Here is a 113,110-nt window from a genome sequence, read left to right on the forward strand (position 1 = left end):
AAAAAGGGGGAGGTGAATCGTTGGTCGACGTTTGATGGGCGTTGCGTGCGCAGTGAGCGGAACGGCGTTGCTTCATGCGGAAGCTATTGACACTCCTCAGCCCGCTGCCGACGGTCAGACCTGACAACAGTCGCGGCATGCATTGCCATATATGGCAATGCGCACACTATATGAGATTTCTATTCTTTGCCGTAAGCAAATCCTGATTTATATATAGGGATTTCCTTATTTTTTATTGAATATTTTTTGAGGGCGTATCTCTCACAATAAATTACCTTAATCTATAGAAGCAATCTACATTTCCCCCTTCAGACTGAATTTAATCGGCCGTATACCTTGATGATGCAGGGACCATCAGTAGACCTGGCGCCGTGGTCGATACCAATTTCTTTCCGCATTTTTAGTCATCATTTATCGAAATTAATCAGACTGCGACTGCGTGTGTTTCACGAGGCGAGTGGAATCTTCAATAACACTCATTGAACTGCATCAGGAAAAAGGCCGCAATGGTGTTATCCGCATCTGAACGCGGACGGCACAAATCGCGGCCGCAAAAGCAAACGTTTGCCAACAACTGACGGCACCCAGAATGGCTCCATAAAAAACCATCGGGACCGTCTCATTCGGAGAGAAGAAGAGCATGACGAGGTCGAAATCGAGCAAGGTCGATACACAACGAGCACACGTAAACTCAGACGCGCCTGCAACACGGTCTGGGCACTCCAACACCATGGCGATGCAGGAGCAAATCGCTGAGGGCATTTCGCGTCGCACATTTCTGTACAGCCTGGGCGCGTTGGCTCTGTCCGCCTGCGGCGGCGACGGTGGAGGAACATCGTCGGCTCAGGGGTCCCAGTCATCGCTGTCGGCGGCCGCATCACGAGCTGCGGTGCTGAGCAGTTCGTCGTCCGGCGCGTTTGTGCATCCAGGTCTGCTGCATACCCAGGCCGACTTCGATCGGATGAGCCAGAAGGTCGCGGCGCAAGCGTCTCCGTGGATCGATAGCTGGAACATCCTGATCTCGAACAGTCATGCAAGCCTGTCGTGGACAGCGCGCCCACAGGCAGTCGTCTATCGGGGTAGCGACGGAGTGCATTCGCAGAACTACTCCTTGCTGTTCAATGACGTCGCGGCGGCGTACGCATGCGCATTGCGCTGGAAAGTCTCTGGCAACACCGCTTATGCCGACAAGGCAGTGCAGATCATGAACGCCTGGTCGTCGGCGTTGACCGGGATCGGTGGCAATACCGACGCCGATCTCGCGGCCGGTATCTACGGCTATGAATTCGCCAATGCCGGTGAAATCATGCGCACCTATTCAGGTTGGGCAGCCGCGGACTTCGCGAGCTTCCAGAGCATGATGCGCAACGTCTTCTATCCGATCAACCACGATTTCATCAATCGGCACAACAACACCGAGGTGACTCACTACTGGGCCAACTGGGATCTGTGCAACGTGGCATCGATCATGGCTATTGGTGTGCTATGCGACGACCAGTCGCTATTCGATGAAGCTGTCACGTACTTCAAAAGCGGCGCGGGCAACGGCGCGATTTTGCAGGCCGTCTACTACGTCCACCCGGGCTACCTGGGTCAATGGCAAGAGTCGGGACGTGACCAAGGGCACGCCACGCTCGGCATCGCGCTGGCGGGAGCGATCTGCGAAATGGCCTGGAATCAGGGTGTCGATCTCTACGGTTACGACAACAACCGCTTCCTCATGGGGGCGGAGTACGTTGCGAAAAGCAACCTGATCGAGTCGGGCACGACTTTCTACACTGTGCCTTTTGCCCGCTACACCAATGTAGACAAAGTGAACCAGACGGCGTTTTCGACTTCGGCTCAAGGGACGGTGCGGCCTTGCTGGGCACTGGTCTACAACCACTACGTCAATCGCAAGGGATTGGCCGCGCCTTACACGCAGAAGTTCGCGACACTGGTCCAGCCCGAAGGTGGCGGAGGCAACTATGGACCGAACAGCGGTGGCTACGACCAATTGGGCTACGGGACGCTGACCTGCACGCTGGATGCGATCGCAAGCGGTGTAGCGCCAAGCGCGCTCGTCGCGATTGCAAGCGGAGGGGAGGTCGTTCTGTCGTGGTGGGGCACGGCGTACGCGACGAGCTATAACGTCAAGCGCAGCACCACGTCTGGCGGACCTTACACGTCGATTGCAACTGGTGTCACCGACCTGCTCAGCTATACGGACAGCGGTCTCTCAGCCGGCTCCTATTACTACGTCGTGACCGCGGTGACACCGGCCGGCGAATCGGCCGCGTCTAACGAGGCCGTTGCGGTCACGGCGGTGCAACTGCAGACCTACCTGGCATTCGACGAAAGCAGTGGCATCAGTGCGGCGGATTCGAGCGGAAACGGGCATTCCGGCACACTGGTCGGCGGTGCGAGCAGGGCGGTTGGCAAGAAGGGTAATGCCGTATCCCTCGACGGAAACACGGGCTATGTCAGCCTGCCGGACAACATCGTGGCCGACGTGTCGGACTTTACGATCGCGGCGTGGGTGTACTGGAACGCAGTAAAGAACTGGGAGCGTGTATTTGATTTCGGTTCCGGCACGGGGCGCTACATGATGCTGACCCCGCGCGCCAATAACGGACTCGCGCGCTTTGCCATCACGCTTAATGGCGGCTCGGGCGAGCAGGACATCAACGGCAATGTCGCCTTGCCTACCGGGCAGTGGGCGCACGTCGCGGTGACGTTATCGGGCAACGTCGGCACGCTGTATCTGAACGGTGCGGAGATCGGCTCCAACACGGCAATGTCGTTTGCGCCGTTCCGTGTGGAAAGCACCAGTCAGAACTGGATTGGGCGATCGCAATTTTCAGCCGATCCGTATTTCAATGGATTGATCGACGAGTTTCGCATCTACCGTAATGCGCTCAGTGCGGAGCAGATTGCGGCGTTGATTTCGGTGTAGGGATAGGTTGGCGGATGCTGACGTGCTGAGCGCGTTGGCATCCGCGCGGCTGGGCTTCAGCCCCAGCGCGGTCGTGCAAGACCGCCGCAAGTCCATAAAGGTTGAACATAGGTCGATGTTGGAATTTGCAAGCTGCGCGATCTAATATGATCAATACGCATCGGCTCCAGCCAATGTCCCACGCAGCCGCACCCGGAGATCCCATCATGCTGATTGCGAAGGTCGTAATCGGAGTAGTCGCCCTCGTCGGCGTGACCACAGCCTACGCGGACGGGTTCGTCGTCACGAGATCCCTTTCGAATGGGCGTGAAATGCGCCTCGTCCAACACACTGAGAATGTAATGGCGGCCCCGGCGCATTCATTTACAGGAGCGGTAAGCAGATCGATCAGACCTGCAATGTCCAACTGACTGCGGCAGGAGCGACCGTGAGGCTGCCACCTTTTGAGCCACGCATGTTCTTCCCGCGCGATACGCTGTACCAGGACTCGAAACTATGAGCGCCCACCGGTCTCTGCAATAAACCGTTGGACGGGCGTGCATCACCGGTGCAGGCGTTGATTATTCCCGCGTTCTGCCGCCAGTACGATCGCATGGTCTGGTTCCGGGCACCGCTGGGATGCCGTAGCATGCGCCACAGCAGCCAGCCCGGAGCCGGGAACCGGACATTTCTAATGAGTCAGAACCGGACATTACTAAAAAGCTCTGACAAACTTATTGTTGATAATTTATCTTATGTAAAATTGTTTCGCTAACTTGCTCACCTCGGACTACGTTCGGCGATCGGCTGTATCTATTTGTAAGTTTTGTAACGTTTACGTTAGATTACGCGCCGCTTCCGATTTCCAGCAGGATTCCAGGTGTCTGCAGAACAACGGCATGGCTGCCTGCAAGAGTTTCTCGCCCTAACCAACGGTCTTTCAATCGCCGCAGTCGCTCGAACATTGCGCTGTTGCTCGCGCACGATCCGCAACTACGTCGCTGGCCGTTCGCCAATACCTTGGCATCGCATCGAAATGCTTCGCCTGCTCGCCCTTGAAACCTCCGCGACGCAAGGCAATTTCAGCGACTGCATGTCGGCCGACGAAACGCCTGTAGTGGCCAATATCGACCCCGATCCCACAGCTCCGGACGTTCCGCCTGCTGAATTGCTCGCGTGGGTCGGCGTTCACGCCCCGCATTACCTTTCCAGCAGGCGCAGCTTTGCGCTATATGTACGCGGCTGGAACGTAGTCGACAAAATCCGACGCGCCAAGCGTGAAGGCACGTTCACGGCTGTACTCGCGCGCTGGCGTACACAGGCAGTCGAGCTGCCGCGAATGTGGCGCTCGGGCCGGATGTTTGCGGGCATTGGCCCACCTGCGTACGTGCACGACAAACCGGCATCGTGACGGCTAATGGACGTATAGGCGGAAAAATGGGCGTCTTGCGCCCCATTTAATCTGGATGGTTTGGGAACGGTCAGAAATCGAGCTGAGCCGCCGTGATGCCGAGCGCGGTCGCGATCTTTTCGCGTGAAGCCTTGCGCAAGCGATCGCTGCCTTCCTGCTGTGCGTAGGCCGATTGACTGATGCCCATACGTGCAGCGACTTCAACCTGCGTCAGGCCAAGATGCTCGCGCCAGGCGCGAACCGGCGTTGCACCGTCAACCGTCAGGCTCACGACTTCGTGCGGAATCAGGCCGCGTTCGGCGCTATGCTCGGCCACATATTCCGCGTACGGAATCACGACATAGGCGGGTGTGCCGTCCGGTCCGTTGATGATCTGAATGTTAGTACGTGCGTTCATTGCGTTTCCTCACTTCCTCAATCTCGACGACCTTGATAGCGCCGTCCCAGTTGAACAAGACCCGGTAATTGCCGACGCGGAGCCGGTAGCCGTATTCGTGATCGGTCAGCGCTTTCACGCTCTGGCAGTCTGGCATCGCAGCCAAGGTGCTCACGCCGTCACGAATCGCCACCTGATGCTGCCGGTCAAGCTTGCGCAATTGTTTTGCCGCCTTCTGGGTCCAGTTAATCGCGTTCATGCTTCTATTATAAGAGTAATATAAGTTTTATGCCAGATCAACTTATTTTCCGTAGCCAGTCCCCTGCCCGCCTTTAACAGATCTGTATCCTGCCGGTCGGGGCCAGCGCTCGTCTGCCGGAACCGGCACTAATCGACCCAGAATCCAGCACAATACTGCTGCGTCTGAAAAGACAAATCGGGGGAATCATGGCTGACGGTAATGCAGCGTTGATCGCATTAATCGGCGTGCTGGCGGGTGGCTACGTCAACAATTTCTTGGCCGAAGATTATCGCCGGTTCAGGGACGGCACCGCGCTGGCGGGTGCGTTGGCGGGTGAGCTAGGCTCGCACATGCAGGCGTTCCCGCTGCTACGGACTGTGCTGACCGGCTTGAAAGCCGCAGTTGAGCAAGGGAATCGCCCGCCGCTCCGCCCCATCGAGACTCCGAATGATCCAATTTACGAGAGCAGCGTAGGCAAGATTGGCTTACTCGGCGGCAAGCTCGCGGAAGACGTGGCGTTCGCGTACCAGCAGATTCGCGCCTTTCGGCTGAACTTCTACCTCGTAGCGTCCAACCACGAGCAGATGAAAGACGCCGAGATCGTGGCTCGCCTCAACTCGTGCCTCGACACGATCAATAGGGGTGACGAACGTGCCGCGGTGTTGCTGGCCGACCTGAAAGCGCTCGCTAGCCAACGATATGTGGAGTCGCGGACTAGGTGGCTCAGGTCCAAAGCCGCCGGAATTAACTAGCCCTGGTGCGCTAAAGTGCGGCGAGAACAATACCGGGGGAAAGGCATGAAAAAAAGTGCGATAAGTGCATCTGTCACGATACTGCTCGTCACCGTCTGTTTCCGTGCAGGAGCTGAGACGCTCCCCCAGGTCATCCTGCAATGCTCTGGAGAGCAGTCGTCAGTGGGTATAAACGCCCCGAAAGATGTGCTGGTGCCTAACCGCGATCCAAATGTAGTCGGCACCTACACGCTTCGGGGCAATGTGCTCACGGAGAGTGGCGGAGGAACCTTTGCGGACGAGCTGTACAACTTGTGCAGCACCACAAGCACTAACTACGTCTACTCGACTGATTGCTCTGTTGGGCGCATGCGTTACATTTCGGACTGGCTGCAGGTAACAGATGCGGCCTCCAATGACCGCTTCATGGCAACGCACAAAGCCAGCGCCTACACCTTGGACATCCTGGTGATCGACCGGGTGAACATGAGCGTCACCTCGGAGTACCTGAGCAACCAGCTTCGAACGGACTACGATCAGAAGAACAAGAAGGTAACTCTCACGCCCTATCTGACGTCCATTCGATTCGTGGGCCGGTGTAGCGTCGTTAAGCCAAAGCTCTAGTTCGGCAGGTACCCTTCGTGAGTTTTGAACAGTATTCAGGCAACTTCCGGCCCGAACGTGACGCCAACGTAGCAACGCATCGCGGCTTCGAGTTCGGAGTCCCCTAGCCAGTACCGATCGTCGTCGGCCCTAACGCCGCCTAGTGTCACCGTCCCCACGCACGCAATCGCCTTGGTTCCCAGCTCCGCGTCATGGATTGTTCCAATAACGATGCCATGCCGATCGATAATCGGCCGAGCCAAGGCGTAATCCGATGAAAACTTGCGCGTTGCCTGCACTACGCTGGACGTCTCCGGATCGTCATCACGTCGCTCGGCACGTTCTACCCAGTAGTCCAGCCACGGTCCCTTCAGTTCGTCTACGAACATACATTCATCTCCTTCTGCCGTTTCTCCGCCCCTCTTCCAAATTGCGCATGATCGCTTCGCAAAGTTTCTGTTGCCGCGGCGTGGGAGGGTCTGTCAGGCACGGCTCGGCATCCAATTCCCGCTCAAAGCATTCCCATACGCTTCCCGCCACATAAGCGGTTCCGCCCTTGCCAATCATCCGTCGGATCTGATCGGCGCGGATTATCGTCGATCGCAAGCGATGAATCTCCTGCAGCAGCCGCAGAACGGTTTCTGTCGGCTCGCGATCGTAAATTTCGGCCAGTTCAGCGGCGGTTAGTGGGCGACGATGACGCATGGCCGTACTGCACAATACTGTATGGATATACAGTATAGCCGGGATAGTTCTGTTTGCATCTGGCACTATCATTGGAAGGTTCGAGGGAGGTATCTATGTGCTATTCGGCCCAGATTGAGGCGGACTACAAGAAGTACATAAAGATGTTCGGTGCAGCCATGAGCCTCCGGGAATTCGCGGAGTTGTACTGGGAACATGGCGGCCGGGAACTCAAGGCCCCCATGGCAATGGAGGCAGCGTTTTCTGACGCCACGACCGATGACGAGCGCCGCATTCAGGCACTGATTGCTGAAAGCAACGCACTGCGGACGACCAAGCTTGAGCAGGAGCTTTTCAAACAGCGCACGCGGCTCGCCGATGCAGAGCGGATTCTGGCAACGAAAGCGACAAAAGCCGCCACTGAAAGCAAGCGGATCGCCTCCGACAAGATCGACGCCGCAGCGCGCCGACTTGCCGACCTGAAGCGCACCACATTGAAGGATTCGGATTCGCGGATCTACCCTGGCTGGTATGCCCCGGTGATGATCGTTCGGGACGGCCGCCGCATCGTTGTCCCTATGCGATATCGCTGCCGGTTACCGGGTTGGACCGAGCAGACGGAGAAGGAAAAGCCGGGGACGTACAACGCCCGACGAGACAACTTGAAGCGCGTATGGGGCAAGCTGTTCGGCTATAGCCACGGCATCATGATCGTGAATCGTTTCTATGAGAACGTTGACCAGAACGGAAAAAATGTCGTTTTGCAATTCGACCCGACACCGCCACAACAGATGCTGGTCGCTTGCCTGTGGTCACGTACGCCGATACCTGGTGAACCCGATCTATGGTCGTTTGCTGCGATTACCGACGAGCCTCCGCCAGAGGTCGCGGCCGCGGGTCATGATCGCTGCATCGTCCCGATCAAGCCAGAAAACGTTGATGCGTGGCTCAATCCGAATCCGTCCGAACTGGCGGCCCAATACGCCATTCTCGATGACCGCGAACGACCGTATTACGAGCATCGGATGGCAGCATGATGCACGCGTTGTGCCGTACAAACGTCAACGTTGTTCTGAAATTCAAGGGCCCGCGTCAGCGGGCTTTTTGTTTGTGCGCAATCCTAAGGAGCATTACATTCCACATCTACCTTCTGGCGGGCCGACGCCCGTTTAGATTGCTTCGCAGAGGCCGTGTTGGCAGAAGACTAGCCACCTTTCTTCGATGAGGGAGGAGCACTCGCCGGAGGCTGGCCAATTCCGCCAGTCGAAAGCATTTTGGGCTCCGAGGCAGCGAGCGACTTTACTGAGGATGTGGCTACTGCTGGTGGCAGCGCAGCGTTCAGTGTTTTCTTTTCCGAGTCGCTGGCAGCGCATTCGGCCGGATCCAAGAACCGATCGGTCAGGGAGTAAATGGAATTGACGAAAACGATAAAGAACGCGAGCGACACCACCAGGATCATTAAACCGGTAACCGACGATTTGAAAGATAGCTTGCCACTCGAGTCGACATCGATCCCTCCCCCCATATCTGGTAGAACCGCAAGCTTTGCAGCTTCAGCGAGCCGATAGGCAGAAAATAACTGGACCGCGGAAAGAGCCACGCCCGAGATAGTTATTGCAACCACCATCCAGAGCAATATATGGTTTTCGTAGTTCTGTTCTGCGAAGACCGTCCGGTTAATAGTAAAGTCCACCAGTTGTGCGCGCCTGACTGCGTTGCTAAAGCAGTATTGCGACACGTTTACCAGAAGGAAAACGTTGTTTTTTTCCTCCGGCTTCAGCGTGGTAATCGTCGAGACTTGGCAGTGATCCATCGCGGCGACGTCGGCCAGCAACTGATCTTTGGTGATGTTAATCCTGCCTGCGGTTTGAGTGGAGAAATAGACGAACACTCCCGTGCAGGCGAGGACGACGATGCAACCAATGAGCCAAAGTGTTTTCGCCATTTGGAGAAGTCAAAAAAGCTGACCCGGAAATTGATTTCCAGCATTGTCTCCGCACCAACACGCAGTCCCCGCGGGAGCGTAACCGTTGACGGCGCAAACACCGACGTTCGTCCCACAGCGATTTGTTACAGAAGGCATCTGTGGCGGTTGCATCGGACTCTGCATCTGCGCTTGCTGTGGCAATGCCATCTGTTGCTGAGGCACCATCTGTTGCTGCGGTGCCATCTGTTGCTGTGGCACCATCGTTGGATTAACTACCTGCGGACTTGCCCATCCCTGCTGCAGCTTGTGCTGCTCACGCAGCAGGCATTGAGTATCCGCAGGAGCGCACGCCGCGAAACACGAGTTTGCGAGCACCAGACTTATCGCCAGCGCGACACTATGCGGTAGATTCACAACGTTCTCCTAAGGAGGCGCAAAAGCCACGCCTTATTAAAAATAGCGAATGGTGTGGAGAAAGCGCCCCCCCGATGATGAAGTATGTGCGCAAGCGCACATACGCAGCAAAAGTAAGCGTCAGGACAACGCAATCCGCCGCGTCATGTGCTTGTCGCTTGCTTGTGGCCACGCGCTCCAATATCTGGTGAATCCGATCTATGGTCCTTTGTTGCAATTACTGACAAGCCACTGCCAAAAGTCGCGGCCGCCGGTCACGATCGTCGCTTTGTCGCGATCAAGCCGGAAAACGTCGATGCATGGCCCAGTACGTAATTCTCGATAACCGTGAGCGGCCGTACTCCGAACATTGGATGACGCCATAACACACGTGTTGTGCCGTATAGACGACGACATTGTTCTGAAATTCAAAGGCCTACCTCAGAGGTTTGTTTTTTTGTGCGCGGTTGCTACTGCCCTCCTTTCCGAAAATGCGAGCGGTGCCGGTCGGTCGTCGGGTCGTCCCGTACTTCCATCTCGAGCGACGTGGTAAGCCCGCCATCGCCGTTGAGCGTATGTGTTGCTTCCTTCACGAGCCAGGGCGTTTCGTTGATCTCCGGTTTGAACCCGGCGACGTTCACCGGCAGCTCGGGGAACACCTCAGGCCGGCCGAGCGCGAGCTGGTAAGAGAACGTCGCCTGACTGCGCTGCGTGCGTGCAAACTCGCCTTCGGCGGCCGCCCGCGCCTCAGCTTCAGTCGCATAGTCCTCCGGCAGCACCTTCACATTCCTGTTGTTTTCGCCTCCGACGACGACAGACTTGCGCTTTCCCTTGTTGTTTGAGTGGTAGTGCGCGCGCACGGCCGAATAGCTCTCACGCTGCGCGACGTGATAACGGTGCGTGTCACCGTCTGCACGCGTCAGGTTCAGTACCGTCAGCGCCCTCCCGCTCGCCGACTTGCCAGAGCCTATGGGCATGAACAGCAGGTTCAAATCCTTGACGTTCATCACGGCGTCGTAACGCTTGGCGAGGCGCGTCAGAAAAGACATGTCGCTTTCGTGCGTCTGGTCGATGTGCGCGATCGCAACCGTAGCGAGTGCGTCGGCGATCGCCGCCTTGAGGGAGTGGCGGCCGGCAATGGCGCGCACGATGGAGCCGATAGTCTGCGCGTGCCAGCTCTGTTCGCGCCGCTCGTGCATCTGGTTTGTCATCGACGCCGATCGCGCGCGGATCGTCAGGATATCGGGCGTGCCGCTATGCTCGACTTCATCGACAGAAAACGTCCCCTTATCGACTAGCGGCTCGCCGACCCATCCGATCGCTACCTTGATGTTCGCGCCGCGCTTCGGAATAGCGAATGTGTTTTTTGAGTCGTCTATGACGAGATCGATCGTATCGGCTTCGTCGCTGCGAGACTCCTTAAGCGACAGGCTGATGAGGCTCGGCGCGATCAGACGCGACAGATCCCGACCGTCGAGCGTGATGCGGTAATCGGCCTGCGGTTGCCGGCGCGCGATCGCGGGCGTCTGGTTTGTCATGCGCCGCCCGATTTTTCGAGAATGTACGAAACGACGCCAGCGACCGCTTCGCCATTACCGGACGATATATCTTTGGCCGCGCTTAATGCCTTGTCGAGTGCTTCGCCGCTTCCCGTTGAGAGTCCCTTGATCGCGGCTTCTGCGGCGCCCGGCGCCATCGTCGCTGCGACAGTGATCGCGCCGGCCTTGATGCTGTTGAGAGACAGGTTCTTAACCCGCTCTACAGCATCGGATGCCACCTTTGAGACAGCCCTGATATCGTTCAGCCGGCTTGCGGCTGCGCTCTCTGTCTCCTTTCCGTCACCCTGTAGCGCCGCCAATGTTTCATCGGCGACGCGCTTCAATGTGAGACTGAATTCGATCTTGCGCGGAATGCCTTCGGGCGTGTGATATGTCGCCGTTTCGTTCAGACCGTCGATGATGAACGCGCCGAATACCGTCCCCATCCCATCGACCAGAACATAGGCATCGCCTGCATCGCCCATCTTGCCCAGCTCGTCGAGCGACGCACGCGTGCCGATCTTGTTGTCGGCTGCGACCATACCGTTAAGCGTGATCGTGTCATCCCCGGGGCCGTTGTACTGGCTCGCATCGCGTACGCCAACGCGTGAGCTGGTGCGGTGCTTCCAGTTACGTTGACGCTGTAGCTCCTTGTATGGAGCGGTGGTGAGACTGAAAACGAAATGGTCGAGTGACAGCATCATGTCGGGTTCTCCTAGTCAGACAGGCGCGAGCCGATGCGCGATTGCCTTGCGCGATCACGGCGATCCAGTGCGGCCTCAACCGCTCGCGCGATCGCGGCCGGGTCGTCGCCGCGGGCCGGATAGATATTGATGATGGTTTGCCCTGCTGCGCCTGCAGCGCCAGCCGCATCTCCGGCCACTGGCGTCGCTGTCAGGGGTGGCCGGGTATCGAATGGCACGGTAGGTCGTACGAGCGGCACGGCGATCGCCGGCGAGGCGAACGAGGTCGCAGCGACTGCCGCGAGGCCGATCGCGGCCTTGGCTACCCTGCCCTGTCCGCTTTCCATGCCGACCGCCGCGCCCTCGCTGATGAACCCGCCCAGCTCGCCGAACACGCGGCTTGGGCTATGGATGCCGAGTTTTTCCTTGAACCATCCAACGGTCGAGCTGGCGACGTTGACGATCGCGTCTTTCACGGCGCCCAGTCCGCTGGTAATGCCGTTCACGAGGCCAGAAAGCAGGTTCGCGCCAAACTCCGAAAACTTGGCCGGCATGTCGATCCCGAACCATGACAGCACGCCCGCGAAGGCCTGGTAGAACAGGCCGAGGGGTGACCAGTTGAGGATAAATGCGCAGATCGCGCCGATCCCGCCGGCAAACACGCCGCGCACCTGGTCCCATAGCCCGCCGAAAAACCCCTTGATCGGCTCCCAGTACTGATAGATCAGGAACGCGGCAAGCGCGATGCCGGCGATCGCGAGGCCAATCGGGTTCATCAGCATCATGCGGCCGACGAACATGATCGCCGAGCCGAGCATCCGGAACGCGCCCGCACCCAGGCCAAGCACGCGGGCGAGAATGCCGCCCTGCATGCCGAGCGTCGTCATGCTGAATTTGAGAATCGCCATCGGTCCGAGAATGCCGGCGAGCGCAATCGTCAGCGTGCCAGCGACGACAAGCAGCGCCGCCAGTGCGGCCAGAGTGACGATGATTGCCTTCGCCGCCGTGCTGTGTTCGCGCATGAAGGAGACGACCTTCTCTGTCGCGGCCGCCGTTGCCTGCAGGCCAGCGTTATAGAGCGGGGAGACCTTCTCACCGATTTCCAGTTTCAGGTCGCGCAGTTGCGAGAGCGCTGCAATCTCACGGCCGGCCGTGAGCTGCTGGCCTTTGGTGTTCAGCTCGTCGATGCCATCGGCGCCGGTGTTGAGCTTTTCGTTCTTGTGAATCTGGTCCTTCTGCATGTACATCGTCGTGAACAGATTCGCCGCGGTGCGATTCGTGAAAATCGTCGCAATCATGTCCTTGACCTTGTCGGGGTCGGTGATGCCCTTCGCGGCCAGCTTCGGCAACAGAACCTTTTCAAGCCATTCGAGCGGCGAGGCCTTGAGCATGTCGCCGCCGGCGAGCGCGCCCGGCCGGATCTGTTTGATCATGCCGATCTTGTTGTACTCGACCTTCTTTTTATCGAGCAGGTCGAGCGCCATCATCTGTTTGGCCGCTTTTACGGTCGTCTTGCCCTGGTAGACGTTGCTGTAAGCGGACATGAGCCCGGTGCCGACAGCGTGGCCGCCCATTTCCTGAATAAGCGGCTCCATCTGGTAATAGAACGCGTCCTTGCGCATCTGTTTGGCCGCGACGCCGCCGGTCTGGATGAAGTTGCGCCACTCGTCGCCGCCCACACGGCCGCCGGTAGCGGTCAGGACTTTCTGCACCATGTTCGCTTCGTCCTTGAACGTGGCTTCGTTCTTCGTGCCGCCGCGCAGCTCGATCACCTTCAGCATGTTCATGAACTTTTCTTCGTTCGCATGCGCATCCTCCGCGCCGAACATGGCTTCATTGGCGAACTTCATTTTGCCGAGCGTTGGCATCACCATTTGCGCGTGATGTTCGTCCGCGAAGATTGTCAGTGAATCGCGCATCATGGTGAGGTTATCGGTCGTCGATACACCGTATAGCTTCATGGCGCGCGCGTACTTGACCGCGTCGGCCGAGGCATGATCGCCGAGGCCGAGCGCCTTGATGCGCATCCCTTCGGCTTCGGCCTTCTTCGATTCGTCCAGCGTCTCGCGCAGATCGCCAATCATGTGCATGCCGGTGGCCTTCGCGGCATAGCCGCCGACCGCCATCCCGGCCGCGACGCCCTGCATGGTCTGCATGCTCCTGCGCGCGGCGGCGACACGCCGCTCGCGCTCGCTGATTTGCTCGAGCTTCGCGGCCTGCGCGTTCATCGCCGCGGTGGTCGCCGCCATGTTGGCACGCAGCTCGCGCTCGTGCTGCGACAGGTTGCGCGTGTTGACGCCGGCGGATTCGAGTTTCGTGCGCAGTTCGTTGACGGCCTGAGTCTGCGCCTTGTGTTGCTGCGAGGCCGCGCGGGCTGCCTCGCGTGCGCCCTGCAGATCGGCAATCATCCGTTGCGACGGTGGCCCCATCGCGCGCAGCGACTCGGCCAGTTTCCTGACGTTGCCGCGCGTGGTGGCGAGCTGCGTGCCGGTCGCGTCGAGCCCGGCGCGCATTTCACGGAACGAAGCGATGGCCTTCTGAGTCTTGCCCATCTCGGCCAGCTCGCGCCGGGTGTTCTTGAGCGAGTTGGCAAGCCCCTTATGACCTGCCAGCATGGTTTTAAGGGGCTTCGTCATGTTGTCGATCATGTCGAACATGACGCGAAGTTTCAGGGCGTTATCCATCGTCATTCACTTCCCTCATTCTGACCCTGAGCGTCGGCGCGCACGTTCACGCCACTCCATTAACTCGTCCAGGTAAAAATCGTCCATCGCCGCCGGCATCCAGCCAAACACGGTGGCGATATCGGCCATCGGATCTTCTACGCGATCAGGGATGCCACTTTCGAGGCGATCGCCTTCGTCATTAAAAAACCGGAAAAAATGCCCCCCAGTTGCACCAGGTCAGCCGGGTCGAGGTTTGCCACATCCTGCTCGGTGAGCGTCGGCGAGCTGATACGCGGCAGCACGCGCGAGAGCGCCGTCACGTCGAGATTGACAAGGTCCGACAGCGTCACGCCGCGCAGCTCGCCCGATTTCGGCCGGCGCAACGTGACAGTGTCGATCGTCTGCGAGCCGCGCACGATCGGCACGTCGAGCGTGTGCGTGTTCGGGTCTTTGCTGGCGGCCGCCGGCGCGTTGGTGTCGGTCGATGCGCTCGTGTTCGGCGCCTGGTCGATGGTTTGCATGGTGTTGCCTTTGAAATGAAAGAGTGAGAGGCCTGCCCGATCGATCAGGCCGGCCGGTGTTGTGTGGCGCTCGCGTTACAGGCCGATCGCGGTACGCAGCGCCGCAAGCAGGTCGGTGCCGTTGATCTTCTCGATCATGTTGACAAAGTCGATCTCGATAATGTCCTCACCGTTCACTGTGAGCTTGTAATAGCTCGCGACGGTCGTCACCTTGAAAGCGGTGTCGTCCTTCGCCTTCGCGGTTCCAGGGTCGATCTCCATGTGGCGACCCTTAACGACGACTTCGATCGAGTCGTACGTGGCCGAATCTTCGGCCTGATAGCCGCCGGCGAAACGCAGCTGTACGCCGTCATGCGTGGTGATGCCGTACTGTTTCAGAACCTCGGACATGAAGCCGCCGCACGTCCATTCCATCTGGATGCCTTCCTGGCCGAAATCCACCTTGATCGGGCCGCTCATGCCGCCGCCCTGGTAATCCTCCATCTTTCGCGTGAGCTTCGGCAGGGTGACTTCGGCCACCTGCCCCCTGAAATTGTTGCCGTTGTGGAACAGATTGAAACCCTTGAGTTTGCGAGGCATGCCCATGTTTGTTTTCTCCTGGTTGTGCCGTGCTTATGCGTTCACGCGGGCGGCGAAGTCGGCGAGATATCGGTCCGTGATGCGCTGACGCAACGTGAGGTTTTCCAGCGGGGGAACCGGCGTGTAGTCGTAATCGACGTATGCATGACCGTCCTGCAGCTCGTCGGTCGTGTTGGGCTCCGGGTCGAACCATGACGTGCCACCGATCAGGTAGCCGAGCGATATCAGGCTGCGGAATTTGCCGTTGATGCTCTCGATCACGTCACGCATCAGCGACGGATTCAGCGGGCCATCCACAACCGGCATTTGTGCCTGTGCGATCGAATCCTTGAGAACCTGTGCGGTGCGCGTGTAGTTCTCAAACTTGAACTTTGGTTCGTCCGAACAGGTGCGCGAACCCCAGAAGCGATATCCATCGTGATTGATGAGCGTTGTCACTTCCTGTTCGTTCAGGTAGTTCGCATCGGTCGCCGGGTCCTGCAGATCCCACGACACGTCAGCGCTGATACCGGTCACGCCATTGACGGCGACATTCGACAGCGTCTTGTGCCAGCCGATATCGTTGTCGATCTTCGCGCGCAGACCCATTGCGTAGGCCACGGCCGGGACTTCAACGGTCGAGCTGGTTGTGTCGTCCCATGCGAGGTAATTCGGCCAGATCACCATCAATTCGCGCGCGGCGAACTGTTTGCGATAGGCGGTGGCTTCCTCCTTCGTTTTGCAGCCGTTTGCATGCGAGTAGATAAAACCGCCGAGCGATTGGGCGATCGTCACGAATCCCGCCGTTACGGCTTGCGTGTCGAGGAACGGAGCGCCGAGAATGCGCGGCTTCATGCCGAACCGGGCCTGCGACGTGAGCAGCGCCTTCATGCCGGTATATTTGCCGGCGGCCGTAACGGTGCCGATCACGTTGCTCGTCGTCTCGGCCGCGTCCTTGCCCTCAGCGACGCGCACAACGATCGTGAAAGGCTTCGTCTGCGCACCAATGCCCGTCAACGCCTTGCGAAGTGTGCCCTTGGTGCCGGCCTTACCGAGCGCACCGACGACGTTCGTCAGTAGCACGGGCGTATCGAGCGGGAAAGTTTCGGCGTCAGCATCTTCGGCTGTGCAAACGAGGCCGAGTACTGCGGTCGAAACTGTGCGGATCGGGCGCGAACCCTGATTGATTTCGTAGGTACTTACGCCGTGGTGATATTGGTCCTGCGCCATATTGGTGACTCCAGATGATGAGAACAGAGAGAGGCGATCAGGCGATCGCGGTCACGAAATCAGGGGCCGCCGGCAGAGCGACACTCGGCCAGCCGGTTACATCGGCGAGATCGCGCAGCGCCTGGCGATATTTGAGTAACGTGGTGAACTGGTCGGCCGTGAGGCTCGTGCCGTTACCGATCAGTCTTTCGTCCTGGTGACGGGAAACGAGCCAATCTGTTGATGCGAGCGCCACGTCGCGCGCAACACGCTTCGTTGCGGCCAGGTCTGCGCGCGAAGCCGGAAGCGGTTCGAGCAATGCCGGCGATCCAGTCGCACCGATAGTCATGCGCTTCCCTTTCGCTTGACCATCGAGCAGAAATTGCCATTGCTCATCTGTGATATTGGCGACCGCGATGCCTTCTGGTGCGGGGCTATCGGTCGTATCGTAAAAGGCGACGATTGCGCCGGTAGAGTCGTATGCGGCTTGTTTTTGACCCATGATTCAGCTTCCTAGCGCCAGGTAAATGCCAGTTGCCCCGGCGACTTGTGTCGCTCCCAGCTTGGCAAAGAATTGAAACGACGTTTTTGCTCCGGCCCACGCTGTCGGACCGTACGAATAGGCCGCGTTGCCGGAATCAGTCATCAACAGCGCAATGCATCCGTTCGGGAACGTCAGCGGTAACGTGACGGTAGCGGCCGCACTTGCACTTGATTGAGGCGAATTGCCCCATTGCAAAATCAACCCTCCCGGCAGTTTTTGATATCCGGTCGTGCCCAACGAGTTAGCGAACAGGGCCGCCAGCGACGCAATGCTCGCCTCATGTGAGAACAGAGACGGCGCGCTTCCGGTTTCGACCTTAAGTCGGCGAAAGATAAGTCCGAAAGGTGTGATTACCGGGCTTGTGTCTGCATAGCGTCGTACAGCGACATATGCAGTGCCGGCCGGCGTTGTGCCGGTGGCGCTAACGAATGTGTAGGTCTTGCCGAAGTTGATATAAGTGGTCGCTATGGTGCCGATCACGGTCATTGCCGAGTCATAGCATTGAATGTCAATGGCCCCATGACCGGCCGTCATGCCGTGGGTGTCAATCTCACCGGAAAGGTTAAGGACGACGTTCGGCCCGATCGCAAAAGGCGTTGATACATCGACGATGGTCGAGTTGATATTCGCAGTATTGGAGAACAGGAAACCCTCTCCTACGCTTCCACGAATGGCCGAATAGTTGGTGCTTTGCCATCCGGTATTGCCGAATTCACCTGAACCGTTGAAAAGCAGATTGGGTTTGTTGACGCCACTTATTTTTCCGCTGGACTGAATGCCAGTCGCGATAAGCGCCTGGACGAACGCCGTCGATGCAGCTAGAAGGCTGCTATCGGTAAGGGCTTGCGTCGGAACCTTGGGCGAGCCGGTGAAAAATGGCGAGTCGAGCGGCGCCTTCTTCGCAAGCGCGTTCGTCATCGTCATGGCGAAATTCGGATCATCGCCAATCGCGTCGGCCAGTTCCTTGAGCGTGTCGAGGGAACCGGGTGCGGCAGCGACGAGCGCATTGATTGCGGCCGTAATCAGCGCTTGCACCTGGTTTGCCGTCTGATACTGCGCATGCGGGTTGACCGCGCCTGCGTGGGCTTCCTGCTGGGCCTTGAGATAGGCGGTGCGGTTCGCGAGCTGGCGAGCCTGCACATTGTCGATACCATCGGGGCCGCCTTCGACCGGGTCCGATGTTTCGTATTGATAGACCCCGGCTTCCCATTGGGGGTTTTCTACTAGATTCGCCATTAGGTAGCGCTCCCTCTGTTGTATTGGCCGTTTCGTGTCGCGGTGCCGTTGTGCCGGATCGGTGCCGCGCGATAGTCGAGTGATGCCAGCAGCGATCGCTGCGGCGCATACCGTTCGAGAACGGCTTTCAGGTTGTCCGCCTGGTCGCGGGTAATGGGCCGGGTGAGCTTGACGATGTATTGCGCCCACGCTGTAGGGTCGCCGTGCAGGTAATCGCCGTTACGGGTGGTCGAGCCGTCACGCCGGCGGATGCGCCGCCCTTCGACAAGCGTCACCTCACCAAAGCCGAGCCGGCGGATAACCTCACGGATTGCCCACGGCGTGCCGCGCTTCTGGTGCAGTGGGATCGCGGCCTTGATGAGTGCGCGGCGAGCGCCGTCGGACTCGGCCAGCTCCCAGCCATCGACGGAAACCTCTGCGGCCAGATACGGCAGCAGCGCAGCGGGACACTTGTCCGGGTTCCAGTAATCGCGGATCAGGATCGGCATTTCGTCGACGACAGCCAGCGCCGTCGCCGTGCGTTTTTCCAGCGTCGTCGCATTGGGCGGCAGAAGCCTATTCATAGACGCCGCCCCATGCGATCTCCACGCCTTCGCAGTACGAGGCCTGCGTGGGGCCGATAACCAGGTCGCCGGCAGGTTCAAGCAGCTCGGTTTTCGACAGGCCTGCAGCCTGACAAACGCCCTTGATGGCTGATTCGGCGATACCCACACCCAGGCGGTGAGAAGTGACGGTATAAGCCTGCGTGTTCTTGTTGGCCTGCGCGATCAGCACGTCGGCTCCAACGGCCGAGCGCGTGTAACCCTTCGCTCGGATGCGATACCGGACGATCTCGGCTGACTCCGCGGTTACCGTGTCGTTGAGCGGGCGCTGATCCTCCGCACTCAACGCAGCTTCAACAATGTCGAGCAGATCACGGCCGGCGGTGCCGTCGCCCTGGCGTGACAGGATCGTCACCAGGACGTCGCCCGGAACCGGGCGTGAGCTTCTGGCGTCGAGGACACGTGCATCAGCCGCGCGCGCCTTCGACACATACGCGGCGCCGGGACCGGCGACACTAAAGCCTTGCGGCGCGAGCTGGATACGTTCGCGTAAGTCGTCGTCGCCTTCGTCAACTTCGGCGACGTTGTTCGCCGGATCGGCCGGTGTGATAACGAGGCGTTTCAGTCCGAACAGCGCCGCACGCTGTTCCAGGTCGTTACCCTTTGCAAACGCAAGCATGACGGCGCGGATCGCATCATTGACGCGTTGACGCCAAACCAGTTCGCGATAGCTGTTTTCCTGCAGCAGCCGCGCGAGCGGTTCAGATTCAAGCTCAACCGTCGCTGCAATCTCGGCTTGCTGGTCGGCCGGCCATAGCGCAATCAGGCTGGCCTTTCGCGTCGAATAGATTGTTTCGAAGTCGAGCAGCTCCAGCGCGTCGGGAATCGGCAGGCTCGCGAGGTCGATCAGTGCGGACGTGGTCATGCGACGCTCCCAAGGTTAAGCGGGACGCGCGTGCGCACGGCATCGCCGGATACAGTCGTAAATCCTTCGATATCAATAAACGCTTTGCCGTCCGTCTCCGATTCGTCGGTTACGAGCTGCACGCGCGTCAGCGTGATGCGCGGCTCCCACAACATCAGGGCGGTGGCGATCGCGGCGTAGAGGCGAGTGCGAGTCGCGCCGTTGTTCGCTGCATCGACGTAGGAAAAAAGATCAGAACCGAACGTGCGGCGCTTGATGCACGAGGCGAGCGGCGTCGAGGCGATCTTGCCCACGGACTGGTACAGGTGGTCGAGGTCGGCGATCGCGCGGCCGGTGATGGCGTTCATGCCTTTCATAGCGGTTCGCTCACTGGCTTGCCGTCACCCTCTTCCATGTGCTTGTGATGCGCCCCGCTCTTGCCGCCGGCGATCACGTCATCGCTCACGGCGACGGTGCCCGCGATAATTGCGGCAGGCCCGCCGTTTGCGCCCGCCTTGCCACTCATGCCACCTTCGAAAACGAACGCGCCTTTAACCAGCATGTTGCCGGTTACGGTCGTCTGCTTCGCATCGAGCATCACGTCGTCGGCTTGCACGGTCGCCGTTTGCGTCTGCACGTTGACTGCACCGGGCGCGACGATCAGCACCGTCGCGCCGGCCGGCAGTTCGGCTTTGAGCGCGTGAGCTGCGTGGTCATACTCGACGGTCGCGCCATCCGGATAGGCGCGCAAATGCTTGTCTGGACTATCGCTAGGGGCCGGGTAATCGTCGGATGAGAGGCCGCAGAGAACGACGCCTTGCGCCGGGTCGCCCATCGGGCAAAAGAGAATGACCTGTTCGCCTTCGGTCGGCGGATTCCATTCGCGGGTTTTCCCCGCTCGCAGCGAGAGGAATGGCAGCCAGTTCGTTTGCAGACCGTCGCCGGCAGGGTCGTCGGGGTCGCCGACCGACACGCGGCACGTGGGCGGTTTGCTGGTGAGGTCAACTTTCATCACTGACCCCTTGCGGATCAGATTGATGATGAGTCGGCGGATTTCGTTAGCGTCCATCCGGCCATGTTGCCGGCCGCACGCGCGCGATGCGAGCAACGCCGCGTGTAACGGGTTTGGGTACAAACGCCCCTGAAAACGGGGGCTATCTGGCGATGTGTTTCAGCAACATGTCGCGTATCAGTTCACGCTCCTCAAGGGTGAAGCCGAGCAGCACGCGTGCCGGATACTTGTATTCGACGCCGCGCGGTGCGACGCGATCAGTCTCGCCGAACTGGTGAACACGTGCCACGCGCGAGACGCGGCCAGCGAAGCCGAGCGCGAGGCCGTTCGAATCTGCCTCTGTCTTGAGATAGCGTGCGGTGCGCAGCTTGGCAAACATCGCGACGCGTTTGATGCGGCCGCGCTTGTCGCGTAGTCTGCCGTCCGGTTGCCTGCGAGGCTTGCGCGCGTCGTATGCGGTGCCGTTCGGATTCTTCTGGGAGGCGATGCGCGTCTGGTGACTGCGGCGCAGCTCGCGCGCAATGTCGCGCATCGCGACCCGGCGCGCGGCCGGTTCGAGCTTGCCGAGCAGACCGCCCAGGAACCTCTCAACGGCTTGCAATTCATCCATCAGGGAGCCACCCACTCTTCGGCCGCGTCATTGACGTGTGTCACGGTGCGCTTGCCCTCAGTATCGACAGACACGACGACACTTTCTGTTAGCGCCAGCTTGATCGAGATATCGACCGTCGCATTGCTCAGTATGTCGATCTCGTAAGTGATGCCGTTCGCGCGTTCGTCGAGGTTCGTCACGAGGTCCGGCTGATTCTCGCGGACCCACGCGACAAGGGCGATAAAGACGTCGTCCTCTTCGCCGGCGAAGTCGAGCAGGAGCGCATTGCACACATAGCGATACTCGAACGATAGCGTGTGGCTTCCGGTGGCGGCGATCGAGCCGCGATCGATAAAGACGGTGAGCGCGTCGGGGTTGATCCTGAGTGAAGGAATTGCCGCGACGAGCGCAGCGCGTAGGCTCGCCGGTTTAATCATGGTCGGCTGCCAGCGTCGTGCGGTTCGTGGCTTTGGTCTGGCAGTCGAACACCATATCGACCTTTGCCGCGCATGCTGCCCACGCGGCCTTAGCCATGTGTAGCGCGTCGTCGAGAGCGCCGTTAGTGGTCGGGGCCATCGCCGGCAGCGTGCAGCGCGTCACCGCCTGGCACTCTTGCAAGGTAATCGGCGGCGCCGGTGAGAGCGGGGCTTGCGTGCATGCGGACAACGTCAGCAGGCAAAGCACCAGCAGCCCACGCGCGGAATTCTGCGCTTTCATTGTTGTATCTCCTGATTTCGTCACGGATACCGGCGAGCTTGGCGTCGATGCTGTTGCGATCGGCATCGAGCTTGCGCTGTTGCTTTGCCTTGTCGGCCGCATCGTTCTGCAGGTGCCTGATTGTTTCGTCACGGCCGGCCAGATCGTCCCTGGCACGTTTGGCGGCATCCTGTGCGCCACCCAGCTCGGCGCGCAGCTCGCGCACGTACTGGACGCCGGCGACGATCAGCAGCAGCGCGACGACGCCGGCGACGACGCGGGCAACAAGACGTGCGGCAAGCGCGTTCATGCGACCGCCTTGGTCGGCTCGGCGTACTTGAGATAAGCCTGTGCAAGCTTCGCGTCGTACAGGTTGCGGGCGTAATCCGCGCCGTTGTAGCCCTTGGCGAACGCCGCCCACTTCCTGCCCTTCAGCGCCGAAAGCAAGCCCGCGTCGGCCGCCACATAGCGCACGAACGCGTCGAGCTGGTCGGCTTCGCCGTTTTCCATGCGCGCGACGAAATCGTCGATGCTCGAATAACCGAGCCGTTGCCAGTGATAGCCCATCACCTGGAATGCGCCCCAGCTCGCCGACTCATACGCGGCGCCGGCGTCGATCAGCTCGGCCGATGCCAGGCGCGTGTACTCGGCCGCCTTGCCGAGGTAGCCGCCGGCGGTCTGCGAAAGGATGTTCGGATACTTCGCCGCGATCGGCGCCGGATCGATGCCGCGTGCCTGTAGCTGTTTCCAGAATTTGTGGCGTTCGAACAGGATCGCCGGCCGGCCGTCGAGCAGAAAACCCGATCCACTTGATTCCACCTCATTGACGGCGCGCACGCATGCGAGCGGCACGCCTAGCGTGTCGGCCGCCGCGACGAGATCGGCCAGCGCCAAGTGTTTAGGGTCCCGCCGGCCAGTCGCGAGCGCGGCCAGTGTCTTCGGGCCGGCGACGCCGTCGTCGATCAGGCCGGCTTTCTTCTGCAGCGCGATCACCGCGGCTTCGGTCGCGGCGTCGTACAGGTGCGTGACTTCGAGTGGGTAGCCGGCGCGAATCAGGCGGCGTTGCAACAGGCCTACATCGTCGCCGCGGTCGCCAAAACGGTGCGTCTTCATGGTTCATTGCTCCAGAGCAGGCGCGCAACGTTGCCGCGCACACCAAACACAAACAGGGCCAGCAGTACAGCCGAGCCGGTTTCGAAAATGCCGACAGATTTCACGTGTAGCGCCAGCTCGATCGCCGAGCCGCCCAGGACGACGACAAGCGCCCAGGCGACCCATGAAACATGGCGACGGTGCCGTGCGCCCTGCCTGCGAAACGTCAGCACGCGCACGATTGCGGCGACGTAGGCCGCGAGAGCGATCAGGGCGATTGGAGTCAGCATGGCTTACCCTCCTTTCCTGAACATCGCGAACAAGTCGAGCGTTTTGACCCGGTCAATCAGTTGCAGCGTCACTGTAATAACCAGTGCTGCCGCGAAGAACGCCGCCACGCCGGTTGACTTGATCGGTGTCGCGGTGACGATCTCAGGCGCGGCCAGATAGCCCATCACCAGCGAAATCAGCATGTAGGCGACGCGCTTTAGCGCGCCGATATCCTTCGACGTGACGACGACAAGCGCGGCGCCCGTGAAGGCGCCAATCAGCGCGTTGCCGTCGATACCCGGCGCGAGGCTCGCGAGGCCGATCGCGGCCGACAGTGCGAGGGTGGTAGTGCTCGGTTCGGCCATGTCGGCTCCTGGGTGCGAGTGGTTCAATCAGTCAAACAGTTGCAAGAGAGGCGTCGATGTATCGACACTCGCCAGCTCGGGAAGAAAAACAGGGGTGCCGATCGGCAGAAATACGCCGTAATCGGCGAGACCCGCATTTGCTTCGAGTACCGCCTCAACCGTGCTATCGGTGCGGCCGTAGTGGCGCCAGCAAAGGGAATCGACAGTGTCGCCCTGTTGTGCAGTTACGATCATCAGATCAGCTCAATGGTGGAGCGCGGCAAGCCGCGCATGTCGCTCAGTGCCCAGCGCACATTCCGGCGCGCGTCGCATATGGTCGTTTCGAGGTCTTCGGCCTTCTGCCCGCCCGATTTCGTCGAATCGAAATCGCGGTACCGCTCGGTGAGGTCCGCGTGTGTGAGGTTGAAAACGGAACGGCGATAGCGCGTGAGCTGCACACTTTCGCCGCCGATGTTTGGCGCCGGTACGGCGGCCAGATCGGCATAACCGGCCGCGACCTGGGCGGCTTGCCATGTGTCCAGCTCCGCATTGATGCTGGCGATCGCATCGATCGTGGCGTCGCGCAAGCGCTCATGTGTCGCGGTGCCGTCGAGCCGCATCGAGGCGCGCAAGGCGTTCATGTCGATGTCGGGAAACCAGCCATCGTTTGTGACAATCGCGGCATTGGCCGGCGAGCCCGGTGTCTGGGGCGTGGTCGGTTCAGCGGTCGCGAGAAAGCTACTCATGGGACATGGCTCAGAAAATGATGGCGGTGGGCCGGCGTCGGAAACGCGTTTCCGTCAGGTGTTGCGTTTCGTCAGCCGGCGCCGCCATGCCGGGGGGGCTCCTTACTTGCGGCCGGCTTTGGTGCCGGTCGCATCGCTCAGCTCGGTTTCGAGCCGGGCAATGTCCTGTTTCACGCCAGCGCGTTCGTCGAGCTGCAACGCGCGGCGTAGGTGATCGAGGGCCGCCGTCTGGTCGGTCTCCTGCAGCGCTTTGCCAAGCGCCTTATGCAGCTTGGCGCGTACCTGGTCGTGCATGTCGGCCGACCCGGTCAGCGCCATCACTTCGGCGAGCTGGTTCGCGTCGAACGTGTCGCCGAGCTTGAACGCCGCCAGCGCTGCCTGTGCGAATTCTTCGGCGATCGCGGTCGCGAGCGGCCGGTCGTACTGGTCCGGCAATGTCATGCGGTGCGCGAGCGCGTACCGGGCGATATCGAGCGCGCCGGCGAAGTCGCCCGCATCGACGCGCCAGATCATTACGGTCGTAAGAACGTCGTCCTGCGCGCCCCGCCCGCCGCTCAGTGCGCCCGCGACATAATCGACGTACTCGGGCAGCAGCTCGGCGCGCTTCACGTCGATCTTGCGTTCGATCGACTGGATCGCTTTCAGGCGCCGACGATCGGTCGCCAGCTTCGCAAGCATCAGCTCGTACGCGCTCGCGCCGGCGAGCGACCCGCCAGGCGCGGCCGAGGCCGCCGCCAGTTCGGCCGAGACGCGCTCGTAATGGCGTTGGGCGGGGCTTTTCATCACGCGGCCTTCGGCAGAAGTTCGATGTTTTCAGCCATCGCACCGCAGCCGAAATCTTCGACGACATACGCATCGTTGCTCGATTCGTAGTTCTCGATACGGTCGCGCTTCGAGTTATCGACGATGTTGCGCCGGCGCCCGCCGTCCTGCGTGTAGATCGACAGGTTGTCGAAACGCGTAATCAGCAAGGCATGAGGCGGGAAGAACGGCACGCTTACCGCCGGCAGGCCGCCAATGCGCTTCTGGCTCACGATCACGTCCGCGGCGAGGGTTTCAGTCGGCGCCTGCGTCGTGTTGATGATCGGGAAATACTTGTCGTGCATCAGGCCACGGCCGCAGAAAACAAACAGGCCGGTATCGTCCTGGTGCCACGGATCGACCATGCTCGCGAGAATGTCGAAAACCAGTGCGTCGAGGTTTTCGTAATCGCCGCCCTTGCCTACCTGCACCTTGCCGGCCGCTTTCGTACCTTCGTGCAGCACGCGTGCCGCGGCTTCGTCACGATATTTCTGCAACCAGCCCTTATTGACGTCCTGCAAAAGCGGGTTCTTCGTGCGGTCGGACGTTGCCGCGCGCGACGTGCCATTGAAGCCGATCGCGATGCGGTCGAGCGCCTGACGCTTCACGATCGCATCACGCAATTTCGCCTGGAAGTCGGCGAACTTCGCCCACGCGTCGAGCTTCGCATACGTGATGTGTGAATCGAAGTTCGTCTGCGTGCAGATGTAACCCTTGGCGTCGAGGTCGCTAACGTCAGTCGTTTCGCGATCCTGTTTCGTGGTGTCGGTCGTGCCGGCGATCGGCGAGCCGATACCGAGGCCGAGTTTTTCGCCCTGCTGTTCGGTCACGCCGATCATGTTGACGCGCTTCAGAAATTCGCTCGACTCCTGAATGCGGGTTTCGAGCTTTTGCTGCACGCTGGGCGAGACAGCAAATTTCTTGGTGGCGTTCGAAACGCCGTTCAGCTTGGCGACAGTTTCGACGTAGGCATCGAACTTTTCGCGGGTCTCATTGCGCATCTAAAAATTCTCCGGGGAAACGGTGAGGGGGACGAATGCGGGTTAGCAGTCGGTGACAACAGCAGCGGGGGCGCCGGTTGCCGGCGGCCGCGCCTGCGTGCCGCTGGTCGTCGAAAGCTGCGTGTGCAGTTCGTCGAATGCCTGGCGGTCGGCTTCGCGCAGATCGGACAGATCCTTGACAGTCTTCGTGAGGGCGACGACCGCGTCGGCCTGTTGCTTGCCGTGCGTTGCGAGCGCTTCGATGGCCTGGCTTACGTCAGCGAATCGCGTTTCGTCGCTCGCGTCTTTCTTTTTCGACATGCCGAGCAGTTCGGCGACGCGGGAGAACAGCGCTCCAATGCTCGGCGTCGGTGCCGTTTCATCCAGCTCGATCGTCGCCGGCTCGGCCGCCGTGAAGAGGTTCGCCGGCGACAGCTTGCGACTAGCGAACGGCGATGCCGTCGGGTTTTGAGCTGCGAAAGAAAGAATCTGCGTGCCGAGGCTTGCGGGGCTGTCGGTCACGGCGAGGCCGACCAGGTACGCCTGATTCGTGTCAGCGAATGACGGATCGATTTCGCACGACGTGTAAATCTTCTGCTTGGCCTTCGTCAGTGCGACGAGGTCGGTCGTCGGCGCGATCTGGGCATACAGGCCGAGCTTTCCGGCGAGCGGCCCGGTTTCATCGCGGGTTTCCAGTGCGATCACGTCGCCGTATGCCTTGAACGGGCTATCCGGGATGATGCCGCGGTAGTGTTCGAGGTTCAGCCGTGCGCCATACACGTCGGGGTTGTAGTTCTTCGCCATCTGCACCAGCGATGCGCGATCAATGCTCCGGCCGTCACTTGTCGCGCCTTCGACAGCGATGCGGAAAAACTTGGTTGCCGCATGCTTCACCGACCCGTCGGCGCCAGCCGTAGCAACAGAGCCGATCGCGAGCGCGGCGGCGCCGAGGTGGCCGCCGATGAAATCGGAATGATTGAGAACACTACTCACGGCGAGCGTCGCCGCGTGTGCGTCCATCGTGAAAGCGAACGCGATCGCCGCAACGGCGAACGACATCAGCGACAGCTTGCGAGATTGCATGTGTTAGGTCTCCAGCGGGTCTAAAGGTTGGTTAAGCGTGAGTCCATATCTTGCGTTTGCGCGCGCTTCGGCTCAACGGTTGGCACATGTTCCCGATATGGGTACAGACGCCCGGGGATGCTCGCGCGTGCGCGTCGCGAGAAACTTGGGGCCATGCTAGAAACCGCTGAAATCGCCCCTGTTCTTGAATCGAATGCCGACCCACGCCGTATAGCCCGAGCGCTCTACTGGCAGGGTTGGCGCGTCACGTCGATCGCGCGTCATCTTGAGATCAAGCGCGCGACAGTCGAGGCGTGGAAACAGCGCGACGAATGGGACAAGGCGACGCCGATCGAGCGCATCGAGTCGTCGTTAGAAACGCGGCTTGCCGTGTTGATTTCCAAGCCGGAAAAAGATGGTCGCGACTTCAAGGAGGTCGATTTGCTCATGCGGCAGGTCGAGCGCATGGCACGTGTCCACAAGTACGGCGAGACCGGCCGCGAGAGCGATCTGAATCCCGCGATCGAGGCGCGCAACACGGCGCCGCGCAAGGCCAAGGCAGTACGCAACGAATTCAGTGACGAACAGCGTGACAGGATCGTCGAGGCCTTCCGCGATTCGCTGTTCGACTATCAGAAGGTCTGGTATCGCCAGCGCGATCAACGCACGCGCAACATCCTGAAATCGCGGCAGATCGGCGCGACGTGGTATTTCGCTCGTGAGGCGCTGGTTGACGCTATCGAGACAGGCCGGAATCAGATCTTTCTGTCGGCCAGCAAGGCACAGGCGCACGTGTTCCGGCAGTACATGTGCCAGTTTGCACGCGAGGCGGCGGACGTTGACCTGTCCGGTGAGCCGATCCTGTTGCCGAACGAGGCAATGCTTTACTTTCTCGGCACGAACGCCCGCACCGCGCAGAGCTATCACGGTAACTTCTATTTCGATGAGTATTTTTGGGTCGGTGGCTTTCGCAAGCTGAACAAGGTTGCGTCAGGCATGGCGATGCATAGCAAGTGGAGAAAGACCTATTTTTCCACGCCATCGAGCATGCAGCACGAGGCCTATTCATTCTGGACCGGCGACCATTTCAACCGCGGCCGCGCCAAGGCCGATCATCTGCACCTGGACGTAACGCACAAGGCGCTTGCACGCGGCCGGCTCTGCGAGGATCGGCAGTGGCGCCAGATCGTGACAGTCGAAGACGCCGTTGCCGGCGGTTGCAACCTGTTCGATCTTGCCGAGCTGGGGCTTGAATACAGCCCCGAGGAATATCTCAACCTGTTGATGTGTCACTTCATTGATGACACGGCATCGATTTTCCCGCTCGCCGACTTGCAGCGCTGCATGGTGGATTCGTGGGAGCTGTGGGAAGACTTCAAGCCACTGGCGCCCCGCCCTTTCGCATACCGGCCTGTCTGGGTCGGCTATGACCCGGCGCTATCCGGCGACTCGGCCGGCTTGATCGTGGTGGCACCGCCGGCGGTGCCGGGGGGCAAGTTTCGCGTGCTGCACAAGGAGCAATGGCGCGGCATGGACTTCGAAGCCCAGGCCGATGCGATCAGGCGTATCACTCAGGATTTCAATGTGGAATACATGGCGATCGATACAACCGGCATCGGCCAGGGCGTGTATCAGCTCGTCCGCCAGTTCTACCCGAACGCGGTCGCGCTCAACTACTCGCCTGAGGTTAAGGGTCGGCTCGTTCTCAAAGGCCTGTCGGTGATCGGTAAAGGCCGACTCGAGTTCGATGCGGGGTGGACCGATCTCGCGCAATCCTTCATGGCTATCCGGAAAACCGTGACCGCGAGCGGGAAGCAAGTCACCTATGAGGCGAGCCGCAGCGAGGAAACCGGACACGCGGACCTTGCATGGGCCTGCCTGCACGCGCTCGGCAATGAACCGCTAGAAGGCATTACCGCCAACAACACAGGCTTTATGGAGTTCTCAAATTGAGCAAGCGCAGACACAACCACACGCACGCGGCAGCGCCGGCGCCGGCTGCAGCACCGCCAGCGCGGGCAGAGGCCTTTACATTCGGCGACCCGATGCCGGTTATGGATCGGGCCGAGATCCTGGATTACGTCGAGAGCTGGTCGGCCGGCGAATGGTTTGAGCCGCCGGTGTCGTTCGCCGGCCTGGCGAAGTCCTTTCGCGCCGGCGTGCATCACAGCTCCGCGATTTACTTCAAGCGCAATGTGCTGTCGTCCACGTTCATTCCACACAAGTTGCTCACGCGCGAGGAATTCGACAAGTGGGCGCTTGATTTCCTGGTGTTCGGCAATGGCCCGATCGAGAAGCAAAAGAACCGGCTAGGCGGCACGCTCGCGCTCAAGCGGGCGCCGGCGAAGTACATGCGCCGCGCGACCGATTTGCAGCGCTTCTTTCAGGTGAACGGCATACAGGAAAGGCACGAATTCGAACCGGGCGTGATCTTTAACCTGATGGAACCGGATATCAATCAGGAAGTGTATGGCCTGCCCGAATATCTCGGTGCACTGCACGCGGCATGGTTGAACGAGTCGGCGACGCTGTTTCGTCGTCGCTACTATGAAAACGGATCGCATGCTGGGTTCATCCTGTATATGACGGACGCAGCGCAGAAGCAGGAAGACGTAGACGCGCTGCGCGAGGCGTTGAAAAACAGCAAGGGACCGGGCAACTTCCGCAATCTGTTCATGTACGCGCCGAACGGCAAAAAGGAAGGGATTCAGCTCATCCCGGTGTCCGAGGTCACGGCGAAAGACGAGTTTTTCAACATCAAGAATGTGACGCGCGACGACCTGCTCGCCGCGCATCGCGTACCGCCGCAGCTTATCGGCGTGGTACCGAGCAATACCGGCGGATTCGGCGCCGCAGACACAGCGGCCGAGGTATTCGGGGCGAACGAGATCGAACCGCTGCAGCGCCGTTTTACGCAACTCAATGAGTGGATTGGCGACGAGGTCGTGCGATTCAATTCTTACAGTATCAGGCGGGTTGCCGCCGCAGCTTGATCTGCTTGTCTGTGCAAGACAAAGACCTTTCGACGGTTTCCCACCTTCTGCGGCGCGTGTCTCGGCTTCCGCACGGTACTTAGAGCATTTCGATGGAGAGGGTCGTAGTCCGCGCATCGTCGAAGTTACGTACCTATGCTCGAACTCCCCTCATCCTTTGGGACCGTCGCTCCTCTCGATCGGCATATCTAGTCGCTGCCTGCGCAATAGCTTCGCAAAATGGCGTCAGCCAACCGTTGGCGTCAGGTTTTAACACTTCGACGGCAAGCCTTCTGGCTTCGGCAGCGGATAAATTTTTCCTGTTTCTCCGTAGCAAAAAACCTCTAATTGTCGCTGCTCGATCGTTTTGCAAAACTGCACAGTTCAAATTTAAGACCTGTATCGAAGCATTAGCGTCGTCGTTCGCTCCTTCGACAGCCCCATCATCATTAAAGACGAATGCGTGTCTTACCGCGGCATTCAGTGGAGAGAGAAAGCGTCCAGACAGTACATCATAGTCATCCTTACGCCTTGCCCCGTATTCACACTCGACGGAGCTGTTGCTCGGCGGAAAACAAGCCAGCATGTTTTGGTAGTCAATATCCTCCACCCCGCTCGTACCCCGCGATTGCGGAATGATGTGTTCGATATGACAGTCATGGACTGTGCGGATCGGCTTCATCGTGTACCCGCACAAATATCCCTGCTCATCGAGAAGCGCTTGCTTAACCCCGTCGAGAGGGAATCCGCCACCACGATAGTGGAGATTCTCGGGGCTTTTCTTGTTAACAAGCTTCCAATCAATGAGTGCACGTGGCTCCGCGCCCTTACCTATGAACCTCACTCGTCTCGCTCCCCCAATATACGAAGGCTTTGGATTTCGCTTTGAAGCTGCACAATTTCGGGAATTTGGCCCACGCTTCCCGCCAGCTCATCCAGGTGACTTTGCGCTTCGCTCAACCGATCGTCATCCAGCAAGCGCTGTATTTCCGACAGTCGAGTTTCCACGCCCGAATTCCGCGCCTCACTTCCCATAACCTCTTGCAATACCTCGTTGCTGTCGAGCCCGTAGGAACGTTCCGGATGCGTGCTCTGTCCATCGCGCCGCAACATCAAGATATTCGGGGCAGCGACCTCGCCAATGACCTGCGGCGAATGCGTAGCCGCGAAAAATTGCACCTGCGGAAAACTTTCTCGGAGAACGCCCACGATGCGCCGCTGCCAGGCAGGATGTAAATGCATATCGAGTTCATCAATAACGACGACCCCGGGAGTGACGAGGGTTACATGCGACCCAGCTTGAGGATTTAGCAAGCACATTCGTCGAGCAATATCGGCGACCAATGCACATACGCCGCGTTGCCCGTCACTAAGTTCTTCGAATGGCGTTGGGTCGCGACTCTTCCAATCTATCACCAGCTTGCGAAACCTCATATCGAATCGAATGCCAGTTGAATCTGGCAACGCGTTTGAGACTGCCCGATTCACAATCCCCAACTCGTCATTTTCGAACGCTTCCGGAATTTGCTTCCCCGGGTCGCTCGCGGCGGCCTCTAGACGTTCGAGCGACTTCGCTATCACCCATCTCTGAAGGCTCGCGATATCCGCCGACGCATCGTGCCAGTCGGCGTATCCGCTTTTTCGTGAATCAACTGACGTCACGGCGTTCTCTGCCCTCACATCTTTCGCCACCCATCTCCGTTCTGATGAGTAGAAAGCGACGACCGGTAGAAGCGCATCGGCGGTGGCAATTACGTCGTCGAAAACTGAGAGAAGTTGGCCGGTACTCTTAACTGAATCCCTCGCCTCCGATCCCCGGGAGATAGACCATGTCATTGCCCGGCCCTTGATCATGCCTTTTGCGTCAATCCGAGCAGGGAAACACTTCTCTAGACGAACGCGTCCCTCAAATTCCCTTAATTCAGAGCGCACAGCCTTCATGTTTTCCATGAGCCCGTGACTCTGCCCTAAGTTCACACCATTTATCGGCGGGGCAACTGCGCCAACGATCGACTGTAACAGAGAGGTCTTTCCGCATCCGTTGATGCCGACGATCAAATTAAAAGATGGCTCGAAAACAAAGCTCGCGTTTCTAAAGCCGAATACATTCGTCAACGTCATTTCGTCCAACCGGAAAGACGTTTGCGCGCGGGTTGGCGTCGCACGCTCATCGCGGTCTAACGGGTCGTCGGGACCGGAAGGTTTATTCATCCCGAGGATTCCTTGCAAGGATCTGAGCGGATTCATGATGATCTAGTGTTTGTCCAACGATAAGTATTGCACAGGTGCGAGCCCCACACTGAAACGCAGCGCCCAAGCTGCCGATCGGCAGCTACGCTGCCACAAAACAACGTCGCTGACATGTTCGAAATTGTCGGGTTCGTCCGCTCCCTAGTGTGCCCGACTGGGCCACAGGTGCGCTAACCAGAACAGTTCTCACCTTCGGGGTTCACGGTATGGCGCCGATAGGCCACCAGCGCGTCTTTCGAGCCTACCGCTGTCTGGCGGACGACACTAAGTCAGATGCCGGTCGAGCTTGCTGTGGGCAGGCCCTTGGCGGCTCCAAGATCGCAGTCCCCCTCCCCGCCTGCCCTCTTCTTGCGTCCCTCGTTTTGATGCAGCAGGCCACCAGGCGCCGCAGCACAAGGTTGCAAGGGATTCGGGACCCTTTCGGGGCCGACCGAATGATGCATTGTGATGCGCGCAGCCAGTCTCCTCGCGATGACTTGGCTGCTGCACCGTCACAGGGCTGTTCGGAGCCGCGGTGCGGTGGCTTGACGGAATACAGCGCCATCGTCCACTATGCGATCGACCGGGTTGAAAAGGAAAAAATGATGATTATCGACTCAATAAATCTAATAAGAACCCGCGATGTCCCTAGATACGCTTGGTCCCGCATCGGCCAATTTCAAAACATTCAACATACGTCTGATTTAATTTGTCAACTTCATTCTATTTCAGAAGCAGATAGGGATAATAGAAAGAATGCCAAGAGTCAGGCTGAACAAATAAAATACTGCCTCTCTCAAGCGCAGGAGTATTTCGATGCTGCCACTGCGGTGTCGCTAGCCACTCGACCCGTTTTACTGTACTACGCAGTCATGTCAATGGCATTGGCCGAAGTCTTGCTCAAACAGACCGGGGATAGTCGACTAAGCAAACTTCGTGAGCAACACAATTGCCACGGCCTTCAACTATCCGTCCACACAGACCCCAAGCCGGACGAAAGACTGGCGCAATCAGCGTCAACCTTGGTAGCAAAGGCTCAAAAGGACAGCTTGGGAAGTCGAAGAGGAACTTTCGAGGTCTGGCGAACCTCCGCGAGGGAATACCCCGCAGGCGGATGGCACACGATAAATCTTCCAGAGTTAGGAGCGGAGCAACGCCAATATCGTACGCTCCTTACTCCAGCAGATGAACCTCCGCCCCCGCTGCCGCGCTCAGGCATCACGCTGCTGGACTGTCTTTCTGAATTGCCCTATATGCTCGAGTTGCTCCGACGGTTGGGCGTTACCGGAAACGTCGTACATACAAAGCTGCATAGCCAACAAACCAACCTGCCCAGCCTGCCGTCCATCCAACTCATAGTTCACCCCAACCCCCCAGGTCTGATTGAAAAATTTGGCGAAAACATTCGAGTCAATCCCGATGCTGTCAATCGACTGAATATTAAGGAATTGCCTTCCGGATATATTATGAGTTACGTGGCAGACCCAGGTATAACTATGAGTTTCCCGAATTCAATCTGCATGGATGACGAAAGCCTTTATTTTTCGTGCAGCGGTCTTAACCTAGGGGAATTCGGATCTCTATATGTTGCTTTGCATATATGCGGCAATTTCGCTCGATATTATCCTGACATCTGGCTAAAACACATCGAAAGGAATTCCCCGTTGGCGATGGCGATCGACGAACTATGCGCGCATGCGTTCGAGCGCCTTCCCCTACTCACCCTTTCCGAGCTATTGAGGGTGTACCACGTGCTCCAGAAATGACGGCGAATGGCTGCCCGAAGTTCTGGCAAATCGCACACCCGCTCAAAACTTGGATGGCTGGTCCATGAGGTTCACTCTGCACGGCGACCCGGCGGCAGTTCGTCCGAAGAGAGGTCAACCAAATGGCAGACGACGGACCACTTCCTGACTGAATCGCGATGTTCGATTGAGCTACGTTCGCGTTTCCTTAAGAACATTGTGCATTTCGCGCCACGCGGCTTGCAACAGCATTTCACGCGCTTCCCAACTCGCGCGGCGATGTTCGTCGGATAACTTGGTGGATCTGCCATGCACGATTTCGCTGCGGTGCTTGTACATCGCGATAAATTTTGCACGGTGAATATCTCGGCTCGATGCTGTATTGGCGACAATGTATGAGTAACGGTCGGCTAACCGCTCCGTCACGTCACGTTTCGACTCGCTAGATCCAAGCAGTGCCTCCAAGCCGATGCATCGTTGCAAGAATGCGACTGTTTCATTTTGGGACGCGTCAGCATCTACGAACCACTCCATTGCCGCACGGATTGGCGCAGCGTCAGGCGATTCGATTTTCAGAAAGGTGGCCGCCGTTGCCATTGATCGATTCACCGCCTGCCGGATCTCGTCGCCCGTGGTTGCATCCCGTTCCTCAGAACTCAAAAGTGTGGCCCCCGTGGCGAGGTCATAAAATCGGAAATTTTTGAACTTAATGGTGTGCAGAAGTTGACCAAGTTCGAAACCGGGACTAGTTCTGAATACTTCGCCTGAGCTACTTCTTGATACGACGAGCGTTGGAATGTTGTTAATCGGAGAGATCCCACTGCTAAACAAAAACTCGCTTGCATTTGGTATCAGCGCACCAGAAGCCATGCCAACAAATACTAGTTGTTTAGCAATTGACCATGCATGGCGTACTACTGGGCTTTGTGGGGAGTCGTCACCATAGCCCGAGCCGGAGATGCGAAGGTATCGAATAGAATCGATCGACTTTGGGAGCTGAGGCCATCCCGCCAATGCTCGATAAAGAGCGTTGGTTTCCACGCCATGCGAGATCAAATCCCTTAAATCGTCATTGTGCAGCGTGTCGGCAATCGCAACGCTTTCGGTAATTGTAATTTCGCCGCAATGTAGCTCCTGAACGGCGCCCATTGGGATGAAAATGTCGTATTCGCCGGGCAATGATTCGAACTGCTCCCGGAGCGCCCCGATCAGTTCATCCCTGACGGAGCCGCTGTTGAAGTCGCTAAGCATGCCCTCATAGGCTTCAGGGATAGACTTAGCGACGCGATATATTGTCCGCCATGCGAGCATACCAAACTCGATCTTCCCGATCAGGCTCTTCCATGTGGGTGCTTTAAGGACCTGCTCTTCGAACTTGTCGATAGTCTCGATAGACGCCAAAGTCACAAGCGTGCCCTTCGAGATTCGAAGGGCATTGACTAAGTCGTTGAGTGCTTCTAGCTGTCCACGGTGGAATTCCATAAATATTTGTCAACCTCGTTGGGAACCGTTTGCAGTCTTTCATAGGCTTGTCCCTCTCGCAATAAATTCGATCGGCCTGCTCGCACGACTTCCACGAGCCCGTGTCTGTGCAACCAGTATTGTTGTGCTGCGTCTCCTTCCTCGTCGCCTTGGCTACATATGCCGTTTGCATCCAGCAGCATCCGGTCCACATCGGTCATTGTTCAGTGGTCGCGTCACTGGATTGCATTTGTCGCGCGACCTGTTTGCGAAGGGCTGCGGCCTTCGCCTGCGAGCATCCAAGGTGCTTCCGTATCTCACTGACAGTGCCGCGTAGTGTTCCGTTGCGGGTCGCGGTAAGTATCCGGGTAAGGTCATCCGTCTGCTCGGCGGCCGGTGAGTCGGTCGCATTCCGCCGTCCGACTGCATCGTTACCCCCACACGCGACGGCCGCACGGGTGCGCGTTACTCGCGTGACGGCCAGTACGTGACTGGTGCCCTGTGTCGGCGTGACTCTCGTGGCGGATGATTCGGCAGGCCGTAGAGCCAGCAACCAACAGAAGCAGGCGACACATTCAATCACCACCGCGAATGCCATACCGGCAACTAAAGCGACGCGACCTGCGGAAACGCCTAGATCAGCCAACAACTCGGCAAGCGGATCAGCTTTCACCGTTGCGCGCTCGGCGTCCGCGCGGTCGAGCGCCACTTGGCGACGCTTTGCTTCGGCCGACTCGACGTCGAGTGCGACGAGTCGCGCGTTAAGAGTCGTGCCTTCGATGCGAACCGCTGCGCATCGGTCGCCGCATTTACGCTCGGCCACACGGGCCAGTCGGACAACGATGCTGGCGCGGTCACTGGCGATCTCGGCCAGATTGCGACCGTGAACGGAGGCTACCGGGACGACAGTCGCGCGGGCATCGCCGGCGTGTTTCTGGGCCATGACAAAAAACCCCGCGTGGCCGTAGCAGGTTGCCGTCATGCAGCAAATCCACAGCACTATGCCGATCGCCCGAAGCCGCCGGCCGTGCGGACGACACAATGCAGGAAGCAGGTGTGCGGCCATAACCAGCACTACGCCAACGCAGACCAGGAGCACACGTTCCGCGAGGAACCCGCCCCGCTGCCATCCGGACATTATCGACAGACAAGCCGCGGTCATGGTGGCCGCGAGCGCGAGTAACCCTGGTAGTGCTGTCATTGGCGTGGTTATCCCGTTATTCATCGCTCCCCCCGGAGCCGGTTAAAGATCGAACTGCAATTCGGTATTGCTTCGCCTCGCCCGTTTAGGTATCGGCAGTTCAGGTGGAAACATTTCGAGCTTCGTTCGATATGTGTGACCGCACGTCACGTCATCGCATTGAAAGTCAATCTCCCAATCCGTCTCCGACTTCTTTTCCATCGCTCGCGCGATACCGCGAGCGCCGCAATGCGGGCAAGCGATTGTGAATCTCACGGCCTGATCTCCCGATTCATCGTTGTGCGCGCGTTTACTGCACCGCGTAGCATCGGCGACGGCCGCACTTCAAGCGACAGACCTTCGCGCGGCTTCGACGATGCCGAAAGCGAAAACAGGATTTCAAATCCCGCCGGCGTGCGATACCCGCAGTCTTCGCAAACGAAATACATACGGCGCAACGTTGTAGAAAGGCCTTCGGTATGACGTGCGTCAATATTGCCGCCGCAGCAGGGACAGTCGATTTTCATTTGTGTCATGGGAATTTCTCGCTCTACAGGTTCCATTGGCCCCACTCGGCGCCGTCCCTTTCCCCGCTGACGCTGATTTCGTTGCCGCGCTCCAGCTGCGCAATCGAATCAGCCACCCCTGGCCGAACGCTGCGCGTACAGTTATTGACACAAGTCCGAGTGCTCGCGGCTTCGCCGCTGCGCTCAACCTTCCGCCACTCATAACGAGTAGCCGGAACAAAAATCTCTGTTTCTTTCGAGTACGCACACATACCGTCCACGATGTAGGCAACACCCGTTGCCGCAACGCCGTGCGGTACTTTGACCGGCGCAATTCCGTAGCGACCTTCCCTGTGCTGCGTGGTGCGCTTCACATAAATCAGCCGCTCTTCGCCCGCAACGCCGCCCATGGCCCGCGCGTATTGCGCCCAATCCGCCTTATGGGTTTCCGTCTTCTGAGCGGCATGCCAAGCCGCCACAATTGCGGGAGATTCTTCAGCGGTCGGCAGGTCTTCAGCCTTCACACGCCGCAGCTCACGCCACACACCAACGGGCGCACCGCCGAACTGCTGAAACTGGCGGATACCCCACAGTGCGGCCCACGCTTCGACGCGTTGCGATGGTGTAATTTCGTCTTCGCCCCACATATCCGCCTGGACGATATAGCCCTCTTGCGTCTTGTGGTCGCCCACCGCGTGGCCGTCGATATTCTTGGCGATGTACTTCGCGATGTAGCCAACTGCTGAACCTTTGGCGCTGTCGATTCGCTCAAACTTCACACGCCGTTCCTGCGCCCCGGCCTCGTTGCCCGAATCGCGCAGGCCGTGGGTGCGCATCACAGCGCAAACGCGGTCTACATCGTTCGAGAAAATCAGGCCGTGCCAATGCGGTGTAGCGTCGTGGTGCGGCTCTGCCACGCGCATGCCGAAATAGGTCACGCCCTCGCGCTTGAGCTGCGCACGAATCCGCGCCCACACCTTGCGCAAATACACCTGTCCGTCGCGGGCCGAGGCGCCGCTGTATTTTTTGTTCGGAATGAACCGGGTGCCGCTGCCCAATTGCCGGATGGCATGAAAACGGCTCGGGCAAGTGAGCGTGAACATCACGCCTTCAAAGTGGGCTGCGACTGCCAGATCTTCACAACCGCGAAGGCGCGTCATCAGCTCGCCGCGCTTAAGGGCCTTGTTGGAAACGCTCTTTGCTGCCAGCTCGGCGAGCGTGAATCGGTGGCCGAGTTCGTTTTCCAGCGTGACAGCTTCAAGCGTGGCCGCGTTACGTCGGTTCTGCGCAATGCGCCGGCGCACGGCTTCATCGCTCGCGTACGGTTCAGCCTTGTAGTGAACGTAATGCAGGCGGATATTCGAATGTTCCAGCGACCGGATATGCAGGCGCCTTAGTTGGCGCCGCCACCACAGTTCGCACTTCACACGTAGCACCTGTTGCGCCGGTTCATCGAATGCCGGCATTGGCACACCATATACGGCGCATGTGCGGGCCGCGACTACGAGCGCCTGATTGGCGTCGAGTCCGAGCGCACGAAGTACAAAATCATTGGCGAGCGTGCGCGCCTTCATGCAGATTTCGTAATCGGATGCATCCGGGCGCACTGGCATGGAATCAGGCGCGTGTTCGTCCACAAACGCGGCCATGGTGCGCGCGGCGGCATTCATGTCGAAAAGATTCGGCGCACCGCTCTTGCGGGCGCTCTCTCGACCGGCGCCCTCGGCCGTGCGATACGCTCGGCGATACCATTTATATGGGAGGCGCTTACGGGCCTTCTGCGCATCAGGCAGCTTCGGCAGTTCAGTCGCAACGGCGTTGGCGTAGATCCACATCGCTTACTTGCCGCGCGTTCAGGCAGGTTTGCCGTTCAGCCACGCCACCCGGCGGGCCGCTTCTTCTGGTGAACCGTGATCGGATTCCGGCCGCCACGCGCCAGACGGGTCGTAGAAACCCACGGTGTAATTGACACGGGTAAATCCGTCGTCGCCTTGGACTCGCTCTGACTCGATATAAACGTACATTCCCTGTTCCCCGGCCTATCAGCTACAAACGTAGGGCCGCACCGAGGCGGCCTCCTGGTCTTGCGTCTCTCCATGCAAACCGCACCACGCGAGGATTGCAACGACCGAAATCAGCCAGATTGCCCACAACGGCATTGGCTTATCGAGGTTCCGTTTCTTCATGAAATTTCCTACCGAATGACTCGGCGGCGCCGTGCCAGTTTGTTTAGAAGGGGTCGCAATTCATCCAGCGCACGGGCCGCAGCCCGATCTGCATGCGCAGTACGCGGCGGGGCGTAAACGACGAACGGGGGTACCAGCACCCCCGCCCCGACCCCAAACGCCGCGAGGTCTTCAATCAGATCTCCACGGCTGTGTCTTTTGTCATTGGGAGCGATTTCGGGATTCACTCGCGCCCTTGTGTCTCATGCAACGCGGCGCCAAGCGCCTCGTCACGCGTCAGTAGGTATGACGAACTGAGCGGCACGGTTTCCTCGTACCAGTGGATCTGACGTCGCCCTACCATGAAGTAACCGCCGCGCGCGTGCCGTTCAAAATACGGACCACATTCAACGACACCCGGCGCCACTGTTCGCGGCTGCGCCTGTTCAATATCAACGTCCGTCATGCAACACCCATGGCAGGCAGATCCGTGCGCTCTTGCTGACGCGCCTGGTAGCGCGCACGCTGCGCCTCATTGTGTGCATTCAACTCGCGGCGAATCGCATCGGATTCGTCGCCAATCACATTAGTAGTCCGATTCATATGCATCATGAAATCTCCACTGCGATATCGATTCGTTTTAGTTATTCGACCGTGGCGTTCGTACCGGTCGTCGTCATGTCGCCGTCCGTGCAGAACACGCCGCGCGACTTAGTCCGTTTCTGGACTAAAACGATAATTTCATCCACAAATGACCAGCGAACCGGAAGCGCGAGCGGTGAATGTGTAAGCGTTTGTTGCAGCGAAACGTGCATATGACCTCCCCTTGTTCAACCCCTTGAACGATGTTTTGCGTGAAAGTCGCCCGGCGGCTAGGTAGCTATTCCAGCACCGGCGGGGTTGGGAACCGGTTGCCGGGGCGACGGGTGGACTATAGTTCGACCTGGTCGAACATGTCAACTATGGTCGAACGTTTGGTTACGTCGTACGTTGCCACCCGTCGAGCGTTCGGATAGTCTTGACGCCGGGTTGAATTAACAGGGGTTGTCAATGAAAACTACGATTGAATGGCTTGACGCCGTCAAAACGGCTCTGGAGTTGCCTTCTGACTATGCCGCCGCTAAGGCGCTGGGCGTCACGCGCTCGACCGTCAGCGCCTACCGTAACGGCAAGTCCACTTTCGACGAAGACACCTGCTTCCGGGTCGCCGAGATTCTGGACGTAAGGGCTTTTGAAGTCGTCGCGGCGACGCACGCGGAACGAGCCCGAGACGATCGTCACCGAGCATTTTGGATGGACGCCCTGGAAAATTTTTCCAAGGGTTTTCGGTGGCTGGCGCTACCCGCTAACGCTTGTGGGGCTTGGTTCCCACAGGTGTAACGCCAGCTTTGAGTTAGCGAAACTATTTATCTTATGTCAAATCACGAATATTCGACGACACCGTCAGGCAAGCCTGGTCCGAGCATCCACCATCAGCACCTTCTGACTCATGTAAACTCCCCGCATGCCCCCAGAAATCGACTACCTCAACCCAGCCCTTCCTTCCGGCCTCCGCCGCGTGCCGATGCCCGTGGTCGACGCAACTCCAGAAACCCTCACCGGATTTGGCAAGCTTGTAGCGAACCCAAGCGAGTGCTCGATCGAGATTGTGCAGTGGCCGGCGTTGGGGACAAGATCCATAGACCCCGGAACCGGTAATGAAGCCGGCACAACCGAAGGCACATTCGTGAGCGAATGGCGCGGGGACATTCTCTATGGTCGAAACGAGGCTGTAGGTGGCCACTACATCCTTGCGTACGCAAAGGAGCCGGAAGCAGCCCGCGACGACCACGCCAACGCACCAGAATGCATGTTGCTCTGGCACGCGAACTACCACCCGGACGGCGGACAACTGTTCTTCCCACTCGACCATCGCCCTTTCTACGTTCCATTGGCATTGCCCGGTGACGACATCGCGCCGGAGAAGTTCGTGTGCTTTCGCTTCGATGGACAGCAGGGTCTCTACATCCATCCAAACGTCTGGCATGAAGGTGTGTTCACGCTCAGAGGGACACAGCGGTTCTTCGACAAGCAAGGCGCCGTCCACGCCCGCGTCTCTGTCGACTTTGCTCGCGAGTTTGGCTGCCTTCTCGAGGCGCCGATCATCAGCGTCGCCTAACCGTTCGGTCAAGACACGATCTACAGCGGTAAAGCGCAGCCAATCGGCGTTTCTATACGACGATTCAGCCATCGAGCGACCAGTTCAAACTCTCAAATCAGCCAGAATCTGTTCAGCGAGAAAATCGCAGGGCGGTCGCCCGGACCGCGCACTGCGCGCCAAAACGACTTCGAGGTCATTCAGCGGCGGCAGCCCGTCGTTCTGCGATAGCTGAACGAGGTGCGCCGGTACGCTGCATCTTGCTAGAGGCGCTATCGCGAGCCCTGCTTCGACCATGCTGATAAGGCCCAATAAACTCGGGCTTTCGTAGGACATCCGGTATTTGATATTTTCCCGCTGGAGCGCGCTGATGGCATAGGCACGCGCAGTACTGCCATGTGCGAAAACGGCAATCGAAAGCGGGCGCTCTTTCCACACTTTTCTTGCGGGCGACCCGACCCACACCATTGGCTCGAATCGAATGAATTCGCCTGCGACGCCCCTTGTTTTCGTGAAGCAAGCCAGGTCAAGCGTGTTGTCTTTAAGCAATGGAACAAGCTCACTGCCTGGCAAACCGATCACCCGAATTTCTACACGCGGATGAGCAATCGCGAATTTTGCCAGAACCTGCGGCAGCAACGATGAAGCGTAGTCATCCGGAACACCGATGGTTACGCGCCCCTTCATCTCCGGGCGAACTACCGACGCCCATGCTTCCTCGCGCATCGCAAGCATTCGACGGCCATAGTCCAGGAGCGTCCGGCCCTCGGCTGTGATTGCTACGTTGCGGGTGCTTCGCACGAAGAGCGGTTTTCCCAGCGCTTCTTCAAGCGTCTTGATCTGCATGCTCACTGCCGACGGCGATCGACGCACGGACTCCGCACCTCGTACAAACGATCCTGTATCAGCGACCGCCACCAACATTTCAAGCACATCCAGATCAAGCTTTTTCATTTTAGTCAGAAAATCTGATGAATATGTTCAGTTTAATCCGTTTTACTGGAGTATGCATCAAGGCGATACTGCGACCGATGACCACTTGGCGGAGCCCGGGAAAATGCACGGTACGGTTTCGATTTACGGATTTTTGGCGGTCGGCGGAATGCTTGCTGTGACGCCGGGGCCGAACATGATCTACGTGATGTCGCGCTCGATTGCGCAAGGACGCACGGCCGGCCTTATCTCGCTTGCGGGCGTTATGCTCGGATACCTCTTCTATATGTTTGGGGCAGCGTTCGGCATCACCGCCTTTTTCCTGAGCGTGCCTTATGCGGGCAGCGTTCTGGGCGCAGGGGGCGCTGCGTATCTGTTCTATCTGGCGTGGCAGGCTGTGAAGCCTGGTGGCCGCTCTCCCCTCGAGGTCCGTGAGTTGCCCCGCGAACACCCTCGCCGGCTTTTCGCGATGGGCGCAACAACCAGTCTGTTGAATCCCAAGCTCGCGATGATCTTTCTGTCACTGCTACCGCAATTCATCAACTACCAGGACGGCAGCGTTCTCAGGCAATCGCTCGTGCTCGGTTCGTCGTTGATTGTTGCGTTCGCGTCCGTCAACGGTTTCGTGGCGATCTGCTCCGGCAGTATGGCGAAGTTCCTCTCCAGTCGCCCGGGACTTCTGCAGGTTCAGCGCTGGACCATGGGAATTGTTCTGGTTGCGCTCGGCGCACATATGACCATCGATGCATTGAAGCTGACAGGCATCAACTGATGCAACCGCTACACCCTGCCGTCACCACCCTTCCCCAGGAACATATTGAACGCTGCGTCTGTATTGGCTGGGTGTCACACCTTGCTGACGAACAAAGAAGCGCGTGAAGTTTCCCGGCGAGTCAAAGCCCAGATCGAGCGCGATATCCTGAAGCGCCATTTCCTGCTGCGAAACACTCTCGATCGAAAGGTCCATTCTCAGCATGCTGCTGAAAGTCGCGGGCGTCATGCCTGTCTGCTTGTGGAATAGGTGGAAGAAATGCGGACGCGATAGCCCTATCTTTTGCGCAAGATCGTCGAAGTCGGGTGTAAGGCCCCTCACCTGTTTCATTGCTTCGATCGCGTGACGAATCCTGATGTCATACGCGATACCGCCAACGAGTCCCGCTGCTGAAAGTACGTTCCCTTGCGGCGATCTGCCGACCAGTTCGCCTGTCATGTCGGCGATCAGCCCCTGGACCGCTTCAAGCGACCTCCCCTCACGGTCGGTCAGAATATCGAGCAGGTCAGAATGAAGGCGGCTGAGATTCCCCTGCAACAGTACGGAAGAACTCGGAAAGAACCGGGGATGAATACTGTACGCGAAACGCCGGTCGACATCCCTCAACCAATCCGGCTCCAGATAAAGTGCGAGCAGCACCGTCGACTGTGATTGTGGGCGATGCTCATAAAAATGCGGCTCCCACGCATTCACGAGCAGCACGTTCTTGTCTGACAAAACGTACTCACGATTGCGGACCCCGAACTGAATGTCGGGACCGCCTTCCTTGAAGATGACGTGGGAAACCCGATGTGCATGGAGGACCATGCTCTTGTCCAGCAGCAGCAACGCCACTCGTCCGAACGGCCCGTGGATGATTCGTAAGGGTTCCGACATGTAATTACCTCCTGCCGTCCTGATGAATTCAAAGCGTTCGCAGTGTCTCGGCCGCACCGCGAAAAAAAGTCACCATACGCAATGATAAATCGGCCTCGTCTGTGACAAGTCTGCATACGGGCGGAGCCACTACAAGTGGGACATTCGCCTACTCTGCGTACAGGCCCTCTTGCACCGCAGCCATCGAAGTACGGCCTCACGGCCGATCAACACGTTTTGAAGTCCGAACGTGAATGGCGCTTGCTGCAATGCAGGATGCCTCTCGCTACATTCGCACACTCAAGGAGACGATCATGGCTGGTGTCGGCAGTGAAAAGGTATTTGAGAATGACAAAGTTATTGTGTGGAACTTCGTTCTCGCACCGGGTGAGGAAACGCCGGTACATACCCATACGCTTTCATACATGTGGTACGCGATCGAAGGCGCACCCTTGCATATCTTTGACGAGAACGGCGGAGACCTCGGCATCTTCGAAGTCCCGACGGGCGCGATTTACTCACTCAAATGCGAGAACGGGTATCTGGAAGTGCTGTCCGAAATCGGCAAGGGCGCCAAGGTTCCCGCGACGCACAAGGCACGCAACGAGGGTAGCAATCCATACCGCGAAGTGCTGGTCGAGTACAAATAGCCGCGCGCCTGACTGAGTCAGTCCTGGCACCTTGCCAGTATCCCCGAACGCCCCGTGGTGCGAGGCGGCGTTCGGGCGACCCCGCAACGATGGCTTAAGCGCGATGCTGCAGCAATGCGATTATGTTGCGAGTCTCGATCTCAGTGAACTGCTCCACGGCATCGGCACCGTCCAGTGACAGATCCGGGTCGAGTCCGTCCGCCAGACGCTCGAGTTGCATGTTATTCCATGGCAGAAGATGAAACGGATGGAGCGCAGCTTCGGGACTAGGCGCACGATCAACTTCACCAGCGAGAATGCGCTTCGGAATCTCAGGATCGGCAATGATCGGACGGCCGAGCCCGATGACATCCAGTTCACCGCGCTCCAGCGATTCGATCATGGCTGTCGTCGTGCGAAATCCACCGACCACCATCACGGGCATCTTCGCTGCGGCACGAACGGAGGCGGCAAAATCCACGAAAAAGGCTTCGCGCTTGACGGTACTTTCGCGCGGTGCATCTTCTCCCTCGTCCATTAGCGTGAGGCCGGCAATCTTCGGCTGCTCGAGCGAACCACCCGATAGTTCGAGCAGATCGAGCGAAGAATCGTTGAGCGTCTTCACGAGTTCAACGCACTCGGCATTGGTGAACCCGCCCTTCTGAAAATCAGAAGAATTGAGCTTCAGCGCGACCGGGAAGTCCGGACCAACGGCCGAGCGAACCGCAGCCACCACCTCGAGCACGAAACGGGAACGGTTTTCAAGCGAACCTCCCCAACGGTCCGTGCGCTTGTTGGCGAGCGGGCTAAGGAACTGCGAAATCAGGTAACCGTGCGCCCCATGCAACGAGACACCGGTGAAACCGGCCTCGCGCACTTTCCTGGCCGCGAAGGCGAATTGCCCAATGGCCTGCTGAATCTGCTCTTCCGTCATTTCGCGCGGCGTGGCGAACGAAAAGCCGGCGCCCCTCATCACGTCGATGTCCACTGAAGAAGGCGCAAGGGGTGACGTGTTGATCGCGTCTTGCACCTGCCGTCCGGTATGACTGAGTTGAGCCCAGAAATGCGCGCCTTCCGACGTTCCCGCAGCGGCGAGCCGTGCGAGTTGCTCCTGTCCACTGTCGTCGTCGATCACGATATTGCCCGGGCGCTCGAGATGCCACCGGTCCACCTGGATATTGCCGGAGAGAAGCAGCCCGGCACCAGAACGCGCCCAGCGCCGGTACAACGCTTCGAGGCGCGGCGTCGAATGATTATTAGCGTCGGCCATGCCTTCGCTCATGGCTGCCTTGACGAGGCGGTTTGCGAGAATCGCGCCGCTGGGTAGCCGCAACGATTGTGAAAGAGGATTGCTCATCTGAATGTCCACCAGGAAACGGTCACGTGTAAGCCGAGCCCTTGCCCAGTAAGGCAAAGTCGACTCGGCACAGTAACGACAGCGATCGCTGTCGTTTGTTGTATAGTGATCGCTGTCGTATCATTCGTCAAGCAGATAAAAGAGGGACACTTATGGTCAAGACCTGGTCGGACGACAATCCGAAAGCCGCGTTGATGTCGCGCAAGCGAACGATGATCGTCGACGCCGCGCTGCGGGCGTTCCTTGAAAGCGGCTATGCCGAAAGCTCGGTCAATCGCATCGCGGCGGACGCCGGTGTGTCCATCAAGACGCTGTACCGTCACTTCGAGAGCAAAGACGATCTGTTCAGTGCAGTGATGCAAGCGGCCTGCTCGCCTAGCGGCACAGAGTCGGCTGACGCGTCGGAACCCGCAGAACCGGGCGAACCAGCCTGGTTTAGCGAACCGCCGGCCGTGGCATTGCCAATTGCGGGTAGCGATTATTTACGACACGCTCTTTCGAAAGAGCAGTTGGACCTTTATCGCGTCGTCACACGGGACGCACCTCGCTTCCCCGAACTGGCGCGCCGCTATCGCGACGAAGTGACGGGCACACGCGACGCACTGTTCACGAGCTACCTTGATCGCTGGCTGCCTGTCACGGGCTGGGAAGTAAGCGATAAATATGGCGCCGGTGCAACCTTCGCGGCACTTCTGAAAGCCAGGCTTTTCGACGATGCGTTGCTTGGTTTAAAGAACCCCAGCGAAGAAGATATCGCCGAATGTGCGGCTGATGCGACCGTCCAGATGATCGCGCTCATGGAAGCCGGTCGGCTCTAATCCGCCCAACCGTCCTCACCAATTAGCGGTACGAAGCTCACTTCGCCCAACCAGCACTCGTGATAATCCTGTTCGCCGTACCGCACCAGTTTGATCAATTGCTGATGGTGACGCTCGCGCCCTACCGGCATCACGATCCGCCCACCAATCGACAGTTGCGAACGCCATGCCTGCGGGATACGCGGGCCGCCAGCCCCGGCGATAATCGCGTCATACGGCGCATAGTCACTCAAACCGACCGTGCCGTCGCCGAGATAAACGGTCACGTTGAATATGCCCACCCGCGCCAGCGTCTCGCGTGCGGTGTCGGCGAGCACCGGATCGCGTTCAACGGAATGGACGTGCGCCACGATTGCCGCCGCAATTGCAGCGGCATACCCCGATCCCGTGCCGACGTCGAGAACACGGTCGCGTGGACCCAGTTCGGCCGCCTCTATCATCTGCGCGACAATGGCGGGCTGCGAAATCGCTTGCTGGTTCGCGATAGGTAACGCGCCATCGTCGTACGCGAATTCACGCAGTTGCGCAGGCACGAATTCCTCGCGGGGCACACGGCGCATCGCGGATAGCACGTTGACGTCGCGGATACCCCGCGCAACGATTTGCCGTACAACCATCCGCTCCCGGGCTTCCCTGAAATCGATCATTGTGGCCTCCGTCTGAGGATCGCGCCGGCTTTGCAGCAGGCTGCGCATAACTTCCACCGGACGATTCAATTTTGCGCCTCGTTTGACGCTGGCGAACACGCATCGGCCTTGCCGTCAACACGTCCCCGCGAATCAGGTATTCGATGGCCGGTCGCTTAAGGGTCAGCACTGATGGCGTCGTATGGCACACCGGTCCGTTTTCGCCAATAATGGCCCCACATCCACTACTGGACGAGGGCGGCCATGCATTACAGCCCCGACGCCATCCGCACCATCGCTCTGGTCGGCCATGCAGGATGTGGCAAGACATCGCTTGTCGAAGCCCTGCTCCATCAGGGTGGCGAATTACGCGCGCCCGGCAGCGTGGAACGCGGCAACACGGTCTGCGATTTCGACCCGCTAGAACGCAAATATCACCACTCCCTGAACTCCGCGGTCGCCCACCTGCACTACCGGGATACCCGCGTCTATCTGCTGGATACGCCCGGCTATCCGGACTTTTCCGGGCTGTCGATCAGCGCCCTGCCCGCTGTAGAAACCGTCGCCATTGTCATCAATGCACAGACCGGCATCGAAATGACCACTCGGCGGATGATGGCGTGGGCGGAAAAACGCAAGCTCTGCAGAATGATCATCGTGAACGGTATAGATCGCGACAAAGTCGATCTTCCGGAGCTTCTGACGCAAATCCAGGAGGCCTTCGGCAAGGAATGCCTGCCCATCAACTTACCGGCGCAGAACGGCAGCCAGGTGGTGGATTGCTTTTTCAACCCCGCGGGCGACGCCGACTTCCTGTCTGTTGCGGCGGCGCACAATGCGCTGGTCGATCAAGTGGTCGAGATCGATCCCGCTTTGATGGAGCTTTACCTGGAGCAAGGCGAAGCCATCAGCCCGGAGCAGTTGCATGAGCCCTTCGAGCGTGCGTTGCGCGAAGCGCATCTGGTGCCGATCTGCTTCACGTCGGCAGCAAACGGTGCTGGCATCGCGGAATTGCTCGACGTGTTCGTCCGGCTACTGCCCAATCCCATGGAAGGCAACCCGCCCCTCTTCTACCGCGATACCCGCGGCCGCCAGGAAGTCGTGCGTGCCGAACCGGTCGCCGACAAGCATGTATTGGCCCACGCCTTCAAGATCGTCGTGGACCCTTACATCGGCAAGATGGCCGTGTTTCGCGTCCATCAGGGCACGATCAGGCGGGATAGCCAGCTCTATATCGGCGACGCACGCCAGCCGTTCAAGGTCGCCCATCTGATGATGCTGCAGGGCAAGGAACACGTGGATGTCCCACAAGCCGGCCCAGGCGATATCTGCGCCACGGCCAAGATCGATGAGATCGGTTTCGACGCCGTGCTGCACGACGCCCCCGAGGACGGCAACATCCACCTGACCCCGCTCGATTTCCCCACGCCAATCTACGGACTGGCGATCGAGCCTGCGCGCCGCGGCAACGAGCAGCGCCTCTGGGAGATTCTGCAAAAGTTGAGTGCGGAAGATCCATGTCTGCGCATCGACCACCCGGTCGGCACCAACGAGACGGTGGTGCGCGGACTGGGCGAGTTGCACCTGCGCCTTATGCTGGAGCGGCTATCCGAGCAGTACAAGCTGGAGGTCGTGACGCGCCCACCGAAGATCGCCTATAGGGAAACCATCGGCGCAAAAGCCGAGGGGCACCATCGTCACAAGAAGCAAACCGGCGGCGCCGGGCAATTCGGCGAAGTGATGCTGCGCGTGGAGCCACTGCCGCGCGGTACGGGCTTCGAATTTGTCGACGCCGTCAAGGGTGGCGCCATCCCTGGGCAGTTCATGCCCGCCGTGGAAAAAGGCATTCTTCAGGTTATCGATAGCGGGCCGCTGGCCGGCTTCCCGATGCAGGACGTACGAGTCACCGTCTTTGACGGCAAGAGCCATTCAGTCGACTCCAAGGAAGTGGCGTTCGTTTCCGCCGGGCGCAAGGCCTTCATCGATGCGGTGCTGAAAGCTCAACCCGTCCTGCTCGAACCTATCGTGGACATCGAGGTGATGACGCCTGAAGCCGCAATGGGCGACATTATCGGCGACCTCTCCGCCAAGCGCGGACAAGTCCATGGCACACGCTCGGCCGCGGGCAACGCCGTGGTCGTCGCAGGCCAGGTGCCATTGTCCGAACTCAACGACTATCAGTCGCGGCTGAACGCCATCGCAGGCGGGCACGGCAACTACAGCATCCAGCTCAGCCACTACGATCCGGTACCTCCCGCCCAGCAGGAGCGGATGGCGTCGCAACACAAGAAACAGAGCGACGGCGCGGCGCAGTGACCGGCGTGTCGCCCGCTTCTCCTCACTACAGATGCCTCAGAACGAATGCCGCATCCCGATCCGTACATCAGACTGCGTATTCGACGACGACGGCGTGAAGCTGTAGCCGATCACCGCATTCACGCCATTCGACGCACGCAGATAGTCGCCGGAAACATACACATCAGTACGTTTGGACAACAGATAGTGCAGTCCGAGCGAGCCCTGGTTCCAGTGATTGCCTTCGAAGGCCGTGTGTTGATAGCCGCCGTACAGCGACAGCGCAGGCGTGAAGTTATACGACGCGCCTCCTTCGTAAACCTGCATGCGCGAGGTCTGCCCGAAGCCCTTGATCGTCGTGTACGTAAAATCGCCGGTGATCATCAGGTTGCCGATCGTATACGCGGCGCCGATCGCGAACGCACCTTGTTTATCCACCGGGAATGCCGAGGAGCTATACAGATCGGTCACCGCGCCAGTGGCCGGATCGACGGAAACGGTCGGCTGGCCGAGGAAGGTGTGCGTGCCGATCATCGCGTACGGGTCGAACGCATAAATGCCGAACGGATTGTTCAACTGCGTATAAGCAACACCCATGTTGAATGGACCGTGGTCATAATGCGCGCCCACACTCCATGCGCTCTTCTGATGGAAGTCGCCGGCGGTGTTACCGAACGAGTACATGCCGCCGAAGGTGAAGCCGGCAAAATCGTTCGACAGGAACTTCACCGAGTTCGGCAGACGGTCGCCGTTCATCCGGTCGAAGTCGCCCTGGTGAATCGCGTAGCCGCTCGCCCACGCGGAGATGTTGTACAGAAAGACAAACTCTTCGGTCATATCGAGTTGGTTACCGAACGAGAATGTCCCCCATGAGTTCTTGATACCGACATACGCCTGGCGTCCGAATTCAGCACCACCGAATGCATATTGTCCATTGCCCAGGTGAAAACCCGATTCGAGCACGAAGACCGCTTGCAAGCCGCCGCCGAGGTCTTCCACGCCTTTGAAGCCGATCCGGTTGCCGTACGAAATGCCGTCGTCGAATTTGAACTGGTGTGCGCCGCCGGCGTTGTTCACGTAGGTGATACCGGCGTCCAGAATCCCGTACAAGGTGACGCTGCTTTGCGCATGGACCGCCGTCGGTGCGCATGCCGCGCTTGCCGCGAGAGCGAGTCCCGAAAGACTAACGGCATTTTTCTTCTTCATCTAGTTCTCCCCTGCTCTTTGCCTGCGTATTTCGTTAGATAAAGCGATCCCTGCTGCGGGTTGTCTTCCAACGCGCGGCGCTTCTCGCATGACGGGCAGTTCGAAATCGGCTGAGACTGATTGAAACGGATTGAAGCTCACTAACACTGACCTGGCCAGCTAACCCTGAATTAGCCGGCCAGGCTGATCGAAGCTATCGGCACTGCGTACGATCACCTGTATGTCTGCATCGACGGGTCAAGAATAAGTGTCCAGATTTAAGATGATTCGACCGGATGCGACATGAATCTGTCGAGTAGCGACCTCGTAGTCAGGAATGCCGGAGTTATTTCACACCGAGTGCGGTTTGCACCGCTTGCAAACCATTGGCGCCGCTGGCGGTGTTGACGCCGTCAAGCCATGACTTCAGCAATTCGGGGTGGCGCTTGAGCGCTTCGGTGGCGGCCGTGGCAACACCCGTCTTCTTCTCGAGTACCTCGGTGATCACGCCGTTTTCCAGATCGACATTGAATGTGAGTTGCCTGAACAGACGGCCGACATTCGGACACTGCTCGGCGTATCCGCTACGCGCAACGGTATTCACCGTGGCGCCGCCGTAGTTCGGCCCGAAGTACTTGTCACCGCCGTCGAGGTAAGTCAGCTTGAACTTCGTGTTCATCAGATGCGGCTCCCATGCAAGGAACACGATCCATTTTTTCTCACGCACCGCGCGGTCGACCTGCGTGAGCATGCCGGTCTCGCTCGATTCGACGAGCTTCCAGCTGCCGAGCCCGTATGCCTTGTCGTCGACCATCTTCTTGATGTTCTGATTGGCCGGCGCCCCCGGTTCGATGCCATAGATCTTGCTGTCGAACTTGTCGGCGTTCTTCGCAAGGTCCGCGAATGAATGCACGCCAGCTGCCGCCACGTAGTCGGGCACCGCGAGCGTGAACTTTGCGTTGCTCAGATTTGGATGCACGACCTCGATCGATTTTTCATCCTCAAACGGCTTCACGACCGGTGCCTGCGCTGGCATCCAGTTGCCGAGAAATACGTCGATCTGGCCTTTCTTCAGGCCTTGATAGGTGATCGGCACCGACAGGTTCGACACGTTCTGATGGTAGCCGAGCGCCTTCAACAGCACGCCGGTCATCGCATTGGTCGCGTCGATGTCGGTCCAGCCGGGCCCCGCCATGTTGACCTGAGTACAGGACTGCGGCTCGGCAGCCACGGCAAAGGTGGCCGCCGCGCACAGCAGCGCAACGCCGGATACAGCCTGTTTGAAGAGCTTTTTCATCATGTCGGCTTCCTGTAGATGGGTTGAATCGTGAGCGGAGACGTCAGCGCGTTACGGCGGGAAAACGCGCCATCGCTTCGAGCGTGTCGAGGTCGATGTGATTGCGCATGTAACGCTGGCTCGCATCGACATGCGGCTGCCAGTCCCATGACACGACCGTGCCTTGCGTCGTGGCCTCGAAATGAAAACGGCGGCGGCGCTGGCTTTTCAGTACTTCGTTGTGCAGCGCGGCGAGGTTCCAGCGTTGCGCGATCTCCTCACGAAATGCTGAGACCTGTGATGCATATTCGGCGCGCGCGGCGAGATTCTCGCGTTCGAGTGGGTCCGATGTTACGTCGTACAACTGGTCAGGATCGGCCGGCGTGTGAATGAATTTGAAGCGTCCGCGTCGCAGCATCACAACCGGCGCTATAGCGCCTTCCGCCAGGTATTCGCCGATCGCTTCGTCATGGCCAGCTTGTGTGCCGTGCAGATGCGGTACGAGACTTTGGCCATCGAGCGAATCCGGCCAGGTTGCAGGCTGCTCGCCGCGCGCCATCTCTACTAACGTGGGCAGCAGATCGAGATGCGACACCGACTCTTGCACACGATGCGCGTCGAACTGCTGCGGCGCATGAACGATCAACGGTACGCGGCAGCCTCCTTCGAAGAACGTCATCTTGTACCAGAGCCCGCGCTCGCCGAGCATCTCACCGTGATCGGACGTCACCACGATAAGGGTGTCTTTCGCGAGCCCTGACTGTTCGAGCGCCTCGATGATCGCACCGAACTGGTCATCGACGTAAGAGATCGCGCCGTAATAAGCGCGTCTTGCATTGCGGATCTGCTGGTCGGTCGGCGGCGTGTGGTCGGTTTCGCATACGTGGCGCAGGCGCTTCGAATGCGGATCGGCTTCATCGAGCGAATCGCGATGCGCGGGCAGATCGATGTCTTCATCCGCATACATGTCCCAGTACTTCCGCGGAATCGCGTACGGGTCGTGTGGATGCGTCAGCGAGGCGACCATGCAGAACGGCCGTGCATCTTTGCCTGCATGCCGCTCACGTGCGATATCGAAGAGCTTCTGGCGCGTGGTGAACGTGACTTCATCGTCGAAGTCCAGTTGGTTCGTGCGCACGCACGGACCCGCGTCGATCACCGAACTCATGTTGTGGTACCACGTGGGGCGCGTTTCGAAATCGTCCCAGTTCGGAGTCCAGCCAAAATCGGCTGGGTAGATGTCGGTTGTGAGCCGCTCTTCAAATCCGTGCAGTTGATCGGCGCCGCAGAAATGCATTTTGCCGGACAGGATCGTGCGATATCCTTCTGCGCGAAGATAGTGCGCGAAAGTCAGCGTTTGCGACGGAAACTCTGCTGCATTGTCATACGCACCGATCGCCGACGGCAGCTTGCCCGATAAAAAAGAAAAGCGCGACGGTGCGCACAATGGACTGGCGCAATACGCGGAATCGAATACCACGCCCTGCTTCGCGAGGCGATCGAGATTGGGGGTTTTCGTTAGACGATGCCCGTATGCAGCGAGCGCAAACGGCGTCATCTGGTCGGCCATCAGAATAAGGATATTCTGTTTCGTGTCATGCATTGGAGCGTGCCTCGAATAGAATCGCAAATAGGGGTGCGGGTGTCGTTGCAAGCGGGATAACCGGTGTGCCGGTCCTCGCGTGAACACCACTATTGCCGTCCAATTTGCCGCTGTGAAGACGGCAAATCGTTATGTGCCTATAAGGGGGCCTTATGTCGAGGCAGGATCGCTTGCCGCCGATGCAGGCGTTGACGATGTTCGAATCCGCAGCGCGTCTCGCGAGCTTCACGGCGGCTGCACGCGAACTGGGCTCGACGCAGCCGGCGGTTAGTCAGCGTGTGGTGCAACTCGAAGAAGCACTCGGTGTGCCGCTGTTCGAACGCGGCCATCGCGGTGTCACGCTGACGGAAGATGGTGTGCGCCTCTTCGAAGCGGTGCGCAACGCCCTCGACACCATCCGCCTCGCCACCGCCGAGATCCGCGCGCGGCGCACGCCGCAAACGCTCACGCTCTCCACTGACTTCGGTTTCGCGACCTACTGGTTGATGCCGCGGCTTTCGCAATTCAAGGCGCTGATGCCGGACGTCGACGTCAAGATCATCACGTCGCAGAGCGTATTCGATCCATCGCACGACCAGGCGGACATTGCGATTGCGTTCGGCGATGAAGATGCGGACCTGAGCGCGCGGGGTGCGCTCAAGCTATTTCCTGAGCGTGTCACGCCGGTGTGCAGTCCGGCTTTTCTCGCGGCGCATCCGGAATTGCACACGCCGTCGGACTTGTTGAGCTTGCCGCTGCTGCATCTAGAACCGACCCAACCGGCACGCTGGCTGTCGTGGGCCGACTGGTTCGCCGCGCAGGGGCTCGATGCGCCGGCTGCACATCGCGGCATCACGTTTAACAGCTTTACGCTCGTGGCGCACGCAGCGATCATGGGCCAGGGCATCGCGCTCGGTTGGGCGCCACTAGTCGACGAGCTTCTTGCCACGGGGCAACTCGTCGAACTGTTCGACACGCCGGTGGTGACGGAACGCGGCTATCTGCTCGTCACGCAGCGCGCGGCGACACCGGCGGTCAGCGCGTTCCGCCAATGGCTGCTTGGCGAATGTGGCCTCGATGCTGACTGAGCACGGCAAGCCGTCAATGCCGTGCACCACCGCCCCACCCTCCCCTGACGCTCCCATTCCAGCGCGACGGCGGTTAGCTTCTATCCCCCTGTACCGCTGATTTGCTCTACTGCGATGATGCATGCCGCGCCCCGCGGCGTTGCCCTATTGCCTAAGTGGAGAGCGCATGTCCGCCGATTCCCGTCCCGATCAACTGGTTCTCACGGTCGCCTGTCCTAGCGCGGCGGGCCAGGTCGCCGCCGTCGTCGGCTTTCTCGACCGGCATCATTGTTATATCGACGAACTGACCGTTTTCGATGACGACCTAAGCGAGCGCTTTTTTGTACGCTGCGTGTTTCATGGCGTCGATACCAACGAGACCCTGCACATCGCGGCACTCAAGCGAGAATTCCAATCGATCGCCGAGCGCTTTCAGATGACATGGGCGATGCACGACGTCAGCACGCGGCCGAAGGTGCTGATCATGGTGTCGAAACTCGAACACTGTCTCGCCGATTTGCTGTTCCGCTGGCGCATGGGTGAGTTGAAGATGGATATTGTCGGTATCGGCTCGAACCATCGCGATCTCGAACCGCTCGCGCAGCAGCACGGCTTGCCGTTCCATCATCTGCCGATCAGCGCCGATACCAAACCCCAACAGGAGGCGCGTTTGCTCGATCTGTTCGAAACCTCAGGCGCCGAGTTGATGATTCTTGCGCGCTACATGCAGATTCTTTCCGGCGAAACGAGCCGTGCGCTCGCGGCACGTGCGATCAACATCCACCATTCGTTTCTGCCTGGCTTCAAAGGCGCCAAGCCTTACCACCAGGCACATACGCGTGGCGTAAAGCTGATTGGCGCAACCGCGCACTTCGTCACCGACGATCTCGACGAAGGTCCGATCATCGAGCAAGTCGTGGAGCGCGTCGATCATTCATACAGCCCGGAGCGGCTGCTGGCGACGGGACGCGACGTCGAATGCATCACGCTCGCGCGGGCCGTGAAGGCGTTTATCGAGCGACGGGTGTTTATCAACGGCGATCGGACTGTCGTTCTGCAATAAAAAAAACGCCGCTGAAAAGCGGCGTTCTCTATCGTACGAGTTGCCGCTCTAAACAAGCGGCAACTCACTCACATCAAATACGACATCACTTCACCCAGCTATCCACACGATCGCCGTGCGCGCTGATCCACGCATCGGCAGCCGCCGTCGGCTTCTCGCCGTTCTGCGTCGCCAGCATCACGCTGTCGATCTCGCCCGGTTTCCATTGAAACTTCTTGAGGAACGCGACGACCGTCGGCGCCTTCGTCTCCAGTCCAGGATTGACGACGCTATCCACGTGCTCCGCTTCGCCGAACACCTTCTTCGGATCCTCGAGGAATTTGAGCTTGTACTTCGCGAACATCCAGTGCGGCTTCCAGCCAGTCACGATGATCGGCTTGCTCGCCGCTTCCGAGCGCGCCAGTTCAGCGGTCATCGCGCTGCCCGAACTCGGCATCAGCTGATAGTCGAGCCCGTATGCCTTGATCGCTTCGCTCGTTTTCTGCATTACGCCCGCGCCGGCATCGATACCGACGATACGCGAGCCGAATTCCGTCTTCTTCGCTTCCAGATCGCCAACGCTCTTCACGTCGGCGTTATCCGGCACGATCAGGCCGATCTTCGCATCGTTGAAGTTGGCACCCAGGTCGACGACTTTATCCTTGAAGTTGTTCCAGTACGCGCCATGCGTGACCGGCAGCCATGCGGACAGCGTCGCGTCGAGGTCGCCGCGCGCTACGCCTTGCCACATCACACCGGCCGCGACCGGCACGAGCTGCACCTGATAGCCGAGGCGCTTTTCGATCACGCGCGCAGCGACATTTGTGGTTGCAACGCTGTCGTCCCAGCCTTCCACATAGCCGATCTTGATGGTCGGCTTGGTATCGGCCGACACACTCACGCTGCTTGCCGCCAGCGCCGCGCTCAACGCGCTCAACACGAATATCTTTTTGATCAGTCTCATCGCCGTTCTCCCGTTTGCCGTCAAACTACCCATTGAGCATTTAGAATCGCCAACCAGAATTGCCGGGTAGCGTTGTTTTCCGACATCCAGTTGTCCGCATGCGACTTCGACCGAAAGTCCAGGCGCCGCTCTTGTCTTACTTATCGACGACGAGATCGCTCAACGGCTTGCTGCAGCACAGCAGCACCATGCCCTGATCGATTTCGCGCTGACGGATCCCACCGGCGTGTTTCATGGCGACTTCACCGGACACCAGCTTCACCTTGCAGGTGCCGCACATACCCTGCGTGCATGAGGATGGGAGCCGTATGCCGGCTTTCTTCGCCGCCTCGAGTACGTGCTGGCCGCTGCCGCATTCGATCTCGCGATTACTTTTGGCGAAGCTCACCTTGAACGTCGTTTCTATTTCCACCGGTGTGATCGGCACCTGCGCGGGTGCAAATCCAGCCGCGTGCTCACGCGCTTCGACAAAGCTCTCCGCGCTTGCCGTGGGCGCCTGCAACGCATCGGCGACATGCGCGGTCGTCAATTGCGCGGCCACTTCACTGATCGTCTCAAACGAGAAGCTTTCCTCGTGGTAATGGCTGCGATCGAAGCCGCCTTCATCCAGCAGATGACGGACTGCCTGCATGTACGGCGCCGGACCGCAGGTGAAAATCTCACGATCGAGAAAATCCGGCGCGATGAGTTTAAGCAGCGGCAAGGTCAGAAACCCGGTGACACCAGGCCAGTTCGTGCGCGCACCAACCCGCTCGCAGACAAACGCTGTGCGGAAATTGGCCTGATTCGATGCAATCAGATCGAGTTCGCGCGCGAAGATGATGTCGTCCGGCGTGCGGGCGCTGTGCACGAAGACGATGTCGCTATCTTCCCCGAGCTCGTGATGCGCGCGGCTCATCGACATCAGCGGCGTAACACCCGAACCCGCCGACAAGAACAGAAGTTTTCGCGCCGGATGCCGCGCACAGGTGAACTCGCCGGACGGCCCCAGCACACGAACCTGCGTACCCGCGTGCAAATTGTCGTGCAGCCAGTTCGATACCTTGCCACCCGGCACGCGCTTCACGGTGATGGAAATGGTGTGCGGACGCGTGGGCGGCGAGGAGATCGTATAGCAGCGATTCACGGCCTCGCCGTCGATCTCCAACTCCAACGTAATGAACTGTCCCGGCTCGAACACGAACGCCCGCTCGGACGGTGCGCGAAAGAAAAAGCTCTTGACGTCATGCGTTTCCTGACGGACCTGGCAGCACACCAGCGTCTCGTCGGTATCGCTGTTCCAACGCGCCGGCAACGTCTCCCAGAACCTCGGTTGCGTCACCCGGCTCGAAGTTTCGCGGCTTGACACCTCGCGGTTTGGAGCCGGCTCGGGGCTGAGCTGAAGCGTCGCCTGATCGCGCATCATTATTTTCTCCCGCTCCTGGTTGCGGTATCGCGCTCAGCGCATGAAAGACACGACTTTTTCGCCGTGCGAAACCGGCGTATCGCCGGCATCATGGGTTTGGGGCGCATTGCTGAATTCCGCAATACGGCCGATGTACCACTCGCAGAACTTCTCGACGAGGCCTTCGGTGAACGGCGAGTACGGACCCGGTTCATAGGCGCTGCTGGTCGCGCCGCGTTGCGAATACTCAACAAGCGCGCGATCCTGGTCATTGGTGGCGCGCCACACGGCCGTGAGATTGTTCACGTCGTAATCGATGCCTTCGCGTGCATCCTTGTGGACTAGCCACTTGGTGCGCACCAGCGTTTTGCCCGCCGACAACGGAATCACCGAAAAGCTGACGATATGATCGCTCATGAAGTGATGCCACGAATTCGGTTGCGTCCAGAACGAGAGACCACCGAGGTCGGCCTGCTCGAAGCCGCCGAGCAACTTCTTCGAGGCCACCTTCGCGTCCATGGTCTGCGATTCGCCGTCGCGATCGAGCGGCAGGCGTTGCGTGCGGAAACCCGTCACCAGATCCGCCAGACGGTCGATTTCCGCCGACGGCAGTTTCATCGCCTCCCATTGCGCGGTACGGCGCGCCACGGTCTCTTCGAACGCGGCCATGCCTTCTTCATTGGCGGGCGTGCGCTGATACCCAAAACCGTATTCGTAAAGCGAAATCGTCAGCTCGGGATGGTTCGCGACGCAGTGATAGCACTCGCGATTGTTCTCCATCGTGAGCTTCCAGTTGCCCTCTTCGATGATATCGATCGTCGCTGCGACCTTGCAGCCGGCGAGATCGTGCGGCAGCAGGTACGGCTCCATCGCGGCGCGCATCACCGAGAAATCAGCAGGCGGTTCATCAGCGAGACAGATGAAGATCAGACCGGCAAGATTCTGGAGGTGCACCGCTTTCAGGCTGTGCTTGCAGCGGTCGAACTGGTCGCCCATATGCTCGGCGAACATCAGATCGCCGTTCAGGTTGTAGGTCCAGCTGTGATACGGGCAAACGATATTGCCGAGCGAACCTTTGTCCGTATTGCACAAACGTGCGCCTCGATGGCGGCAAACGTTGTGAAACGCCCGCACCTGCATGTCGTCGTCGCGTACGATCAGAATCGAATCGTTGCCGATTTCCACCGTGATGTAGTCGCCCGGCTCCGGTACATCCGGTTCCACCGCGACCTGAATCCAGTGCTTGCGGAAAATCGCCTCCATGTCGAGCGCGAAAATTTCCTCGCCCGTATAGAACGGCGCTTCCAGCGTGTGATTCTTTTTGCGGCGTTCGATCATTGCGCAAACGTCTGCCGAAACTTTCATTGTGTGCTCCGTTGCATGTCACGTCTGGCGCTGCGCCAGGCCCTCCTGGTCGCATGCTCGCCCGAACCGGAAATCAGTAATCCACGAGTTGATGCTCGCGCAAATACGCGAGAATCACTTGTGCTTTTTCGACGGAACTCCCTTCAATTACGACGCTGCCCCCGCGGCTTTCGGTCGTCGTCGCCGAGAGCATGCGGGCATGGCCCGAGCGCTTTTCGGCTGCGGCGAGGCGCACCGGTTTGGCGGTCGCGGGGCGGATCGTCCAGGCGGGTTCGTCGGGGTTGGCGGCGGGTGGCCTTCCGGGCGTTGTTGTCGCGACCGGACGGATCGTGCCTTCGCGCAGCCTTGCATAGGCGTAGCTCGGCGCCGCGTTGGCCATCGGATGCACGGAGATCAAGGCCGGCAGCCGCACTTCGACGCGGCGGCGCAACCCTTTCGGCATGAATTGCCGGACTTCTGCATGGCCGTCGCGAATCGTCAAATCGACCGCTGCGCCGACCAACGGCATGTCAAGCGCACTCGCTACTTGATACGGCAGCATGCCGCTATCGAAGGCGCCTTCGGCGCGGGTGCCGGTCAATACAAGGTCGTAGCCTTGCAAACGCGTGGCGAGCGGTGCTATCGCATCGCCCTGGAATTCAGGCGTTGCCGGAACCTCCAGCACTTCGACAGTGCGCGCGCCAAGTGCCAGATACTCCTTGAGCGCCGGATTCGACGGATCGCCCGCATGCAACACGTCGAGCGTCGCGCCGTGCGTTTTGGCGAGCGAGAGCGCGATCGTCAGCGCGGCGGCGTCGTTGCGGCTGTAGCGCGCCGTGCCGCTGACCGGGTGCCGCCCCACGGAAACCAGTACGGCGATTTTCATGCAAGCGCTCCTTCCGCAACAGCCGTTGAATTCAATAGCGCAGCACCCGTGCCGCGTGCCGTGCGTGCAGCCTCCGCGGCGTCATTCAGCGCCGCGATGGTTTCCTGCGCGTCGCCGATGACGGTCAGATTGGCGCGTTTGGCGATTGGCGCGCTGGCGTCGAGATTCACGGCGATCACGTGCCGGCAATCCTTGATGCCCTGCAGATGCTGAACCGCGCCGGAAATGCCGAACGCGATATAGACGCTCGCCTCGACCGTCTTGCCGGTGGCGCCAATCTGCTTGTCGCGGGTGAACTTGCCGTCGTCCACGGCGACGCGGCTTGCGCCGATCGCAGCGCCTAACGTGGCCGCAAGACGCTCGAACGCGGGCACATCGCTAACGCCGTTGCCCGCCGAAACGATGAAATCCGCTTCTTCGAGCGCGAGTTGGGCGGCGTCGATTTCCTCGATGCCAAGATCGCGCACGACGCCTTTGGACGATGCCGGTTCGCCGTCGAAACGCCACACCACTCGCTCGCCTGCCCCCAAAAACGGCAGCTTCGGATCGACCGCGTTCGGTGCAAGCAACACGACTTCCGGCAGTGCGCGTACAGCGAACGCCGTATTCGTTTGAATATAAGCAGCGACATGGGTCGCATCGATCTCGACGACATGCGTCGCGACACTCGCGTTCGCGGCGGCCGCGTAACGGCGACCGAGGTCGCCGTCGCCGGTCGCGTTGTCCGGCAGGAAAATATGCGCCGGCGCGTAGGCCGCGACGCACGCGGCCAGTGCGTTCAATTCGTCGAGCGGCGCGAAAACGCGGCGGTCGAACATCGGCAACTCGATCAGCTTGTCGGCACCAAGCGCAGCGGCGTCGCTGCTGAACTCACCGAATACGAGCAGTACGACTTCAGTGGTCGCATCCGCGATCAACGCGGCGGCAGCTAAGGTCTGACGCGCGTGATCATCCAGCGCGCCGCGGTCCGCGTGAGCAGCCACCAGCAGCACGCGCTGCGCTGCAGCCGTCGTGCGGCGCGGTTTTGCGTGCTCGCGATGCGCCGCCCCCGTCGAGCCATGCGCCGCCAGTTCCGTCGAGCCGGCAACAGCCGTCACGCCGAGCGTAATACGCCTGAGCCCATCGGCCGTAATCGTGAACGGCCGGCGCGGATCGATTCGTTTGAGATTGTTCATGACGTTACTCCAGCGCCGCTGCAACCAGTTCGGCGACGTCCAGCACTTCCGGACGCGGGCCGACCACGCCTTCGAGCATCGCCGTGCAATTCGGGCAACCCACCGCGACGATTTCAGCGCCGATCGTGCGGGCGTCGTCGATACGGATGTCCGGAATGCGTTTTTTCCCGGGGATGTCAGTCAATGGCGCACCGCCGCCGCCTCCGCAGCAACGTCCGCGCATACCATTTCGTTCCATCTCCACCACCTTGATACCGATGGATTTCAGCAAGCGGCGCGGCGCTTCCGTCTCACCGTTATAGCGGCCCAGATAGCACGGATCGTGGTACGTGATCTTGCGGTCCGCGAACGCGGCGACCGCCTTCGGCGACAGCTTGCCGCTCGAAACCAGTTCTTCGATCAGTGCCGTGTGATGCTGGACCTCGTAGAAACCGCCGAGTGCGCGATATTCGTTGCGCAGGCTGTGCAGCACGTGCGGATCGGCGGTAACGATCTTGCGGAACGAGTACTGCGAGAGCGTGCCGATCAGCCGTTGAGCAAGTTGCTGGAAGGTCGCTTCGTCGCCGAGGCGCCGTGCCGTATCGCCGGTATCGGTTTCGACGCCACCGAGCACCGCGTAGTCGATCCCTGCCCGGTTCAGCACCTTGATCAGCGCACGCAGCGTGCGCTGATAGCGCATGTCGAATGCGCCTTCACCGGCAATCAACAGCACGTCCACCTGCCGACCCGGTTGCGCGACCTGTACCTGCAAATCAACCGCCCAGTCGTAACGCGCGCCGATGTCATAGCCGTTCGAGCTACCGGTTTCGCGCAGATTGGCGAGCGTGATCGGACCTTTGCCCGGTACGCTGCCTTCGACCAAGGTCTGATTGCGGCGCATATCCACGATCGCATCGACATGCTCGATCAACATTGGGCATTCCTGCACGCAAGCGCGGCAAGTGGTGCACGACCACAGCGTATCCGCTTCGATCAGGCTCGACACGAGCGGCTTGCCCGGCGCGCCACCGTGTTTGCCGACCGGAATGCCAGGCGTCGGGCTGCCGGCATAAGCTTCGTCCGTGCCACCGACCATGCCCGTGACAAGATCCTGAATCAGCTTCTTCGGATTGAGTGGCTGCCCGGCGGCAAACGCGGGGCACGCTGCTTCGCACTTGCCGCATTGCACGCAGGCGTCGAAGCTCAGCAACTGGTTCCAGCGGAACTCGACCGGCTTGCCTACGCCGTATTCCTTCGCGTCGAGGAGCGGCACCTTCAGTGCAGTCGGCGGCACGACATCGTTATCGTTGCGCTCGGCAAATCGCTCCTGACGTGGATGAAACGCGAGGTGCAGCAACCCGGCGAGCGCATGCTTCATTGGACCGCCGCGAGCCGCGCCGAAGGTCATCGTGAACGCGCCGACTGCGATCAGCAACGCGACGATAATCGCCAAAGCACCCGACATCGCCGCGGCCGGCAGCGCAATGAAGAGCGCCAACCCGAGCGCGAACGACCCAAGCAGCAGCGGGAGATGATCCCAAGGCCCGCGCGAGAGCCGTGCCGGCACCGCCTTCGCGCCATGCCGCCGACGCCAGACGAACACCGCGCCGACCAGCATCACCAGCGCCGCTAGAAAGATCAGCTTGTCGAGCCACGGCGAGTAGATCGCAAGACCGTAGTTGACGAACACCAGCGCCATCGCGAGGATCGCTCCGCCCGCCGTCGCGACGTGCGTCTTCGCGATGTACGGGTCGCGAGCGACCACATGGTGCAGGTCGACGAAATAGCGCTTCGGGATCGCCAGCAGATTGGTCCAGCCGTACGCACCCGCCGCCGTGGCACGGCCTTCACGCCAATAGGCAGCGCGTTTGGCGAGCGCGAACGCGAGACCCGCCACCGACAACCACAGCAGGACAGTGATGACAAACACGGGGCTCATCGTCAGAAATCCTTGCAAAGGCGCAGCGCGTCATAGATCGCGCCGTGAATGTTGTGCATGGAAATGCAGTCGCCGACGCGGAACAGCAGGAAGCGGCCGTTGCCGAGTTCTTCGCTGAGCGACGGTTGCGGCTCGGACGCAAAGAGTTTGTGCACGTCCACCTGGCCGCGATTCACCGACTCGGGCTTGAGCGTCCAGTAGAGCTGGTCGTTCGGCGTGCTGCCGTTCTCGATCACCACCTGGTCGACCGCGCGCTCTTCCTGCTCTTCCGTGTACTCGTTGCGGATCACGGCGATCTTCTTGCCGTCTTCCTCGTACACCTTGTCGAGCCAGTAGTTAGGCGTATGAATCACACCTTGCGCGTAGAGGCGGCGATAAAAAATCGGGAACGTGGTACCGCCGACGTCATCGGCAACCTTCACGTCAGGCGTGACGATCTCGACGTTCGACCCGCGGCTCGACATGAAGTCCGCGACGCCTGCGCCAGCGTGCGTGCTGACGCCGTCATAAACCAGCACGTTCTTGCCCGGCTCGACCTTGCCCGACAGCACATCCCATGAACTGACCGCGAGCCCTTCTTCGACGCCCCACGCCGCGACTTGCGACGTGAACGACGAACCGCCTGTCGCCAACACGACGATGTCCGGCTTCTCGGCCATGATGGTCTTTTCGTCAGCCGCAACGCCAAGACGCCGATCGACACCGAGGCGTTTCGTTTCCATATCGAACCAACGCACGATGCCCGCCATCTGCTCGCGCTGCGGCGCTTTCGCGGCCAGCATGATCTGACCGCCGACGTAGTCGTTCTTCTCGAACAGCACCACGTCATGACCGCGCGACTTCGCCACGCGCGCCGCTTCCAGTCCAGCCGGGCCTGCGCCGACCACCACCACCTTGCGCTTCGGCCCACGTGTCTTCGCGATCACGTGCGGCATGGTTTCTTCGCGGGATGTCGCGGCGTTCTGCACGCACAGCACGTCCAACCCGTTGTATTGGCGGTCGATGCAATAGTTCGCGCCGACGCATTGCTTGATCTCGTCCTCGCGACCGTCGCGGATCTTGATGACCATATGCGGATCGGCGATCTGTGCGCGTGTCATCCCGACCAGATCGACCATGCCGCTCGCGAGCAAACGTTCTGCCTGGCCCGCATCGCGGATGCTTTGCGCATGCATCACCGGCAGCTTCACCACCGACTTGATCCCGGCCGCGAGATGCACGAACGGCTCGGGTGGCAGCGCCATCGGCGGCATGCAGTTCGCCAGCGTGTTGTGCGTATCCGCACCGGAACCGATCACGCCGAGGTAATCGATCAGGCCGCTTTCGCTCATCGCCTGGGCGATCTCTTTCAGCTGTTCGTGATCGAGACCGTCTTCATGGAATTCATCGCCACACATGCGAAGACCAACACAGAAATCCGCGCCTACCGCTTCGCGCACCGCCTTCAACACTTCCGTGCCGAAGCGCAGGCGGTTCTCGAGCGAACCGCCCCATTCGTCGGTGCGGAAATTCGTGCGCGGGCTCCAGAACTGATCGATCAGATGCTGGTGAGCCGCCGAGATTTCGATGCCGTCCATGCCGGCATCCTTCACGCGCTTGGCAGCCGCGGCAAAGTCCGTGATGATGCGGCGAATCTCTTCCACTTCGATGATCTTCGCATTGCCGCGGTGCACCGGCTCACGCACGCCCGACGGCGACATCAGATGCGGCCAGTGTTCGCCGTGAAACGCCGAGCGGCGCCCCATATGCGTGGCCTGAATCATGATCTTCGCGCCGTGCTGATGCATCGCTTCGGCGAGCCGCGCGAGCGGATCGATGATCTTGTCGGTCGAGAGATTCACCGACTTCCACCAGCCTTGCGGGCTGTCGATCGACACCGGGCTCGAGCCACCGCACACGGCGAGGCCGACGCCGCCCTTGGCCTTCTCTTCGTAGTAACGGATATAGCGGTCGCCGGGCAGACCACCCGGTTCCGCATACACCTCAGCGTGCGCGGTGCTGACGATGCGGTTACGCAACGTCAGTTTGTTCAGCGTGAGAGGCTTGAAAAGGTTCGGGTAACGCATCGCGATCGACCTCGGAATAGATAGGCTTTGTGCGTTTTTACGACGCGAGCGGCGACACTTCGAACACGCAGTGATCGTGGCCTTCGGCCGCGCAGCGCGCTTCCTTCGAATGGGACGGCGGACCCTTGCGCTGTCCATCCGGCGCGGTGTCGTTGACCCAGTCCATCGCGCCCGCGAACCAGCCGGCGAACATGTAGCAAAGCTTGCCTTCCTTGCCCGGCTGCGCGAGCACGAACGACGAGTGGTGCAATTCAATGCGGGCACGTGAGCTGGACGGATCGGCTTCTGTGATCGTGAAGAGGCCCCAGCCACGTTGCGACAGGCGGTTCAGGTAATGCTCGAACACCGCCATGCCGGCAATACCGTGCTGTTTCGCTTCCTTGTCGCACCAGAAATACGCGGACTTGTAGCCGGCTTTGTAGAGAATCTCGGCATACGTGTCGATGCCAAGTGCTTCCTCGACAGCCGTGTGGTTGTTCGTGAAGAAATGACGCGGCACGTAGAGCATCGGCAGCGCGTCGGTGGTCCAGACGCCGGTGTTCGGATCGACGTCGATAGGCAGTTGGGGTTGCATGTGCGGGCTCCGTTTTTATAGGTTCAGGTTCGGTGGATGGCGAATCAAACTTTCCAGACTTCGCCGAACACGCGTACCCAGTTTTCACCCATGATCTTCTTGATGCGCGTCTCGCTCCAACCGGCGCGTTCCATCGCGGCCGTCAGGTTCGGAAACTCGCCGATCGTGCGAATGCCTTCCGGATTCACCACCTTGCCGAAGTTCGTCAACTGGCGATAACGGCCCTTGTCGTGTGTGATCCAGTCGAAGAACTCAGTGCTATAGCCTTGCGTGAAGTCCGTGCCAATGCCAACCTGGTCTTCACCGATCAGATTCACCACGTATTCGATCGCTTCGATATAGTCTTCGACGGTCGCGTCCGGGCCGCGCTTCAAGAACGGCGCGAACATCGTCACGCCCACGAAACCGCCCGCGTCAGCGATCTCTTTCAGTTGCTCATCGCTCTTGTTGCGCGGATGCTCTTTCAGCCCCGACGGGCAGCAATGCGAGTAGCACACCGGCTTGTTCGAGGCCGCGATCGCTTCGGACGACGTCTTGCCGCCTACATGCGAAAGATCGACCATGATGCCAACGCGATTCATCTCCTGAATCACTTCACGGCCATAGCCCGACAGTCCACCGTCGCGTTCATAGCAGCCCGTGCCGACCAGATTCTGCGTGTTGTAGCAAAGCTGGACCACGTTCACGCCGAGGTCCTTGAAGGCCTCGATATAGCCGAGGTTGTCTTCGAACGCATGCGCGTTCTGGAAGCCGAAAATGATGCCGGTCTTGTTCTCTTTCTTCGCGCGCAGGATGTCGTCGGTGGTGCGCACAAGCGTCAGGATCTCGCCGTATTCGCGGATCTGTTGCTTCATCTCGGCAATGTTGTCGACGGTCTTCTGGAAGCTTTCCCAGACCGACACCGTGCAGTTCACCGCGGTTACGCCGCCCTTGCGCATGTCCTCGAACACCGAGCGCTCGAACTTCGAAATGTTCAGACCGTCGATGATGATGCTGTTGTCGTGCAGAGTGCTCATCGTTTGCTCCAGGCGTGCTTAGTAGATGGGAAAGCGTTCGCACAGCGCGAAAATTTCGCGGCGCACGCGTTGTTCGGTTGCGGCATGGCCTTCCGGGTGATCTCGCAGCGCGTCGAGCACCTCGACGATCAGCCGCCCGACTTCACGGAATTCGCTCACGCCGAAGCCGCGCGTCGTGCCTGCGGGTGTGCCGAGGCGAACGCCGGAGGTGACCGTCGGCTTCTCGGTGTCGAAAGGAATGCCGTTCTTATTGCAGGTGATGCCCGCGCGTTCCAGCGCCTGTTCGACCTGATTGCCTTTGAGGCCCTTCGGGCGCAGATCGACTAGCAGCAGATGGTTGTCCGTGCCGCCCGTGACCAGATCGACGCCACCCGCCTTCAACACTTCGCCGAGTGCCTGCGCATTCGCGAGCACGTTATCGATGTAGGTTTTGAAACCCGGTTGCAGCGCCTCGCCGAAGGCAACGGCCTTGCCGGCGATCACATGCATCAGCGGGCCGCCCTGCAAGCCCGGGAACACGGCGGAGTTGATCTTCTTGGCGATGTCTTCGTCATTCGTCAGTACAAAGCCGCCGCGCGGACCGCGCAACGTCTTGTGCGTGGTCGATGTGACGACGTGTGCGTGCTCGACCGGATTCTGATGACGCCCGGCCGCGATAATGCCGGCGATGTGCGCCATATCCACCATCAGCTTCGCGCCCACGCCATCGGCGATTGCGCGCAGCCGTGCGAAGTCCAACGCACGCGGATAAGCCGAGAAGCCGGCGATCAGCAGCGCCGGTTTGTGCTGCTGCGCGAGTTCTTCGATCTGCTCGTAATCGATCAGCATCGTGTCGCGATTCACGCCGTATTGGACCGCGTTGAACCACTTACCCGACATCGCCGGCTTGGCGCCGTGGGTCAGGTGGCCACCCGCGTCGAGCGACATGCCGAGCACCGTGTCACCCGGCTTCGCCAGCGCGAGCATCACCGCGCCGTTGGCCTGCGCGCCGGAATGCGGCTGCACGTTGGCGAACTTCGCGTTGAAGAGCTGCTTGATGCGATCGAGCGCCAGCGTTTCGATCACGTCGGCGTATTCACACCCGCCGTAGTAGCGCTTGCCCGGATACCCTTCCGCGTACTTGTTGGTCAGCACCGAGCCTTGCGCTTCGAGCACCGCGCGCGACACGATGTTTTCCGACGCGATCAATTCGACTTGCGACTGCTGGCGCTCCAGCTCTTTCAAAATGGCGCCGCGCACCGCCGCGTCACGCGTGGCCAGCGATTCTTCGAAGAAAGGATTCGGGTTCAACATGGAAGGTCCGTGGGGTGGTTGGCGAAGGACCGGAAGCGGGCTACTGGCCGGGCTGTGAAGCCCTGCTGCCACCGGTCTGCATTGCGTCTATTCTTGACTCTCGCCCCGCGCGCCAATTTACGAATTCAGACGCGTTCTTTGCCTTTTCCGCCATGAGCGACCTTTTTCGACAAGTCGCGCTGGCAGGTTTCGAACGATCGTTAGCGGTTCGCGCGTTTGCTGCACTGCAGCTGATCGTTGTGCGCAGTTCGGGTGCGCGTGTGGGCTCGGGTAGCTCCGTTCTGGTGCTGTTCGTTGAGCGATCCGACTGTATTGATGCGCAACCGAGGGTTTAGCCTGATGGCACGTTAGTTGCGCTAGTACTCAAAATTGCAGGAGTCGCTGCTCCCCACGGCGACGCGACATTACAGATTCGAAGGAATCATTTCCCCCATGTCCACCGATCGCACGGCGTCGTTGTCGCACTTTGCATTCATGCCGGTGCCGAACTTCACGATGATCGCGTTCACCAACGCGATCGAAGTTCTCCGCATGGCGAACTACCTGACTGGACAAACGCTTTACCGCTGGTCGATCGTGAGCCCCGAAGGCGGCCCGGTGACGGCGAGCAACGGCCTCTCGGTCGATACGGGTTCGGTCGAGTCTGTCGGTCAGCCGGACATCGTGTTCGTGGTCGGCGGCATCGACGTGCAGCGCGCCACCACCCCTGCCCATCTCGTCGCGCTGCGCCGCTTCGCCCGCATGGGCAGCGTGCTCGGCAGCCTGTGCACCGGCACCTATGCGCTGGCGCGTGCCGGCTTGCTGGCCGGTTACGCGTGTGCGATTCATTGGGAGAACATGTCGGCGCTCAAGGAAGAGTTTCCCGACACGCGCTTTCTGAAAGAACTGTTCGTGATCGACCGTGATCGCGTCACCTGCACGGGTGGCGTGGCGCCGCTCGACATGATGCTCAACCTGATCACACCGCGAGTCGGCACGGCACGCGTCACGCAGATCGCGGAGCAGTTCATCGTCGAACACGTGCGCGATAACAGCGCACAACAGAAAATGCCGCTGGTGGCGCGGCTCGGTTCGGCCAACAAGTCTCTCTTCGAAGTGATCTCGCTGATGGAGAACAACATCGAAGAGCCGCTTTCGCGCGAAGAACTCGCACGGCTCGCCGGCATGTCACAGCGGCAATTGCAGCGGCTGTTCCGCGAACATCTCGGGATGACGCCGACGCATTACTATCTGACGCTGCGCTTGCGGCGCGCCCGCGAGTTGCTGCTGCAGACCGACATGTCGATCATGCACATCACGATGGCTTGCGGTTTCCAGTCGGCTTGCCACTTCTCGAAGAGCTACCGCGATGCGTTCGGCACCGCGCCGACGCGCGAACGGCGCAAGCAGGCGCCGTCGCTGGCCGCAGTGCCGGTGCTCGCGGCTTGAGTCGAATACCTCGCTGATTGAAGGGACCGCGAACGCGGTCCCTTTCCGCGCCATCAAGCCGCTTTCAGCAACCCGTGCGGGTCGATCACAAACTTCTTCGGCGCGCCGCCATCGAACTGCCGGTAACCGTCCGGGGCCTGATCGAGCGAGACGACCGTCACGTTCACGATATCCGCAATCGGCAGCCGGTCCCACAGGATCGCCTGCATCAGATTGTGGTTGTACTTCATCACCGGCGTCTGCCCCGTGTGGAACGAGTGCGACTTGGCCCAGCCGAGGCCGAAGCGGATGCTCAGGCTGCCTTTGCGGGCGGCGGCATCGGTGGCGCCCGGATCGTCCGTTACATACAGGCCCGGAATACCGATCGCGCCCGCGGCACGCGTGATTTCCATCAGCGAATTAAGTACCGTGGCCGGCGCTTCCTCATGCGAGCCGCTGCTGCCGTGACCGTGCGCTTCGAAACCGACGCAGTCCACCGCGCAATCCACTTCGGGCTTGCCAAGAATCTGTTCGATCTGCTCGCCGAGCGTCGCGTCCTTCGACAGGTCGATGGTCTGGAAACCCATCTTGCGAGCATGCGCGAGACGCGCCTCATTCATATCGCCAACGATCGTGCAGGCTGCGCCCAGCAAGCGTGCGGATGCAGCCGCCGCCATCCCCACCGGCCCCGCGCCCGCGATATAAACGGTAGCGCCAGGCTTCACGCCTGCCATCACCGCGCCGTGATAGCCGGTCGGCAGAATGTCGGACAGACACGTCAGGTCGCGGATTTTAGACATCGCCTGCGCGTAGTCGGGGAATTTCAGCAGATTGAAGTCGGCGTACGGCACCAGTACGTACTCGGCCTGGCCGCCGATCCAGCCACCCATGTCGACGTAGCCATAAGCGCCGCCCGCCCGCGACGGATTCACATTCAAACACACGCCGGTGTGCTGCGCCTTGCAGGTCGGACAGCGTCCGCAAGCGACGTTGAACGGTACCGACACCAGGTCGCCAACCTTCAACGTTTCAACATCACGGCCCACCTCGATCACCTCGCCGGTAATCTCGTGGCCGAGTACCAGGCCGACCTCGGCGGTCGTGCGGCCACGCACCATGTGCTGATCGGAGCCGCAAATATTCGTGCTTACCACCTTCAGGATCACGCCGTGGCCGATTGACCGGCCACGCGGATCGACCATCTTCGGAAAGTCGATCGACTGAACTTCCACCTTGCCCTGCCCTAGATACACGACGCCGCGATTGCTGCTCATTTGTCTGTCTCCATGTCTCGTGAGCGGCGCGCCGGACTCTACGTGACGCGCCGTTCAACGAGCGTAGCGCCCGCTGAAACAAAGGACATGTACCGAACACGACACCGGTTTGGCAGGAACCGACACGCCGGGCGCAACCCACGTCCACGCTGATGCAGCCCGGTTTTTATTGATTGACCGTTCAATATAAAAAAACTAGTATTCCCCATCGAACACTTGAGCGGCTGGCCTGCGCCCGCCGCCTCCAGCCCCATGCCCAAACTCGGAATGCGCGAAATCCGCCGCGCCCAGCTGATCGACGCAACCCTGCTGACCATCGACCAGACTGGCCTCGCCGGTGCGACGCTCGCTTCGGTCGCGCAGCGCGCGAGCATTTCCACCGGCATCGTCAGCCACTATTTTGGCGACAAGGACGGTTTGCTCGAAGCCACCATGCGCCACGTGCTGCGCGATCTGTGGCAAGCCACGTCGAGACGTCGTCGTGCGGCGAAGGCCGATCCACGTTCGAAATTGCGCGCGGTCGTCGCGGCGAATTTCGACGCCGAGCAGACCAGCGGCCCCGTCATGAAAACGTGGCTCGCGTTCTGGTCCGAGAGCATGCACAAGCCGCAATTGCGGCGGCTGCAATACGTAAACACGCGGCGCCTGAACTCGAACCTGTGCGCGGATTTTTCCAAAGCGCTGCCGCGTCCGGCGGCGCGCCGTGCGGCGAGCGGCCTCGCGGCGTTGATCGACGGGCTATGGCTGCGCGGTGCTTTGTCCGGTGAGCCGTTCGATACCAAGGCTGCACTGCGCATGGCAAACGAATACATCGATCTGGTGCTGGAAGCACGTAACTAGACCAGCGAACATTTCCGAAAAAAGGAGCAACTCATGGCGGTATTCGAAACGCAACGTCTCTATATAGGCGGCGCCTACGTCGACGCGACGAGCGGTGAGACCTTCGACACGCTCGACCCCGCCACGGGCGAAACGCTCGCCGCCGTGCAACAAGCCTCAGCGGCGGACGTGGATCGCGCGGTGCAATCGGCACGTGATGGCCAACGCGAGTGGGCCGCGCTCACGGCGATGCAGCGCTCGCGCATCCTGCGCCGCGCGGTCGAGATCCTGCGTGAACGCAATGACGAACTCGCCGCACTCGAAACACGCGACACCGGCAAAGCGATTGCGGAGACTCGGGCGGTCGATATCGTCACCGGCGCGGACGTGATCGAGTACTACGCAGGGTTGGCGACCGCGATTGAAGGTCAGCAGATTCCATTGCGGCCTTCGTCGTTTGTCTATACGCGGCGCGAACCGCTGGGCGTATGCGCAGGTATCGGCGCATGGAATTACCCAATCCAGATCGCATGCTGGAAATCGGCGCCCGCGTTGGCAGCCGGCAATGCGATGATCTTCAAGCCGAGCGAAATCACTCCGCTGTCCGCATTGAAACTCGCCGAGATTTATACCGAAGCCGGTGTACCAGCCGGTGTGTTCAACGTCGTGCAAGGCGACGGCCGCGTGGGAGCGATGCTCGCCGCACATCCCGACATCGAGAAGATCTCGTTCACCGGCGGCGTTGAAACGGGCAAGAAGGTGATGTCGCTGGCAGGCGCCTCGTCGCTGAAAGAAGTGACGATGGAACTGGGCGGCAAGTCCCCCCTGCTCGTCTTCGACGATGCCAACCTCGAACGCGCCGCCGACATCGCGATGAACGCCAACTTCTTCAGCTCCGGCCAGGTCTGCACGAACGGCACACGTGTATTCGTGCAGCGTAGCGTGCTGGAACGGTTCGAAGCGCTGGTGCTGGAACGCGTAAAACGGATTCGCGTCGGCGCGCCCACGGACGCCGACACCAACTTCGGTCCGCTGGTCAGCGCCGCGCAATTGCAGAAAGTGCTTGGCTACATCGAAAGCGGCGTGCAGGACGGCGCGCGGCTCCTCGCAGGCGGCAAACGGCTGACGGAAGGCCACTTCGGCAACGGCCAGTACGTCGAGCCGACGGTTTTCACCGGCTGCCATGACGACATGCGCATCGTGCGCGAAGAAATCTTCGGCCCGGTGATGAGCATCCTCGTTTTCGACGACGAAGACGAAGCGATCTCGCGCGCTAATAACACCGCTTACGGTCTTGCCGCGGGCGTTGTCACCGAGAACCTGGCACGTGCACATCGCGTGATTCATCGGCTCGAAGCGGGTATCTGCTGGATCAACACCTGGGGCGAGTCGCCCGCGGAAATGCCGGTGGGTGGCTACAAGCAATCGGGCGTCGGCCGTGAGAACGGTATCACCACGCTCGAACACTACACGCGCATCAAGTCCGTGCAGGTCGAACTCGGCCCGTATCAACCGGTGTTTTAAGGAGGGTTGGCGATGGCTTCGAACGAATACGATTACATCATCGTCGGCGCGGGTTCGGCGGGCAACGTGCTCGCTTCGCGCCTGACCGAAGACGCGGACGTGACCGTGCTGCTCCTCGAAGCAGGCGGCCCCGACTACCGCTTCGATTTCCGCACGCAGATGCCTGCGGCCCTCGCCTATCCGTTGCAAGGTCGGCGCTACAACTGGGCGTACGAAACCGACCCCGAGCCGCATATGAACAACCGCCGCATGGAGTGCGGACGCGGCAAAGGGCTCGGTGGTTCGTCGCTGATCAACGGCATGTGCTATATCCGCGGCAATGCGCTCGACTACGACGGTTGGGCAACGCGTTCTGGGCTGGAAAACTGGACCTATCTGGATTGCCTGCCGTACTTCCGCAAAGCCGAAACACGCGATGTCGGCGCAAACGCGTATCACGGCGGCGACGGCCCGGTCCATGTGACGACGAGCAAGCCGGGCAACAATCCCTTGTTCGCGGCGATGGTCGAGGCCGGCGTGCAGGCGGGTTTCCCGCGTACCGACGACCTGAACGGCTACCAGCAGGAAGGCTTCGGCCCAATGGATCGCACGGTCACGGCGAACGGCCGACGCGCCAGCACCGCACGCGGCTATCTGGATCGCGCGAAGAAACGCCCGAATCTGACCATCGTGACGCATGCCATGACCGATCGCGTGCTGTTCCTCGACAAGCGTGCGATAGGCGTCACGTATCTGCATCACGGTAGTGCTGAAACTGCGCATGCGCGCCGCGAAGTGTTGGTGTGCAGTGGCGCGATTGCCTCGCCGCAGTTGCTGCAACGCTCAGGCGTGGGCCGTTCGACGTGGCTGCGCGAACTCGACGTGCCACTCGTGCACGATCTGCCTGGTGTCGGTGAAAACTTGCAGGACCATCTGGAGATGTACATCCAGTACGAATGCAAGGAGCCGGTTTCGCTGTATCCCGCGTTGCAATGGTGGAATCAGCCTGCCATCGGGCTTGAATGGATGTTTAACGGCACGGGTATTGGCGCGAGCAATCAGTTTGAAGCGGGCGGCTTCATCCGTACCCGCGATGAGGACTTGTGGCCGAACATCCAGTATCACTTCCTGCCCGTCGCGATTAACTACAACGGTTCCAACGCGATCAAGATGCACGGTTTCCAGGCGCATGTCGGCTCGATGCGTTCGCCAAGCCGTGGACGCGTGAAGCTCACTTCACGCGATCCCGCCGCGCATCCGAGCATCCTGTTCAATTACATGGCCGATCCGCTCGACTGGCGTGAATTCCGTGACGGGATTCGTATTACGCGCGAGATCATGCGTCAGCCTGCGCTTGATCGTTATCGCGGGCGTGAGTTGAATCCGGGCGCGGAGTTGACCACCGATGAGCAACTCGACGCGTTTGTGCGCATGCGTGCGGAGACCGCGTTTCATCCGTCGTGCTCGTGCAAGATGGGTTATGACGATATGGCCGTGGTGGATAGCGAGGGACGCGTGCATGGGCTCGAGGCGCTGCGCGTGGTCGATGCGTCAATCATGCCGCAGATCACAACCGGCAATCTGAACGCGCCGACGATCATGCTCGCGGAGAAGATCGCCGATGGGATTCGCGGGCGGGAGGCGCTGGCGCGGGTGGAGACGCCGTACTTCGTCGCGAATGGAATGGTTTCGCGGAAGCGGGAACTCAAGACAGACGTTTTCGGAGTGTGGACGAGCAAGGAATCGGATAGCCTCGAATACCAGAAGGAGTTGCGCTCGGAATGGTAAGCGTGCGCGCCGACATATGAATTCATTCACTATCTGAACGCAGCAAAAGACTGACACGCCGAGCAAACCGCTCGATCAACCGATCATCCAGCGTAGGTCTTCTCTGGCGTAGCAGTAGAAGGACGCTTAAGGCCGCGAACTAGTCGCGGCCTTTTTCCTCTTGCCCAGCAAGCGTCACTCCCGCGCAGGACTCAACACTCCCTGCGCGTCCGACTCAACCGCTTCAGACACCAAGGTCTCCAACGCCAACCCACGCGTCTCGATCCCCATGATCCATACTGCCGCGGCAGCGATCACAAAACACATCGCGCCAAGCGAAAACACGCCGCCTTGCCCGAACGTCGGCAGAACCACGCCGACTACATAAGGCCCGATCAACGAGCCCACACGTCCAATCGCTGACGCAAACCCAGACCCCGTAGCCCGCGCTCCCGTGCCATAAAGCTCAGGCGTATAGGTGTAAAGCACCGCCCACATCGCAAACATAAAAAACTGCATCGCAAGTCCGGCGCAAATCAGCAGCGTCGGCGTTTGCGCGTGCAGCGCGGTTTGCCCGTAGACATAAGCCATCACCGCGCTGCCGGTCAGCGACGCGATACAGGTCGGCTTACGTCCCCAGCGCTCCACGAGCCACGCAGCGCAGATAAAACCCGGAATCCCGCCGAGCGAAATCAGTACCGTATACAGCACCGACTTCGTCACAGCGAAACCCGCTTGTTGCATCAACGCACCGAGCCACGACGTGAGCCCATAAAAACCGAGCAACGCAAAGAACCACAGCGTCCACACCATGATCGTGCGACGCCGGTAGGCCACGCTCCAGATCTCGCGGAATGCACTCGTACCCTTCGCAGCCGGCGGTTCCTGCAGCATCACCGGTGCGCGCAACTGGCTCAGTCCGGCCGCTTTCATCACCTTCACTTCGACCTCGGCGAGGATCTTGTCCGCCTCGGCGAGGCGTCCGCGATGCTCCAGCCAGCGCGGCGATTCCGGCACGACGCGGCGCACAATTAACACGAACACGGCGGGAATCGCCAACAGTGCGAACTCCGTGCGCCACCCAAACGCCGGCAACACGAAGTACGAAACCACGCCCGCCGTGATAAACCCGAGCGGCCAGAAGCCATCCATCAACGCGATCAGTCGTCCGCGTGACTTGGCAGGCACAAATTCGGAAAGGAGCGTCTGCGCAATGGGAAACTCCATGCCCATGCCAATACCAAGCAGCACACGATAAAAAATCAGCGCTTCGACACTCTGCGCGGTCGAGCACAGATACGACGCGAGCCCCCACAGCACCATGCTCCACTGAAATACGGGGCGCCGTCCGAAGCGATCGGCCAGCAATCCGGCAACCGCCGCGCCGATCACCATACCGAAGAAGCTCGCACTCGCAACCAACCCTGCCGTCGCGCTCGACAGATGAAATTCGCTCTTGATCGAACCGAGCACGAAGGTCATCGTGCCGAGATCGACCGAGTCGAAAAAGAACGCGATCGCGATGATGATGAAAATGGTCCGGTGATATCCGGAGAACGGCAGACGTTCGAGTCTGGCGGCTGCGCTCGCGCGAGGCTGAAAAACGGTAGACATGTCATGCCCTCGTTGATGCGGCGGCTGCCGCGTGGACGTTCCGATCAGTGCGTATTCAGTAGACGCCGACATAAATCGGCCACATAGAAGGAATACGTCATCGGGATGGAACGAGGGCGTCGTTAGGGCCGCAACCGCGCCCGCGCAGCGCCGGCAATCCGCGCGAGCGCATCCGCACTCAAACGAGCGGCGATCTTCTCAACGTATTCGTGATGCCGCGACTGCAGCGGCGCGCCCAACTGCTGTGCAAGGAGATAGCGGATCAACGCGATACGCCGGTGCCGCAAGACGATGCTCTGATCGAGCAGCGCGAGCGCGGCATGGGCATCGCCCTGTTGGCATGCGCGTTCGGTGAGACGCGCGGTGGCTAGACGTGTCGACGTCATGTCAGTCGGCGGTCGGGAAAGCCGCGAGCGGTGCCTCACTAGCAGGACACCACCCGCCGCGCTTCACGACATCAGCGGCTCGGCCGCATCGAGCATGATCTTAACGAAGTAGTCCGCAAAACTGCGGCGCACGATGATATCGAAGCTGTCTGCGCCGGTGGGCAACAACGTCATCGACGCCTTGAAGAAGTGACTCTGTGCGCACTGCCCCTCGCTGAACAGTTTCGGATGCAGATCGAGCGGACAACCGCGCGCCAGCACTTCACGCGTTCGAGTGCCACTGATCTCGAGCACCGTATAGCCGCTGCCGATATCCACCGCCGACGCGAACACGCCCACAAATGCCGCGCCGAGTTTCGCCTGCAACGGCGCGGTACGCGTCGCGTCGTGCGCCATGGCCGAGCGCACCAGCCACTCGTCAGGGCCAAGCCACAGCATGTCGTAGCCATTGCCGCGTGCAATCGTGTTCGCCTTCTCGGGCGGCCGGCAGCCGATCACGCTTTCCACCGCGCTCACGAACGCCGCGTCACGCGTGTCGCCGCGCACGTTCACCAGTTCCAGAAACGGCCGCTCGCTCAAACGGAACGCCGCCGACACCGTCGCCTGATGCTTCTTCAGCAGCGCATCCGCGCCCACCAGCGGCGACTCCTGCCACACACCCGTTTGCTGGCCGACAGCACGATCCACCGCCGACACTGTCCCTCTTGTTTCATTCCACATGTTGACGTGCTCCTTCGCTGTCGTAGAACACCGAGCTGGTGACCTTGGCCGCAATCTGTCTACCGCTCGCGAGCGGAATCGTGACCGTTTCGCCGATCTTGTCGAGACCGCCCTTCACTACCGCCATTGCAATCGAGCGCTTCAGGATCGGGCTGTAATAGCTCGACGTGACGTGGCCGAGCATCGGTGCGGTATCGCCCTGGAACGGACCGGCGACGATCTGCGAGCCTTCGGGGATCACGAACGACGGATCGTCCGCGAGCAGCCCGACCAGTTGCTTACGGCCGGCCTTCGCCGTATCCGAACGCGTCAATGAGCGCTTGCCGAGAAAGTCTTTCGACTTCGCGACCAGCCCACCCATGCCGAGGTCGTACGGCGTCATCGACCCATCCGTGTCCTGGCCGACGATGATGTAGCCCTTCTCGGCACGCAGCACGTGCATGGTTTCCGTGCCATACGGCGTGATGTCGAATTCCGCGCCCGCGGCCATCAGCGCCTCCCACACCGCGCGGCCGACGTTCGCGGGCACGTTCACTTCATAAGCCAGTTCGCCCGAGAAGCTGATGCGCATCACGCGCGATGCCGCACCCGCCACGGTGCCTTCGCGATAACTCATGAACGGGAACGCCGCGTTCGCAAAGTCGATGTCGTGGCAAACTTTCTGCAGGACCTTGCGGCTGTTCGGACCGACCACCGCAAACGTCGCCCAATGATCCGTCACGGAAGCGAGACGCACGCGCATATCCGGCCACTCGGTTTGCAGCCAGCGTTCGAGCCACGTCAGCACGCGCGCTGCGCCACCCGTGGTGGTCGTCATCATGTAGTGTTGGTCGGCAAGACGCACGGTCACGCCGTCGTCGAAGATCATGCCGTTTTCGTCGAGCATCAGGCCGTAGCGGCACTTGCCGACTTCCAGCTTGCTCCACGGATTCGTGTAGACCCAATTCAGCAACTTCGCCGCATCGGGGCCCTGGATGTCGATCTTGCCGAGCGTCGAAGCATCGAGAATGCCGACGCTCGTGCGCACCGCGAGCGACTCGCGCGCAACCGCGGCATGCATGTCCTCGCCGGCCTTCGCGAAGTACCAGGGGCGCTTCCAGTTGCCGACGTCCTCGAACGCCGCACCGTTTTCCACGTGCCATTCGTGCACCGCGGTCTTGCGCACCGGATCGAGAAACTCACCCAGCTCGCGGCCGGCAAACGTGCCGAACGTAACCGGCGTGTAGTTCGGGCGGAACGTCGTCGTGCCGGTTTCGGGAATCGTCTTGCCGAGTGCCTGCGCGAGAATCGCCATACCATTGATGTTGCCGAGCTTGCCCTGATCGGTGCCGAAACCCATCGCCGTATAGCGCTTCACGTGTTCGACCGATTCGAAACCTTCGCGCGCCGCGAGAAAAATATCGGCTGCCGACACGTCGTTCTGGAAGTCGACGAACTGCTTCGGCCCGCGCGTCGCCAGTTCGCGGCCGCCGACCAGCCACAGCGGCTGCATCTTCGTTTCGCTAACCTCGGCCACGTGCACCGGATTCGGCCGCGCAACGATGTACCCCGCTGCACGCGCCGCCTCGACACCGGCATCGACCGCGAAGCGAATCCCCTGTCCTAGCGTGAAATCGCCGGCACACGCACCAACGCTCGTCTCGGCTTGCATCGCCTTGCCCGGCACGAAGCAGGCTTTGTCGTCATGCCAGTGCGCCTTGCCGCCCGATTGCGCGAACAGATGCAGCACCGGGCTCCAGCCGCCGGACATCGCGAGCAGATCGCAGGGTAGATCGCCCTGCTTCGCACCGACCTGTCCGTTCGAATACGACGCGGCTTCGACCGAGGCAACCCGCAGCTTGCCGTGCGCCGCTGTCACAGCAGCACCATTCATCACCTTGACGCCATAGCGCCGCGCAAGCGCGGGCAGCGTGCCCTTCGATTCGGCCGCCCGCGGATCGACGACCGTCACCTGGGCACCGGCCGCTTTCAGATCGAGCGCGCATTGATAGCCGTCATCGTTGTTCGTGAACACGACGGCATTGCGGCCCGGTAGCACCGCATAGCGATGCAGATAGGTCGACACGGCCGAGGCCAACATCACGCCCGGTAGATCGTTGTTGCCGAATACGATCGGCCGCTCATGCGCGCCTGTTGCGAGAATCACGCGTTTCGCGCGGATCTTCCACATCAGTTCGCGCGTGCCTTTTCTCTGCGACACCGGCAGATGCTCGGTGAGCCGCTGCGTGACGGTGATGAGGTTATGGTCCTGGTAACCGAATGCGGTGCTGCGGCACAGGATCTTCACATCGGGCATCTGCCGCAACTCGTCTTCGATCTTGTGGACCCATTGCAGCGCCGGTTTGCCGTCGATCTCCGCGCGGCACGACAGCAGCGAGCCGCCGAGTTCCGGCTGATCGTCGATCAGCGTCACGCGTGCGCCGGACAATGCCGCCGCATGCGCGGCCGCCAGCCCCGTCGGGCCACCGCCGACCACCAGCACGTCGCAGTGCGCAAAGCACTTGTCGTAGCGGTCCGCGTCGGTTTGCTCGGGCGCCTTGCCGAGACCGGCCGCATCGCGAATCACTTCCTCATATTTCGGCCAGAATTTGCGCGGCCACATGAAGGTCTTGTAGTAGAAGCCCGCCGGAATGAAGCGTGCGAACTTCTGGTTGATCGCCATGCGGTCTTTTTCGATGCTCGGCTGCGCGTTCACGCTGGTCGCGACGAGTCCCTGATACAACTCCACTTCAGTCGCACGCGCGTTCGGCACCGTGTATGCGCCGGTTTCGAGCTGCACAACCGCGTTCGGCTCTTCCACACCCGCCGTCACGATGCCGCGCGGCCGGTGGTACTTCCAGCTGCGCGCCACGAAGTGTTCGCCGTTCGCGAGCAACGCGGACGCGAGCGTGTCGCCCTGATAACCCTGAAGCTTGCGCCCGTTGAACGTGAAGTTCAGTACGATCGCACGGTTGATGCGCCCGCCGCTGGGGAGTCGGTCTTTCTGGCTCATGGTGCCTTGCCCTCGTGTGCCTTGTCTTGTGCGTTAGCGTCGGTGCTGTCCATCGCGAGCAGAGGACGTTCGAACGTCTCGTAGCCCTGAATCTCGTAGCTCACGGTATCGCGCTGGGCCTTGAACCAGCGGCGGCATCCTTGCGCGTGCATCCATTGCTCGCGATGCACGCCGCGCGAATTCTTGCGCATGAACAGGTAGTCGCCCCATTCCTTGTCGGTGAGCTTGTCGGTGTCGAGCGGGCGCGCAATATCCGCTTCGCCGCCGCAGGAAAATTCGGTTTCGGCGCGTGGCCCGCACCAAGGGCATTCGATCAGAAGCATCTGGTTTTCCTAATGTGCGTTAGTGGGCAACAGCAGCAGCGCCGTGCTCGTCGATCAGATGGCCGGTATAGAACCGATCCAGCGAGAACGGCGCGTTCAGCGGATGCGGCTCGTCCTTCGCGATCGTGTGTGCATAAGCCCACCCCGACCCAGGCGTCGCCTTGAAGCCACCCGTACCCCAGCCGCAATTGAAATAAAGCCCCTTCACGTCGGTCTTGCTGATAATCGGGCACGCATCCGGCGATACATCCACGATGCCGCCCCACTGGCGGTTCATCCGCACGCGCGAAAACACCGGGAACATTTCGACGATCGCTTCGAGCGTGCCTTCGATGATCTGGAAGCTGCCGCGCTGACCGAAGCCCGTGTACTGATCGACGCCCGCGCCAATCACCAGGTCGCCCTTGTCGGACTGGCTGATATACGCGTGCACCGCGTTCGACATCACCACCGTGTTGACGACCGGTTTGATCGGCTCCGAGACCAACGCCTGCAACGGATGGCTCTCCAGAGGCAAACGGATACCCGCCATATCGGCGAGCGACGACGTATTGCCCGCCGCAACCACCGCAACCTTCTTCGCCTTGATGAAGCCCTTGGTGGTATCCACGCCGACCACCTGACTGCCGTCGCGGCGAATCCCCGTGACCTGGCAGTTCTGCACGATATCGACGCCATGCTGATCCGCCCCGCGTGCGAAGCCCCACGCCACCGCGTCGTGGCGCGCCACACCGCCGCGGCGTTGAATCGACGCCCCGAGCACCGGATAGCGGCTGTTCAGATTGATGGTCGGCTCGATTTCCTTGATCTGCTCCGGCGTGAGGAATTCGGCATCCACGCCGTTCAGCCGGTTTGCATTCACGCGGCGTTCGGTGTCGCGCACGTCCTGCAATGTGTGCGCGAGGTTCATCACGCCGCGCTGGCTGAACATCACGTTGTAGTTCAGGTCTTGCGAGAGACCTTCCCACAGCTTCATCGCCTTCTCGTAGAGAGCGGCCGATTCGTCCCACAGATAATTCGAGCGCACGATGGTCGTATTGCGCGCGGTATTGCCGCCGCCGATCCAGCCTTTCTCCAGCACGGCGATATTGCGCACGCCATGCTCCTTCGCGAGGTAATAGGCAGTGGCGAGGCCATGCCCGCCGCCGCCGACGATCACGACGTCGTATTCACGCTTAGGCTCGGGGCTCTTCCACTGACGCTCCCAGTTCTCGTGATACGACATCCCGTTGCGCAACAGGCTGAATATCGAATAGCGGCTCATTGTTGGTCCTTTGGGTCCTGTTGTTACTCTTTGATTCTCAACTTGTTCAACACTCGATGACGTTCACGGCGAGTCCACCGCGCGACGTCTCCTTGTATTTGGTCTTCATATCCGCGCCGGTTTCACGCATCGTCTTGATCACGTTGTCGAGCGACACGTAGTGCTGGCCGTCGCCCTTCATCGCCATGCGCGCCGCGTTGAGCGCCTTGATCGCGCCCATCGCGTTGCGTTCGATGCAGGGAATCTGCACGAGGCCGCCGACCGGGTCGCAGGTCATGCCGAGGTTGTGTTCCATGCCGATCTCGGCGGCGTTTTCGACTTGCGTCGGCGTGCCGCCCATCACGGCAGCGAGCGCCGCGGCGGCCATCGAGCACGCAACGCCGACCTCGCCCTGGCAGCCCACTTCGGCGCCCGAGATCGAAGCGGTTTCCTTGTAGATGATGCCGATCGCCGCAGCCGTCAGCAGGAAGGTGACGATGCCCTCGTCGTTCGACGCATGCATGAACTTCACGTAGTAATGCAGCACCGCGGGAATCACGCCGGCGGCGCCGTTGGTCGGCGCCGTGACGACGCGCCCGCCCGCTGCGTTCTCTTCGTTCACGGCCATCGCGTAGAGGTTGACCCAGTCGAGCATCGACAGCGGATCGCGCAGCGATTCTTCCGAGCGCGAGCGCAATTGCGCGCACAGGTCAGCCGCGCGGCGCTTCACGTGCATCGGGCCGGGCAACTCGCCACGCACCTTGCAGCCACGTTCGACGCAGGCGGACATGACGCGCCAGATCGTCAGCAGCCCTTCGCGCACTTCCTGTTCGGTACGCGACGCGCATTCGTTGCGCAGCGTCACCTGCGCGATCGACAAACCGGTTTCGCGGCACACACGCATCAGATCGTCGCCGGTCCGAAACGGAAACGGCACCTCCGCCCCAGCGCGCAAGCCATTGACGCGGTCGCCCTCGCGATTGATCACAAAGCCGCCGCCGATCGAGTAATACTCCTTCTCCACCAGCAACTGGCCATTCTCGTCGAAGGCCTGAAAACGCATGCCGTTCGGATGCACGATGCTCGAGCCCGGCGCGCCCGGCATCAACTTGCGAAAGAAGCCGAGTTGTTCGCGCTCGTCGAATTTGACCGGATGCTTGCCGAGCAGCACCAGTTGCTTCGTTTCGCGAATCGCCTGCAGGCGCGGTTCGATCACGTCCGGGTCGATCAGATCGGGTAGATTACCTTCGAGGCCGAGCAGTACCGCCTTGTCCGTGCCATGCCCTTTCCCGGTCGCGCCGAGTGAGCCGAACAGCTCGACCTTGACGCGCCGCACGAAGCTCAGCAGATTGGCGTCTTCGATATGCGAGGCAAAACGGCAAGCAGCAATCATCGGCCCGACGGTGTGCGAGCTTGAGGGACCGATGCCGATCTTGAACAGATCGAAGACGCTGACGTTCATGACGTGCCTTATACGTTGCGATACCTTGGGTGCCGGGTTTGGCTTGAACTAGCCCCTATTGCACCGCACGTCAAATTGGACCGATAGAATAAAAACGGCATGACAGTGGGATAGTGGCGTCAAGCGGGCCGCCGGCCAAGCGCTGCGGCGGATTTGCGATGACTTCTGACGCATTTGCGACATGAGCCGCTTAAGCCTCCCTGTCCCCGGTGCTATGCTTGTTTCAACCCCTTTCCCTTGCTGGCTGCATGCATGAATTCCGCTGAACCGCTTCCCCTTCAATCGATCGACGGCACCTCGAAGCAACGCATCCGCTTCGGCATCATCCTGCTGCCGAACTTCACGCTGACGGCGTTCTCGGGTTTCGTCGACCTGTTGCGCCTGTCCGCGGACGAAGGCGACTTCAGCAAGCCCGTGCGCTGTTCGTGGAGCGTGATAGGGGAAACCCTCGCTCCGGTGCGTGCCAGTTGCGGGATCCAGATCACGCCGTGGGAAACATTCGACAACGCCGAGCCCTTCGATTACGTCGTTGTGGTGGGCGGCCTGCTGCATTCAGGGCCGGCCGCGAACGACGCGACGCTAGCCTTCATCCGTCGCGCCGCCGCTACCGATGCGACGCTCGTCGGCATGTGCACCGGCGTGTTCTCGCTGATGCGCGCGGGCGTGCTGGAAGGCCACCGCATCTGCGTGAGCTGGTTTCACTACTGGGATTTTATCGAGCGCTTTCCGGCGGTCAACGAGGAGGCGTTGGTGGCGGATCGGCTATTTGTGATCGACCGCCGACGCATTACGTGTTCCGGTGGGCGGGCGTCGATCGACGTGGCGGCCGCGATTCTGCTGCGCCACTTCGAAACGGCCACGGTGCAGAAGGCGCTGCGGATTCTGCTGGTGGACGATATGCAGAAAGGCAACGCACCACAGCCGCATCCACCTGGGTTGGCACCTGCCGCGCATCCGAAGGTGAAGCGCGCGATTCTGCTGATGGAACAGCATGTGGGGCGATCGCTATCGCTCGATGAACTGGCGCGCAAACTCGATCTGTCGCCGCGGCAGCTCGAAAGGCTCTTCAAGGCGCAAACCGGTAAGGCGCCTCAGGCCTACGCGAAGCAGGTGCGTTTGCGCACTGCCGCCTGGCTGTTGACGAGTTCGGATAAAACGGTAGCGGATATCGCGTCGAGTTGCGGCTTTTCCGATGCCTCGCATCTGGGCCGCGAATTCCGCAAGCAGTTCGGTTTGCCGCCGATGATGTACCGCGAGCAACGCGGTACGGCGGCTGAAGTCGATGACGGTTCAGGCTATGACGAAACCTTTCCGGGGCGGGCTCAGGCGATCTGAGCGCGCTGTTTGCCGTTAGGGTTTAGCGCTCCCGCTTTCGCGCCGCCGGAGCGGCGCGAAAGCTAAACCCAAACTCTCAACCCTTCAACCTTCATTTCCCAGCAACATAAGCTTTCACCGCCGGCAACCCATCCTTCCCATCAAACGTCTTCACACCGGCAAGCCACTTGTCGAGCACAGCCGGATTCGCCTTCAGCCAGTCCTTCGCCGCTTTGTTCGGATCCGTCTTGTTCATGATCGGCAGCATCACGTGGTTTTCGATATCCGTCGTGAACTGCAGGTTCGACACGAGCTTCGCGACGTTCGGGCAACGCGTCGAGTAATCGCTCGGCGTGACCGTCAGCACTCTGGCTTCGCCGTAGTTCGGGCCGAACACGTCGTCACCGCCGGACAGATAATCGATCTTCATCTGCACGTTCATCGGATGCGGTTCCCAACCGAGGAACACGATCGGCTTCCTGGCGCGAACTGCGCGATTCACTTCGACCAGCATGCCTGCCTCGCTCGACTCCACCAGCTTGAACTTGCCAAGACCGTACTGGTTGCTGTCGATCATCTTCTTGATCAGCGCATTGCCGTCGTTACCCGGCTCGATGCCATAGATTTTGCCGTCGAGCTTGTCGTAGTTCTTCGCAATGTCGGTGAAGGTTTTGATGCCCGCCTGATACGCGTAATCCGGCACGGCCAGCGTGTATTTCGCTCCAGTCAGGTTCGGCGTCGGCAGCACGGTAAGCTGGCCGGCCTTCTTGAACGGATCGATCATCGGGTCCATGGTCGGCGACCAGTAGCCGAGGAACACGTCGATCTGCTTGCTCTTCACACCCGCAAAGGTGATCGGCACCGAAGCGATCGTTTTGGTCGGCTTATAGCCGAGCCCTTCAAGCACGGTCGAAGCGAGACCGGTCGTCGCCGCGATATCGGTCCAGCCAACGTCGGCGAACCGGACGTCCCGGCAGGTGGCAGGTTCCGCGGCAAGGACAGATGACACCGACAGCGCGCACAACGACGCAGCCCACAAACGTTTCATGGCGTTCCCTTTGGGTGATTGATGCTTTACTGGTTTTAATAATCGAATCGGATTTTCAAAGTGCGACTTCTTGCGTCGACTTCATTGACGTCAACTTACTTATGCAGACTCGTCTACGCCGACAAGCGTCGCTCCACACTCGGCGCGTGACCGAACTGCGCGCGATAGGCCTTGCTGAAATGACACGGCGAATGAAAGCCGCATACTGCCGTTACCCGCGCAATCGATGCATCAGTATTGCGCAGCAGTTCACGCGCACGACGCAAACGCAAGGTCAGGTAATAATGCGTCGGCGATACGCTCAGAAACATCTTGAACATGCGCTGCAAATGACGTTGCGACAGATGCACGAGCCGCGCGAGCTCGTCGAGCGACAACGGCTCTTCGATATTCGCTTCCATCAAGCGCACGACTTCGATTAATTCAGCTCGCGAGAAACCGACCCGTGCATCGACGGGAATATGCTGATAATCCGTCGAGCCACGAATCCGCTCGACGATGAACTGTTCGGACACTTGCGCCGCGACTGCATGGCCGAGGCGCATGCCGACCAGGTTCAGCATCAGATCGAGTGGCGCGGTGCCGCCGGTGCAGGTCATCCGGTCACGGTCGATCACGAACAGTTCGTCGGCAAAACGTACGTGCGGGTAACTCTTGTGCAACGGCGACATGTCTTCCCAATGCACGGTACAGCGATAACCGTCGAGCAGATTCGCGGCCAGCAGCGCATACGGTCCCGTACAAATGCCGCCAAGCGGAATACCCTTCGACGCAACATCTTGCAGCAACGCGATGATCGTCTCGTCCACGTAGTCGCGCACATGCCAGCCGGCGCAGACGATCAGCACATCGGGCATGCCCGCTTCGGCCAGCGTCGTGGTCGGCTTCACGGTGATGCCGTTACTCGCTCGCGCCGGCTCGCCGTCCGGTGTAATCACCGACCATGTGTAGTGCTGCGCGCGGCCCACGTAGTTGGCCATGCGCAGCACCTCGACCGCGCTCGTGAACGCGATCATCGAAAAGTTCGGCAGCGTCAGAAAGCCGAAGTGCGCGAGCCCGGACAGCGGCGAATCGGATGGGGCCTCAACAACTGGAGAGATCGCGTCGCGCTTCATAGGCGGCTCAGCCGTGCTGGGCCGCCGGCGCCCGGCGCACCTTCATGACGCTGCGCAAGCCCGACAACAGAGGCGCCCGCGCCGTACCCGGCGAGCGGCCGAAGCTTTCCGTGATGCGGTCGAGAATGATCGCCAGCATCACCACCGAGAGGCCGCTTTCAAAACCCAGGCCGATATCGAGCCGTTGAATACTCGCCAGCACGTCGTTGCCGAGACCGCCCGCGCCGACCATCGAGGCGATGATCACCATCGAGAGCGCCATCATGATGGTCTGGTTCACGCCGGTCATGATCGACGGCAGCGCATTCGGAAACTGCACCTTGTAGAGCAATTGCAAGGGCGTGCAGCCGAACGCCTGCCCTGCTTCGACGATCTCGCGATTCACATGCTTGATGCCGAGCGACGTGAGACGCACCGCAGGCGGCATCGCGAAGATCACCGTGGAAAGAATCCCCGGCACGCGGCCGAGACCGAACAGCATCGCCGCCGGAATCAGGTAGACGAACGCGGGCATGGTCTGCATCAGATCGAGCACGGGACGCACCATCATTTCGACGGTGCGGCTCTTCGCGGTCCAGATGCCGAGCGGCACGCCGAGCAGCAGACTGATCAAGGTCGACGACAGCGTGAGACCGAGCGTGATCACCATCTGATCCCAGAAGCCGGTGCCGTAGATCAGCAGCATCGCCAGCAAGGTGAACAGCGCGAAACGCCAGCCCACCCGCCACAAACCGACACCGACGAAAAACGCCATCAGCGCCCACATCGGTACCGCTTGCAGGCCGTGCTCGATCAGCGCGGCAAAACTCTCGATGACCTTGCCGATCGAGTCGAAGGTTTTAGCGTCGTGGTCGAGCAGGTAGTGAACGCCGTGATCGACCCAGGCGCCAAGTGGAATGACTTCAGACATGGGAACCTCGATGGCGCGTGAGAACGTTCAGCACGTTCGTCTTGTTGACCGAACCGCAGTAGGAGCCGTCCGCTTCGACGACCGGCAGCGGCGCACGGCTCGCCACCACGCGCTCGACGACGTCGTCCAGCGGCGTGGTGCGGCGGATGCACTCGATGTGATTGAGCTGCGGCGACGCGCTGCCCATCGCATCGCGGCACACGAAGCCGCGGAACTTGCGCTCGCTGTCGAGTACGAACGCGTATTCGGCGCTGCCGTTGAGCGTCGCGGCCACGCTCGAGGCGTCGATCTGCGGCGAATGCTGCATGAGCGGCACGGCGTCCGTCTGCATCAGGTCGCCGGCCGTGAGATAGCGGCTGGTGTCGATGCCTTCGAAGAACGCACGCACGTAGTCATCGGCGGGATTGGTGATGATTTGCTGGGGCGTGCCGACCTGGACGACCTTGCCGCCTTCCATGATCGCGATCCGGGTGCCGATGCGCATCGCCTCTTCCAGATCGTGCGAGACGAACAGGATGGTGCGCTGCTGCTCGCGTTGCAGATCGAGCAGCACGTTCTGCATTTCCTTGCGTTTGAGCGGATCGAGCGCGGAGAACGCCTCGTCCATGATCATCAGCGACGGGTTGACCGCCAGCGCCCGCGCGAGACCCACACGTTGCTGCATGCCGCCGGACAGTTGCGCCGGCAGCTTTTGCGCGAACGGCGCGAGGCCGACCTGCTCGAGCACGGTCATGGCGCGCTTCTCGCGCTCCTTCTTGCCGATGCCCGCCACTTCCAGCCCGAACGCGGCGTTGGACAGCACCGTGCGTTGCGGCATCAGCGCGAAGGACTGGAACACCATGCTCATGTCCTTGCGGCGCAGCGCCGTCAATTCCGCGCGCGGCACGCTGGCCACATCGCGGCCGTCGATCAGCACCTTGCCGGCCGTCGGCTCGACGAGACGGTTGATCAGGCGAATCAGCGTCGACTTGCCGGAGCCCGAGAGGCCCATCAGCACGAAGATCTCGCCTTCCTTGACTTCGAACGAAACGTTGTGGACACCGACTATCTGGCCGGTGCGCGCAAACACTTCCTCTTTGGTTGCGCCGCCTGCCAGCATGCCGATCGCCTGTTTCGGGTTGGTGCCGAACACCTTGCACAACCCTTCGACCACGACCTTGGGGGAATTCATTGAATGCTCTCCTCGCGTGGCGGACGTCCGTCCGCGCTGTGCATACATAGTTGCCAGAAAAAAGTACGCCTAGCCGACTATTTGCGACAAGCACATGTGGAAATGCGACACCGCCAGTGCGCGGGCGCTGGCTGGTGGCGGGCGAAGCCCTTCTGGTAAAGGGTTTGCGGGGTGTTGGAGTGGGTGGCCGTCCGTGTCGCGCCAGAGCAAGTGAGGGCCGCCTGGAGGGAAAAAAGTCTGTGCGGAGGACGTGGCAGGCGCATTTTGCCGCAACGCAGCAAGCTCACCGCTCCTCAGCGGGCGTCGTTGCGCGTCCGCGAGCTGGACGCCATGATCAATGATCGAGGCCCCATGACGGGCGCGAACCACCTGCAGCAGACGGTCTGTCCGCGAAAAATACCAGATCGCAAGATTAGGGCAACCTTAAGGCTGCGCGCCGTTACTCCGTGTTACCAATCTCGCATCCCTCTTGCACCTGCAAACCGCGGCCCTGCCTAAACTGCGCACCATCTTCACTGTCATCGCCCGCCATCATCGGGCGAAAAGAAAAACATGCGCAAGAACCTATTATCAGTGATTCTCGGCGGCGCGATATTAATGGCTTCCACAGCCGCTTCCGCGCACGTCGATGTGGGCATCGGCATCGGCATTCCCGGGCCGGTTTTCGTGCCTGCCCAGCCGGCCTACATTGCGCCTCCGCCGGTCGTTTATGCGCCCCCGCCGGTGGTGGAATATGGCTACGGCTACGGCGACGACTGGCGTGCCCGTGAATGGCATGAGCGGCAGGAGTGGCGCGAACGGCGGTGGCGCCACCATGAGCATGAGGAGCACGAACGTGAATGGCGTGAACGCCATGGTTGGGATGGGGATTGAAAATGCGGAAGAAAGTTGTTTGAGCGCCCCTAAGGAGAAATTAAGGAAAGCTTCTTATTCTGTGGGTACGCGTCGACCGGAATGGTCGACGTGGCACCATCACACTATTGGAGAGCCTTCATGAAAGCACTCAAACACGTCATGCTCATTGCTTCGATCGTCGCCATCCCTACCCTGTCGTTTGCGCAGCAGATGAACGCACCGATGAACGATACGACACCCGCACCGACCGTCTCGATGCACGACACACAGAACAATCAGGCAGGTACGCAATATCAGCAGCCCTCGCACAAGATGTCGGGCTATGGTGACAGCTCAGGTTACGGCGCACCCGCAACAAGCTTTTCGCAGTCTTCGACGATGCATTTCGCGGGTAAGGACTCGCGACTGTTCAAGCATTGAATACGCGCGATGATGCCTTGCCCTTCCGCGCTAATCATTATTCGCACCGGGTCATTGGACAACAACTGGCGCGGGAGCGAGGCACATCGTCAATCAGGAAGCCAATCAGAAACCTGGCGAGATCATTGCGGCGCAGGCGCCGCCCGATATCCTCGCCGGCCGACAGCCAACGCGAGCATGGCTGATACCGCAAGACTTGCCGCTACGACATAAAGTCCGGCCGCATATCCCCCCGTCACACTCTTCAGCCAGCCGATCGCAAACGGACCGACGAAGCCGCCGAGGTTGCCGATCGAGTTGATCATGGCGATACCGGCCGCCGCACCGGCGCCAGAGAGAAAGGTACTCGGCATGGCCCACAGCGGCGCCTTGGCCGCACTGATGCCCACGTTCACGAGGATCAGTGCGAGCACCACCCCAAGGACGGTATCCGCAAAGCCTGCCCATGCGAGCCCAATGCCGGCAGCGACGCACGGAATCACCACATGCCACGTGCGCTCGCCAGTGCGATCCGAATGGCGCGCCCACATCACCATGCCGATCACAGCCAGCACGCTGGGAATCGCGTTCAACGCACCGGTACCTAGTGCGCTAAAGCCGAACTGACGAATGATCAACGGCGCCCACAGCCCGAGCGTATAAAGTCCCGCGGAGGTGCCGAAGTAGATCATCGACATGATCCACACCCGCGGGTCGCGCAGCGCTGCGAGTGCACCCGCAGCGTGGCCTGCCTGCGATTCTCGTCCCGCGCGTTCTTCGCGCAGCGTTGCGACGAGCCACGCTTTCTCATCGGCGGCAAGCCACTTCGCCTTTTCCGGCGAATCGGTGAGCGCTTTCAGAACCACGAACCCGAGTACGACGGCTGGAATTGCTTCGATGAGGAAGAGCCATTGCCAGTCTTTCAAGCCGAACAGGGCCGGCATCTGCATGATGGCGCCTGAAATGGGCGATCCGATTGCGGTCGACAAAGGCGCGGCCGCCATGAACGCGGCCGCCGCGACTGCGCGCTGCCGTGCAGGAAACCACTGGCTGAGATAAAGAATGATGCCGGGGAAGAAACCGGCTTCGGCCACACCGAGCAAAAAGCGCAGCGTATAGAACGAATTCGGCCCGACGACAAACGCGGAGGCCGCCGACACCAGCCCCCACGTCACCATAACGCGTGCAATCCAGATGCGTGCACCGACCTTGTTCAGAATGAGGTTCGAGGGCACTTCGAACAGAAAATACCCCAGAAAGAAGATGCCGCCGCCGAGCCCGAACATGGTCGGCGAGAGGCCGAGGTCCTTGTTCATCGTGAGCGCGGCAAAGCCGACGTTCACGCGATCGAGAAAGCTCACAAAATAAAGCAGCATGACGAAGGGCAAAATGCGCCACGTCAGCTTGCGAACCACACGGGCTTGCAATTCATTGGCCATGCCAGTCTCCAGTCTTTGAATCGCCCGTGACGTAGTCGTCCGGGCGTTTTGTTTTTGTCTAATGCGGGCGTTGTGTATCGCGTACTACGTCTTGCGTGCTCAGGCGGCCTTGAACTCCGTCGCTGGTTTCGCGGCGAGGATCGCGCAAACGGCATCGGTCACCTGCACGGTCGTGGCCGTTCCGCCGAGGTCGCCCGTGTGCAACGCCGGGTCGGCCGTGATGCGTTCGATCGCGCTCATCAATTGCTGGGCAGCGGCCATCTCGCCAAGATGCTCAAGCATCATCACAACCGACCAGAACGTGCCGACCGGATTGGCGAGACCCTTACCCATGATGTCGAAAGCGGAACCGTGAATCGGCTCGAACATGGAGGGATAGCGGCGCTCGGGGTCGAGATTCGCGGTCGGTGCGATGCCGAGGCTGCCGGCCAGTGCCGCTGCCAGATCGCTGAGAATGTCCGCGTGAAGATTCGTGGCGACTATCGTGTCGAGCGTGGCGGGACGGTTGACCATGCGCGCGGTGGCAGCGTCGACGAGTTCCTTGTCCCATTTGACGTCAGGAAATTCCTTTGAGACTTCCAGGGCAATCTCGTCCCACATCACCATCGCGTGGCGTTGCGCATTGCTCTTGGTGATCACCGTCAGCAGCTTGCGCGGCCGCGACTGGGCGAGGCGGAACGCGAATCGAAGAATGCGTTCGACGCCCGCGCGGGTCATCATCGAAACATCGGTGGCGACTTCGATCGGATGGCCCTGGTGTGCACGTCCGCCTACGCCGGAATACTCACCCTCCGAGTTCTCGCGAACGATGACCCAGTCGAGATCCTTCGGCCCACAACGCTTCAACGGCGCGTCGATGCCTGGCAGGATGCGGGTGGGACGCACGTTCGCATACTGATCGAAGCCCTGACAGATCTTCAGGCGCAAACCCCAAAGCGTCACGTGATCGGGAATATGCGGGTCGCCTGCCGAGCCGAACAGAATCGCATCCTTGTTGCGGATGGCATCCAGCCCATCGGCCGGCATCATCACGCCGTGCTGGCGGTAGAAATCGCCGCCCCAGTCGAAATTCTCGAACTCGAACTGGAAGGCGTCGCTTCGCGCAGCGATGGCTTCGAGAACCTGTTGGCCCGCGGGCACGACTTCCTTGCCGATGCCGTCGCCGGGAATGGTTGCGATGCGATAGGTTTTCACGGGCGTCTCCTTGGTGTTGAACGTATGGCTGCATCCTAGAACGACAACCGCACGCGAAAACGCTGCTAGACTCAAAGCATCCTTAACCTGAAGTTAATAATGGGCTGCTCGACGGCCCGCTCGTTGGCCCACTCAACATGACTTCGTCGATACAACCGGAAGATCTCGCCTTCTTCTCCACGCTCGCTGCAAGCGGCAGCCTGACCGCGACTGCACGCGAACTCGGCTTGAGCACGGCGGCCGTGAGTAAGCATCTGGCGCAGATGGAATCGCGCGCGGGCGTGTCGCTCGTGAATCGCACAACCCGGCGGATGAGCCTTACGCCGGAGGGCGAGCTTTATCTCACCCGCGCACGGCGCATCCTGAGCGAAATGGACGATCTGGCCCAGTTACTTGGCGGCTCGCAAGCGGCCCCGAAAGGCCTGCTGCGCGTGAACGCGACGCTCGGTTTCGGCCGCAGTCACGTGGCGCCGCTCATTTCCCGATTTGTGCGGCGCTTTCCCGAGGTGGACGTGCAGTTGCAACTCTCCGTTGACCCGCCACCGATTAGCGACGACGCCTTCGACGTGTGCGTGCGTTTCGGCGAACCACCGGATGCGCGCGTGATTGCGCGCAGGGTCGCGTCCAACCGTCGGCTGCTGTGCGCATCGCCAACGTATTTCACCAAACGACGCGCACCACGCAGTCCGGCGGAGTTATCGCAACACAACTGCATCGGCATTCGTCAAGGCGACGATGGCTACGGGTTATGGCGTTTGACCAGCGGACGCGGCGCGGCCGAAAAGACCGAGACCGTGCGAGTGCGCGGCAACCTCACCACCAATGACGGCGAGATCGCGGTGAAGTGGGCGCTCGACGGTCACGGCATTCTGATGCGGGCGGAATGGGACATCGCGGAGTACCTCGCCGATGGCCGTCTGATCCACGTATTGCCGGAATACCGCACGCCCGATGCCGATATTTATGCGGTGTACCCGCAACAGTTGCAGATGACGGCGCGGGTCAAGGCATTCGTCGACATGCTGATAGAGACGTTCGGCGCGCGCTGAGTCACTTCCTTGCTAGTTCTGCAATGCAGAACTAGCAAATCAGCCGCCTCTCTCGTAATTCAAACCGGATAATTCCGGCAATCCCCTTGTATTACATAGCCTTACGGCACACTTCAAGCGCACCTTCAGCGCCAGGTGTTTTCCCTATTTTGGCCTGCATTGCAGTCCAAACGAGCGATTTCCCCCGTTGACACAGAACGAACGGTCGTGCCAAATTGCGCCTGCATCCTGTGCGCAAGCATGCGATCAATGAGCTCTTAGCAGCGCCGAGCCGCCCCGCACCCAGGAGACAAGCCAGCCGGCAACCGGACTCGAGACGCCTACCAGCAGATCCAAAATTTCGCATCCCTTATCAGATCGCGAGGGCTCTTTATCGCCTGTTGAAATCGTATCGCGCAACAGATCGCCAGAATCTTGCAGCACAAGCATTACTTCGCCAGTTCAATTGATTCCAATAAACAAGGAGACACGAAGCATGCCGGCAAGTCATCGCAATCGAATTGGAGCCATTCTTGGATTAGTGGGCGCATGCGCCCTGGGCACGGCCCAGAGCGCCCATGCGCAAAGCAGTGTCACGCTGTACGGTATCGTCGACGGCTCGATCCTCTACACCAACAAAACGCTTAACGCGACCACCGGTCAGAACGCCGGCCGTCAATACTCGTTCACCGACAGCGGCCTCTCCGGTTCGCGCTTCGGCTTGCGTGGCGCGGAAGATCTTGGCGGCAGCATGCGTGCGATCTTCGAACTCGAAAGCGGTATCAGCATCGCCAACGGCGCGTTCAGCAATTCGAACGGCAACGCGTTCGGGCGGCAGGCGTGGGTCGGCCTGGACAGCCGCTACGGTACGGTCAAGGCCGGTTTGCAGTTCTCGCCCTTCTTCCTCGCGGTGTACGACTTCGATCCGCGCGAAATGTCGTACTTCGGCAGCGGTCTCGTCACCTATCTCAACAACGTCTTTGTGACCGGGCTGTTCAACCCGAACGGCATTTCGTACACGTCGCCGGAAATCGCTGGTTTGCAAGCCAGCGCAATGATGGCGCTGGGTGGCACGGCCGGGGACTTTCAGGCGGGCCGCCAGTACTCGGCGAGCCTGCGCTACCACCTGGGCACGCTGACCGTCGATGCCGCGCTCTATAGCGGCAACGCCGGCGGCAGCGCTGCATCGATCGCGATTCCGAGCGTGGTCGAATTCAACGGCCGTGCGCTCGGCGCCAGCTACGTGTTCAATAACCTGACCGTGAAGGCTTCCTACGTGCAGTACAAGGTGGCCGGCTCGTTCAACGATCGCGTCTATTCAGGCGGCGCCAGCTATCGCATCACACCGGCGCTGAATGTCGACGCGGGCGTGTGGGTCACGCGCGACGGGAACAACTCGTCGAACAACTCGATACTGGCGTCCACCGGGATCGACTATTCCCTCTCGAAGGCCACCGTGGTGTATGGGCAAGCCGGCTTCGTGACTAACCACGGTGCCATGCACACCGGACTGTCCGTCAACAATGCACTGAACGAAGTAACCGGCACAACGGCCGGCGTGAACATCGGCATGCGGCACATGTTCTAACCGCCTCAGAACGCGAGATACCGGCGTACCGTGCAAGCGGCGCGCCGGATCATGCGAATGGGCGACTTGATGCGCGCTATCTAAGTGACTTCCCTAATAATCTGCAATGCAGAACAATCAAATGGAAAAACTTATTGACGCAAAGCGAACGCCCGTGCCAAATTTCTCTAACGCCGCCACACATCACCATTTCCAGTTTGCGCCGATGCGCGCGTGTTTTAAGCGTCGACAACCGTCGATAACGGTCGCCGGATTCGAGAAAGCGGCTGTTGTCCCGTCCGTAGTCAGGCGTGCGGCGATGCGTTCCCGGCAGCAAGGGTAACGATTGCACAGCGCGCCTCCGTTGGAGGATGTCAAAGCGTGGACATGTTTTTGCAGCAGCTTCTCAACGGCTTGACGCTGGGCGGCATCTACAGCCTCGTCGCACTCGGACTCACACTGGTCTACGGCATTCTCGCCGTGCCGAATTTCGCTCACGGCGCGTTCTACATGGTCGGCGCGTTCGTCTCGTTCTACCTGATGAGCCGGCTCGGCTGGAACTACTGGCTCGCGATGATCGGCTCCGGCCTCGCGGTCGCGCTACTCGCGATCCTCGCCGAGCGGCTGGTGTTTCATCCGCTGCGCAAATCTTCCGAATTGCATCCCATGATCGCCGCGATCGGCCTCCTGCTGTTTCTCGAAGCCGGTGCGCAGGCGATCTGGGGCGCGGAATTTCATCGTATGGCGACGCCCTACGCGGGGATCGTCGATCTGGGCGGTGTGACCGCGCCCGTGCAGCGCCTGCTGATCATCGGCGCCGCGTTCGCATTGGTGGTGCTGCTGCAACTCTTCCTCAAATACACGGTAATCGGCTCGAGCATCATCGCGATGGCGCAGGACCGCGAAGGCGCCTCGCTGATGGGCATCGACGCCAACAAGGTGACGATGCTGACTTTCGGCATCTCCGGCCTCCTCGCTGCCGTGGCGGCCACGCTGTACGCGCCGATCAACCTCGTCTATCCGGCCATGGGCCAACTGGTGATCCTGAAGGCCTTCGTGATCATCATTCTCGGCGGCATGGGCAGCGTGCCGGGTGCGATCGTCGGCGGATTGATCATCGGCATGGCGGAGAGCTTCGGCGCCTTCTACATTTCGACCGACTACAAGGACATCATCGCCTTCGTGCTTCTGGTGGTGATTCTGTCGGTTCGTCCTCAAGGACTGTTCACCAGGGAACTGCGCGCATCGTGAAACCGGTCATGAAATTATTCGAGGGCAAGCTGGGCTGGACACTGCTGTTCGTGCTCGGTCTCGTGTTTCCGTTTCTGGCCACCAACGACTACATGCTTACCGTGATGTCCACCGCGTACGTCTTCGCGCTGGCCACCGTCGGGTTGAATCTGATCACCGGCTATACGGGGCAGTTCAATCTCGCGCACGGCAGCTTCATGGCGGTGGGCGCGTACACAGTGGGCATTCTCACGGTCGATCATCAGGTGCCGTTCTGGATCGCGTTCATTGCGTCGGGCGTCGTCGTCGCGATACTGGGTGCGCTGGTCGGACTTGTTTCGCTGCGTCTGCGCGGCCACTACTTTTCTATTTTTACTTTGTGCGTGGGCTACATCATGTTTCTCGTCATCGAGAAATGGGACAGCCTTACGCATGGTGTCTCGGATATTGTCGGTATCCCGGCGCCTTCGGGCTTCGGCATCATCTCGTTTGAAAATCCACGGCCGCTCTATTACCTGGTGTTCGCCTTTCTGGTGCTCGGCGTGTGGCTGATGCATCGCATCGTCGACTCGCTGCTCGGCCGGACCTTCATGGCGATCCGCAATAGCGACGGTCTCGCGCAGTCGCTCGGTATCAACCTGATGCGTAACAAGGTGCTGGCCTTCGTGCTGTCCGTCGTCTATGCCGGGCTTGCGGGTGGACTCTATGCGGGTTCCGTACGCTTTCTCGGACCTGATCTGGCCGGCGTCGAACATACCTTCGACATGACCATGTACATGCTGGTGGGCGGCATCGGCACCCTCGCCGGCCCGCTGCTCGGCGCGCTCGCCATACCCTGGCTCACGCAGTATCTGCAGTTTTTGCAGGCGTACCGCTTCGTCGTGTTCGGCCCGATCCTCATTTTGCTGGTGATCTTTTTGCCGAATGGGATCGTCGGTTTGTATAGGGCGAGAAAGAGCCAGCGCGCGAAACTGGCAACGCCGAAGAGCGGCGGTGTTGCGCGTCAATCGCAACCCACACGCGGAGATCGTCATGCTTGAAATCGACTCGCTCAGCAAACGCTTCGGCGGTCTCGTCGCGGTCGACGACGTCAGCACGCATATCGAAGCCGGCAAGATCAATGCAATCATCGGGCCGAACGGCGCGGGTAAGACCACCTTCTTCAATCTGATCAGCGGCACCCATCTGCCGAGTTCGGGACGCATCCGCTTCAAAGGCCAGGACGTGACAAAGCTGGCCGCCGATCAGATGGCGCGCCTCGGCATTGCGCGCACATTTCAATCCACTGCGCTGTTCGACCGGGCCAGCGTCCTCGACAACCTGATCGTTGGCCACCGGCTGCGCACGCGCTCGGGGCTGTGGGACGTGCTGACGCATTCAGCGCGGCTCAAGCAGGAAGAACGCATCTGCCGCGAGAAGGCGCGCGAGGCGTTAGATTTCGTCGGACTGTCGGCGATTGCGGAACGGATGGCCGGCGACATCTCGCAGGAAGAGCGCAAGCGTGCCGCCGTGGCGCTCGCGCTCGCCACCGAACCGAGCCTGATGCTGCTCGACGAACCCGCCGGCGGCGTCAATCCCGAAGAGACCGAAGGCCTCTCCGAACTGATCCGCAAGCTGGTGAAACACGGTGTGACGGTGTGCCTGGTGGAACACAAGATGAACATGATCATGAAGCTCGCCGATCGCATCATGGTGCTGAACTACGGCAAGAAAATCGCCGAGGGCACGCCTGCCGAGATTCGCGCCAACCCGGCCGTGATCGATGCCTATCTGGGGAGCGAACATGCTGAGGTTTGAGAACGTCACGCTCGATTACGGCAGTTTCCGCGCGCTGGACGGCATCACGCTGCACGCGGACGACGGCGAACTGGTCGTGCTGCTCGGCGCCAACGGCGCGGGCAAGAGCTCGATCTTTCTCGCGACGAGCGGCCTACGCCGCGCCACGAGCGGCAGCCTGCGCCTCGGAACGCGCGAGCTGCTCGGCATGACGCCCGCACAGATCGTGCGCAACGGCGTGATTCAGTGCCCTGAGGGCCGCAAGCTGTTCCCAGGCATGTCGGTGCTGAAGAACCTCACGCTCGGCGCCTATGTGCATCGCGGCGACAAGGCCGGCAATCAACGCAATCTCGATCAGGTATTCGCGCTCTTTCCGCTTCTCGCGGAACGCAAGGATCATGCGGCCGGCTCGTTGTCCGGCGGGCAGCAGCAGATGGTGGCGATCGGCCGCGCGATGATGGCCCGCCCCAAGGTGTTGCTGCTCGACGAACCGTCGCTCGGTCTCGCGCCGCTGGTGGTCAAGCAGGTGTTCGAGGTGATCCAGCAGATCAATCGCGCGGGTACGACGGTGCTGCTCGCCGAACAGAACGCGTTTGCGGCCTTGAAGATCGCGCACCGCGCCTATGTGATCGAGAACGGCCGCATCGTGCTCGAAGGCGATCACGCGAGTCTGATGAACAACGAAGCGATCCGGCGCGCTTACGTCGGCGGCTGAACGGATTTGATGCACAGCCTGATGCATGACTTTAAGCGTCAGGCCATTCGAACAATCCCAAAGGAGACACGTATGACGATCAAACGCTTGTGCGGACGCGCTGGAGTGGTTGCGGCGGTCGCCACGACTGCGCTGCTGGGCACGGGCGCCGCGATGGCGCAACAGGTGGTGCATATCGGCTACTCCGGTCCGTTGAGCGGGGGCGCGGCGAAGTACGGCCAGGAAGTGCTCGAAGGCATGCAGATGGCCGCCGCCGACGTCAATCAGGCCGGCATCGAAGTAGCCGGCAAGAAGATCAAGCTCGAAATCGTGCCGCTCGACGACAAGTACAACCCCGCCGAAACCGCGATCAACGCCCGGCGTCTTGCGCAGGAACAGCAGGCGGCTGTGGTGCTCGTGCCGCATTCGGGCGGTGGCTTCGCCGTGCAAACCAGCAATGAGCAACAGAAACTACTGCTGCTCTCGTACACCAGCGTGCCGCAGATCAGCGAGCGCGGCAACAAGCTCACGGTGCGCATTCCGCCCGCGTTCACGTCGTATCTGAACGCGTTCATCAAGTACGAAATGGCGACGTACGGCAAGAAGGTCGCACTCGCCGCCACCGATACCGACTACGGCAAGGTCTGGGTCGCCGCATTCAAGCCCGCATGGGAAGCAGCCGGCGGCACGATCGTCGCGGACAATTCGATGTCGTATAACCGCGCCACCGATTTCTACAGCGGTGTGAGCCGTGTGCTGGCCGCCAAACCGGATGTGATGTTTATCGGCGGCCCGTCCGAGCCGACCGGCTTGATTGCGCAGCAGGCACGCGAACTGGGTTTCAAGGGCGGCTTCATTGTGATGGATCAGGCCAAGCTCGACGAAGTGGCCAAGGTGACCGGCGGCTATGCACCGTTGAACGGCGCGATCGGGGTGTTGCCGCTGGCCAACGACGATACGCCGAACGCTAAAGCGTTTGTGGAGCGCTTCCGCAAGACCCACGCTGGGCGTGATCCGAGCCAGGAAGTATCGCTGAACTACACCGCGGTCTACGCAACGGCACTCGCGATGAAGCTGGCCGGCAGCGTCAGTGATGCAACCGCGATCCGCAATCAGTTCGATAAAGCCGTGAAGGCGTTGCCGCCACAGGCCAATCCGCAGAGTGTGACGGGTGTCGACGACCACGGTGGCTTTGTGATCGGTAATCCGGTTGCGGCAGTGGTTCAGGGTGGACAGTTGAAGTCGGCGGTGTTGAGTTCGCTGACAGCGGCGAAGTGACGACGTGACGGCCTGATATGGGCGTAAAAAAAGCGCCGTGGTTTCCACGGCGCTTTGCGCATTTCCAGTTCGGATTACCCCTTCAACGCCTCGATAATCTGAACACGCACATCGGGCCGCTCGGCAAACGGATCGGTCGGATTGCGCGGCGTCACGATATCCTCGGCGCGCGTTTTCACTGCGGCTAGCGCATGCGGATGCGAGAAGATATAGAACTGCTCCTCACGGATCGCATCGAACACCATGCCCGCGACCGTTTCCGCACTCACCTTCCCCGAACTCACCGCCTTTTCGCTCATCGCACGCGATACGCGTTGCGATAAGGTCGGAGGCGTGTCGTTGTCCAGTTCGGACGGGCGGTTGCGATGCGCCTTCGCAATACCCGTCGGCACGAAGTACGGGCACAGCACCGAGCACGCCACCTGCTGCGTGACCAGCGAAAGATCCTGATACAGCGACTCGGTCAGCGACACCACCGCATGTTTCGACACGTTGTACGGACCCATCATGGGCGGATTGAGCATGCCCGCCATCGACGCCGTGTTGACGATATGCCCGCGATAGTCCGGATCGCGTTTAGCGGCGTCGAGCATCAGCGGCGTGAACGCCCGCACGCCGTGAATGACGCCCCACAGGTTGACACCGAGCAGCCATTGCCAGTCACGCTCGGTGTTCTCCCACACGAGGCCGCCGCTGCCGCCTACGCCCGCATTGTTGAACACCAGATGCACGCCACCGAAGGCGTCGAGCGTGGCGCGGGCCAGCGCATCGATTTCCTCGCCCTTCGCGACATCGACGCGACGCGCGATGACTTGCGCGCCGGCCGCGCTCACCTCGGCGAAGGTTTCGTCGAGTGCATCCTGTTGCACGTCGGCGAGTACGAGATGCATGCCCAGCTGCGTGCCGAGCCGTGCGAACTCACGGCCGAATCCGGAGCCCGCACCGGTGATTACCGCTACCTTGCCTTCAAAATTGTTCATGCCTTGTCCCATTGCCAGTTGGTGAGAGTTGGTCTATCCAGCCAGGTGTATTCAGATGTCTCTATACGCTGTGCTAACGCGCGGCGGGATAGTACTGCTCGCGCAATTCCCGTTTCAGCACCTTGCCGATCGGGCTGCGCGGCAACGCGTCGACAAAGGTCAATGCGGAGAGCCGCTGCATCTTGCCGAGCCGCGCGTTGACCCAGGCCAGCAGCGTGTCGGCGTCGCTCGGCGCACCCGGGCGAAGCACCACGAACGCAACCGGCGTCTCGCCCCATTGCTCCGACTGCGCACCCACCACGGCCACATCCGCGACATCCGGGTGCGAGCACAGTTCAGCCTCGAGGTCACTCGGATAAACGTTGAAGCCGCCCGAAATGATCATGTCCTTCTTGCGATCGAGCAGCGTCAAGAATCCGTCTGCGTCGAAGCGGCCCATGTCACCAGTTCGGATGAAGCGCTTGCCGCTCGGGTCATACCACTCCGCCTCGGCAGTCTTCTCCTGTTGACGGTAGTAGCCGGTCATCATCGCGGGCGAATGGCCGACGATCTCGCCCACCTCGCCCGCTGCGACCTCGTTGCCGAGCTCGTCGATCAGACGGATGTCGTGACCTTCGATCGGTTTGCCGACCGTATGCAGCTTGGTGGGACATTCGTTGGCCTCCAACTGACACGAGCCACCGCCTTCGGTCATGCCGTAGTACTCAGTGAGCTTGCCCGGCCAGCGGCGCACCACGTCCGCCTTCACGCTCGCCGCGAACGGCGCGCTGGTGCAGAACTTGGCCCGGAAGCTGGATAGGTCGTAACGGTCGAAATCCGGATGCGCCATCAAACGTTGATACTGGACCGGCACCAGCATGGTGTGTGTGACGCTGTACTGTTGCGCCAACTCGAGATAGCGTGTGGCGTCGAATTTCGGCATCAACACGACTGTGCCGCCGAATGTCAGCGTCGGCATGAAACTTACGAGCGTCGTGTTCGAATACAACGGCGTGGAGATGAGCGTCGTGGCATCTGGGCCATAGCCGCGTTCGATGCTGCGCACCGCATAAGCCCAGCGCATGCCGTGCGACTGCACGATGCCTTTCGGCGTACCCGTGGTGCCAGACGAATAGATGATGTTGAATGGCCACGCCGGATTGATCGTGACCGCTTCAGGCGTTGCGCCCTTGGGCGCGAGCCATGCTTCAAGCGGGGTGCTGCCTGCGTGCGCATCTAGCGCGATGGGGATTGCGCTGATCTCTGCAGCCACCGGTTCGAGCAAACGCTTGACGTCGGCATCGAGAAACAACAGCCGCGCACCCGAGTTGCCGATCATGCTGACGAGACTCGCCGCGCTCGACGACGGCGCGAGCGGCGCGACCGCCGCCCCTGCCCGCAGGCCGCCGAGAAACACCACAGCGTATTCCACCGAGGCGGCCGCGCATAACGCAATCGCGTCGCAAGGCTTGATACCGTCGCGCTGCAATGCGGCGGCAAAACGATCGACTCGTGCGTCAAGCGCGGCATAAGTCACGACCTCGCCGTCGCAGATCAATGCCGCGTGCTCACCGCGTTCTTTGGCGAAGCGGCGCAGCATGTCGGTGATGCAGACGAACGGTTCGTCCACTAACGCTTCGAGCCATGTCATGACGAGGCGCCTCCTTTGCCACCGTTGTTTTCACTCGCCGCGGCCGTGCGTGCCGCGTCCTCTTCCTGCAACTTGCGCCACAGAATTTTGCCGCTGCCCGACTTGGGCAGCGACGTCACGAACTCGACAATGCGCGGCGCCTTGTAAGAGGCCATCTGATCGTGCGCCCAGTCGATAATCGCCTGCTCGGTGATCGTGCCGGCTTCCGCCGCGGCGGGCACCACCAGCGCCTTGACCGTTTCGCCGCGCTTCGCGTCCTTCACGCCGATCACGCACACCTCCTGGATCGCGGGATGCCGGTACATAAGCGCCTCGACTTCCGCTGGCCACACCTTATAGCCCGAAGCATTGATCATGCGCTTGAGGCGATCGGTCATAAAGAAATAGCCGTCCTCGTCGATATGACCGAGGTCGCCAGTACGCAGAAAGCGCTTGCCGTCGAGTTCGATAAACGCTTCTTCAGTCGCCTTGGGATTGCGCCAGTAGCCTTGCATCACCTGCGGCGCGTTCACGATGATCTCGCCGGTTTCGCCTTGCGGTAGTTCCTGCAGCGTGACCGGATCAATCACGCGCGAGTCCACGTCGAATACGGGAATGCCCAGGCACTGCGGCTTCGGCCGATGCGGGGGGTTGATGTGCGTGCCGGCAATCGTCTCCGACATGCCATAGCCTTCGACATAATCGAGCCCTGTCAGCGACTTGAGCTTTCTGGCAATCGCGTCCGGCATTGCCGCGCCGCCGCCGCGTGCGCCCGTCAGGCTCGACAGATCGTATTCGCCAAGCTTCGGGTTCGACAGAAAATCGACCATCATCGCCGTGATCGACTGCCATGCGGTCACGCGATATTTCTGCATGCATAGCGCCGCAGCTTCGCGATCCCAGCGCGGCAACACGATAATTGTTGCCCCGGAGAAGACCGCGCTGTTCATGCCGCCTTGCATGCCGGTCACGTGAAAGAACGGCAATATCGATAGATACACACCGTCCGGCGGCGCCGAGAACCAGACGCAGCCGCCGAGCAGCGTGCTCATCACGCTGCGGTGCGTATGCATGCAGCCCTTCGGCTTGCCGGTGGTGCCGGACGTGTATGGCATCACGCACAGATCGTCCGGACCGGTGGTAAGCGGACCCGGCGCGATATGCCGTTCGAGCGCCTCGCGCCAGGACGTGACGCCGGGAATATTGAAGGTCTTGCGCGGCGCGGCCACGAACTCCGGCACGGGAATCGGCGATGGCCGCTTCAGATAATCGCTATACGTCGCGACGATCACGTGCTCGATGCCCTTCCCCGGCCCCTTGCCGATCAGCGGCTCGACGTTCGCGAACAGGCATTGCGGCGCAATGATCGTGGTCGCCTCGCTGTCCTCGACGTAATGCGCCAGCTCACCGCTCATGTTCATCGGATTGACCGGCACCACGACGGCGTTCGCACGCAGGATCCCATAGTAAGCGATGATCCATTGCGGGCTGTTCTGCATGTAAAGCAGCACGCGGTCGCCCGCCTTGACGTGGCATTCCTGCTGAAGGAATCCCGCGATACGCTCGGTTTCGTCCTTGAACTCGCCGAACGTAACCGCCGTGTCGTAGAAGACGATGAACGGTTTGTTGGGAAAACGCGCCGCCGACACCTCGGCGTTATAGAAAATATTGGTCTCGGGCAGCGTCAGATGCAATGGCACTTGCGGCGGCCAATTCGGGTGATGGCGTTCGTTCATAGGCGTCTCCTGCCTTTACTGTCTGTGCGCGTTTCACACGGATGGTGCGCGCTTCGTTCACATCCGCCGCGTGAAGGACGCGGCGGGTTAATGCGTCATGGCAATCAAGGGACTCAGTTGCTTGATGAATGCCCGAGATGACGTCCAAGCTCCATCTTCGCAATGGCGTTACGGTGCACTTCGTCAGGGCCGTCCGCGAAACGCAGCGTGCGCGAACTCGCATACGCGCGAGCGAGGCCGAAGTCGTCGCTGACCGCGCCGCCACCATGCACCTGCATCGCCCAGTCGATCACCTGGCATGCCATGCTGGGCGCAGCCACCTTGATCATGGCGATCTCCTGACGCGCGTCCTTGTTGCCGACCGTGTCCATCTTGTGCGCGGCGTTCAGCACCAGAAACCGCGTCTGGTCGATCATGATGCGTGCGTTCGCGATCCGCTCGCGGGTGACGCCCTGGTCCGCGATCGGTTTGCCAAACGCTACGCGTTCCAGCGAGCGGCGGCACATCGCTTCGAGCGCGCGCTCGGCGCGTCCGATCAAACGCATGCAGTGGTGAATACGGCCGGGTCCGAGCCGCCCTTGCGCGATCTCGAAGCCGCGGCCCTCGCCGAGCAGCATGTTGCTGGCCGGCACACGTACATTTTCAAAGGAGATTTCGGCGTGACCATGCGGGGCGTCGTCATAGCCGAATACCGGCAGATGACGCAGTACTTTCACGCCCGGCGTGTCGATCGGCACCAGAATCATCGACTGCTGCTGATGCCGGTTGGTGTGGTCCGGGCTGGACTTGCCCATAAAGATGAGAACCTTGCAGCGCGGATCGTTCGCGCCCGAGGTCCACCATTTGCGGCCGTTCAGAATGTAATCGTTCCCGTCGCGTTCAATGCGCGCCTCGATATTGGTTGCGTCTGACGACGCCACTTCCGGCTCCGTCATCGCAAAGGCCGAGCGGATCGAGCCGTCGAGCAGTGGCAGCAGCCATTGTTGTTGCTGCTCCGGTGTTGCGTAACGCACCAGCGTTTCCATGTTGCCGGTGTCCGGCGCCGAGCAGTTGAACGGCTCCGCGCCGATATGCGAGCGCCCCATGATTTCGCACAGCGGTGCGTATTCGAGGTTGGTGAGCCCCGCGCCGTATTTCGACTCGGGCAGGAACAGGTTCCACAAACCCACGGCTTTCGCTTTCTGTTTCAATTCCTCGATGACCGGTGCGGGCTTCCACCGGTTGCCGGATTCACGCGCGGCGTCCATCTGCGCTTCGAAGACCGCCTCCGCTGGATAGACGTGCTCGTCCATGAAAGCGTTCAGGCGCTGCTGCAAACTCTTGACCTTGTCCGAGTGCTGAAAATTCATGCGGCGTCTCCGGTCCCATGCAAAGCTGTTTCTATACGTAGACGCAGCGCGCCGTTGCCTGCGCGCTGCGTCTGAAGGCCACTCAATCAGACAATGATCGAGCCGCCATCCACCGCAAAATACTGGCCCGTGATATGACGCGACGCTTCACTCGCGAGGAACACGACCGGGCCTTTGAGATCCTCATCACCGCCGAGGCGCTGCAACGGCGTGCGCGAAATGACGGTGTCTTCGAGTTTGTCGAGCAAGCCCGCCGACATCTTCGACGGGAAAAATCCCGGGCAGATTGCGTTGACGTTGATGTTGTACTTGCCCCATTCCGCCGCAAGCGCCCGCGTGAAATTGATCGCCGCAGCCTTGGAGGTGTTGTACGCAATCGTGTTCATGCCCGGCGGCGAACCCTTCAACCCCGCCACCGACGCGATGTTGATAATCTTGCCCGCACGCTGCGGAATCATGCTCCGCTTGCCGACTTCACGAGCGACGAAAAACGGCGCATGAACATTCAGGTTCATCACCTTGTGCCACGCTTCATCGGGGTAATCTTCGGCCGGTGCGCCCCACGTCGCGCCTGCGTTGTTCACTAGAATGTCGATGCTGCCATGCAGGCCGAGCACTTCATCCACGAGACCGGGGATACCCTCGAAGCGCTGCAAATCGTTGACGATGGTCTGCACCTCGATACCCCGGCTTTGCAGATGCGTTTTCGCTTCGGCGAGCTCATTGGCCTTACGCGCGGTGATCGCCACGCGGCAGCCCATCTCTCCCAATGCCTCGGCCATTTGCAGGCCCAGCCCGCGCGAGCCTCCGGTGATCAGTGCAACCTTGCCGTCCAGTTGAAACAGGTCTTTCACAGACATTACGACGCTCCTCCAAGTTGTTCTGCAATGCAGACTTCTATTCCAGATTTGCTGACCATCATACGTGCCGAAATTCAGCCTGTAAATAAAAGCACGCTCATTCACTTTTGATTTAAACTGACACGCATCGTCGATGGGCCGGTCATCGGGACTTACCCGAATACCGCACTTTTCAATCGAGCCGCGTCTATGCGATTTCGTGGGTTTCCGCGCTTGTCGCGTAGTTGTTCTGCATAGCGGCTCACCTTTGGACGGGTCTTCTCCCATGCAAGATGCGCTGATCATCAACTCGCGTGATCTGGAATTCCAGTTGTTCGAAGTGCTCGAGGCCGAGACGCTCACGCAGCGCGCACGCCACGCCGACCACACTCGCGAGACCTTCAATGCGGCGCTCGAAACCGCTCATGCGGTCGCCGCCGAAAAGTTCGCGCCGCACAACCGTCTTTCGGACGAGCAAGAACCGCAATTCGACGGTCAACGCGTCACGATCCTCACCGAGGTCAAAGACGCACTCGACGCGTTCCGCTCTGCCGGTTTTCTTGCTGCAGGCAAAGATTACGAATGGGGCGGCATGCAGTTGCCCTCGGTGATTTCCTTTGCATGCCTGTCGCTCTTCAAGAGCGCCAACATCGCCACCTCGTCTTACGCGATGCTGACCACGGCGAATGCGAACGTGATCGAGCGCTTCGGCAGCGCGGCGCAAAAGCGCAAGTATCTGCAGGCCCTATTCGAAGGCCGCGCGTTCGGCACCATGGCGCTGACCGAGCCGCAAGCGGGCTCGAGCCTCTCGGACCTCGTCACCAGTGCGACGCCTAACGAAGACGGCACCTATTCGATCCGCGGCAACAAGATTTTCATTTCGGGCGGCGATCACGAGCTGAGCGAGAACATCGTTCACCTGGTGCTGGCGCGCATTCCCGGCGGCCCCCCAGGCGTCAAAGGCATCTCGCTCTTCACAGTGCCGAAATTCCATGTGAATGACGACGGCAGCCGCGGTGCGCGCAACGACGTCGCGCTCGCGGGCTTGATTCACAAGATGGGCTGGCGTGGCACGACGTCGACGATGCTCTCGTTCGGTGAACGCGGCGAATGCATTGGTGAACTGGTGGGCGAACCGCATCACGGCCTCGCGTATATGTTCCACATGATGAACGAGGCACGCATCGGCGTCGGTCTCGGCGCGGTCATGCTCGGCTATCGCGGCTATCTGGCGTCGCTCGATTACGCACGCGAACGGCCGCAAGGACGTCGCCCGGATAACAAGAATCCGCTCGATCCGCAATTGCCGTTGATCGAACACGCCGACGTCCGCCGCATGCTCCTCGCACAAAAAGCCTATGTGGAAGGCGCGTACGCGCTGTGCCTGTACGCGGCGCGCCTCGTCGACGAACAGAACACCGGTGAGAACGACACTGCACGCACCGAAGCGGGCCTGCTGCTCGATCTGCTGACGCCGGTGGTGAAGTCGTGGCCCTCGCAGTGGTGCCTCGAAGCGAATAGTCTGGCGATCCAGATTCACGGCGGTTACGGCTATACGCGCGAATATCCGGTCGAACAGTTCTATCGCGACAATCGCCTGAACATGATTCACGAAGGCACACACGGTATTCAGGCCATCGATCTACTCGGCCGCAAAGTCGTGATGAAACAGGGTGCGGCGCTTAAGCTGTTAGGGCGTGAAATACAGCGCAGCGTCGAATCGGCTCGCGCTCATCCGGCACTGCAAGCGTATGCCGATTCACTCGTCCAGGCATGGAGCGAATTGACCGGCACGGTTGAAGCGTTATTGCCCACGCTCGTCAGCGAAAGCGAACGTGCGCTCGCCAACGCGAATGCTTTTCTCGAAGCGTTCGGGCATATCGTGATTGCGTGGACGTGGTTGCGGCAGGCGATCGTTGCGAGCGCCGCGTTACCCGAAGCGAAGAGTGAAGCCGACCGTGACTTCTATCGCGGCAAGCTGCATGCGTGCCAGTGGTTCTTCCATTGGGAATTGCCGCGCGTCTCGCTGATGCTTGCCACGCTGCGCAGTCTCGACGATACGACGCTCAGCATGGCGCCTCAGTGGTTCTAAACGCTGCCGCTCAGTGCGGCTTCAACGCGGCGTTCGATGCGGCTATCGACGCCGCTTGATACCGCCTGACTCCGCTCAATGCGACAACGCGACTTCCAGCTGCGTCACCACGTCGATCAGACGCGGCCGCACTTCTTCGAGCAGGAACTCTTTGGAGAGTTTGAACGAAGGTCCGCCGACATTGATCGCCATGATCGGCAGCTCGCCACCCGGCTGGAAAGCACGCGCGATGCCGTTCACCTCTTTCTGCCAGTCCCCGAACGAAGTCGTCACGCCGAGCGTGCGGTAATCTTCGAGCGCATTCTCGATGCCGCGGCGTGTTTTCGGCCACTGGACGTGATCGAGCTCACGCACCTGCTCCATAAAGCTGAGACGGTCGTGTTCAGGGATCGCCGCGAGCCACGCGCGGCCAATCGCCGACGTGGCGACCGGAATACGCGAACCGACTTCCAGCGTCAGCGTGAGCGCCACCGAGGCCCGGCAATTTTCCACGTAGATCATCGAGAGCCGGTCGCGCGTACCCAACGACACAGTTGCGCCGACGATATCGGCCAATTCCTGCATCACCGGCCGGGCAATCTTGCGGACATCGAGCCGCGCCAGCATCGCGCTGCCCAGCGCGAGCGAAGCCGTGCCGAGCCGGTACTTGCCGCTCTCTTTCAAATGAATCAGATAGCCGAGCAGCGTCAGCGTGTGAGTCAGACGCGATACGGTCGATTTCGGCAGCTTGCAGCGCAATGCGAGTTCCTGATTGCTCAGCGATTTGTCGCCTGAGCGAAAACACGCCAGCACCTCGAGCCCGCGCGCGAGTGCCGTGACAAAATGCCGGTCGTCCTTGTGCGCCTCGTGCGCCGTCCGGCTCGCGAGAACCGAATTCGCGCCGGCGGATGTAGCGGGTGTCTGCTCACCGTCTCCCGCGCTCGGGTCCTCGACCGGATGATCGACCGGGCTGTGATTGGTTTTGCTCAAAATGAAACGCGCTCCCGCGAAACGGCACCATCTGAAGGACAAACCATAGTCCGGAACGGGGGTGATCCGGGCTGCGGAATTATAGACAAATGCAAAAAACCGCTCAGACTTCTTCTTTCGGCGCAGCAACCACCGGGCTGAAGAAATAAATGACGGCGCCGATCGCAAGCGGCACGACGGTCACGGAGAACAGCCCCGAATAGATCCCCGCGTTCGATAGATGCGCCTGTTTTGCGACACCCGCGATCCAGCCGAAACAACTGCTGGTCAGCGCCACGCCGAGAAAAACGAGGCTATTGAGCAGGCCCAGACCGAGACCGAGCCGGCGCGGTGCAATGATGGCGCGCGCTTGCGACATCACGAGCGGATGGATCGAGCCGACCGAGAACAACACGCAGATCAACGCGACACTGACGCCCCAGTTGCCGTCCGGGCTGACCGCGAGCACCAGTGCCGCCAGCACGCCGGCAATCAGCCACAGCAACGAGATAAGCTTGGGCGCGCAGAACCGCACGACCACCGGAATACAGAAAGATGCGGCGATCCCGATCACGCTGGTGACGGTCATCGCATTGCCGCGCGCGAGGACGTCGAAGCCGTACACGTCGGCGAGATACGGCCCACCCCATGACGTACGGAACGTGCTGCCGACCGAAAGCGCGAGGCAGGCCGGCATCAAGGTCCAGAAACCGGTGCGCCGTTTGACCCCGCCTGCCGCGTGTTGCGATGCAGCGAGGCTTTGCTCATGCGCGGCCGCATCGCGCCGGCGCACGAAACATACGACGCCAAGCGTCGCGCATAGCATAGCCAGCGCAGCGGTAACCATGACCGGCCGCCAGCCGAAGCTGGCCGTCGCTCGGCTCAGCGGAAACGCGGCCAGCAATGCGCCCGCCATGCCGATCGCACTCGCCGTCGTGACAGCACGCACATTGCGCGTGCCGTGGCCGGAATGCAGCACGTAGTTGAGCAACCCCATAAAGATCGGCGCGCAACCCAGTCCGATGCCGGCTTGCGCGACGAGCGCCACGGTTGCGTTCGTCGTCATCGAAAGAATGCCGGCGCATGCAGCGCCGATGCCCATCAACAACGCGGTCGGGCCGCGCACGCCGTAGCGGTCGAACATGACACCGACCGGCAGTTGCGCGATGGCGAACACGAGGAAGAACGAGCCCGCGAACCAGCCGAACATCTGCGGCGAGAAATGATAATCGCCGATCAGCTGGGTGGAAATCACGGCGATATAACTACGGAAAAACTGACTCAGTACATAGCTGAAGGTCAGTGCCCACAAGCCATAATCGATCGACGATGCAGCGGCTTCCGTGCGTGTTTCGTGTAGTTGTTCCTGTACGCCATCAGACATCTGCAGTACGCCCTGGATGATCGAAGCCGTCATGATAGGCGAATCGGGCGACAGGCGGCCAGGTCAGTTTTTTCAACGCTCGCGCGTTTGCTGGAGTATTGTTTAAGCGCGCCGGGAGCTTCACGACGTCACTCTTCTACAAGACCGGAGGCCCCACGCGGGCGGAAAAGTGCTTGCAGGCGCATGTTTTTTGCATGCAACGATGCGAAATCAACTTTTCGAGGAATGGAGAAAACGTGAAAACAGTCAATCTATTGAAGGCGCTCGGCATCGCATTGTGTGTGGCGACTGCGTCCAGCGCCTATGCCCAATCGAGCGACGCGATGGCGTCTGGCACCATGGCGGCGCCGGCTCCGAATTCGAAAGCGATGAAGAGCACGGACCGCAAGTTGGGTCTGGCCGTGCGCAAGGCTTTGGGCAAGGCACAGGGTTTTGACGTGTCGAACGTGTTTGTCCGGGCGCGCGGCGGCGCGGTGACGTTGACTGGCACGGTGCCCGATGGCGCGCAAATCCCACAAGCTGAGGAAATAGCCAAGGGTGTTTCAGGCGTGACCTCGGTGAACAACAAGCTGACGCTCGGCACGCAGGGCGGCGGCGGGGGTTGATCGCGTCTGACGATTGACGATTAACGAAAGCCGGGTAGTGACGATGGGTAGCGCCGCAAGAGCCAATTTGCGGCGCTGTCTGTCGTTCTGGCGGTTTTCGGCTTATGCACGCACGAGCCCTGTCATTGGGTGCATGCCTGCGGTCTGGCCAAACAATCTAGCGGCGGTACGCTGCGGATCGAGTCCGAGGCTTTCGCTTGCGGCGCCGGCGAGCAACGCATCCAGCGACATCGTCGGCTTGAGGTCGCGCGCTTCGTAAAGGTCGCCCGGTTTCAGGCCAGGCCAGTCGGCGAGCACACGTCCGCCCGCCAC

At 60.3% G+C, this 113,110-nt stretch carries 110 protein-coding genes and 2 pseudogenes (1 of these 112 running past the window's edge); 33 read left to right on the top strand and 79 right to left on the bottom strand.

The genetic code is table 11. The features are described from left to right. The first annotated feature begins 730 nt into the window (after positions 1 to 730). Positions 731 to 2,935, top strand: coding sequence for a LamG-like jellyroll fold domain-containing protein (locus M0D66_RS23255; protein ID WP_211706383.1), 2,205 nt, complete (start codon positions 731 to 733; stop codon positions 2,933 to 2,935). Positions 2,936 to 3,794: 859 nt separating this feature from the next. Further along, complete coding sequence (locus M0D66_RS23260) at positions 3,795 to 4,325, top strand: IS21 family transposase (protein WP_301772987.1); 531 nt, start codon at positions 3,795 to 3,797, stop codon at positions 4,323 to 4,325. A 70-nt stretch (positions 4,326 to 4,395) separates the two neighbouring features. Here the strand turns inward: M0D66_RS23260 and M0D66_RS23265 are convergent, their stop codons facing one another. Then, on the bottom strand, positions 4,396 to 4,722 hold the full coding sequence (locus M0D66_RS23265) for a helix-turn-helix domain-containing protein (protein ID WP_266211676.1): 327 nt from the start codon (positions 4,720 to 4,722) through the stop codon (positions 4,396 to 4,398). Beyond that, positions 4,706 to 4,960, bottom strand: a complete 255-nt coding sequence (locus tag M0D66_RS23270; RefSeq protein ID WP_200655540.1) for a type II toxin-antitoxin system RelE/ParE family toxin — start codon at positions 4,958 to 4,960, stop codon at positions 4,706 to 4,708. The genes M0D66_RS23265 and M0D66_RS23270 overlap by 17 nt, the downstream gene beginning before the upstream one ends. A gap of 188 nt (positions 4,961 to 5,148) precedes the next feature. Here M0D66_RS23270 and M0D66_RS23275 point away from each other — a divergent pair, with 188 nt between their 5' ends. Both M0D66_RS23275 and M0D66_RS23280 read left to right on the top strand, forming a co-directional pair. Next, on the top strand, positions 5,149 to 5,694 hold the full coding sequence (locus M0D66_RS23275) for a hypothetical protein (RefSeq protein WP_266211677.1): 546 nt from the start codon (positions 5,149 to 5,151) through the stop codon (positions 5,692 to 5,694). Positions 5,695 to 5,739: 45 nt separating this feature from the next. Next, entirely contained in the window at positions 5,740 to 6,297 is a 558-nt protein-coding gene (locus M0D66_RS23280; RefSeq protein WP_266211678.1) for a hypothetical protein, read from the top strand. A 35-nt stretch (positions 6,298 to 6,332) separates the two neighbouring features. Here the strand turns inward: M0D66_RS23280 and M0D66_RS23285 are convergent, their stop codons facing one another. Then, a complete protein-coding gene (locus tag M0D66_RS23285) occupies positions 6,333 to 6,665 on the bottom strand; it encodes a phage protein NinX family protein (RefSeq protein ID WP_266211679.1) in 333 nt (110 codons plus the stop codon). A 4-nt stretch (positions 6,666 to 6,669) separates the two neighbouring features. Continuing rightward, positions 6,670 to 6,981 (bottom strand): hypothetical protein, encoded by a 312-nt coding sequence (locus M0D66_RS23290; protein ID WP_266211680.1) that lies wholly within the window; start codon positions 6,979 to 6,981, stop codon positions 6,670 to 6,672. Between the two features lie 95 nt (positions 6,982 to 7,076). Here M0D66_RS23290 and M0D66_RS23295 point away from each other — a divergent pair, with 95 nt between their 5' ends. Beyond that, positions 7,077 to 7,997 (top strand): SOS response-associated peptidase family protein, encoded by a 921-nt coding sequence (locus M0D66_RS23295; protein ID WP_266211681.1) that lies wholly within the window; start codon positions 7,077 to 7,079, stop codon positions 7,995 to 7,997. A 167-nt stretch (positions 7,998 to 8,164) separates the two neighbouring features. Here M0D66_RS23295 and M0D66_RS23300 read toward each other — a convergent pair whose 3' ends face one another. Further along, entirely contained in the window at positions 8,165 to 8,905 is a 741-nt protein-coding gene (locus M0D66_RS23300) for a hypothetical protein (protein WP_266211682.1), read from the bottom strand. Positions 8,906 to 9,436: 531 nt separating this feature from the next. Between M0D66_RS23300 and M0D66_RS23305 the strand changes: the two are divergent. Further along, positions 9,437 to 9,666, top strand: a pseudogene (locus M0D66_RS23305) (hypothetical protein); the annotation flags it as partial. 84 nt (positions 9,667 to 9,750) lie between these two features. On the opposite strand, the gene M0D66_RS23310 reads toward M0D66_RS23305, so the two are convergent. The 25 genes and pseudogenes from M0D66_RS23310 to M0D66_RS23430 form a co-directional block, all read right to left on the bottom strand. Then, a complete protein-coding gene (locus M0D66_RS23310; protein WP_266211683.1) occupies positions 9,751 to 10,818 on the bottom strand; it encodes a phage late control D family protein in 1,068 nt (355 codons plus the stop codon). Between the two features lie 317 nt (positions 10,819 to 11,135). Further along, positions 11,136 to 11,522 (bottom strand): annotated as a pseudogene (locus M0D66_RS37980) (phage tail protein); the annotation flags it as partial. 11 nt (positions 11,523 to 11,533) lie between these two features. Then, entirely contained in the window at positions 11,534 to 14,185 is a 2,652-nt protein-coding gene (locus M0D66_RS23320) for a phage tail tape measure protein (protein ID WP_266211715.1), read from the bottom strand. A gap of 15 nt (positions 14,186 to 14,200) precedes the next feature. After that, entirely contained in the window at positions 14,201 to 14,314 is a 114-nt protein-coding gene (locus M0D66_RS23325) for a GpE family phage tail protein (protein ID WP_266211685.1), read from the bottom strand. An 8-nt stretch (positions 14,315 to 14,322) separates the two neighbouring features. Beyond that, a complete protein-coding gene (locus tag M0D66_RS23330) occupies positions 14,323 to 14,688 on the bottom strand; it encodes a phage tail assembly protein (protein WP_266211686.1) in 366 nt (121 codons plus the stop codon). Between the two features lie 75 nt (positions 14,689 to 14,763). Beyond that, positions 14,764 to 15,273: a phage major tail tube protein gene (locus M0D66_RS23335; RefSeq protein WP_256458100.1), complete on the bottom strand. Its 510-nt coding sequence runs from the start codon at positions 15,271 to 15,273 to the stop codon at positions 14,764 to 14,766. Between the two features lie 27 nt (positions 15,274 to 15,300). Then, on the bottom strand, positions 15,301 to 16,476 hold the full coding sequence (locus M0D66_RS23340) for a phage tail sheath protein (protein WP_266211687.1): 1,176 nt from the start codon (positions 16,474 to 16,476) through the stop codon (positions 15,301 to 15,303). A gap of 37 nt (positions 16,477 to 16,513) precedes the next feature. Continuing rightward, positions 16,514 to 16,957, bottom strand: coding sequence for a phage tail assembly chaperone (locus tag M0D66_RS23345; RefSeq protein WP_266211688.1), 444 nt, complete (start codon positions 16,955 to 16,957; stop codon positions 16,514 to 16,516). A gap of 3 nt (positions 16,958 to 16,960) precedes the next feature. Further along, positions 16,961 to 18,235, bottom strand: a complete 1,275-nt coding sequence (locus M0D66_RS23350; RefSeq protein ID WP_266211689.1) for a hypothetical protein — start codon at positions 18,233 to 18,235, stop codon at positions 16,961 to 16,963. Beyond that, the gene (locus M0D66_RS23355; protein ID WP_266211690.1) at positions 18,235 to 18,798 is read right to left on the bottom strand and encodes a phage tail protein I; all 564 of its coding nucleotides are present in this window, start codon (positions 18,796 to 18,798) and stop codon (positions 18,235 to 18,237) included. Before M0D66_RS23355 ends, M0D66_RS23350 begins: the two co-directional genes overlap by 1 nt. Next, complete coding sequence (locus M0D66_RS23360; RefSeq protein ID WP_266211691.1) at positions 18,791 to 19,702, bottom strand: baseplate J/gp47 family protein; 912 nt, start codon at positions 19,700 to 19,702, stop codon at positions 18,791 to 18,793. The genes M0D66_RS23355 and M0D66_RS23360 overlap by 8 nt, the downstream gene beginning before the upstream one ends. Then, positions 19,699 to 20,058 carry a GPW/gp25 family protein gene (locus M0D66_RS23365; RefSeq protein WP_266211692.1) on the bottom strand — a complete coding sequence of 120 codons (360 nt, stop codon included), beginning with the start codon at positions 20,056 to 20,058 and terminating at the stop codon, positions 19,699 to 19,701. Before M0D66_RS23365 ends, M0D66_RS23360 begins: the two co-directional genes overlap by 4 nt. Continuing rightward, the gene (locus M0D66_RS23370; protein ID WP_266211693.1) at positions 20,055 to 20,693 is read right to left on the bottom strand and encodes a phage baseplate assembly protein V; all 639 of its coding nucleotides are present in this window, start codon (positions 20,691 to 20,693) and stop codon (positions 20,055 to 20,057) included. Before M0D66_RS23370 ends, M0D66_RS23365 begins: the two co-directional genes overlap by 4 nt. Positions 20,694 to 20,835: 142 nt before the next feature. Beyond that, complete coding sequence (locus M0D66_RS23375) at positions 20,836 to 21,306, bottom strand: phage virion morphogenesis protein (RefSeq protein ID WP_266211716.1); 471 nt, start codon at positions 21,304 to 21,306, stop codon at positions 20,836 to 20,838. Further along, complete coding sequence (locus tag M0D66_RS23380; RefSeq protein WP_266211694.1) at positions 21,303 to 21,722, bottom strand: phage tail protein; 420 nt, start codon at positions 21,720 to 21,722, stop codon at positions 21,303 to 21,305. The genes M0D66_RS23375 and M0D66_RS23380 overlap by 4 nt, the downstream gene beginning before the upstream one ends. Then, positions 21,715 to 21,951, bottom strand: coding sequence for an Rz1-like lysis system protein LysC (gene lysC, locus M0D66_RS23385; RefSeq protein ID WP_266211695.1), 237 nt, complete (start codon positions 21,949 to 21,951; stop codon positions 21,715 to 21,717). The genes M0D66_RS23380 and lysC overlap by 8 nt, the downstream gene beginning before the upstream one ends. Further along, positions 21,845 to 22,291: an Rz-like lysis system protein LysB gene (lysB, locus tag M0D66_RS23390; protein WP_266211696.1), complete on the bottom strand. Its 447-nt coding sequence runs from the start codon at positions 22,289 to 22,291 to the stop codon at positions 21,845 to 21,847. Before lysB ends, lysC begins: the two co-directional genes overlap by 107 nt. Next, the gene (locus M0D66_RS23395; RefSeq protein WP_266211697.1) at positions 22,288 to 23,094 is read right to left on the bottom strand and encodes an N-acetylmuramidase family protein; all 807 of its coding nucleotides are present in this window, start codon (positions 23,092 to 23,094) and stop codon (positions 22,288 to 22,290) included. Before M0D66_RS23395 ends, lysB begins: the two co-directional genes overlap by 4 nt. Continuing rightward, a complete protein-coding gene (locus M0D66_RS23400; protein ID WP_266211698.1) occupies positions 23,091 to 23,363 on the bottom strand; it encodes a phage holin family protein in 273 nt (90 codons plus the stop codon). The genes M0D66_RS23395 and M0D66_RS23400 overlap by 4 nt, the downstream gene beginning before the upstream one ends. Positions 23,364 to 23,366: 3 nt before the next feature. Next, positions 23,367 to 23,708, bottom strand: a complete 342-nt coding sequence (locus M0D66_RS23405; RefSeq protein WP_266211699.1) for a putative holin — start codon at positions 23,706 to 23,708, stop codon at positions 23,367 to 23,369. Positions 23,709 to 23,735: 27 nt separating this feature from the next. Continuing rightward, positions 23,736 to 23,942: a tail protein X gene (locus tag M0D66_RS23410; protein ID WP_211612096.1), complete on the bottom strand. Its 207-nt coding sequence runs from the start codon at positions 23,940 to 23,942 to the stop codon at positions 23,736 to 23,738. Next, on the bottom strand, positions 23,942 to 24,433 hold the full coding sequence (locus tag M0D66_RS23415; protein ID WP_266211700.1) for a head completion/stabilization protein: 492 nt from the start codon (positions 24,431 to 24,433) through the stop codon (positions 23,942 to 23,944). Before M0D66_RS23415 ends, M0D66_RS23410 begins: the two co-directional genes overlap by 1 nt. A 102-nt stretch (positions 24,434 to 24,535) precedes the next feature. Next, positions 24,536 to 25,216, bottom strand: a complete 681-nt coding sequence (gene gpM / locus M0D66_RS23420; RefSeq protein ID WP_266211701.1) for a phage terminase small subunit — start codon at positions 25,214 to 25,216, stop codon at positions 24,536 to 24,538. Continuing rightward, positions 25,216 to 26,235, bottom strand: coding sequence for a phage major capsid protein, P2 family (locus M0D66_RS23425; protein ID WP_266211702.1), 1,020 nt, complete (start codon positions 26,233 to 26,235; stop codon positions 25,216 to 25,218). Before M0D66_RS23425 ends, gpM begins: the two co-directional genes overlap by 1 nt. A 42-nt stretch (positions 26,236 to 26,277) precedes the next feature. Next, complete coding sequence (locus tag M0D66_RS23430) at positions 26,278 to 27,297, bottom strand: GPO family capsid scaffolding protein (RefSeq protein ID WP_266211703.1); 1,020 nt, start codon at positions 27,295 to 27,297, stop codon at positions 26,278 to 26,280. 153 nt (positions 27,298 to 27,450) lie between these two features. Here M0D66_RS23430 and M0D66_RS23435 point away from each other — a divergent pair, with 153 nt between their 5' ends. Together M0D66_RS23435 and M0D66_RS23440 are read left to right on the top strand one after the other, a co-directional pair. Further along, positions 27,451 to 29,229: a terminase ATPase subunit family protein gene (locus M0D66_RS23435; RefSeq protein WP_266211704.1), complete on the top strand. Its 1,779-nt coding sequence runs from the start codon at positions 27,451 to 27,453 to the stop codon at positions 29,227 to 29,229. After that, positions 29,226 to 30,269 carry a phage portal protein gene (locus M0D66_RS23440; protein ID WP_266211705.1) on the top strand — a complete coding sequence of 348 codons (1,044 nt, stop codon included), beginning with the start codon at positions 29,226 to 29,228 and terminating at the stop codon, positions 30,267 to 30,269. The genes M0D66_RS23435 and M0D66_RS23440 overlap by 4 nt, the downstream gene beginning before the upstream one ends. Positions 30,270 to 31,088: 819 nt before the next feature. Here the strand turns inward: M0D66_RS23440 and M0D66_RS23445 are convergent. Then, positions 31,089 to 32,459, bottom strand: a complete 1,371-nt coding sequence (locus M0D66_RS23445) for an AAA family ATPase (RefSeq protein WP_266211706.1) — start codon at positions 32,457 to 32,459, stop codon at positions 31,089 to 31,091. Between the two features lie 563 nt (positions 32,460 to 33,022). Here M0D66_RS23445 and M0D66_RS23450 point away from each other — a divergent pair. Continuing rightward, positions 33,023 to 34,243: a YaaC family protein gene (locus M0D66_RS23450; RefSeq protein ID WP_266211707.1), complete on the top strand. Its 1,221-nt coding sequence runs from the start codon at positions 33,023 to 33,025 to the stop codon at positions 34,241 to 34,243. 171 nt (positions 34,244 to 34,414) lie between these two features. Here M0D66_RS23450 and M0D66_RS23455 read toward each other — a convergent pair whose 3' ends face one another. From M0D66_RS23455 to M0D66_RS23495, 9 genes are all read right to left on the bottom strand, one after another. Then, positions 34,415 to 35,704 (bottom strand): HEPN domain-containing protein, encoded by a 1,290-nt coding sequence (locus M0D66_RS23455; protein WP_266211708.1) that lies wholly within the window; start codon positions 35,702 to 35,704, stop codon positions 34,415 to 34,417. A 196-nt stretch (positions 35,705 to 35,900) separates the two neighbouring features. Then, positions 35,901 to 36,665: a hypothetical protein gene (locus M0D66_RS23460; RefSeq protein ID WP_266211709.1), complete on the bottom strand. Its 765-nt coding sequence runs from the start codon at positions 36,663 to 36,665 to the stop codon at positions 35,901 to 35,903. Positions 36,666 to 36,926: 261 nt separating this feature from the next. After that, the gene (locus M0D66_RS23465) at positions 36,927 to 37,139 is read right to left on the bottom strand and encodes an ogr/Delta-like zinc finger family protein (protein WP_266211710.1); all 213 of its coding nucleotides are present in this window, start codon (positions 37,137 to 37,139) and stop codon (positions 36,927 to 36,929) included. Then, positions 37,136 to 37,426 (bottom strand): ogr/Delta-like zinc finger family protein, encoded by a 291-nt coding sequence (locus M0D66_RS23470; RefSeq protein ID WP_308112703.1) that lies wholly within the window; start codon positions 37,424 to 37,426, stop codon positions 37,136 to 37,138. The genes M0D66_RS23465 and M0D66_RS23470 overlap by 4 nt, the downstream gene beginning before the upstream one ends. Beyond that, positions 37,414 to 39,204, bottom strand: coding sequence for a replication endonuclease (locus M0D66_RS23475; RefSeq protein WP_308112704.1), 1,791 nt, complete (start codon positions 39,202 to 39,204; stop codon positions 37,414 to 37,416). Before M0D66_RS23475 ends, M0D66_RS23470 begins: the two co-directional genes overlap by 13 nt. Positions 39,205 to 39,222: 18 nt before the next feature. Beyond that, positions 39,223 to 39,393, bottom strand: coding sequence for a hypothetical protein (locus M0D66_RS23480; protein WP_200652655.1), 171 nt, complete (start codon positions 39,391 to 39,393; stop codon positions 39,223 to 39,225). 18 nt (positions 39,394 to 39,411) lie between these two features. After that, complete coding sequence (locus M0D66_RS23485; protein ID WP_200652654.1) at positions 39,412 to 39,555, bottom strand: hypothetical protein; 144 nt, start codon at positions 39,553 to 39,555, stop codon at positions 39,412 to 39,414. A gap of 223 nt (positions 39,556 to 39,778) precedes the next feature. Next, the gene (locus M0D66_RS23490) at positions 39,779 to 40,000 is read right to left on the bottom strand and encodes a hypothetical protein (protein WP_266211711.1); all 222 of its coding nucleotides are present in this window, start codon (positions 39,998 to 40,000) and stop codon (positions 39,779 to 39,781) included. After that, entirely contained in the window at positions 39,997 to 40,146 is a 150-nt protein-coding gene (locus M0D66_RS23495) for a hypothetical protein (RefSeq protein ID WP_200652651.1), read from the bottom strand. Before M0D66_RS23495 ends, M0D66_RS23490 begins: the two co-directional genes overlap by 4 nt. 438 nt (positions 40,147 to 40,584) lie before the next feature. Between M0D66_RS23495 and M0D66_RS23500 the strand changes: the two genes are divergently transcribed. Then, positions 40,585 to 40,914 (top strand): helix-turn-helix transcriptional regulator, encoded by a 330-nt coding sequence (locus tag M0D66_RS23500; RefSeq protein ID WP_200652650.1) that lies wholly within the window; start codon positions 40,585 to 40,587, stop codon positions 40,912 to 40,914. Between the two features lie 124 nt (positions 40,915 to 41,038). Further along, positions 41,039 to 41,692, top strand: coding sequence for an ureidoglycolate lyase (locus M0D66_RS23505; RefSeq protein WP_266211712.1), 654 nt, complete (start codon positions 41,039 to 41,041; stop codon positions 41,690 to 41,692). Positions 41,693 to 41,776: 84 nt separating this feature from the next. Here the strand turns inward: M0D66_RS23505 and M0D66_RS23510 are convergent, their stop codons facing one another. Continuing rightward, positions 41,777 to 42,625 (bottom strand): LysR substrate-binding domain-containing protein, encoded by an 849-nt coding sequence (locus M0D66_RS23510; protein WP_211706357.1) that lies wholly within the window; start codon positions 42,623 to 42,625, stop codon positions 41,777 to 41,779. Positions 42,626 to 42,728: 103 nt separating this feature from the next. Between M0D66_RS23510 and M0D66_RS23515 the strand changes: the two genes are divergently transcribed. Continuing rightward, positions 42,729 to 43,376: a LysE family translocator gene (locus M0D66_RS23515; RefSeq protein WP_200620493.1), complete on the top strand. Its 648-nt coding sequence runs from the start codon at positions 42,729 to 42,731 to the stop codon at positions 43,374 to 43,376. A gap of 21 nt (positions 43,377 to 43,397) precedes the next feature. On the opposite strand, the gene M0D66_RS23520 is transcribed toward M0D66_RS23515, so the two are convergent. After that, positions 43,398 to 44,252, bottom strand: coding sequence for a helix-turn-helix transcriptional regulator (locus M0D66_RS23520; RefSeq protein ID WP_200620494.1), 855 nt, complete (start codon positions 44,250 to 44,252; stop codon positions 43,398 to 43,400). 233 nt (positions 44,253 to 44,485) lie between these two features. Between M0D66_RS23520 and M0D66_RS23525 the strand changes: the two genes are divergently transcribed. Continuing rightward, positions 44,486 to 44,881 (top strand): hypothetical protein, encoded by a 396-nt coding sequence (locus tag M0D66_RS23525; RefSeq protein WP_234486884.1) that lies wholly within the window; start codon positions 44,486 to 44,488, stop codon positions 44,879 to 44,881. A gap of 94 nt (positions 44,882 to 44,975) precedes the next feature. Here the strand turns inward: M0D66_RS23525 and M0D66_RS23530 are convergent, their stop codons facing one another. Next, the gene (locus tag M0D66_RS23530) at positions 44,976 to 46,217 is read right to left on the bottom strand and encodes an NADH:flavin oxidoreductase/NADH oxidase family protein (protein WP_200620495.1); all 1,242 of its coding nucleotides are present in this window, start codon (positions 46,215 to 46,217) and stop codon (positions 44,976 to 44,978) included. 212 nt (positions 46,218 to 46,429) lie between these two features. On the opposite strand from M0D66_RS23530, the gene M0D66_RS23535 reads away from it, so the two are divergent. Then, positions 46,430 to 47,035, top strand: coding sequence for a TetR/AcrR family transcriptional regulator (locus M0D66_RS23535; protein ID WP_167378510.1), 606 nt, complete (start codon positions 46,430 to 46,432; stop codon positions 47,033 to 47,035). Here the strand turns inward: M0D66_RS23535 and M0D66_RS23540 are convergent. After that, complete coding sequence (locus M0D66_RS23540) at positions 47,032 to 47,682, bottom strand: protein-L-isoaspartate(D-aspartate) O-methyltransferase (protein ID WP_266211713.1); 651 nt, start codon at positions 47,680 to 47,682, stop codon at positions 47,032 to 47,034. The two genes, M0D66_RS23535 and M0D66_RS23540, sit on opposite strands and share 4 nt — an antisense overlap. A gap of 243 nt (positions 47,683 to 47,925) precedes the next feature. Between M0D66_RS23540 and fusA the strand changes: the two genes are divergently transcribed. Further along, positions 47,926 to 49,977: an elongation factor G gene (gene fusA, locus M0D66_RS23545; protein WP_211706356.1), complete on the top strand. Its 2,052-nt coding sequence runs from the start codon at positions 47,926 to 47,928 to the stop codon at positions 49,975 to 49,977. A 36-nt stretch (positions 49,978 to 50,013) separates the two neighbouring features. Here fusA and M0D66_RS23550 read toward each other — a convergent pair whose 3' ends face one another. From M0D66_RS23550 to betC, 3 genes are all read right to left on the bottom strand, one after another. Further along, positions 50,014 to 51,162 (bottom strand): porin, encoded by a 1,149-nt coding sequence (locus M0D66_RS23550; protein WP_211703425.1) that lies wholly within the window; start codon positions 51,160 to 51,162, stop codon positions 50,014 to 50,016. Positions 51,163 to 51,487: 325 nt separating this feature from the next. Further along, complete coding sequence (locus tag M0D66_RS23555) at positions 51,488 to 52,441, bottom strand: choline ABC transporter substrate-binding protein (RefSeq protein WP_200620500.1); 954 nt, start codon at positions 52,439 to 52,441, stop codon at positions 51,488 to 51,490. A 40-nt stretch (positions 52,442 to 52,481) separates the two neighbouring features. After that, positions 52,482 to 54,020 (bottom strand): choline-sulfatase, encoded by a 1,539-nt coding sequence (gene betC, locus M0D66_RS23560; protein WP_200620501.1) that lies wholly within the window; start codon positions 54,018 to 54,020, stop codon positions 52,482 to 52,484. Between the two features lie 152 nt (positions 54,021 to 54,172). On the opposite strand from betC, the gene M0D66_RS23565 reads away from it, so the two are divergent. Both M0D66_RS23565 and purU read left to right on the top strand, forming a co-directional pair. After that, complete coding sequence (locus M0D66_RS23565; RefSeq protein ID WP_211706355.1) at positions 54,173 to 55,087, top strand: LysR family transcriptional regulator; 915 nt, start codon at positions 54,173 to 54,175, stop codon at positions 55,085 to 55,087. 166 nt (positions 55,088 to 55,253) lie between these two features. Next, positions 55,254 to 56,129 carry a formyltetrahydrofolate deformylase gene (gene purU / locus M0D66_RS23570; protein WP_093644423.1) on the top strand — a complete coding sequence of 292 codons (876 nt, stop codon included), beginning with the start codon at positions 55,254 to 55,256 and terminating at the stop codon, positions 56,127 to 56,129. 85 nt (positions 56,130 to 56,214) lie between these two features. Here purU and M0D66_RS23575 read toward each other — a convergent pair whose 3' ends face one another. The 10 genes from M0D66_RS23575 to M0D66_RS23620 all read right to left on the bottom strand — a co-directional run bounded on the left by M0D66_RS23575 (position 56,215) and on the right by M0D66_RS23620 (position 68,728). Further along, positions 56,215 to 57,072 (bottom strand): glycine betaine ABC transporter substrate-binding protein, encoded by an 858-nt coding sequence (locus tag M0D66_RS23575; RefSeq protein ID WP_093644425.1) that lies wholly within the window; start codon positions 57,070 to 57,072, stop codon positions 56,215 to 56,217. Between the two features lie 136 nt (positions 57,073 to 57,208). Then, positions 57,209 to 58,477 carry a hybrid-cluster NAD(P)-dependent oxidoreductase gene (locus M0D66_RS23580; RefSeq protein ID WP_093644427.1) on the bottom strand — a complete coding sequence of 423 codons (1,269 nt, stop codon included), beginning with the start codon at positions 58,475 to 58,477 and terminating at the stop codon, positions 57,209 to 57,211. Positions 58,478 to 58,510: 33 nt separating this feature from the next. Further along, positions 58,511 to 59,821: an SRPBCC family protein gene (locus M0D66_RS23585; RefSeq protein ID WP_211706354.1), complete on the bottom strand. Its 1,311-nt coding sequence runs from the start codon at positions 59,819 to 59,821 to the stop codon at positions 58,511 to 58,513. Positions 59,822 to 59,894: 73 nt separating this feature from the next. Continuing rightward, entirely contained in the window at positions 59,895 to 60,686 is a 792-nt protein-coding gene (locus M0D66_RS23590; RefSeq protein WP_211706353.1) for an electron transfer flavoprotein subunit beta/FixA family protein, read from the bottom strand. Continuing rightward, entirely contained in the window at positions 60,683 to 61,861 is a 1,179-nt protein-coding gene (locus M0D66_RS23595; protein ID WP_211706352.1) for an electron transfer flavoprotein subunit alpha/FixB family protein, read from the bottom strand. The genes M0D66_RS23590 and M0D66_RS23595 overlap by 4 nt, the downstream gene beginning before the upstream one ends. A 4-nt stretch (positions 61,862 to 61,865) precedes the next feature. Beyond that, a complete protein-coding gene (locus M0D66_RS23600; RefSeq protein ID WP_054038714.1) occupies positions 61,866 to 63,779 on the bottom strand; it encodes a (Fe-S)-binding protein in 1,914 nt (637 codons plus the stop codon). A 2-nt stretch (positions 63,780 to 63,781) separates the two neighbouring features. After that, positions 63,782 to 65,845, bottom strand: coding sequence for an NADH:flavin oxidoreductase (locus tag M0D66_RS23605; protein WP_200652633.1), 2,064 nt, complete (start codon positions 65,843 to 65,845; stop codon positions 63,782 to 63,784). A gap of 37 nt (positions 65,846 to 65,882) precedes the next feature. Then, positions 65,883 to 66,419, bottom strand: a complete 537-nt coding sequence (locus tag M0D66_RS23610) for a DUF5943 domain-containing protein (protein ID WP_154560696.1) — start codon at positions 66,417 to 66,419, stop codon at positions 65,883 to 65,885. A gap of 44 nt (positions 66,420 to 66,463) precedes the next feature. Further along, complete coding sequence (locus M0D66_RS23615; protein ID WP_007177107.1) at positions 66,464 to 67,435, bottom strand: dipeptidase; 972 nt, start codon at positions 67,433 to 67,435, stop codon at positions 66,464 to 66,466. 18 nt (positions 67,436 to 67,453) lie between these two features. Further along, positions 67,454 to 68,728, bottom strand: a complete 1,275-nt coding sequence (locus tag M0D66_RS23620; RefSeq protein WP_211706351.1) for a serine hydroxymethyltransferase — start codon at positions 68,726 to 68,728, stop codon at positions 67,454 to 67,456. 432 nt (positions 68,729 to 69,160) lie between these two features. Between M0D66_RS23620 and M0D66_RS23625 the strand changes: the two genes are divergently transcribed. After that, on the top strand, positions 69,161 to 70,156 hold the full coding sequence (locus tag M0D66_RS23625) for a GlxA family transcriptional regulator (protein WP_211706350.1): 996 nt from the start codon (positions 69,161 to 69,163) through the stop codon (positions 70,154 to 70,156). A 53-nt stretch (positions 70,157 to 70,209) separates the two neighbouring features. On the opposite strand, the gene fdhA is transcribed toward M0D66_RS23625, so the two are convergent. Next, positions 70,210 to 71,409 (bottom strand): formaldehyde dehydrogenase, glutathione-independent, encoded by a 1,200-nt coding sequence (gene fdhA / locus M0D66_RS23630; RefSeq protein WP_093644447.1) that lies wholly within the window; start codon positions 71,407 to 71,409, stop codon positions 70,210 to 70,212. 252 nt (positions 71,410 to 71,661) lie between these two features. Between fdhA and betI the strand changes: the two genes are divergently transcribed. The 3 genes from betI to betA are packed head-to-tail and all read left to right on the top strand — an operon-like array spanning position 71,662 to position 75,519. Further along, a complete protein-coding gene (gene betI / locus M0D66_RS23635; RefSeq protein ID WP_093644449.1) occupies positions 71,662 to 72,249 on the top strand; it encodes a transcriptional regulator BetI in 588 nt (195 codons plus the stop codon). A gap of 33 nt (positions 72,250 to 72,282) precedes the next feature. Next, positions 72,283 to 73,752 carry a betaine-aldehyde dehydrogenase gene (betB, locus tag M0D66_RS23640; RefSeq protein WP_211706349.1) on the top strand — a complete coding sequence of 490 codons (1,470 nt, stop codon included), beginning with the start codon at positions 72,283 to 72,285 and terminating at the stop codon, positions 73,750 to 73,752. Positions 73,753 to 73,764: 12 nt separating this feature from the next. Then, positions 73,765 to 75,519 carry a choline dehydrogenase gene (betA, locus tag M0D66_RS23645; RefSeq protein ID WP_244869744.1) on the top strand — a complete coding sequence of 585 codons (1,755 nt, stop codon included), beginning with the start codon at positions 73,765 to 73,767 and terminating at the stop codon, positions 75,517 to 75,519. A gap of 174 nt (positions 75,520 to 75,693) precedes the next feature. Here betA and M0D66_RS23650 read toward each other — a convergent pair whose 3' ends face one another. The 7 genes from M0D66_RS23650 to M0D66_RS23680 form a co-directional block, all read right to left on the bottom strand. Then, complete coding sequence (locus M0D66_RS23650; RefSeq protein ID WP_211706348.1) at positions 75,694 to 77,112, bottom strand: MFS transporter; 1,419 nt, start codon at positions 77,110 to 77,112, stop codon at positions 75,694 to 75,696. 122 nt (positions 77,113 to 77,234) lie between these two features. Continuing rightward, positions 77,235 to 77,498: a hypothetical protein gene (locus M0D66_RS23655; protein WP_063499004.1), complete on the bottom strand. Its 264-nt coding sequence runs from the start codon at positions 77,496 to 77,498 to the stop codon at positions 77,235 to 77,237. A gap of 63 nt (positions 77,499 to 77,561) precedes the next feature. Then, positions 77,562 to 78,218 carry a sarcosine oxidase subunit gamma gene (locus M0D66_RS23660; RefSeq protein WP_093644458.1) on the bottom strand — a complete coding sequence of 219 codons (657 nt, stop codon included), beginning with the start codon at positions 78,216 to 78,218 and terminating at the stop codon, positions 77,562 to 77,564. Continuing rightward, positions 78,208 to 81,210: a sarcosine oxidase subunit alpha family protein gene (locus M0D66_RS23665; protein ID WP_211706347.1), complete on the bottom strand. Its 3,003-nt coding sequence runs from the start codon at positions 81,208 to 81,210 to the stop codon at positions 78,208 to 78,210. The genes M0D66_RS23660 and M0D66_RS23665 overlap by 11 nt, the downstream gene beginning before the upstream one ends. Beyond that, positions 81,207 to 81,533 (bottom strand): sarcosine oxidase subunit delta, encoded by a 327-nt coding sequence (locus M0D66_RS23670; RefSeq protein ID WP_093644461.1) that lies wholly within the window; start codon positions 81,531 to 81,533, stop codon positions 81,207 to 81,209. The genes M0D66_RS23665 and M0D66_RS23670 overlap by 4 nt, the downstream gene beginning before the upstream one ends. Before the next feature lie 19 nt (positions 81,534 to 81,552). Next, on the bottom strand, positions 81,553 to 82,797 hold the full coding sequence (locus M0D66_RS23675; protein ID WP_054038698.1) for a sarcosine oxidase subunit beta family protein: 1,245 nt from the start codon (positions 82,795 to 82,797) through the stop codon (positions 81,553 to 81,555). Between the two features lie 46 nt (positions 82,798 to 82,843). Further along, the gene (locus M0D66_RS23680) at positions 82,844 to 84,238 is read right to left on the bottom strand and encodes an L-serine ammonia-lyase (protein WP_093644463.1); all 1,395 of its coding nucleotides are present in this window, start codon (positions 84,236 to 84,238) and stop codon (positions 82,844 to 82,846) included. Positions 84,239 to 84,490: 252 nt separating this feature from the next. On the opposite strand from M0D66_RS23680, the gene M0D66_RS23685 reads away from it, so the two are divergent. Then, the gene (locus M0D66_RS23685; RefSeq protein ID WP_093644465.1) at positions 84,491 to 85,573 is read left to right on the top strand and encodes a GlxA family transcriptional regulator; all 1,083 of its coding nucleotides are present in this window, start codon (positions 84,491 to 84,493) and stop codon (positions 85,571 to 85,573) included. A 91-nt stretch (positions 85,574 to 85,664) separates the two neighbouring features. Here the strand turns inward: M0D66_RS23685 and M0D66_RS23690 are convergent, their stop codons facing one another. The 4 genes from M0D66_RS23690 to M0D66_RS23705 form a co-directional block, all read right to left on the bottom strand. Beyond that, the gene (locus M0D66_RS23690; protein ID WP_093644467.1) at positions 85,665 to 86,600 is read right to left on the bottom strand and encodes a choline ABC transporter substrate-binding protein; all 936 of its coding nucleotides are present in this window, start codon (positions 86,598 to 86,600) and stop codon (positions 85,665 to 85,667) included. A gap of 113 nt (positions 86,601 to 86,713) precedes the next feature. Continuing rightward, entirely contained in the window at positions 86,714 to 87,715 is a 1,002-nt protein-coding gene (locus tag M0D66_RS23695; RefSeq protein ID WP_054038684.1) for a GlxA family transcriptional regulator, read from the bottom strand. 7 nt (positions 87,716 to 87,722) lie between these two features. Then, on the bottom strand, positions 87,723 to 88,625 hold the full coding sequence (gene choW / locus M0D66_RS23700) for a choline ABC transporter permease subunit (RefSeq protein WP_093644471.1): 903 nt from the start codon (positions 88,623 to 88,625) through the stop codon (positions 87,723 to 87,725). Continuing rightward, positions 88,618 to 89,796, bottom strand: a complete 1,179-nt coding sequence (locus tag M0D66_RS23705) for a glycine betaine/L-proline ABC transporter ATP-binding protein (RefSeq protein WP_093644473.1) — start codon at positions 89,794 to 89,796, stop codon at positions 88,618 to 88,620. The genes choW and M0D66_RS23705 overlap by 8 nt, the downstream gene beginning before the upstream one ends. A gap of 552 nt (positions 89,797 to 90,348) precedes the next feature. Between M0D66_RS23705 and M0D66_RS23710 the strand changes: the two genes are divergently transcribed. Continuing rightward, positions 90,349 to 90,669, top strand: a complete 321-nt coding sequence (locus M0D66_RS23710) for a hypothetical protein (protein ID WP_093644475.1) — start codon at positions 90,349 to 90,351, stop codon at positions 90,667 to 90,669. A 120-nt stretch (positions 90,670 to 90,789) separates the two neighbouring features. Further along, complete coding sequence (locus M0D66_RS23715) at positions 90,790 to 91,071, top strand: hypothetical protein (RefSeq protein WP_211706346.1); 282 nt, start codon at positions 90,790 to 90,792, stop codon at positions 91,069 to 91,071. Positions 91,072 to 91,193: 122 nt separating this feature from the next. On the opposite strand, the gene M0D66_RS23720 is transcribed toward M0D66_RS23715, so the two are convergent. Then, a complete protein-coding gene (locus M0D66_RS23720) occupies positions 91,194 to 92,489 on the bottom strand; it encodes an MFS transporter (RefSeq protein WP_093644479.1) in 1,296 nt (431 codons plus the stop codon). A 99-nt stretch (positions 92,490 to 92,588) separates the two neighbouring features. Further along, the gene (locus M0D66_RS23725) at positions 92,589 to 93,683 is read right to left on the bottom strand and encodes a tartrate dehydrogenase (protein ID WP_200620516.1); all 1,095 of its coding nucleotides are present in this window, start codon (positions 93,681 to 93,683) and stop codon (positions 92,589 to 92,591) included. A gap of 137 nt (positions 93,684 to 93,820) precedes the next feature. Here M0D66_RS23725 and M0D66_RS23730 point away from each other — a divergent pair, with 137 nt between their 5' ends. The 7 genes from M0D66_RS23730 (at position 93,821) to M0D66_RS23760 (ending at position 101,256) form a co-directional block, all read left to right on the top strand. After that, positions 93,821 to 94,732, top strand: a complete 912-nt coding sequence (locus M0D66_RS23730; RefSeq protein ID WP_093644483.1) for a LysR family transcriptional regulator — start codon at positions 93,821 to 93,823, stop codon at positions 94,730 to 94,732. A 475-nt stretch (positions 94,733 to 95,207) separates the two neighbouring features. Continuing rightward, positions 95,208 to 96,299 carry a porin gene (locus M0D66_RS23735; protein WP_211706345.1) on the top strand — a complete coding sequence of 364 codons (1,092 nt, stop codon included), beginning with the start codon at positions 95,208 to 95,210 and terminating at the stop codon, positions 96,297 to 96,299. A 360-nt stretch (positions 96,300 to 96,659) separates the two neighbouring features. Then, positions 96,660 to 97,529 (top strand): branched-chain amino acid ABC transporter permease, encoded by an 870-nt coding sequence (locus M0D66_RS23740; RefSeq protein WP_211706344.1) that lies wholly within the window; start codon positions 96,660 to 96,662, stop codon positions 97,527 to 97,529. Positions 97,530 to 97,537: 8 nt separating this feature from the next. Continuing rightward, positions 97,538 to 98,548 carry a branched-chain amino acid ABC transporter permease gene (locus M0D66_RS23745; RefSeq protein ID WP_093644570.1) on the top strand — a complete coding sequence of 337 codons (1,011 nt, stop codon included), beginning with the start codon at positions 97,538 to 97,540 and terminating at the stop codon, positions 98,546 to 98,548. After that, a complete protein-coding gene (locus M0D66_RS23750) occupies positions 98,541 to 99,305 on the top strand; it encodes an ABC transporter ATP-binding protein (RefSeq protein WP_093644572.1) in 765 nt (254 codons plus the stop codon). The genes M0D66_RS23745 and M0D66_RS23750 overlap by 8 nt, the downstream gene beginning before the upstream one ends. After that, positions 99,292 to 99,999 (top strand): ABC transporter ATP-binding protein, encoded by a 708-nt coding sequence (locus tag M0D66_RS23755; RefSeq protein WP_211703442.1) that lies wholly within the window; start codon positions 99,292 to 99,294, stop codon positions 99,997 to 99,999. The genes M0D66_RS23750 and M0D66_RS23755 overlap by 14 nt, the downstream gene beginning before the upstream one ends. A gap of 72 nt (positions 100,000 to 100,071) precedes the next feature. Further along, positions 100,072 to 101,256, top strand: a complete 1,185-nt coding sequence (locus M0D66_RS23760; RefSeq protein WP_211703443.1) for an ABC transporter substrate-binding protein — start codon at positions 100,072 to 100,074, stop codon at positions 101,254 to 101,256. 74 nt (positions 101,257 to 101,330) lie between these two features. Here M0D66_RS23760 and M0D66_RS23765 read toward each other — a convergent pair whose 3' ends face one another. The 5 genes from M0D66_RS23765 to M0D66_RS23785 form a co-directional block, all read right to left on the bottom strand. Then, positions 101,331 to 102,236, bottom strand: coding sequence for an SDR family oxidoreductase (locus M0D66_RS23765; RefSeq protein ID WP_211706343.1), 906 nt, complete (start codon positions 102,234 to 102,236; stop codon positions 101,331 to 101,333). Between the two features lie 73 nt (positions 102,237 to 102,309). Continuing rightward, positions 102,310 to 103,866, bottom strand: a complete 1,557-nt coding sequence (locus tag M0D66_RS23770; RefSeq protein WP_211706342.1) for a class I adenylate-forming enzyme family protein — start codon at positions 103,864 to 103,866, stop codon at positions 102,310 to 102,312. Further along, positions 103,863 to 105,581, bottom strand: a complete 1,719-nt coding sequence (locus M0D66_RS23775; RefSeq protein ID WP_093644493.1) for a long-chain fatty acid--CoA ligase — start codon at positions 105,579 to 105,581, stop codon at positions 103,863 to 103,865. The genes M0D66_RS23770 and M0D66_RS23775 overlap by 4 nt, the downstream gene beginning before the upstream one ends. Before the next feature lie 113 nt (positions 105,582 to 105,694). Beyond that, positions 105,695 to 106,930, bottom strand: a complete 1,236-nt coding sequence (locus M0D66_RS23780; protein WP_200621102.1) for an acyl-CoA dehydrogenase family protein — start codon at positions 106,928 to 106,930, stop codon at positions 105,695 to 105,697. An 86-nt stretch (positions 106,931 to 107,016) separates the two neighbouring features. Then, the gene (locus M0D66_RS23785; protein ID WP_211706341.1) at positions 107,017 to 107,790 is read right to left on the bottom strand and encodes an SDR family oxidoreductase; all 774 of its coding nucleotides are present in this window, start codon (positions 107,788 to 107,790) and stop codon (positions 107,017 to 107,019) included. A 265-nt stretch (positions 107,791 to 108,055) separates the two neighbouring features. Between M0D66_RS23785 and M0D66_RS23790 the strand changes: the two genes are divergently transcribed. Beyond that, positions 108,056 to 109,861: an acyl-CoA dehydrogenase gene (locus tag M0D66_RS23790; protein WP_093644499.1), complete on the top strand. Its 1,806-nt coding sequence runs from the start codon at positions 108,056 to 108,058 to the stop codon at positions 109,859 to 109,861. 75 nt (positions 109,862 to 109,936) lie between these two features. On the opposite strand, the gene M0D66_RS23795 is transcribed toward M0D66_RS23790, so the two are convergent. Both M0D66_RS23795 and M0D66_RS23800 read right to left on the bottom strand, forming a co-directional pair. Further along, positions 109,937 to 110,830: an IclR family transcriptional regulator gene (locus M0D66_RS23795; RefSeq protein WP_093644501.1), complete on the bottom strand. Its 894-nt coding sequence runs from the start codon at positions 110,828 to 110,830 to the stop codon at positions 109,937 to 109,939. Between the two features lie 103 nt (positions 110,831 to 110,933). Next, positions 110,934 to 112,226 carry an MFS transporter gene (locus M0D66_RS23800; protein WP_093644503.1) on the bottom strand — a complete coding sequence of 431 codons (1,293 nt, stop codon included), beginning with the start codon at positions 112,224 to 112,226 and terminating at the stop codon, positions 110,934 to 110,936. A 203-nt stretch (positions 112,227 to 112,429) separates the two neighbouring features. On the opposite strand from M0D66_RS23800, the gene M0D66_RS23805 reads away from it, so the two are divergent. Continuing rightward, on the top strand, positions 112,430 to 112,798 hold the full coding sequence (locus M0D66_RS23805; RefSeq protein ID WP_093644505.1) for a BON domain-containing protein: 369 nt from the start codon (positions 112,430 to 112,432) through the stop codon (positions 112,796 to 112,798). Between the two features lie 102 nt (positions 112,799 to 112,900). Here the strand turns inward: M0D66_RS23805 and M0D66_RS23810 are convergent, their stop codons facing one another. Continuing rightward, a protein-coding gene (locus tag M0D66_RS23810) for a DUF1501 domain-containing protein (RefSeq protein ID WP_211706340.1) crosses the window boundary here: on the bottom strand, positions 112,901 to 113,110 show its 3' portion. It continues 939 nt past the right edge of the window; only the last 210 of its 1,149 coding nucleotides appear in the window; its start codon lies off the right edge, out of view — the gene reads right to left on this strand; it ends in the stop codon at positions 112,901 to 112,903.

This window comes from Paraburkholderia sp. SECH2 (genome assembly GCF_030464795.1).
GTDB lineage: Bacteria > Pseudomonadota > Gammaproteobacteria > Burkholderiales > Burkholderiaceae > Paraburkholderia > Paraburkholderia aspalathi.

Excerpts from the sequence above, each read along its gene's own strand:
- M0D66_RS23255 (WP_211706383.1), top strand. The coding sequence starts at position 731 with ATGGCGATGCAGGAGCAAATCGCTGAGGGCATTTCGCGTCGCACATTT.
- M0D66_RS23265 (WP_266211676.1), bottom strand. The coding sequence starts at position 4,722 with ATGAACGCACGTACTAACATTCAGATCATCAACGGACCGGACGGCACA.
- M0D66_RS23270 (WP_200655540.1), bottom strand. The coding sequence starts at position 4,960 with ATGAACGCGATTAACTGGACCCAGAAGGCGGCAAAACAATTGCGCAAG.
- M0D66_RS23275 (WP_266211677.1), top strand. The coding sequence starts at position 5,149 with ATGGCTGACGGTAATGCAGCGTTGATCGCATTAATCGGCGTGCTGGCG.
- M0D66_RS23280 (WP_266211678.1), top strand. The coding sequence starts at position 5,740 with ATGAAAAAAAGTGCGATAAGTGCATCTGTCACGATACTGCTCGTCACC.
- M0D66_RS23285 (WP_266211679.1), bottom strand. The coding sequence starts at position 6,665 with ATGTTCGTAGACGAACTGAAGGGACCGTGGCTGGACTACTGGGTAGAA.
- M0D66_RS23290 (WP_266211680.1), bottom strand. The coding sequence starts at position 6,981 with ATGCGTCATCGTCGCCCACTAACCGCCGCTGAACTGGCCGAAATTTAC.
- M0D66_RS23295 (WP_266211681.1), top strand. The coding sequence starts at position 7,077 with ATGTGCTATTCGGCCCAGATTGAGGCGGACTACAAGAAGTACATAAAG.
- M0D66_RS23300 (WP_266211682.1), bottom strand. The coding sequence starts at position 8,905 with ATGGCGAAAACACTTTGGCTCATTGGTTGCATCGTCGTCCTCGCCTGC.
- M0D66_RS23310 (WP_266211683.1), bottom strand. The coding sequence starts at position 10,818 with ATGACAAACCAGACGCCCGCGATCGCGCGCCGGCAACCGCAGGCCGAT.
- M0D66_RS23320 (WP_266211715.1), bottom strand. The coding sequence starts at position 14,185 with ATGGATAACGCCCTGAAACTTCGCGTCATGTTCGACATGATCGACAAC.
- M0D66_RS23325 (WP_266211685.1), bottom strand. The coding sequence starts at position 14,314 with ATGGCCGATATCGCCACCGTGTTTGGCTGGATGCCGGCGGCGATGGAC.
- M0D66_RS23330 (WP_266211686.1), bottom strand. The coding sequence starts at position 14,688 with ATGCAAACCATCGACCAGGCGCCGAACACGAGCGCATCGACCGACACC.
- M0D66_RS23335 (WP_256458100.1), bottom strand. The coding sequence starts at position 15,273 with ATGGGCATGCCTCGCAAACTCAAGGGTTTCAATCTGTTCCACAACGGC.
- M0D66_RS23340 (WP_266211687.1), bottom strand. The coding sequence starts at position 16,476 with ATGGCGCAGGACCAATATCACCACGGCGTAAGTACCTACGAAATCAAT.
- M0D66_RS23345 (WP_266211688.1), bottom strand. The coding sequence starts at position 16,957 with ATGGGTCAAAAACAAGCCGCATACGACTCTACCGGCGCAATCGTCGCC.
- M0D66_RS23350 (WP_266211689.1), bottom strand. The coding sequence starts at position 18,235 with ATGGCGAATCTAGTAGAAAACCCCCAATGGGAAGCCGGGGTCTATCAA.
- M0D66_RS23355 (WP_266211690.1), bottom strand. The coding sequence starts at position 18,798 with ATGAATAGGCTTCTGCCGCCCAATGCGACGACGCTGGAAAAACGCACG.
- M0D66_RS23360 (WP_266211691.1), bottom strand. The coding sequence starts at position 19,702 with ATGACCACGTCCGCACTGATCGACCTCGCGAGCCTGCCGATTCCCGAC.
- M0D66_RS23365 (WP_266211692.1), bottom strand. The coding sequence starts at position 20,058 with ATGAAAGGCATGAACGCCATCACCGGCCGCGCGATCGCCGACCTCGAC.
- M0D66_RS23370 (WP_266211693.1), bottom strand. The coding sequence starts at position 20,693 with ATGAAAGTTGACCTCACCAGCAAACCGCCCACGTGCCGCGTGTCGGTC.
- M0D66_RS23380 (WP_266211694.1), bottom strand. The coding sequence starts at position 21,722 with ATGATTAAACCGGCGAGCCTACGCGCTGCGCTCGTCGCGGCAATTCCT.
- lysB (WP_266211696.1), bottom strand. The coding sequence starts at position 22,291 with ATGAACGCGCTTGCCGCACGTCTTGTTGCCCGCGTCGTCGCCGGCGTC.
- M0D66_RS23395 (WP_266211697.1), bottom strand. The coding sequence starts at position 23,094 with ATGAAGACGCACCGTTTTGGCGACCGCGGCGACGATGTAGGCCTGTTG.
- M0D66_RS23400 (WP_266211698.1), bottom strand. The coding sequence starts at position 23,363 with ATGCTGACTCCAATCGCCCTGATCGCTCTCGCGGCCTACGTCGCCGCA.
- M0D66_RS23405 (WP_266211699.1), bottom strand. The coding sequence starts at position 23,708 with ATGGCCGAACCGAGCACTACCACCCTCGCACTGTCGGCCGCGATCGGC.
- M0D66_RS23410 (WP_211612096.1), bottom strand. The coding sequence starts at position 23,942 with ATGATCGTAACTGCACAACAGGGCGACACTGTCGATTCCCTTTGCTGG.
- M0D66_RS23415 (WP_266211700.1), bottom strand. The coding sequence starts at position 24,433 with ATGAGTAGCTTTCTCGCGACCGCTGAACCGACCACGCCCCAGACACCG.
- gpM (WP_266211701.1), bottom strand. The coding sequence starts at position 25,216 with ATGAAAAGCCCCGCCCAACGCCATTACGAGCGCGTCTCGGCCGAACTG.
- M0D66_RS23425 (WP_266211702.1), bottom strand. The coding sequence starts at position 26,235 with ATGCGCAATGAGACCCGCGAAAAGTTCGATGCCTACGTCGAAACTGTC.
- M0D66_RS23430 (WP_266211703.1), bottom strand. The coding sequence starts at position 27,297 with ATGCAATCTCGCAAGCTGTCGCTGATGTCGTTCGCCGTTGCGGCGATC.
- M0D66_RS23435 (WP_266211704.1), top strand. The coding sequence starts at position 27,451 with ATGCTAGAAACCGCTGAAATCGCCCCTGTTCTTGAATCGAATGCCGAC.
- M0D66_RS23445 (WP_266211706.1), bottom strand. The coding sequence starts at position 32,459 with ATGAATAAACCTTCCGGTCCCGACGACCCGTTAGACCGCGATGAGCGT.
- M0D66_RS23455 (WP_266211708.1), bottom strand. The coding sequence starts at position 35,704 with ATGGAATTCCACCGTGGACAGCTAGAAGCACTCAACGACTTAGTCAAT.
- M0D66_RS23460 (WP_266211709.1), bottom strand. The coding sequence starts at position 36,665 with ATGACGGCAACCTGCTACGGCCACGCGGGGTTTTTTGTCATGGCCCAG.
- M0D66_RS23470 (WP_308112703.1), bottom strand. The coding sequence starts at position 37,426 with ATGGAACCTGTAGAGCGAGAAATTCCCATGACACAAATGAAAATCGAC.
- M0D66_RS23475 (WP_308112704.1), bottom strand. The coding sequence starts at position 39,204 with ATGTGGATCTACGCCAACGCCGTTGCGACTGAACTGCCGAAGCTGCCT.
- M0D66_RS23480 (WP_200652655.1), bottom strand. The coding sequence starts at position 39,393 with ATGTACGTTTATATCGAGTCAGAGCGAGTCCAAGGCGACGACGGATTT.
- M0D66_RS23485 (WP_200652654.1), bottom strand. The coding sequence starts at position 39,555 with ATGAAGAAACGGAACCTCGATAAGCCAATGCCGTTGTGGGCAATCTGG.
- M0D66_RS23490 (WP_266211711.1), bottom strand. The coding sequence starts at position 40,000 with ATGACGGACGTTGATATTGAACAGGCGCAGCCGCGAACAGTGGCGCCG.
- M0D66_RS23495 (WP_200652651.1), bottom strand. The coding sequence starts at position 40,146 with ATGATGCATATGAATCGGACTACTAATGTGATTGGCGACGAATCCGAT.
- M0D66_RS23500 (WP_200652650.1), top strand. The coding sequence starts at position 40,585 with ATGAAAACTACGATTGAATGGCTTGACGCCGTCAAAACGGCTCTGGAG.
- M0D66_RS23505 (WP_266211712.1), top strand. The coding sequence starts at position 41,039 with ATGCCCCCAGAAATCGACTACCTCAACCCAGCCCTTCCTTCCGGCCTC.
- M0D66_RS23510 (WP_211706357.1), bottom strand. The coding sequence starts at position 42,625 with ATGAAAAAGCTTGATCTGGATGTGCTTGAAATGTTGGTGGCGGTCGCT.
- M0D66_RS23515 (WP_200620493.1), top strand. The coding sequence starts at position 42,729 with ATGCACGGTACGGTTTCGATTTACGGATTTTTGGCGGTCGGCGGAATG.
- M0D66_RS23520 (WP_200620494.1), bottom strand. The coding sequence starts at position 44,252 with ATGTCGGAACCCTTACGAATCATCCACGGGCCGTTCGGACGAGTGGCG.
- M0D66_RS23525 (WP_234486884.1), top strand. The coding sequence starts at position 44,486 with ATGGCGCTTGCTGCAATGCAGGATGCCTCTCGCTACATTCGCACACTC.
- M0D66_RS23530 (WP_200620495.1), bottom strand. The coding sequence starts at position 46,217 with ATGAGCAATCCTCTTTCACAATCGTTGCGGCTACCCAGCGGCGCGATT.
- M0D66_RS23535 (WP_167378510.1), top strand. The coding sequence starts at position 46,430 with ATGATCGTCGACGCCGCGCTGCGGGCGTTCCTTGAAAGCGGCTATGCC.
- M0D66_RS23540 (WP_266211713.1), bottom strand. The coding sequence starts at position 47,682 with ATGATCGATTTCAGGGAAGCCCGGGAGCGGATGGTTGTACGGCAAATC.
- fusA (WP_211706356.1), top strand. The coding sequence starts at position 47,926 with ATGCATTACAGCCCCGACGCCATCCGCACCATCGCTCTGGTCGGCCAT.
- M0D66_RS23550 (WP_211703425.1), bottom strand. The coding sequence starts at position 51,162 with ATGAAGAAGAAAAATGCCGTTAGTCTTTCGGGACTCGCTCTCGCGGCA.
- M0D66_RS23555 (WP_200620500.1), bottom strand. The coding sequence starts at position 52,441 with ATGATGAAAAAGCTCTTCAAACAGGCTGTATCCGGCGTTGCGCTGCTG.
- betC (WP_200620501.1), bottom strand. The coding sequence starts at position 54,020 with ATGCATGACACGAAACAGAATATCCTTATTCTGATGGCCGACCAGATG.
- M0D66_RS23565 (WP_211706355.1), top strand. The coding sequence starts at position 54,173 with ATGTCGAGGCAGGATCGCTTGCCGCCGATGCAGGCGTTGACGATGTTC.
- purU (WP_093644423.1), top strand. The coding sequence starts at position 55,254 with ATGTCCGCCGATTCCCGTCCCGATCAACTGGTTCTCACGGTCGCCTGT.
- M0D66_RS23575 (WP_093644425.1), bottom strand. The coding sequence starts at position 57,072 with ATGAGACTGATCAAAAAGATATTCGTGTTGAGCGCGTTGAGCGCGGCG.
- M0D66_RS23580 (WP_093644427.1), bottom strand. The coding sequence starts at position 58,477 with ATGATGCGCGATCAGGCGACGCTTCAGCTCAGCCCCGAGCCGGCTCCA.
- M0D66_RS23585 (WP_211706354.1), bottom strand. The coding sequence starts at position 59,821 with ATGAAAGTTTCGGCAGACGTTTGCGCAATGATCGAACGCCGCAAAAAG.
- M0D66_RS23590 (WP_211706353.1), bottom strand. The coding sequence starts at position 60,686 with ATGAAAATCGCCGTACTGGTTTCCGTGGGGCGGCACCCGGTCAGCGGC.
- M0D66_RS23595 (WP_211706352.1), bottom strand. The coding sequence starts at position 61,861 with ATGAACAATCTCAAACGAATCGATCCGCGCCGGCCGTTCACGATTACG.
- M0D66_RS23600 (WP_054038714.1), bottom strand. The coding sequence starts at position 63,779 with ATGAGCCCCGTGTTTGTCATCACTGTCCTGCTGTGGTTGTCGGTGGCG.
- M0D66_RS23605 (WP_200652633.1), bottom strand. The coding sequence starts at position 65,845 with ATGCGTTACCCGAACCTTTTCAAGCCTCTCACGCTGAACAAACTGACG.
- M0D66_RS23610 (WP_154560696.1), bottom strand. The coding sequence starts at position 66,419 with ATGCAACCCCAACTGCCTATCGACGTCGATCCGAACACCGGCGTCTGG.
- M0D66_RS23615 (WP_007177107.1), bottom strand. The coding sequence starts at position 67,435 with ATGAGCACTCTGCACGACAACAGCATCATCATCGACGGTCTGAACATT.
- M0D66_RS23620 (WP_211706351.1), bottom strand. The coding sequence starts at position 68,728 with ATGTTGAACCCGAATCCTTTCTTCGAAGAATCGCTGGCCACGCGTGAC.
- M0D66_RS23625 (WP_211706350.1), top strand. The coding sequence starts at position 69,161 with ATGTCCACCGATCGCACGGCGTCGTTGTCGCACTTTGCATTCATGCCG.
- fdhA (WP_093644447.1), bottom strand. The coding sequence starts at position 71,409 with ATGAGCAGCAATCGCGGCGTCGTGTATCTAGGGCAGGGCAAGGTGGAA.
- betI (WP_093644449.1), top strand. The coding sequence starts at position 71,662 with ATGCCCAAACTCGGAATGCGCGAAATCCGCCGCGCCCAGCTGATCGAC.
- betB (WP_211706349.1), top strand. The coding sequence starts at position 72,283 with ATGGCGGTATTCGAAACGCAACGTCTCTATATAGGCGGCGCCTACGTC.
- betA (WP_244869744.1), top strand. The coding sequence starts at position 73,765 with ATGGCTTCGAACGAATACGATTACATCATCGTCGGCGCGGGTTCGGCG.
- M0D66_RS23650 (WP_211706348.1), bottom strand. The coding sequence starts at position 77,112 with ATGTCTACCGTTTTTCAGCCTCGCGCGAGCGCAGCCGCCAGACTCGAA.
- M0D66_RS23655 (WP_063499004.1), bottom strand. The coding sequence starts at position 77,498 with ATGACGTCGACACGTCTAGCCACCGCGCGTCTCACCGAACGCGCATGC.
- M0D66_RS23660 (WP_093644458.1), bottom strand. The coding sequence starts at position 78,218 with ATGTGGAATGAAACAAGAGGGACAGTGTCGGCGGTGGATCGTGCTGTC.
- M0D66_RS23665 (WP_211706347.1), bottom strand. The coding sequence starts at position 81,210 with ATGAGCCAGAAAGACCGACTCCCCAGCGGCGGGCGCATCAACCGTGCG.
- M0D66_RS23670 (WP_093644461.1), bottom strand. The coding sequence starts at position 81,533 with ATGCTTCTGATCGAATGCCCTTGGTGCGGGCCACGCGCCGAAACCGAA.
- M0D66_RS23675 (WP_054038698.1), bottom strand. The coding sequence starts at position 82,797 with ATGAGCCGCTATTCGATATTCAGCCTGTTGCGCAACGGGATGTCGTAT.
- M0D66_RS23680 (WP_093644463.1), bottom strand. The coding sequence starts at position 84,238 with ATGAACGTCAGCGTCTTCGATCTGTTCAAGATCGGCATCGGTCCCTCA.
- M0D66_RS23685 (WP_093644465.1), top strand. The coding sequence starts at position 84,491 with ATGAATTCCGCTGAACCGCTTCCCCTTCAATCGATCGACGGCACCTCG.
- M0D66_RS23690 (WP_093644467.1), bottom strand. The coding sequence starts at position 86,600 with ATGAAACGTTTGTGGGCTGCGTCGTTGTGCGCGCTGTCGGTGTCATCT.
- M0D66_RS23695 (WP_054038684.1), bottom strand. The coding sequence starts at position 87,715 with ATGAAGCGCGACGCGATCTCTCCAGTTGTTGAGGCCCCATCCGATTCG.
- choW (WP_093644471.1), bottom strand. The coding sequence starts at position 88,625 with ATGTCTGAAGTCATTCCACTTGGCGCCTGGGTCGATCACGGCGTTCAC.
- M0D66_RS23705 (WP_093644473.1), bottom strand. The coding sequence starts at position 89,796 with ATGAATTCCCCCAAGGTCGTGGTCGAAGGGTTGTGCAAGGTGTTCGGC.
- M0D66_RS23710 (WP_093644475.1), top strand. The coding sequence starts at position 90,349 with ATGCGCAAGAACCTATTATCAGTGATTCTCGGCGGCGCGATATTAATG.
- M0D66_RS23715 (WP_211706346.1), top strand. The coding sequence starts at position 90,790 with ATGAAAGCACTCAAACACGTCATGCTCATTGCTTCGATCGTCGCCATC.
- M0D66_RS23720 (WP_093644479.1), bottom strand. The coding sequence starts at position 92,489 with ATGGCCAATGAATTGCAAGCCCGTGTGGTTCGCAAGCTGACGTGGCGC.
- M0D66_RS23730 (WP_093644483.1), top strand. The coding sequence starts at position 93,821 with ATGACTTCGTCGATACAACCGGAAGATCTCGCCTTCTTCTCCACGCTC.
- M0D66_RS23735 (WP_211706345.1), top strand. The coding sequence starts at position 95,208 with ATGCCGGCAAGTCATCGCAATCGAATTGGAGCCATTCTTGGATTAGTG.
- M0D66_RS23745 (WP_093644570.1), top strand. The coding sequence starts at position 97,538 with ATGAAATTATTCGAGGGCAAGCTGGGCTGGACACTGCTGTTCGTGCTC.
- M0D66_RS23750 (WP_093644572.1), top strand. The coding sequence starts at position 98,541 with ATGCTTGAAATCGACTCGCTCAGCAAACGCTTCGGCGGTCTCGTCGCG.
- M0D66_RS23755 (WP_211703442.1), top strand. The coding sequence starts at position 99,292 with ATGCTGAGGTTTGAGAACGTCACGCTCGATTACGGCAGTTTCCGCGCG.
- M0D66_RS23760 (WP_211703443.1), top strand. The coding sequence starts at position 100,072 with ATGACGATCAAACGCTTGTGCGGACGCGCTGGAGTGGTTGCGGCGGTC.
- M0D66_RS23765 (WP_211706343.1), bottom strand. The coding sequence starts at position 102,236 with ATGAACAATTTTGAAGGCAAGGTAGCGGTAATCACCGGTGCGGGCTCC.
- M0D66_RS23770 (WP_211706342.1), bottom strand. The coding sequence starts at position 103,866 with ATGACATGGCTCGAAGCGTTAGTGGACGAACCGTTCGTCTGCATCACC.
- M0D66_RS23775 (WP_093644493.1), bottom strand. The coding sequence starts at position 105,581 with ATGAACGAACGCCATCACCCGAATTGGCCGCCGCAAGTGCCATTGCAT.
- M0D66_RS23780 (WP_200621102.1), bottom strand. The coding sequence starts at position 106,930 with ATGAATTTTCAGCACTCGGACAAGGTCAAGAGTTTGCAGCAGCGCCTG.
- M0D66_RS23785 (WP_211706341.1), bottom strand. The coding sequence starts at position 107,790 with ATGTCTGTGAAAGACCTGTTTCAACTGGACGGCAAGGTTGCACTGATC.
- M0D66_RS23790 (WP_093644499.1), top strand. The coding sequence starts at position 108,056 with ATGCAAGATGCGCTGATCATCAACTCGCGTGATCTGGAATTCCAGTTG.
- M0D66_RS23800 (WP_093644503.1), bottom strand. The coding sequence starts at position 112,226 with ATGACGGCTTCGATCATCCAGGGCGTACTGCAGATGTCTGATGGCGTA.